Raw genomic sequence first — 115343 nt, 5'->3', positions numbered from 1 at the left:
AGATCAGCAGGTCGGGGAGGAAATAGCAGGCTGCGGTGAGGCATACAGACAGCAGGCCTGCCTGCGGACTCTTTGTGCCGCCGAAAAGGAGCGCCAACAGTGCCCCGCCAAGGGCCGCCAGTGGTTTCACACTCAAGAGGCGGTCCAGAGGCATAGTGGCCGGCCTTCCCGCATTCCCGAGCATCCGGTCTAAGCGGGACACATAGGACGTTGGCGTCAGCCTCCGGACGAGAAGGACCAGCCAGTGCGGTCCGGCAGGGGAGCCGCCTGCCTGCTGGGCAGAAGCGGCAGCGAGTCTTGACTGGATCAAGCGGCCGGAAGCCCTGTCGACTCCGATCAGGGTCCAAGCGAAGTAGGTCAAAGGCAGGATGATGCTGGCGATCAGCAGCCAGACTGTGGGGGTCATGCTCGGCTCCTTAGAATTCGATCTTGACCATGCGGCTGATCCAGAAGGATCCGATGGACATCATGACCACGCTGGCTGTGATGAGGACCCAGCCCAGCGCTGTCGTCGTCAGGACCGACATGTACCCCGGATTGACGAGATTGATGAAAATGGCGACAAAGAACGGCAGCGCAATCAGGATGTATGCCGAGAACTTTCCTTCTGCCGCCAATGCACGGACCTGGCCCTTGATTTGGGCCCGTTCCCGCACTGTTTCGGCAACGTGGTCGAGAACCCCGGCCAGGTCGCCGCCAACCTCACGGTTTATCTCAATCGCCTGGCTGAGCCACTGGAAGTCCTCGCAGTGCAGTCTTTGGCCCACCTCGGCCATGGACGCTGAAACCGGTCGGCCGACTCTTTCCTCGTTGACGATCCTGGCGAGCTCCTCGCCCATCGGGGCTGGCATCTCGACGCTTGCTGTGCGCATGCTGTGGGCGATGCTGTGGCCCGCGCGCAGGCTGCCGGAGAGGGACATGAGCATGTCGCTGAGCTGGCCCTCGAAGGCGGCGCGGCGGCGGCCGGTTCTGACGGAGACCAGCACCTTGGCGCCCACCGGCCCCATGGCCGCGAACAGGACGGCGAGAAGCCAGCCCTGCAGCACGTAGCCCGCCAAGCCCAGAATGAAAGAGGCAACAAACATCAGGACAATGAATTCGGAGGGCCGGAGTTTCACGCCCGCGCCACCGAGTGCGTCGCGGCCGAAGGGGCCGCTGGATTTGTGCCCGACACTTCGCTCCACGGCAGCGACTGTGACGCCGCTCAGCTTCGAAATCATCGAGGAGTTGGACTCCGCCCGCGGCCTTCTCCGGTCGACGTGGATGTCGGTGTACCGGGGCCGGAATGCGACAAACAGTACGATAGCCACGGCGAGCAGAATGAGGACGGCGCCCGCCAGCAAAGCGGAATCATGGGTCACGGTGCTCACCGTCCCGACTTGTTGGGAGAGGGGACAAAGATTTCGCCAGGAATGTTGATTCCCAGATCGGCGAACCTTTCGACGAAGCGCGGGCGGACACCAGTGGGAACGGGTTTGCCGATGAACCGACCGTCCTGGTCAACGCCTGCCGCGTAGTCGAAGACGAAAGCGTCCTGCAGGGTCACGACGTCCCCCTCCATACCGAGGACCTCGGTGATGTGGGTGACCCTTCGGGTGCCGTCCTTCAGCCTGCTCAGCTGGACGATCAGATGGACTGCGCTGGCAATTTGTTCGCGGATGGCCCGCAGCGGAAGATCCATGCCGGCCATGAGGACCAGGGTCTCCATGCGGGCTATGGCGTCCCGGGGCGAGTTTGAATGCACGGTAGAGATGGATCCGTCATGGCCGGTGTTCATGGCCTGGAGCATGTCCAGGGCTTCCCCGCCGCGGACTTCGCCAACAACGATCCTGTCCGGTCGCATTCGGAGGGAATTCCGCACGAGGTCGCGGATGCCAACGGCACCTCGGCCTTCGACGTTTTCCGGCCGGCTTTCCAACCGGACGACGTGCTCCTGCTGCAGTTGCAGTTCCACGGCGTCTTCAATGGTGACGATGCGTTCGTCGTCGGGAATGAACGAGGAGAGAACGTTGAGCAGCGTGGTTTTTCCGGTGCCCGTACCGCCGGAAACAATGATGTTCAGGCGTGCCTGGACACATGCATGGAGCAGCTGTGCCATGGCCGGTGAGAGAGAGTCGAACTTGACCAGATCCTCGACTGTCAATGGCACGGCGGAGAACTTTCGGATTGTCAAGGACGGACCGTCCACCGCGAGGGGCGGGATAACGGCATTGACCCGCGACCCATCCTGCAGCCGGGCATCAACCAGCGGCGAAGACTCGTCGATGCGGCGCCCAACCCGGCTAACAATCCTTTCGATGACCCGTCGCAGGTGGGCATCCGAACTGAACGTTGTCCCGGTCAAATGCAGCCGGCCTCCGCGTTCCACATAGATGCGGTTAGCGCCGTTGACCATGATTTCGGAGACGAGGGGATCGTCCAGCAGACGCTGAAGGGGCCCGAGACCCAGGACTTCGTCCACGATCTCCCTAATGAGGCGTCGTCGTTCCTCAGGTGTCAGAGGGACCTGCTCGTCATCGATGAAGGAACCAAGGGCCTCGCGTACCATGCGCCGCACGTCGCCTTCGTCCAGGCTGCTGTCTGTAATGCGATTGCCCAGACGGGCTGTCAGCTCTTCGGCCGCGCGCTGCTTGATCCCTGCCAAAGCGTCCGAAGAAGCGGCTTGGGGTGGCACGGCCAGAGATCCCAGCAGATTCGTGCCGGCGTGTTCGGATGCCGGGGGAACTGCAACCTGGGCGGTACCGGGCGGGTTCATCACCTCCGCCGGGCTTGCCGTGACTATACGGACAGCTTCAAGTCGGTCAACGAGACTCATGGCTTTTCGCCCCTTCGGTTCAGGTGCTTGCTGGCGGGCGAGGACGAATTCGGCCCGAAGAGCGCAATAAGGTTTCTCAACCCTTTCAACGCAGGATCCCGACGGTTGTCCTGGACCAGCGGGACGCCAGCGTTGGTTGAAAACGGCAATGTGCGGGACCACGGCAGGATGATGTCCACAGGCAGACCAACCGTGGCTTCGACGTCCTGAACAGTAAGCCCGCTGCGCTTGTCGGCGAAGTTGAGGACAATCGTGTTGGACGGGGGCATGAGGTCCAGTTGTCGGAGAACGTCCAGTCCGTGGTTGAGGCCACGGATGCTGGGAATGTCCATGCCGCAAACCCAGACGCCGTCGGTTGCCAGTTCAAGGACCGCCAGGACCTCCTCCCCGAGACCTGGCGACGTATCCAAAATGACAAACGGGAACTCCAGTGAGAGCTGGTTGATCAGAGTCGTCACGTGCGCCGGTTTGATGAGGTCGGCGTCTGCCGGCCGTCGCGGCGCACACATGGCATATGCCCCGGACGGATGCCGGCTGAGGAAGGCCTTTAGCACCATGGCATCACTCGACGCGGCGCCCGTCGCTGCGTCATTGATGGTGTATTGGGGCTCCAAGCCGAGCCCCGATGCCACGTCACCAAATTGAAGGTCGAGGTCGACTATGACCGCCCCCATCGGTGCCAGTTTGGCCAGTCCAACGGCGAGGTTGGTGGCAACGGTGGTCTTTCCGACCCCGCCCTTTGGGGACATCACTGAGATCACCCGCCCGCGGGCCCGATTCTGACTGGCGTCCTCGGAGGCACCCTGCTTGCGGCTCTTGGACGTTTTGGCAGCGTGTTCCAACGCTTCACGCATCCGTCCAGCCTCCGTGTCCGGCGGCAGGACATCGCGAATGCCGGACCGCATGGCGGCCAGGGTGAGCTCGGGCGCCGTGACTGCCGCCAGCACGAGCACAATGTCCGGGAACGCGTGTTCGAGGCCTGCCGCCAGAGCCAGCATCTGGTCAGTCCGGACGTCGGGGCCGAATACCATCACATCGATGGGGCCGCCCAGATTTCTGGCCATCAGATGGTCCGGGCTGCCGCCCGCGGCTTCGGAGGCAAGGATCTGGAACTCGTGCACCTGTCCCAGGGCTGTGGCGAGATGGCGCTCGAACTCCGGGGCTGAGGTCAGGACCAGGAAGCGGCTCATTGGAAGATCCCGCTGGTGGTGACGGCTGTGCGCTGGCTTGCGGGTGTCTTCGCCGTTTGTTTGGTCAGCCAGATATTTCCCACACGGGCACTGAGAATGATTTTGGCGGAGTCAGTGGAATTGCGGGCGAGGGTTACAAACGAGGAGCCGGTGGGAACCGCGGACGTTCCATCCGCAGTGTTTCCGCTGCTGGCCGGCGCCTGCTGGATGGCAGTCACCAGGACCTTGTCGAAGACCAGTTGGGTGCTGGCCATCTGGGGCGACGTGGGGTCTGTTTGGGTGACGTAGAGTCCCACCAGGTCTCCGGCGCGGAGCGTGCCGCCGACCACGCTTTCCGGGGGCAGGAGAATGGTGACCTCCTGCATGCCCGCGGGGACCTCCACTGCGCCCGGGGTGACCCGCTGGGACGGGTCCACCAGCCGGCTTGCCAGCAGTTGTTCTCCCGGTTCCAGGGCAACGGCCGTGACCTGACCGGTGATTCCGTCCAGCGAGGACAAAGCTCCGTCGGCCCTTGCCGCATCCGGAATGGACCGTAACCGTACGTGGGACCGGAGGTCTTCCACAGCAGTGCCGGCCGGAACTGCTGAATCGACCACGACGACGTCGACGGGCTGGAGGGATTCTTGTGCCCGGCGATCTGCATTCGAGACGTAATTTACCAACATCAGGGTGCCGGCGATCGCCAGGACCAGCGCAGCCAGCCCGGCGACTAAACGAGATTTCATGATTAATTCCTCACCTCTTGGAAAACCTCAAGATTGCGTGGGCGCACACAATGGCGTCAGGCTCGGTGTGGCGCTGCCGCGCCGTACTGCCTCCGCCGAAACGCCTCTGCCGGCTGCCCGGTGTGGCGGACAGCCGGCAGAGGAACGAGCGGTGGGTGAGGAGTTAAGGTGCCGGCGTGCCGCCGATGCCGGTGGTCACCTGGTTGAACAAATTGAAGAGGCTGGTGCCGAACGCAGAAACCGCGCCGATGATAACGACGGCGATAAGAGCCACCATAATTCCGTATTCAACGGCGGTGGCGCCCTTTTCTTCCCCCGTGAGCTTGTTCTTTACGCCAGAGACAAAAGCGAGCATTGAGACCATGAGACCAGTCATTTTCTTTTCCTTTTCCAGAGTTTTGAATAGTGAACGAATTTCCGGCAAATCCCCTTTGCCTATTTGCTGGAGCTTCGTTGGAACAACATTTGCACGGCCGCAATCGACGGCGCAATGAATGTTGATACTCGACTTTTGGAAGGAAAATGGGGGCACCACCTGCCCGCAAATGGGACGTGTACTCAGTTTCCAAGTAGGGGCCGGGCCGAACTACTTGGTTTGATAAGCCGTCTTACTGAATCGTCGCCCGGGTGCGGGCGGAGGCTACCTAGGGCAGCAGCAGGATGACGGCCAGGCCGGCCGCCAGCATCGCGGGCCCGTAGGCCACTTCCTTTGGCTTGTTTCCGCGGTTTTTCAGCACCATGACCGCCGAGGCGAGGCCGCCGGCGACGAATCCCAGTGCTCCGCCGTAGAACAAGTGGGGCCAGCCTAGGTAGCCCAAGTACAGGCCAAGTGGTGCCGCGAGCTTCACATCGCCCATTCCGAGGCCGTTTCGGCTGGTCAGGGCAAGAAAGAGGTACAAAACGAACAAAATTAAGGCGCCGGCGGCACCGCGTAGCAGGCTACCTGCCTCGCCGGACACCCCTGCGGCGGCCCCGAGGAGCACCAGGCCGGCACCCAAAAGAGGCAAAACCATCCGGTTGGGCAGCAAATGGTGCAAAAGGTCGATCCGCGCCAGCTGCACGCCGGCAACCGCCAGTAAAACGTAGGCGGTGAGCTCGGGGGCCGGCCCGAAGCGCCAGGCCAGCAGCGCGGAGAGCGCGAAGGTGGCCGCCGCCGTCGTAATTCTTATGCGTAGCGGCAGGGGTCCGCCGAGGTGGGGGAGCGCGCGCCCGATGAGGAGTTCGGCCAACAGGGACAGGCAGGCGCCCGCGAGGCCAACGCCGGCTATGAGGAGAATCCCGGTTGAGGGGCCGTTCTGCTGAGCGAGGAGCAGGGAGATTGAGCCGGCGGCGACGGGGTGGGACACGGTTCCTCCAGGGATGCGGCGGGCCGGCACGGGACAGTCTGCGGAACAAAATGCAGACAGGATGCATCCGGACACCCCATTTTGACCCAAGAGGCCGCAGTCGGCTATTCTTGGTAGTCGTTGTGCGTGTCCTATCTCGATGGTGCGTGCCCGCTTGAGAATCCGGTTGCAGGATAACTACTCAACGTGCACATTCGAGACCTCAGGATGACTGGTTACATAGAGCCCTCACCTCTGTTCCGGTAGCGCATAGATAGTAGGTGCACCCTAAGAGTGACGCCTAAAACAAGAACGCCAGAACAAGAACGAGGCAAACACCGTGCGTACGTACACCCCGAAGCCCGGCGATATCAACCGCCAGTGGCACGTCATTGACGCCACCGACGTTGTCCTTGGTCGTCTCGCCAGCCAGACCGCAATCCTGCTGCGCGGCAAGCACAAGGCCACCTTTGCGTCCCACATGGACATGGGCGACTTCGTCATCATCATCAACGCTGAAAAGGTTGCCCTGACCGGCGCCAAGCTGGAGCAGAAGCGCGCATACCGCCACTCCGGCTACCCGGGCGGCCTGACCTCCGTCAACTACGCGGAGCTGCTTGAGTCCAACCCGGTTCGCGCCGTGGAGAAGGCCATCAAGGGCATGCTGCCGAAGAACTCCCTCGCTGCTCAGCAGCTGGGCAAGCTGAAGGTGTACCGCGGTGCAGAGCACCCCCACGCCGCCCAGCAGCCCAAGACTTTCGAAATCACCCAGGTCGCCCAGTAGTCCTGGCCACCAACCAACTTTTTATCAAGGAGAATCGTGGCTCAGAACGAAGAACTGACCACCGAAGCCGTTGAGGCTGAGGAAAACCTGACCAGCTACACCTCGGAGAGCGGGGCCGCGGAAGCAGCTGCGCCGAAGAAGGAACGCCCGGCACTGACCGTTGCCGGCGCTGCAGTTGGCCGTCGCAAGGAAGCCGTCGCACGCGTTCGCGTTGTGCCGGGCTCCGGCAAGTGGACCATCAATGGCCGCGAGCTGGCGAACTACTTCCCGAACAAGCTGCACCAGCAGGACGTCAACGAGCCCTTCAAGATCCTCGATCTTGACGGCGCCTACGACGTCATTGCCCGCATCCACGGTGGCGGCATCTCCGGCCAGGCCGGTGCCCTGCGCCTCGGCATCGCCCGTTCGCTGAACGAGATCGACGCCGAGAACAACCGCGCCACCCTGAAGAAGGCCGGTTACCTGCGCCGCGACGCCCGCGTCATCGAGCGTAAGAAGGCCGGTCTCAAGAAGGCCCGCAAGGCTCAGCAGTACTCGAAGCGTTAATTCGCTTTCAAGCGCTTTTTGCGCTTGCACGAAAGCCCGTTCCGCCACTCGGCGGGGCGGGCTTTCGCCATTAAAGCCAGACTTGCTCCGTCCATCGACTAAACTTGGTCCGATGTCTAGATTATTTGGAACCGACGGAGTCCGTGGCCTGGCGAACGGGTTGCTGACCGCCGAGCTCGCATTGCAGCTGGCTCAGGCCGCCGCCGTCGTACTTGGCCATGACCGCAACACGACCGGAAAGCGGCCGATCGCAGTGGTCGCACGCGACCCCCGGGCCAGCGGCGAGTTCCTCGCTGCCGCCGTGGAAGCGGGCCTCTCAAGCTCGGGAATCGACGTCTACGACGCCGGCGTTCTCCCCACCCCGGCCGCCGCCTACCTCGTGGCGGACCTCGACGCCGACTTCGGCGTCATGATCTCCGCCTCCCACAACCCCGCGCCGGACAACGGGATCAAATTCTTCGCCCGCGGCGGCCAGAAGCTGCCCGACGACGTCGAGGACGCCATCGAAGAGCAGCTCGACAAGGAACCCTTCCGGCCCGTCGGCGGCGAGGTGGGGCGGATCCAGCGCTTCTCCGACGCCGAGGACCGCTACATCGTGCACCTGCTCGGGACGCTCCCGCACCGCTTGGACGGCCTGAAGGTGGTGCTCGACTGCGCGCACGGTGCAGCCAGCGGCTGTTCCCCGCAGGTGTTCAAGGACGCCGGCGCCAACGTGGTGGTCATTGGCGCCGAGCCGGACGGGCTCAATATCAACGAAGGCGTCGGCTCCACCCACCTGGGCCCGCTCAAGCGCGCCGTCCTGGACCACGGGGCGGACCTGGGGATTGCCCACGACGGCGACGCCGACCGTTGCCTCGCCGTGGACCACGAAGGCAACGAGGTGGACGGCGACCAGATCATGGCCATCCTGGCCATAGCCCTCAAGGCCTCCGGAAAGCTCAAGGACGATGTCCTGGTGGCCACTGTGATGAGCAACCTCGGCCTGAAGCTCGCCCTGCGCGACGCCGGGATCAACCTGCGTGAAACCGGGGTGGGGGACCGCTACGTCCTCGAGGAAATGCGCAACGGCGGCTTCAGCCTTGGCGGCGAGCAGTCCGGGCACGTGATTTTTGCCGACCACGCCACCACCGGCGACGGCGTGCTGACCGGCCTGCAGATCGCCGCGCAAGTGGCCCTCACCGGGCGCCCGCTCAAGGAACTGTCCACGGTGATGACCAAACTTCCCCAGGTCCTCATCAACGTCAAGGGCGTCGACCGTACGCGGGTGAAGGGCGATGAAGCAGTCGCTGCGGCAGTCTCTGTGGCCGAATCCGAGCTCGGCGACACCGGACGCGTCCTGTTGCGTCCCTCCGGCACCGAACCGGTCGTCCGCGTGATGGTGGAGGCCTCAGACCACGAAACCGCCCAGGGTGTCGCGGAGCGGCTGGCCCAAGTGGTCCGGACCGAACTGGCCCTGGAACTCGTCCCCGAATAGCCAGCGTCCTCGAATAGCCCTTCACTGCAATAGCCAGCCTGCAGCAGTCGGCCCGGAGCGGGGTCAGCTTTTGGTGCCTTAGGCCCGGTCATTGCGGCCGGTCCCGCAGGGTTTCCCCACCTACGCGCGTGTCCGGCGGCGTGTCCGCTGATTGTGCCGGCGTGTCCAGGCGTAGTGGGGGCAAAGGTGGGGAAATCCGCGCGGACTTACGATCGCGAGGGCATGCGCCCTGCAGATAGGCCCTACAGATAGGCCGGGGCGGCTTCCAGGCCGAAGTACTCCTCGAGCGTACCGATGCCGCGCGTGGACATGTCCGTTGCCGCCTCGATGCCGATGAAGCGCAGATGCCACGGCTCGTAGAAGTAGCCGGTGATTTCGTGCAGCATCCACGGGTAGCGGACCACGAAGCCGAAGCGGTGGGCGTTCGCCTTGGCCCAGATCGCCGCCGGCCGGTCCTTGAACTGTGGGGTGAAAGCGTCTGCGCCGCTGCCATCCCCAATGTCGAACGCCCAGCCCGTCTGGTGCTCGGAGTAGCCCGGCCGCGCGGAGGCAGTGTCAGCCTCGGCCCGCCCCCGGGAATTCACGTAACTGCCGTAGGTTGTCCTCTGCGTCGTGAAGGAACGGTACCCGCTGGCCAGGGTGATGATGACGCCCTCGGCTGCCGCCGCCGCGAACATCTTTTCCGCCGCGGCCGCCGTCGTGCTGTTCAGCAAGGCCGCCTCGCCGGAGGTGGCCAGCCGGAGGGTCGGCCGGACCAGATCCGGCGGCACAAACGTGGCAGGGGAGAGCGGCCGGTGCTTGTTGACGATCACCCAGGGGCTGGTGGGGTCCGAGAGTGAATGCTGCGGCCCCGGCGCCGCGGCCGAAGGAGGGTGTGCCGCCGACGGCGGAATAGCCGACGCCGTCCCGGGCGACTGTGGCGCGGGCTGTGTGGAAGGCTGCGCGGCCGCGCTTGCCGGAACTGGCGGGTTCGACGCCGTCGCGGCGGCTGTGGGCGTCGCACTGCCGATGCCCGGCGTGGGCGTCGGTCCCGGTGTGCCGGATGGCGTGTAGGGCTGGGCCGGGGTGCAGGCGGACAGAGCTGCGAGGCCGGTGCCCGCCAGCAGGAGGCGGCTGAACGCCCGGCGGCTGGGCGAACCCTGGCCGGCCGCCGGCCGTCCCAACTCTTCGTTCCCGCCGTCGTAGCACATCTGTGCTAGACCTTCCTCAGTAGCATCCGCCGGATGGAATGGTCCGCTTCCTTGGTCAACACCAGCTGCGCTCGTCCCCGGGTCGGGAGGACGTTTTCCTCGAGGTTGGGCTCGTTGATGCGCTTCCAGATCTCACGCGCGGTCTGTTCGGCCTCGTCATCAGAGAGGGTTGCGTACCGGTGGAAGTACGATTCCGGCTGGGCGAAGGCCGTGCTCCGCAGTTTGCGGAACCGGTCCACGTACCACTCCTCGATGTACGAGGTTTTCGCGTCGACGTAGATGGAGAAGTCGAAGAAGTCACTCAGGGCAAGGCCCTGCCGGCCGTCCTGCCGCGGCCGGGCCGGCGCCAGCACGTTCAGGCCCTCGACGATCAGCACATCCGGCCGGCGCACCACCACTTCCCTGCCGGGGACGATGTCGTAGGTGACGTGGGAATACCAGGGGGCGCGGACCTCTTCGGCGCCGCTCTTGATCTCGCTCACGAACCGCAGCAGGGCCCGGCGGTCGTACGACTCCGGAAAGCCCTTGCGCTCCAGCAATTGCCGGCGCTTGAGCTCGGCCAGGGGGTACAGGAATCCATCCGTGGTGATGAGCTCCACGTTGGGGGTGCCCGGCCAGCGCCGAAGCATTTCCCGCAGGACACGGGCGATGGTGGACTTGCCGACGGCCACCGAACCGGCGACGCCGATCACGAACGGCGTGCGCTGGGTACTCTCACCGAGGAAAGTGGTGGTGGCTGCGTGCAGTTGCCCTGCGGCTTCGACGTAGAGGTGCAGGAGCCGGGACAGGGGCAGGTAGACCTCGCGCACTTCCTTGATGTCGAGGGGGTCCCCGAGGCCGCGAAGACGGAACACGTCCTCTTCATTAAGAGGCTGCTCCATCTGGGCAGCGAGCCGGGACCAGGTCTGCCGATCCAGCTCCACGAACGGTGAGACACCTTCCCCGTTCGCTTCATTGCGTTGCAAAGTCACCCTAGAGATTCTGCCCTTCACGGCGCCGAGAGCGAAATGGACGGGCCGGTGGGAGCCCGAGTGGGCCCCGCCGCAACCCCGCGCCCGGGCCCGCCGCAGCCGCCCGCCGCGGCGTCGGCGCGCCGCCGTCCGACGGCCTCCCTCCGGGAAACCCGCTAGGCTTATGACCATGTGTGGAATCGTTGGATATGTGGGCCACTCAGATGGCCGGGTAAATGCTGGACACAATGCCTTGGACGTTGTCCTTGAAGGATTGCGGCGCTTGGAGTACCGCGGCTATGACTCCGCGGGCATTGCAGTGGTTGCCGACGGCACTATTTCTTCCCGGAAGAAGTCGGGCAAGCTGAGCAACCTCATCAGCGAGCTGGAGACCAAGCCGTTGCCGGATTCCCTGACGGGTATCGGCCACACGCGCTGGGCAACGCACGGCGGCCCGACGGACCAGAACGCGCACCCGCACCTGGCCGACGATGGCAAGCTGGCCCTGATCCACAACGGCATCATCGAGAACTTTGCCGAACTCAAGCTGGAGCTCCTGCGCAAGGGCGTCATCTTTGCCTCCGAGACCGACACAGAGGTAGCCGCAGCCCTCCTGGGCGACATCTACCGCAACCAGCTCGGCGGTGACGCGGCCAACGGCGGCCTGACCCGGGCCATGCAGCTTGCCTGCCAGCGGCTCGAAGGCGCCTTCACGCTCCTCGCCGTCCATGCCGACCAGCCGGACGTTGTGGTCGCAGCCCGCCGCAACTCCCCGCTGGTCGTCGGCCTCGGCGAGGGTGAGAACTTCCTCGGCTCCGACGTCTCCGGCTTCATCGACTACACCCGGCGCGCCGTGGAACTCGGCCAGGACCAGATCGTCACTATCACCGCCGACGCCGTGGAGATCACGGACTTCTACGGCGCTCCCGCCGAGGGCAAGGAGTACCACGTCAGCTGGGACCCGGCCTCCGCGGAAAAGGGCGGCTTCCCCTCCTTCATGGAAAAGGAAATCCACGACCAGCCGGACGCCGTGCTGCAGACCCTGCTGGGCCGCTCCGACATCCACGGGAAGCTGACCCTCGACGAGCTCCGTGTCGATCCGCAGCTGCTCAAGAACGTCAACAAGATCATCGTCCTGGCCTGCGGCACCTCCGCCTACGCCGGACAGGTGGCGAAATACGCCATCGAGCACTGGTGCCGGATCCCCACCGAGGTCGAGCTCTCGCACGAGTTCCGCTACCGGGATCCGATCGTGGACGAGAACACACTGATTGTCTCCATCTCCCAGTCCGGCGAGACCATGGACACCCTCATGGCCGTCCGCTACGCCAAGGAACAGGGCGCCAAGACGGTCTCGATCTGCAACACCAACGGATCCACCATCCCGCGCGAATCAGACGCCGTGCTGTACACGCACGCCGGACCCGAAATCGCGGTGGCCTCGACCAAGGCGTTCCTGGCCCAGATCACGGCCGCCTACCTGCTGGGCCTTTATTTGGCACAGCTGCGCGGCAACAAGTTCCAGGGCGAGATCAAGGACATCCTGGCCGACCTCGGCAAGATCCCGGCCAAGATCCAGCACGTCCTCGACAACGCCGCCCAGATCAAGGAACTCGGCCAGTCCATGGCTGACGCCAAGTCCGTGCTGTTCCTGGGCCGCCACGTCGGGTTCCCCGTCGCGATGGAGGGCGCGCTCAAGCTCAAGGAGCTCGCCTACATCCACGCGGAGGGCTTCGCCGCCGGCGAACTCAAGCACGGCCCCATCGCGCTGATCGAGGATGGCCAGCCGGTGTTCGTGGTGGTCCCCTCCCCGCGCGGCCGCGACTCGCTGCACGCCAAGGTCGTCTCCAACATCCAGGAAGTCCGTGCCCGGGGCGCCAAGACGATCGTGATCGCAGAAGAAGGCGACGAGGCCGTCAAGGCGTACGCCGAGCACGTCTTCTACATCCCGGAGACCCCCACGCTCCTGGCGCCGCTGCTCGCCACGGTTCCGCTGCAGATCTTCGCCCTCGAACTCGCCTCGGCCAAGGGGTACGACGTGGACCAGCCACGCAACCTGGCCAAGAGCGTGACCGTAGAATAACGCCATGATCGTTGGCATAGGCGTGGACGTCGTAGACATTGAACGGTTCGGGCGGCAACTCGAGCGCACCCCCGGGCTGCGGGACAGGTTGTTCGTTCCTGCAGAGCGGGAACTGAACACCCGCTCCCTCGCCGCACGGTTCGCGGCGAAGGAAGCCGTGGCCAAGGTCCTCGGGGCGCCGGCCGGCATGAACTGGCAGGACTGCTGGATCGGGCTGGACCAGAACGGGCCCACCATCCAGGTCAAGGGCACGGTGCTCGCCGTGGCAGAGTCGAAGGGCGTCAAGCGCTGGCACCTGTCCATGAGCCACGACGGCGGGATCGCCACCGCGACGGTGCTCGCCGAAGGCTGAGCCGGCCGTTCCCGCAGCACCGGCCCAAGCGCCAGGCATTCCCCAGCGACCGCGAATGGACTGAAACCATGATCAGCGCCTACACCGGAACCCAGGTACGCGACGCCGAGAAGCCATTTCTCGACGACGCACTGGACTCCGGTGCGGGCGCTGTTCTCATGCAGCGGGCAGCGTACGGCCTCGCCAACGCCGTCGTCAACGGACTGCGCGGCCGCCGGCAGCGGCTTTACGGCTCCAGCGTGGCAGTGCTGGCGGGCAAGGGCAACAACGGTGGAGACGGGCTTTTCGCCGCCGCGCTGCTGGCCGGCCGCGGCATGCGGACGACGGCGGTGCTCGCCGCCGGCGCCGCCCACGACGCCGGACTGGCGGCGTTCCGGAAGGCCGGCGGGCACGCCGTCGTCCTCGACGGGGACAATGTGGCCGAACTCGCCGCGCTGGCCGGCGGCGCCGACGTCGTGATCGACGCGGTTCTCGGGACCGGAGCGCGCGGCGGGCTGCGGGGCCCGGCCGCGGAGCTGGTCGCGGCGCTGGGACGCTCCCGGCCGGGCTCCCGTTCCCCCTGGGTGGTGGCCTGCGACATCCCCAGCGGCGTCGACGCGGACACGGGGGAGGTGCACGCGCCGGTCCTGGCGGCGGACATGACGGTCACGTTTGGTGCGGCCAAGGCCGGCCTGCTCGCGGACCCCGGAGCGGACTTCGCCGGCCGCGTGCAGGTCATTCCGATCGGCATCGAAGGAGCGCTGCCATGGCCGGCCGTGCGCCGGCTTGAGGCCGGAGACCTATCCGCACTGCTGCCACGGCCGGAGCGGCGGGCGCACAAGTACTCCCGGGGGGTGCTGGGGGTGGTTGCAGGCACCGCCGCCTATCCCGGCGCCGCGGTGCTGGCCTGCAGGGGCGCCCTGGCCGCCGGCGTCGGCATGGTGCGCTATCTGGGTCCGCCAGACGTCGCCGACCTGGTCCGGCAGGCCTGCCCCGAGGTCGTGTGCAGCACCGGAACCGTGGCCGACACCCACGTTCAGGCCTGGCTTGTGGGCTCCGGGCTGGATGGCTCCGATGAGCAGCAGCTGCAGCGCGCCCGCGACGCCGCAGACTCGGGCCTGCCGACAATCGCCGACGCCGGGGCACTGCCCGCCCTGCCCGATGTGCTGGCCCCGCAGGTGATCCTGACACCCCACGCCGGCGAACTGTCTGCTTTGCTGCACCGCCTCGGGGTCGCCTTGGACCGCTCCGCGGTGGAGGCATCCACGCTGAGTGCGGTGCGGCGCGCCGCCGGCCTGACCGAAGCCACGGTGCTGCTCAAGGGCGCCACGACCCTCGTGGCCTCTCCTTATCAGGACTTCTATAGCCAGGCCGAAGGCACGCCCTGGATTGCCACGGCGGGCAGCGGCGACGTCCTGGCGGGAGTGATCGGTGCGTTGCTCGCACAGCTGGGTGCCGACGTCGGGCGCTTCGGAGAACATGGCATCGATCCCGACGCCAGGTGGGCGGCGATCGGGGCGATGGCAGCCAGCGTCCACGGCCGCGCCGGAGTCCGGGCCTCGCGTGGGGGGCCGGTGACAGCAACGGCCATCGCCCGTGCGGTGCCGGCGGTGATGCGGGAGCTGTAATAAACGGGCGCGCTCAGTGCGCCCGAACAAATACTAATCTTACTTACAAGTAGTCTGTCTAGAGAATATTCGTCACGCACGAGGAGTACACATGGAAGTCTGGCCCGGAACGGCTTACCCGCTGGGAGCCACTTTTGACGGCACTGGAACCAACTTTGCCCTGTTCAGCGAACGCGCCGAACGGGTGGAACTGTGCCTCCTGGCTGACGACCTGTCCGAAACCCGGATCGAACTGACCGAGGTGGACGGCTACGTGTGGCACTGCTACCTGCCGCAGATCCAGCCCGGCCAGAAGTACGGCTACCGCGTCCACGGAGAGTACGAGCCGGACAAGGGCAACCGGTTCAATGCCAGCAAGCTGCTGATGGACCCGTATGCCAAGGCCATCCAGGGCGAGATCGACTGGGACCCGGCACTGTTTTCCTACAACTTCGGCGACCCCTCGTCCCGCAATGACGCCGACTCGGCTCCGCACACCATGCACGGCGTGGTCATCAACCCCTTCTTCGACTGGGACGGCGACCGCCAGCTGCGCATCCCGTACCACGAGTCCGTCATCTATGAAGCCCACGTCAAGGGCCTGACCCAGCTGCACCCGGAAGTCCCCGAGGAGCAGCGCGGCACGTACGCGGGCGTGGCGCATCCCGCCGTCGTGGAGCATCTCAAGAAACTCGGCGTGACCGCGGTGGAATTGATGCCAGTGCACCAGTTCGTCAACGACGGCACCCTCGTGGAGAAGGGCCTCAACAACTACTGGGGCTACAACACGATCGGCTTCTTCGCCCCGCAAAACACGTACAGCTCATCCGGGGACGTCGGGCACCAGGTGCAGGAATTCAAGGCCATGGTCCGGGACCTGCACAAGGCCGGCATGGAAGTGATCCTGGACGTGGTCTACAACCACACCGCCGAGGGCAACCACCTGGGCCCCACCCTGTCCTTCAAGGGCATCGACAACGCCGCCTACTACCGGCTGGTGGACGATGACCTGAAGCACTACATGGACTACACCGGCACCGGCAACTCGCTGAACGTCCGGCACCCGCACTCCCTCCAGCTGCTCATGGACTCCCTGCGCTACTGGGTCACGGAAATGCACGTGGACGGGTTCCGCTTCGACCTCGCCTCCACCCTGGCCCGGGAGTTCTACGACGTCGACAAGCTCTCCACCTTCTTCGAACTGATCCAGCAGGATCCGATCGTCTCGCAGGTCAAGCTGATTGCCGAGCCGTGGGACGTGGGTCCCGGCGGCTACCAGGTGGGCAACTTCCCGCCGCAGTGGACGGAGTGGAACGGCAAATACCGCGACACCGTCCGTGACTTCTGGCGCGGCGAACCGTCCACGCTCGGCGAATTCGCATCGCGCCTGACCGGTTCGGCCGACCTCTACGAGAGCTCCGCCCGGCGTCCGGTGGCGTCCATCAACTTCGTCACCGCCCACGACGGCTTCACCTTGCGCGACCTCGTGTCCTACAACGAGAAGCACAACGAAGCCAACGGCGAAGGCAACAACGACGGCGAATCGCACAACCGCTCCTGGAACTGCGGCGCGGAAGGCGAAACCGAGGACGACGCCGTGCTGACGCTGCGCGCCCGCCAGCAGCGCAACTTCATCGCCACGCTCCTGCTCTCGCAGGGCGTCCCGATGCTTCTGCACGGCGACGAGATGGGCCGAACGCAGCGCGGCAACAACAACACGTACTGCCAGGACTCCGAACTCAGCTGGGTGCACTGGGACGACATGGACCTTCCGCTCGTGGAGTTCACGGCCGTGGTCAACAAGATCCGCCGCGACCACCCCACCTTCCGGCGCAGCCGCTTCTTCGACGGCCGCCCGGTACGCCGCGGCGAGGGCGAGAAGCTGCCGGATATCGTCTGGCTCAATACCGACGGCAAGGAAATGGACCCGGAGGACTGGGACAGCGGATTCGGCCGGACCATCGGTGTGTTCTACAACGGCCACGGCATCCAGGAACAGGATTCGCGCGGACGCCGTATCACCGACGACAGTTTCCTGGTGGCGTTCAACGCCCACGACGACAATGTCGACTTCCTGCTCCCTTCCGAGGAATACACGCCGTTCTGGGACCTGCTCGTCGACACCGCCGACACGGCGGACACAGGCGAGCCGCTCAAGGCCGGGAGCGTCCTGAAGCTGGCGGCGAAGTCCCTTGTGGTGCTTCGCGCCTACTCGGGCCCGGAGGTGGAGGTGGACTACTCTGCCGCCGCGTCCCTGGCCGCCAGGGCCGAGGCTCCCGCCGAAGCGGCCCCCGTCACGCCGGCTGAGCCAGTGGCCGAGGTTACCGAGGTTCCGGCCTCTGCTGCCGCTCCTGCCGAGGCTGAGGCGCCCGCCGAGGAAGCACCTGGTGAGCCTGCACCCGAGCCAGCGGCCGAGCCTGAGGCTGAGCCTGCACCCGAGCCAGCGCCCGAGGCTGAGGCTGCGCCGGAACCCGAGCCGGCGGCCGCGCCTGAGCCTGCGCCGGAACCTGCGAAGCGCGCCCCGGGCAAGCGTTCCCAGGCCTCGAACTCGAAGTCCGCCAAGAAGCCGCGGTCCAAAAAGGGCCCGGCTTCATGAGGACGCCCGTCTCGACGTACCGGCTGCAGATCCGCCCGGGCTTCACGCTGCAGGACGCCGCGCAGACGGTGCCGTACCTGAAATCCCTGGGGGTGGACTGGATCTACCTGTCGCCGATCCTCACGGCAGAGCGGGGTTCGGACCATGGCTACGACGTCACCGATCCCTCCGCCATTGATCCGGACCGGGGCGGCGCGGACGGGCTGCTGGCGGTTTCGGCCGCCGCGCGGGAAGCCGGCATGGGCGTGCTGGTCGATATCGTGCCCAACCATGTCGGCGTCGCTACACCGGTGCAGAACCCGTGGTGGTGGTCCCTCCTGAAGGAGGGGCAGCAGTCCCGCTACGCACAGGCGTTCGACGTCGACTGGGACTTTGGCGGCGGCCGCGTGCGGATTCCGGTGCTGGGCGCGGACTCGGATGTGGACGCACTCCAGATCAAGGACGGGGAGCTGCGCTACTACGACCACCGCTTTCCGCTCGCCGAAGGCACCTACACCGCAGGTGACTCCTGTGCCGATGACCCGCGCGAGGTCCACGACCGGCAGCACTACGAGCTGGTCGGCTGGCGCCGGGCGGACACGGACCTGAACTACCGGCGATTCTTCGCCGTCAACAGCCTGGCCGGAATCCGGGTGGAGCTTCCCGAGGTCTTCGATGAGGCCCACGCGGAAGTTGTGCGGTGGTTCCGGGAAGGGCTCGTCGACGGGCTGCGGATTGACCACCCGGACGGCCTCGCCGATCCGGAGGGATACCTGCACCGGCTGCGCGAGGTCACGGGCGGCAGCTACCTGTTGATTGAGAAGATCCTGGAACCGGGCGAAACCCTGCCGGCCGGCTTTGAGTGCGAGGGCACCACCGGCTACGACGCCCTTGCGGACGTGGACCGGGTGTTCGTCGACGCCGCCGGCCAGGGCCCTCTCGACGCGCTCGACGCCGAACTGCGAGGCGGCGCCGCCGACTACGAGGAGATGATCCGAGGCACCAAGCGGCGGATCACGGACGGGATCCTGCACGCGGAAATGCTCCGGCTGGCACGCCTGGTCCCGGCCGCAGCAGGGCTGGCCCAGGACGCGGCGGCTGACGCATTGTCCGAGATCATCGCCGCGTTCCCGGTCTACCGCAGCTACCTGCCGGAGGGTGCAGACGTCCTCAAGGAGGCCTGCGAACTCGCTGTCCGCCGTCGCCCCGAACTGGAAGACGCCGTCGGCGTGCTCCTTCCGCTCCTGCTCGGTGCTGGTCCCGACGCCGGGGAGGAGCTGGCGATCCGCTTCCAGCAGACGTCCGGGATGGTCATGGCCAAGGGCGTGGAGGACACCGCGTTCTTCCGCTACACCCGCCTGGGCACCCTGACCGAGGTCGGGGCGGACCCCACGGAGTTTGCCGTGGCGCCGGAGGAATTCCACGCCCGGATGGCCCGCCGCCAGGCCGAGCTGCCGCTGTCCATGACGGCGCTCAGCACCCACGACACCAAGCGCAGCGAGGACACCCGCGCCCGGATCTCGGTCCTAGCCGAGCTGGCACCGGAATGGCAGGCCGCCCTGCAGCGGCTGCAGAAACTCGCGCCGCTGCCGGACGGGCCGCTGGCCAACCTGCTGTGGCAGGCCGTCGCCGGGGTCTGGCCAGCGGACCGCGGCCGGTTGCAGTCCTATGCGCAAAAAGCAGCCCGCGAGGCCGGGAACTCGACCAGCTGGATCGATCCCGACGAGGCCTTCGAGGCGAAACTTGCGGCCGCCGTCGACGCCGCCTTCGACACCCCGGAGGTGACGGCGGAGCTGGAGTCCCTCGTGGCCCTGCTGGAGCCCTACGGTGCCATCAACTCGCTCGGCGCCAAGCTCGTGCAGCTCACCATGCCCGGGGTGCCGGACGTGTACCAGGGCACCGAGTTCTGGGACCGCTCGCTGACCGATCCGGACAACCGGCGGCCGTTCGACTTCGGCGCCCGCCGGCAAGCCCTGGCCGCGCTCGACGCCGGCGAGCGGCCGGCGTCGTTCCTGGACGAGGCAGCGAAACTCCTCGTCACCTCCCGGGCCCTGCGACTGCGGCGGGACCGGCCTGAGCTGTTTACCGGGTACACGCCGGTCACGGCCACCGGCGCCGCCGCCGCGCACCTGCTCGCCTTTGACCGCGGAACGGCCGGCGCCCCGGGCGCGCTGACGCTCGCCACCCGGCTGCCGCGCGGCCTGGAGCAGCGCGGCGGATGGCAGGACACGACCATTCAGCTCGCCGCGGCCATGGCCGACGAACTGACAGGAAGCACGCACGGTCCGGGCACCGTCGCGGTGGGGGAGATCCTGCGGGATTACCCCGTTGCCCTCCTGGTGCCAACCGCCTAGAGGACGGCCCGGAAGCACGTACTCAACCACCGATAGGGGACGGACATGAACACGCCTGCACACGGAAGCGCACGCTTTGATCTCTGGGCGCCGGAAGCGGGCACCGTCACCCTGCTCGCCGGCGGCCAGGAGTACCCCATGAACCGGCTCAGCCCCGAGCGCGGGGGCTGGTGGACTGCTGCCGGGGCGCCCGCCGCCGGGGACGTGGACTACGGCTACCTGGTGGACGGGGACCCCATACCGCTGCCGGACCCGCGGTCCCGGCGCCAGCCCGCGGGCGTCCATGCGCTCTCCCGCACGTTCGACGCCGGACACCACCAGTGGGCCGACGCCCAGTGGGCAGGACGGGAGCTCAAGGGCGCCGTCATCTACGAACTCCACGTGGGCACGTTCACGCCCGAGGGGACACTGGACGCCGCCGCCGGGAAGCTGCCGTACCTGGCGGACCTCGGCATCGACTTCGTGGAGCTGCTGCCGGTCAACGGGTTCAACGGCACCCACAACTGGGGGTACGACGGCGTACTCTGGTACGCCGTGCACGAAGGCTACGGCGGGCCCGCCGCGTACCAGCGGTTCGTGGACGCGGCCCACGCAGCGGGCCTGGGCGTCATCCAGGACGTGGTCTACAACCACCTTGGCCCCAGCGGCAACTACCTTTCCCGGTTCGGGCCATACCTGAAATCGGGGGAGGGCAACACCTGGGGCGACTCCGTCAACCTGGACGGGCCGGAATCGGACGAGGTCCGCCGCTACATCCTGGACAACGCCGCGATGTGGCTGCGGGACTACCACGTGGACGGCCTGCGGCTGGATGCCGTGCACGCCTTCAAGGACGAGCGCGCCGTGCACCTGCTGGAGGACTTCGGCGCCCTCGCGGACCACATCTGTGCGGAGACCGGACGGCCGGCCACCATGATCGCGGAATCGGACCTGAACAACCCGCGCCTGCTCTACCCGCGGGACACGAATGGCTACGGGCTGGCCGGGCAGTGGAGCGACGACTTCCACCACGCCGTCCACGTCAATGTCAGCGGCGAGAGCACCGGCTACTACGCCGACTTCGACTCGCTGGAGGCGTTGGCCAAGGTCCTGCAGCGCGGGTTCTTCCACGACGGCAGCTACTCCAGCTTCCGCGCCCGCCACCACGGCCGGCCTATCAACAGCGCGCTGGTCCATCCCGCCGCCCTGGTGGTGTGCAGCCAGAACCACGACCAGATCGGCAACCGGGCCACGGGGGACAGGCTGTCCCAGACCCTGGGCTACGGCCAGCTCGCGCTCGCCGCCGTCGCCACCCTGACGTCGCCGTTCACGCCAATGCTGTTCATGGGCGAGGAATACGGCGCGACGACGCCGTGGCAGTTCTTCACCTCCCACCCGGAGCCGGAGCTTGGCAAGGCCACGGCCGAGGGCCGGATCCGGGAGTTCGAGCGCATGGGCTGGGACCCCGCCGTCGTCCCCGATCCGCAGGATCCGGAGACGTTCACCCGGTCCAAACTCAACTGGGCCGAGGCCTCCGAGGGGGACCACGCCCGGCTCCTGGAGCTGTACCGGGCGCTGATCGCGCTGCGCCGCGCCACGCCGGACCTGACGGAACCCGGCTTCGAGGGCACCGGGGTGGACTTCAGCGAGGATGAGGGCTGGCTGGTGCTGCGGCGCGGCCGGGTCCAGGTGGCGATGAACTTCTCCGCGGAACCGCGCCGGGTCGCCGTCCGCGGCACCGCCGTGCTGCTGGCCACCGACGACGCCGTGCGGCCCGAAGCCGTAGCGGCGGGCCACCTCGACCTCCCCGGCCACAGTGCCGCAATCGTTTCCGAATAAGTATTCGACTAGGGCAGGATATGACGTATGACATATTTGGCAGCTGACACCCGCTACGACTCCATGCCCTACCGCCGCGTGGGGCGCAGCGGCCTGAAACTTCCGGCCATCTCCCTGGGCCTGTGGCACAACTTCGGCGATGACAAGCCGTTCGAGGTCCAGCGCGCCATCCTGCGCCGCGCCTTCGACCTGGGCGTCACCCACTTCGACCTCGCCAACAACTATGGCCCGCCCTACGGCAGCGCCGAGACCAACTTCGGCCGCCACTTCAAGGACGACTTCGCCCCGTACCGCGACGAACTGATCATCTCCACCAAGGCCGGCTACGACATGTGGCCGGGCCCCTATGGCAACTTCGGGTCCCGCAAGTACCTGCTGGCCAGCCTGGACCAGTCGCTGGGCCGGATGGGCCTGGACTACGTGGACATCTTCTACAGCCACCGCCCGGACCCCGAAACGCCGCTGGAAGAGACCATGGGCGCCCTGGATCAGGCGGTGCGCTCCGGCAAGGCGCTCTACGCCGGCATCTCCTCCTACACCCCGGAACAGACCCTCGAAGCGGCCCGGATCCTGAAGGAACTCGGCACCCCGCTGCTGATCCACCAGCCCAGCTACTCCATGCTCAACCGCTGGACCGAGAACGGCAGCCCCAACCTCTACGAAGCCCTGGAGCAGGTGGGCGCAGGGTCCATCGCGTTCTCGCCGCTGGCGCAGGGCATGCTCACCGACCGCTACCTGCAGGGCATCCCGGCCGACTCCCGCGCCGCGCAGCACAAGTCCCTCGGCGAATCCATGATCACCGAGGACAAGCTGAGCCGCGTGCGCGGGCTCAACCGGATCGCCGAGGGCCGCGGGCAGACGCTGGCGCAGCTGGCCATCGCCTGGATCCTGCGCGAGCAGCGCAAGGGCTCGTCCGTCACGTCCGCACTGGTCGGCGCATCCAGCGTCCGGCAGCTCGAGGACACCCTGGCCGCCGTCCAGAACCTGGATTTCACGGCCGACGAGCTGGACGCGATCGACGAGTTCGCCGTCGAATCCGACATCAACCTGTGGGCCCAGAAGTAGCCGGACCCCGCACCTGTCACAGAACGCCGGGGCCGGCCGGGAACAACCGCGGCCCCGGCGGTGTTGACTAGACTACTAAGGGCGCCTAGCGGCGCCGTGTCCGCCTGCCGCCCGCACAACTGATGCAGTACAACAGGGTGCGGCCGCGCGGGCTACCCTTGTTCTCAAAAGGAGTTCCGTGTCTTCACATCCGATTCGTGTTGCAATCGTCGGCGTAGGTAACTGCGCCGCTTCACTGGTCCAAGGCGTCCAGTACTACAAGGATGCCGACCCCAAGGCCACGATTCCGGGCCTGATGCACGTGGAGTTCGGCCAGTACCACGTCGGCGACGTCCAGTTCGTAGCCGCGTTCGACGTCGACGGCAAGAAGGTGGGCCAAGACCTGTCCGCCGCCATCCTGGCCAGCGAAAACAACACCATCAAGATCGCCGACGTCCCGCCGTCCGGTGTCACCGTCCAGCGCGGCCACACCCTGGACGGCCTTGGCAGGTACTACCTCGAGACCATCGAGCAGTCCCCGGAGGAGCCGGTCGACGTCGTCCAGGCCCTCAAGGACGCCAAGGTTGACGTCATGGTCTGCTACCTGCCGGTCGGCTCGCAGGAAGCCGCCGAGTTCTACGCCCAGTGCGCAATCGACGCCGGCGTGGCGTTCGTCAACGCCCTGCCGGTGTTCCTGGCCGGCACCAAGGAGTGGGCGGACAAGTTCACCAACGCGGGCGTGCCGATCGTGGGCGACGACATCAAGAGCCAGATCGGCGCCACCATCACGCACCGCGTCATGGCCAAGCTGTTCGAGGACCGCGGCGTCACCTTGGACCGCACGTACCAGCTGAACGTCGGCGGCAACATGGACTTCAAGAACATGCTCGAACGCGACCGCCTCGAGTCCAAGAAGATCTCCAAGACCCAGGCCGTCACCTCCAACGTTGAGGCCGAGCTCGCCGCCAAGGACGTCCACATCGGCCCGTCGGACTACGTCCAGTGGCTCGATGACCGCAAGTGGGCCTTCGTCCGCCTCGAGGGCCGCAACTTCGGCGACGCCCCGGTGTCCCTGGAATACAAGCTCGAAGTGTGGGACTCGCCCAACTCCGCCGGCGTGATCATCGACGCCATCCGCGCCGCCAAGATCGGCCTGGACCGCGGCATCGGCGGCCCGCTGGTCTCGGCGTCGAGCTACTTCATGAAGTCCCCGCCGGAGCAGTTCAACGACGACCTCGCCCGTGAAAAGGTCGAGGCCTTCATCCGCGGCGACTTGGAGCGCTAAACCCGCCCCGCCCGCTCTGGTTGCCCTATCACTTACGGTCCCCAAACCCCTGGTTTGGCCGCTGCAAGTGATAGGGCAACTGGTATTTAACGGGCGTGCAGGGCGGCGCTGACCCTGCGCACCGCGCCGCGAAAGTCATCGGCCAGGTCGTCGGCGTTGAACTTGAAATAGCGCCAGCCCGCAGCGTTGAACGTTTCGTCGCGCCGGTTGTCGCGGGACTGCTGCTCGCGCGTGAGGTGGTGGCCGCCGTCGTACTGGATGGCGACCCGCTGCGCCCGGTAGCCGAGGTCCGCGGCCGGCGAGAACGGATCCTCCGCTGTGATCCGCAGCTGAAGCTCCGGCTCCGGCAGACCGGCCGCGGTCAGCGCCAGGCGCAGGAAAGTCTCGGGGGCGGAATCGGCGCCCGGGCGGATCAGTTCCGCCGCCAGCCGCGCTTTCACAATGCCCTGCAGCTTCGGGTGCCGCTGCAGCATCGCCTTCAGGTCGGGAACGGTGGCCCACGGCTCCACACGTTCCTCCAGGCCAGGGCGCGGTTGGCGGAGCAGCTGGTCGCCCACCGCTACCAGGTCCTCGAGCGGCAGCAGGCGGGCCAGGTCCAGCCACGTCCGGGCCGGGGTGGAAATGCGGATGCCGTCCCAGTCCATGACCTCGTCGTCGAAGGCTAGGACCGTATGGCCGACTACGCCCTGTCGCCGGACCGGCGGGAGAACTTTGGGCTTGCTCAAATGCAGTTCCCGGCAGCCGCGAAACCACGACGGGAGCCACAGCCCGAGTAGGACTGCAGCCGTGACGTGCGAAATCCAGGCACCCGGCGTCGCGGCCGAGAGAGCGCGGGACAGACCGCGGAGCTCGAAGTCCCAGCCGGCGGGCAGGTAGAGCAGCCGGCCCGCCGTGCTGAGGTCGGAGGACCGGAGCCGGGCCGCGCTCAGGCTCGCGGCCCGGGCCTCGTAGACGGTGAAGGGTGCGGCGGAGAGACGGAGCGGCAGCGGTGCAGATGGGCGCATGCGGCCCATTCTTGTCCGAACCCGCGCAAGCTGCCGAAGTTATCCACACCCTCCCGTTGCCCTGTCAGTTGTGGCTGCTCAGAGGGCCGAATGGCAGCTAAAAGTGACAGCGCAACGGGTGTCAGGGGGAGGGGTGTTTTAAAGGGGTGGGGAGGGGCGGGGCGGGGTGGGGCTAGAAGAGGCCGACGGGGTTGCCGGCGTCGTCGACGTCCATCCGCATGGCCGCCGGGATCTTGGGCAGGCCGGGCATGGTCATCACCGCGCCGGTGAGGGCCACGATGAAGCCGGCCCCGGTCTTGGGAATCAGGTCCCGGACGTGGATGGTGAAGCCCTTGGGGGCGCCGAGCCGGGTGGCGTCGTCGCTGAAGGAGTACTGCGTCTTCGCCATGCACACCGGCATCCCGGACCAGCCGTTCTTCTCGATCTCCGCGAGCCGTTTGAGCGCGGGCACCGAGAAGTCCACGCCGTCGGCGCCGTAGACCTCCTGCACGATGGTCCGGATCTTGTCCTCAACGGACATGTCCAGCGGGTACAGGTGCCGGAAGCTGTGCTGGGTGTCGATCGCGGCCGCTACCTTCGCCGCGAGCTCGTCCCCGCCGTCGCCGCCCCCGCCGCGGCCCCAGACATCGGCCACCGCAGCCTGGACGCCTTCCGTGGAGCACCACTCGAGGAGCCAGTCCAGTTCCGCGGCGGTGTCCGTGCCGAATTTGTTGATCGCCACCACCGGGACGATGCCGAACTTCTCGACGTTGCGGATGTGGCGCTGCAGGTTGGTGACGCCGGCGGCGATGGCTTCCACGTTGGGTTCCGTGAGCCGGTCCTTCGGCACGCCGCCGTGCATCTTGAGCGCCCGGACGGTGGCCACGAGGACGACGGCGGACGGGGCGACGTCGGCTATCCGTGCCTTGATGTCCATGTACTTTTCGGCACCGAGGTCCGCGCCGAAGCCTGCCTCGGTGACAACGATGTCCGCAAGGCTGCGGGCCGTCTGGGTCGCGATGAGGGAGTTGCAGCCGTGGGCGATGTTGGCGAAAGGTCCGCCGTGCACAAGGGCCGGGGTGCCGGCGATGGTCTGCACGAGGTTGGGCTTGAGGGCGTCTTTGAGCAGCATGGTCAGGGCGCCCTGGACGCCGAGGTCGGCCACGGTGACGGGCTGGCGGTCGTAGGTGTAGCCGAACGTGATCCGGCCCAGCCGTTCGCGCAGATCGTTGAGGTCCGTGGCGAGGCAGAACACCGCCATGATTTCCGAGGCCACCGTGATGTCGAAGCCGTCCTGCCGCGGCGTGCCCTGGGCGGGGCCGCCGAGGCCGATCACGACCTCCCGGAGCGACCGGTCGTTCATGTCCAGGACCCGCTTGAAGGTCATCCGGCGGGGGTCGATGTTGAGCTCGTTGCCTTGGAAGATGTGGTTGTCCACAAGGGCCATGAGGGCGTTGTTCGCTGACGTGATGGCGTGGAAGTCGCCGGTGAAGTGCAGGTTGATCTGGTCCATCGGCAGCACCTGGGAGTAGCCGCCGCCGGTGGCGCCGCCCTTCATGCCCAGGATGGGTCCGAGGGAGGGTTCGCGCAGCGCGATCATCACCTTGTGCCCGGCCCGGGCCAGGGAATCGGCGAGGCCGACCGTCGTGGTGGACTTGCCCTCGCCCGCGGGGGTGGGGGACATGGCCGAGACCAGCACGACCTTGCCGGGAGCACGCTCGGCGGCGGGAGCCGGGGCTCCCTCGGTGATGCCCGGCACGCGAGTCAGCTTCGCGGGGTCGATCTTGGCTTTGTAGGGTCCGTAGAGTTCCAGCGCCTCCGGGTTAATGCCGGCGGCCGCGGCAATTTCCACGATCGGCTTCATGATGACCCGCTGGGCAATTTCCAGGTCGCTGGGCACGTTGTTCCCGGCAGTGGTGGTCTCAGACATCGTTGTCCTTCGGCTCGTGGCTTCGGCGGTTGCTCCGGTCCGGTGTTGCCGGCGCGGGCTTGGGCGTGGTCCGGTTCAGGGCGTGTGGCCCACCGGCATGGTCAGGCTTCCAAAATACTGGCTTACGGCGGTGTGGTAGCTCTCCAGCGTTATCGCGGCGGTGCGCTGCCAGCCGAAGTCCTGGGCGTGGATCGCGGCGGCGCGCCCCATGTCGGTGCGCGTTTGGGTGTCGTCGAAGAGCGCTTCCAGGGCGTCCGCCCAGTCGCCGGCCTTGTGGCCCTCGATCAGCATCCCCGTGCGCCCGTCCTGCACGGCGCGGGAGAGGCCGCCCACCTTCGTGGCGAGGACCGGCGTGCCGCAGGCCTGCGCCTCCAGGGCCACCAGGCCGAAGGACTCGCTGTAGGAGGGCATCACCACGACGTCGGCCGACCGGTACCAGCCAGCAAGCTCCGGGGCGTTGACCGGCGGATGGTGGGTGGCGACGTCGTCCATTCCGGCGGCGCTGATGAGCGACTTGAGGTTGAAGTCCTTGGCGCCGCTGACGGCCCCCAGGATGGTCAGCTGCAAATCGATGTCCGGGCGCCGGGAACGCAGGAGCGCGGCAGCCTTGATCAGGACCTGCGGGCCCTTGAGCCGCTGGATCCGGCCTGCGAACAGCAGATGGAACTTGCCCGGGGCGATGCCGTGCTGGACCCTGGCGCGATTCCTGAAAGCCGGCGTGAACACGGCCAGGTCCACGCCCGGCGGGGCGACGTCGATGCGGTCGATGTCGGCGTCGTAGTGCGAGACCAGCTCGGCCGCCTCGGTGCCGGTATTGGCGATCAGCCGCGTGGCGCCGTCGACAATCCGATGCTCGCCGTCCTCGCGCCGCCGCGGCTCAGGCTGCTCGCCGGACTCCAGGAGCTGGTTCTTGACCTTGGCCATCGTGTGCATGGTGTGCACGAGGGGCAGCCGCCACAGTTCCGCGAGCTCCAGCCCGGCCACCCCGGACACCCAGTAGTGGGAATGGACGACGTCATACCGGCCGTGCGGCTGGAGGTGCCGGATGCGGTCGATCTCGGCGACCATGCTGTGCAGCAGTCCGGGGAGCTCCTCCTTGGGCAGCTTCCGGGGCGGGCCGGCGAGGACGTTGTGCACGCACACACCCGAGGACGGGTGTTCGACGGCGGGCTGCGAGGCCGAGGTGGACCGGGTGAAGATCTCCACTTCCACGCCGGTCTCGGCCAGCGCCGCCGCCAGCGCCCGAACGTACACGTTCATTCCCCCGGCGTCGCCGGAGCCGGGCTGCTCCATGGGCGAAGTGTGCAGGGAAAGGAAAGCGACGCGGCGGATCAGCGACACGGTTCCCCTTTCCTGTGCGGAGTGCATTTTCTGTGCTGAGTGCACTTCCTTTGCAAAATTTCCTTTGCAAACTGCGTTTCGATAAAACACTACTCCTGAAGTGCCGGCCGGTTCACGGATCGGTTCCTTGACCAAAACCGAACCGCTTCCGTGACCGTGCTGCTACCGTGGCCGCTGTGAGCGCAACAACAAAACCTGAAGCTGCAGCCGGGTGGAAAATCCGTGGGGCCCGCCCGGAGGACTGGCCGGGTATCTGGGCGATCCTGGAACCGGTCATCCGGGCCGGGGAGACTTTTACGTGGGACCGGGACATCACCGAGGACGAGGCCCGCGGGCGCTGGTTCAAGCAGGCGCCGGGGCAGACCTTCGTCGCGGTCGACGCCGGGCCAGATGACGGCGACGGCGGCGGTGCTGGTGGCCGTGGCGGCGGCGACCGGACCGAGGGGGCCGTCCTTGGCACCGGCGAACTGCACCCCAACCAGGGCGGCGGCGGCAGCCATGTCGCCAACGCCGGCTACATGGTCCATCCCGCCCAGGCTGGCCGCGGACTGGCCCGGGCCCTCTGCGCCTATTCACTCGAGGCCGCGCGCGACGCCGGCTTCCGGGCCATGCAGTTCAACGCCGTCGTGGAAAGCAATGTCCGGGCCGTTGCCGCCTGGAAGTCCATGGGCTTCGAGGTGCTCGCGACCATCCCCGAGGCGTTCAACCACCCCGAGCTGGGCTACGTGGGACTGCACGTGATGTACCGGAAGCTGTAGGGGACTGGCCCGCTGCCCGCGGGCCCGTCAACTCCGAGTCGTCACAGCCGGCCGTGCCAGAGCCGGCCCAGTTCCGGGAACGAGGCCTCATAGCCGGCGAGCAGCTTGCCGGCAAGGTCTGCCGAATCGACGAGCGGATGCCTGGCGAACGCGGCAAGTGCTGCCTCCCGCCGACCCGTGGTCGCCGCCTCCACGACGAACCGCTCGACGTCCTTGACCCGCCGCATCAGCTCCAATTGCGCCGGTCCGGGACGATCCTGCGGCAACGGCGCGGCGCCGTCGGGCGTCACCCTGCACGGAACTTCGACGACGGCGTCCCCCGGCAGTCCCGGGACGGCCGGGACTGCCGGGACTGCGGGAGCGACCGGAGCCACCGCCGGTGTCGCGGACCCGGCGGCACCCGTTTCCGGTGCGCGTGCCGGGCCAGCGGCGCCGGTGGTGGCGGTATTGCGGTCGTTGACCGTGTTGAGGATCAGGTCGGCCGCGCCGCCTCCGGACAGGGCGCGCATGGCCGCCAAGGCCACCCGCTCATAGCCGCCGCCTGCGAGGTCGGTCTCGTCACGGTGTTCGCCCGAGGCGCGGGCTTCCGCGAGATAGCCCTCCTCGCGGGACAGGCGGGCCGCGTCCCAGAGGGCGAACGCGTCCGGTCCGGCGGCAGCCAGCCGGGGATAGAGTTCGGCCTGCTGCCGGGCGATGGATTCCCCGCGGGTCAGGTCCGCACCACGCATGCCGGCGACCGCTCGAGCGGTGCAGTAGTAGTAGAACAGGTACTCGTTGGGCAGGCAGCCAAGGCCAGCCAGCAGCTCCGGCGGGAACAAGCGACCCTCCTCGAATCCCGCCAGCGCCGCAGGGTTTGCGAGCAGCCCCGGGAGGGCGTCCCGGCCTCCGGAATCGAGCCGGTACAGCCAGCCGAGGTGGTTCAGGCCGTAGTAGCCCACGCCGTCGAGCGTGCCCTCTGCCAGCGTGACGCCGGCAGCCCGCGCCGCGCGGTGCACCAGCCCGCTGGCCGAGTCGCAAATCCCGATCACCCGCTGCCCGAGCACCGGGACGAGGGCCTGGGTGACTATGCCGGCCGGGTTGGTGAAGTTCAGCAGCCAGGCCTCAGGGCAGCGGCTGCGCATTTCCTCGGCGAGATGCAGCATTGGCGGAATGGACCGGAGGGCGTAGGAGATGCCGCCGGGGCCGGTGGTTTCCTGGCCCAGGAGTCCGAGGTCCAGGGCAACCCGTTCGTCGGCGGTCCGCCCGGCGGTGCCGCCGGGCCGGATCGCGGCGAAGACCATGTCGGCGCCGTCGAGGGCCTCCGGGAGGGAGGAAACGGCCCGGACCTGGGGGCCGGAACCCGGCGGCCCTTGCCGGGCAACGGAGGCCAGGACCGCCTCGATAGCCGCCAGCCTGGCACGGTCGACGTCGTAGAGCACCAGCTCCCGCACCAGTCCCGCGAAAGGGCCGGCAGAGAGCGCCCGGTAGACCAGGGGGACCCGGAACCCGCCCCCGCCGGCGATCGTGAGCCGCATGCGGACAGTCTATTCCCCGCTGGTCAGGGTCCCGCTTCCCGCGGTTTCCCTCGACGGAGGTACAGCGTAGTGTGCCGTATATGGACGCGAACCCGACGCGGCGCTTTGACCCGCTGTCTGCCGTCCGCAGCCCCGCCGCGGACGGGTTCGACCTGCTCCTGACCGGCACCGTGTTCCAGGACATCATCTTCACCGGACTGCCGCACGCGCCCGAGCCCGGGACGGAAATCTGGAGCGACGGGATGGGCAGCTGCCCCGGGGGTGTCGCCAACCAGGCGATCGCCGCGGCCCGGCTGGGACTGCGGACCGGCCTGGCCGCCGTGTTCGGCGACGACGGCTACGGCGACTACAACTGGAAGATCCTGGCCGCCCAGGAGCACGTGGACCTGTCGCTCTCACGGCGTGTGCCGGGCTGGCATTCGCCCGTCACGGTGTCCTTGAGCGTGGAGAAGGACCGGTCCATGGTGACGCACGGGCACCCGGCCCCCGTGTCCTCCAGCGAGCTGGTCGGATGTCCGCCGCCGGCGCTCGCAGCCGTCGCCGAGTTGGGGGAGGAACTCGAACCGTGGGCCATCGACGCGCAGAAGAACGGCGTCCGGCTGTTCGGCGACGTCGGCTGGGACCCCACCGGCGCGTGGTCCTCGTCCCGGCTGGACAACCTGCGGTACTTCCACGCCTTCATGCCGAACCAGCATGAAGCCATGAACTTCACTGGCCGCGACGACCCGTGGTCCGCGTTGTATTCGCTCGCGGACAGGGTCCCGGTAGCGGTGGTCACACTCGGCGCCCAAGGGTCCATGGCCGTCGATTCGGAGACCGGGGAGGAGGAGTGGGTCCCGTCCCTGCCGGTCCGGGCCTACGACCCCACCGGTGCCGGCGACTGCTTCGGTGCGGCGTTCATTGTCGGATCCCTGGCCGGCTGGCCGCTGGGAGACCGGCTCCGCTTCGCCAATCTGTGTGCCGCCCTGGCCGTGCAGGAGGTTGGCGGCTCACTTGCCGCACCCGGCTGGGGGGACATTGCCGACTGGTGGCAGCGGGCCAACGCCCGGAAGGAACGGCAGGGCAGTCAATGGCTGCGCCGCTACCGCTTCCTGGAGGACATCGTGCGCGATGTTCCGCCCGGGGCGCAGCGGCGCGCGACGGCGACCATCGCGCACCTGTCCGACGCGTAGCTGCGCCGGGGCGGCTGGCTTCGCGGGGGCGCCTTGCGCTGGCGGGTCGGACGGCTCCTCGGGTTTCCCGCGACCACTGGACATGTCCTCCGCTCGTGCCGTGGCGTGGGCAGGTACCCGTTGTGCCCTGTGGCTGGTGTGAAGAATGGGCATGTCCCGCGTTGCGCCTGCTCTGGCGGGGTGCGGGTTCCTTGGGGTTCCTGTCACCACCACTGGACATGTCCTCCGCCGGGGCCGTGGCGTGGGCAGACACCCGTTATGCCCCATGGTTGGTGTGAAGAATGGGCATGTCCCGCGTTGCGCCTGCTCTGGCGGGGGTGCGGGTTCCTTGGGGTTCCCGTCACCACCACTGGACATGACTTCCGCCGGGGCCGGGGCGTGGGCAGGTACCCGTTGTGCCCCATGGTTGGTGTGAAGAATGGGCATGTCCCGCGGGGAGGGAGGGCATGTCCAGTGGTGGACGGGGCCGCGGATTATTCGGCCTGCGGCGCCGCGCCTAGAATCGTTAAGTGACTTACCAAGCATCAACAGGCGAACTCCTGCCCGATTCGGCGGCTGTGCCTGCCCGCGCTGAGGAACGCTCGGCCGTAATCGATCTCGACGCCATCCGGCACAACGTCCGCCACCTCGCCGCGGTGGCATCACCCGCGCAGGTCATGGCCGTGGTCAAGGCCGACGCCTACGGGCACGGCGCAGTCCAGGTGGCCAGGGCCGCCCTCGGCGCAGGTGCCAGCTGGCTGGGCGTCGCCCACATTTCCGAGGCCCTCGCACTGCGCGCCGCCGGGATCGAGGCGCCGCTGCTGGCCTGGCTGCATACCCCGGACAGCAACTTCGCCGCCGCGGTAGCCGCCGGGATCGACATCGGCTGCTCAGGCTGGGAACTGGACCGGATTGTCGCCGCCGCCCGCGAGCAGGAACGGCCCGCCCGCGTCCACCTGAAGGTCGACACCGGGCTCGGCCGCAACGGCGCCACGCTCGACGCCTGGGACAGCCTGGTGGGCGAGGCCATGGAACACCAGGACCAGGGCCTGCTCCGCGTCGTGGGGATCTTCTCCCATCTCGCCGTCGCCGATGAACCCGAACGGCCCGAAACCGATGAGCAGCTCGCCGCGTTCCGGCAGGTCCTCGCCATCGCCCAGGACGCCGGCGTGGACCCCGAGGTCCGCCACCTGGCCAACACCCCGGCCACGCTTTCCCGGCCGGACACCCATTTTGACCTGGTCCGCGTGGGGCTGGGCCTGTACGGGCTGTCCCCCTTTGAAGGACAACGCCCGGCCGAGCTCGGGCTGCGCCCGGCCATGACCGTCCGCACGGTGGTGTCGCACTGCAAGGACGTGCCCGCCGGGCAGGGCGTTTCCTACGGGCTGAACTACCACACCGACGGCGTCAGCACGCTCGGGCTCATCCCGCTGGGCTACGCCGACGGCGTGCCGCGCATCGCCACCGGCGGCCCGGTGCGGGTCGAGGGCGTGAACTATCCGGTGGTGGGGCGGATTGCGATGGACCAGATGGTGATCGACCTCGGACCGCGCCACGTGGCGTCCGGAGGCCCGAGCGTCCTTGGGGCCGAGGCAGTGCTGTTCGGCGATGGCGCCGACGGCGGACCCACGGCCGATGACTGGGCCCGGGCCGCCGGCACCAACAACTACGAGATCGTCACCCGGATCAGCCCCCGGGTGCCGCGCCGCTACCTTCACGAAGAGCCCTCCACCGGCGAAGAGCGGCCGTGAGCGGGCCCGCGTGGGAATGGAGGCTTGAGGTCCGGACGGCGGCGGAGACGCACGCGCTCGCCGCAGCCCTGGGCGCCGTCCTGGAGCCGGGCGACCTGCTGGTCCTGACCGGCGAACTCGGTGCCGGGAAGACCACCTTCACGCAGGGCCTTGGGGAGGGGCTGGGCGTGCGGTCAGGCATCATTTCGCCGACCTTTGTCCTGGTGCGCATCCACCCCAATCTGCCTGGCGGGCCCCGGCCGGGCGGTCCGGACCTGGTACATGTGGACGCCTACCGGCTGGAGTCTGCCGCTGAAATCGATGACATCGATCTTGAAAACACCATGGACAGCGCCGTGACGGTGGTCGAGTGGGGCCGCGGCCGGGTTGAACACCTGAGCGATAGCCGGCTCGAGGTGGAACTGCACCGCCCCCGCGGCGGCACCGGAGGCATGCCCCCCGTGACCCGCCCAGCCGGGGCACCCCATGCGGCCGCCGATCCCTCAGCCCTTCCCGGCGTGCTGGACTTTGACACGGACGACGACGACGAACCGCGGTCCGTCGTGATCCGCGGCTTCGGCCCGCGCTGGGCCGAAGCCCCGTCGGTGCCCGGCGTCGGGCCCGCCAGCCTGCCCGGTGTCGAGACTTTCACCGCGCCCCAGACCCCGGAACGGAACTCCTGATGCTCATCCTCGCCATCGACACTTCGGCCGTCGCCAGCGCCGCGCTGGTCTCCGATGACGCGCCGGAATCCGTGCTCGCCAGCTTCGCCACCGCGGACACCCGCACCCACGCGGAGGTTCTGGCCCCGGGGATCGACGCGCTCCTGGCCGAGGCCGGCGTCAGCGGGAGCGACGTCGACGCAATTGTCACCGGCGTGGGTCCCGGCCCGTTCACGGGGCTGCGCTCCGGGATCGTCACCGCCCGCACGCTCGCCTTTGTCTGGGGCAAGCCGCTGTACGGGGTCATGAGCCTGGACGCGATCGCCCTGGAAGTTGCCGAATCCACCGACTCGGCCGCGGAGTTCATTGTGGCCACCGATGCCCGCCGCAAGGAAGTGTACTGGGCCCGGTACACCTTCTCCGATGCCCAGCTGCCGCACCTGGCCGACGGCCCGCATGTGGGCTTCGCCGCGGACCTGCCGGATCTGCCTGTCTACGGTGCCGGGGCCGGAATCTACTCCGACGTCGTCAAGGCGGTCCCCGAATTCAGCACCCGGCAGCCGGAGGCCCTCTCCCTGGGCCAGTTCGCCTTGGCCCGGCTCGCCGCGGGCGAACAGCTCCTGGACTCCACTCCTTTGTACTTGCGCGAGTCTGACGCCCAGGTGCCCGGACCCCGGAAGCGTGCCCTGTGAGCGCGGAGCACAGCACACCGCTCAGGCTGCCCGGCGGCGTCACCCTGCGCGACATGGACGCCGCGGACATCCCCGCCGTCCACGAACTGGAGCGCCGGCTGTTTCCCGTGGATGCCTGGCCGCTGCAGATGTTCCACGACGAGCTGGCGCAGACCGATACCCGCCGTTACCTCGTGGCCGAGATCCGCGGTGGGATCGTGGGCTACGCCGGGCTCATGTGCATCGAACCGATCTCGGACGTCCAGACCATCGCCGTGGTGCCCGAGCAGGAAGGCAAGGGCATCGGCTCGGCGCTGCTCACCGAGCTGATCATGGAAAGCCGACGCCGCCGCGCCCAGGACGTGCTGCTGGAGGTCAGGGCGGACAACCCCCGGGCCCAGCAGCTCTACCGGCGCTTCGGCTTCGAACAGATCCACATCCGGCCCCGCTACTACCGCGACGGCGTCGACGCACTGATCATGCGGCTCCAGCTGCAACCGCTCCGCCCCCAGCCAGAGGAAGCAGGCCGCCCTTGAACCGCACCCAGCCGCTCGTGCTCGGCATCGAGTCTTCCTGCGACGAAACCGGCGTCGGCATCGTCCGGGGGACCGCCCTGCTGACGAACACCGTCTCGTCCTCCATGGACGAGCACGTCCGCTTCGGCGGCGTGATTCCTGAGATCGCCTCCCGCGCCCACCTCGACGCCTTCGTCCCCACCCTTGAGGAGGCGCTCGCGGAGGCGGACGTGTCCCTGGCGAACATCGACGCAATTGCCGTCACCTCCGGGCCGGGCCTGGCGGGGGCCCTGATGGTGGGGGTGTGCGCGGCCAAGGCGCTCGCCGTCGCCACCGGCAAACCGCTCTACGCCATCAACCACCTGGTGGCGCATGTCGGCGTCGGGCTTCTTCAGAACGGCGCCGCCACAATGACTCCGTCCGGTATTACGTCGCCGCAATCCCCGACGCCGTCAGGCGAGCCGTCTCAGCAGGCGCCGGAGGCGCTGGGAACCCTGCCGGACAATATGGGCGCGTTGCTGGTGTCCGGCGGCCACACCGAGATCCTGCGGATCCGGAGCATCACGGACGACGTCGAGCTGCTCGGTTCCACGATCGACGATGCCGCCGGCGAGGCCTACGACAAGGTGGCGCGGCTCCTGGGCCTGGGCTACCCGGGCGGCCCGGCCATCGACAAGCTCGCGCGCACCGGCAACGCGAAGGCCATCCGGTTCCCGCGCGGCCTGACCCAGCCCAAGTACATGGGGACCGCCGAGGAACCAGGACCGCACCGCTACGACTGGTCCTTCAGCGGGCTCAAGACCGCCGTCGCCCGCTGCGTGGAGCAGTTCGAGGCCAGCGGCGAAACCGTTCCCGTCGCGGACATCGCCGCGGCGTTCCAGGAAGCCGTGGTGGACGTCATTACCGCCAAGGCGGTGCTGGCCTGCCGCGAAAACGGCATCACCGAGGTCCTCCTGGGTGGGGGCGTCGCCGCGAACTCGCGGCTGCGCCAGCTCACTGAACAACGCTGCAGGGCCGCCGGGATCCGGCTGACGGTGCCGCCGCTGCCGCTGTGCACGGACAACGGCGCCATGGTGGCAGCGCTCGGGGCGCAACTGGTGATGGCCGGCGTGCAACCGAGCGGGATCGGGTTTGCCCCGGACTCCTCGATGCCGGTCACGACGGTCTCCGCCTGAGCCCGGTCTCCAACTGGGACTGCCGGAAGCCGGGTCCGCCTCCGGGGAGGCGGGCGCGCTCCGGAGCTAGGCGTCCGGCCCCTGGCGCATCTGCTTGACCAGATCCAGCACGACGGCGCGCAGGTCCCCGCCGTGCTCGGCGGCGACCCGGCGCTGCCGCTGGTAGCCGGCGCCGCGCTGGATGATCTTCTCGACGTCGGCCAGCTCGGCGCTGCAGCCCAGCTTCGCCGCGACAGGCTCAAGCCGCTTGAGTGTCTCGCGCAGGTGCTCCGTGACGAGCTGCTCGTTGCCTTCGGCGTCGAGGATGATGATCGCGTCCAGGCCGTACCGGGCCGCGCGCCACTTGTTTTCCTGGACATGCCACGGCGGCATGGTGGGGATGGTGCCGCCGTTCTCCAGCGTGGTGGAAAATTCGTCGACGAGGCACTGCGTCAAGGCGGCGATGGCTCCGACGTCCTCCAAGGTCGCCAGGCCGTCGCAGATGCGCATCTCGATGGTGCCGAGGGCCGGGACGGGACGGATGTCCCAGCGGATCTCGGAGAGCGTGTCGATCACACCGGTGGTGAACATGTCCTGCACGTAGGACTCGTAGTCCTCCCAGCTGGCGAACTGGAAGGGAAGCCCCGCGGTGGGCAGTTGCTGGAACATGAGGGCACGGTGCGAGGCATAGCCGGTGTCCTCGCCGCCCCAGAAGGGGCTGGATGCGGAGAGCGCCTGGAAGTGCGGGAAGTAGTTGACCAGGCCGTCCAGCACCGGCAGGACCTTGTCCCGGCTGTCCAGTCCGACGTGAACGTGGACGCCGTAGATGACCATCTGCCGGCCCCACCACTGGGTCCGGTCAATGAGCTTGGCGTAGCGTTCTTTGTCCGTGACGGGCTGCAGCTGCGGCGGGCTGAAGGGGTGGCTGCCGGCGCAGAAGACTTCCACGCCCATGGGATCGGTAACATCCCTGACGGCCGCGAGCGAGCTGTTCAGGTCCGCTTTGGCTTCGGCGACGGTGGTGCAGATGCCCGTGACGAGCTCCACCGTGTTCAGCAGCAGCTCCTGTTTGATGTGCGGGTGCTCGTCGTCTTCATTGAGTTCGGGATGCCGGGCAGCGACTTCGCGGAGCACCTGGTTCGCCACGGAGGCCAGTTCACCGGTCTCGGCGTCGACGAGCGCCAGCTCCCATTCCACGCCCAAAGTCGACTGCTTGGATGAAGCGAACTCGATCTTCATGTGGTCCCTTCACTCTTTTGCTGTCACTGGCCGTGGTCCTGATGGGACATGCGCCGGCAAACACCCTCGGACGCGCCCCTGGACGTGCCACCGGCGGTGTCACATGCCATTCCTACACCGGGGCGCCGGCCGGGAGGGCCGGCAGGGCTACGGGTGGTCCAAGTCTAGTGCAGGGGCAACCCCGGGACTGTGCGAAAGTTACCGCTGATGCGTGAGTGTGTTCACAAACGCGGCTGGCCAGCGACGGTTCGCGTGGCGGCCGGGGGACAGGACCCGTCCTGGCGTTTAATGGAGCTGTGCCCATTCTGAACAAAGACATGACCCTGTGTATCTCGCTCTCGGCCCGGCCCAGCAACAACGGGACGCGCTTCCACAACCACCTGTACGAACAGCTGGGCCTGAACTGGATCTACAAGGCCTTCGCCCCCACAGACCTCGCCCAGGCGATCGCCGGCGTGCGCGGCCTTGGCATCCGCGGCTGCGCGGTGTCCATGCCCTATAAGGAGGACGTGATCGCCCTCGTGGACGTCATGGACCCCTCGGCCAAGGCCATCGATTCGGTCAACACGATCGTCAACGACGCCGGCCGGCTCACGGCCTACAACACCGACTACACGGCAATCGAGCAGCTCCTGCAGCGCAACGCCGTCCCCACGGACTACTCGGTGCTGGTCCTGGGCTCCGGCGGCATGGCCAAGGCCACCGTGGCCGCGCTGCGCGATGCCGGCTTCAAGGACGTGACCGTCGTGGCCCGCAACGAAGAGTCCGGGCGCGCCCTGGCCGACCTGTACGGGTTCGCCTGGAGCGCGGAACTGGGCTCCGCCAAGTCCGGCACGGGGACGGCCGACCTGATCATCAACGTCACACCGGTCGGCATGGCCGGCGGACCGGACGCCGAGTCGCTGTCCTTCCCGCAGGAGGCGATCGACGCCGCGAAGGTGGTGTTCGACGTCGTCGCCCTCCCGGCCGAGACGCCGCTCATCAAGGCCGCCCGCGCGGCCGGCAAGAGTGTGATCACCGGAGCCGAGGTGGCCACAATCCAGGCACTGGAGCAGTTCGTGCTCTACACCGGGATCCGTCCCACCGACGAGCAGATCAAGGCAGCCGAGGACTTCATGCGGGCCCAGTAGGTTAGACGGGCTCCACCGAGATGGCCACCCGGTCCTCGCCGATCCTGGTGAGGACCAGGGTGGCTGATTTTTTGCCCTTGGCCTTGGAGCCGGCCGGTTTCCCGCCGGGCAGGAGTTGCTTGCGCAGTTCCTCCGGGGTGACGGCGGTGCCGCGCTTCTTGATGTCCAGGACGCCGATTCCTTGGTCCTTGACCCAGGACTTGAGGGCCTTGACGTTGAACGGCATCACCTCCAGGACCTTGTAGGCCTTGGCGAACGGTGTATCGCGCAGGTCCGGGGCGCAGATGTAGGCGATGTGCTCGTCCACGAGGTGTCCGCCCAGCTGGAGGGCGACGTCGGCCACCAGCCCGGCGCGGATGACCGCGCCGTCGGGCTCGTACAGATACCCCTCCACGGGTCCCACGGGTGCCGCCGGGCCGCCGTCGAAGTCCTCGTCGCTGGTCAGTTCGGCAGCACCCTGCGGGCCGAGCAGGAGCGCCGCGCGCCGCACCCCGGGTCGCCGCACGGCGTTGAACCACAGGGCCACTTCGGTCACGTCCCCGCCGACGGAAACCCACTGCGCCTCGCAACCCGGGGGCACGGAATCATGCGGCATGCCCGGCCCCATCTTCACGCCGACGGCGCGGCCGGAACCGGCCAGCGACTCCACGAAGGACAGGGGAGGCGAGAAATCCTCCGGATCCCAGATCCGTTTAGTTCCCGACGTGGAGGTGGTGCGGCGGGCCGGGTCGAGCCAGACGCCGTCGACGCCGTCAAGCGGCACTGCGGTGGCATCCGAATGGACCACCGTGGCATTGCGGAACGGGATCAGGTTCATGGTGGCGCAGGCGGCCGTGGCCTCGTCCATCTCCACCGCGGTGACCACCAGGTCCAGGGACGCCAGGGCCATCGCATCGGCCCCCAGTCCGCAGCCGAGATCAGCGACGTGGCCGATCCCGGCCTCGGCGAACCGCTGCGCGTGCCGCGCTGCGACCGTGAGCCGGGTGGCCTGCTCCAGGCCGGCCTTGGTGAAGATCATTTGCCGGGCGAACTCGCCGAATTTGGCCTCGGCCTTGGTCCGCAGCCGGGACTGCGTGAGGACGGCCGAGACGAGCTCGGGGGAGTGGCCGGCCTTGCGCAGCGACGCAGTCAGCCGGAAGGCCTCATCCTCGCGGTACGGGCCCAGCGACGCCAGCAGCTCCCAACCCTCGGGGGTGAGGATCGGGGCAATATTTTCCTGCGGTGCGTCAGTCATGCCATCCAGCGTAGTTGAGCTCCGCGGGCACCCTGTGACCGGACCACGGGGACTAGGCTTGACGGCATGGAAGACAGCGGCGCAGGCGAGAGCATCTCAGAGGACACAGCCGGGCAGGATCCGGCCGGATACGACGACGGGCAGGTGCGCCGGAGCCCCCAGGGACTGGCCCGCTACGCCCGGCCTGCTCTGATCGCCGGTGCCGTGGTCGCCGTCGTCTGCATCGCCTTGCTGGTGATCATCTTCTTCCTCGATTCCTTCAACGCGACCGTGTATTCCGTTGGCGGCAAGAATGTCCAGGACGCCACGGACGAGGCGCGGGCCATCCGCGACACCTATGCCGGGGCCCGGCTCGGCGGCATCATCGTCCTTGTCGCGGGCGTGCTCCTCGCGGCCGCCGGCGCCATGCTGATGTACCGGCACCGTAACGACGAGGGCCAGGACACAGACTCAGACGACGGCGAGGACGTGGACTTCGAAGACCTCGCCGGCCAGTAGGCTCCCGCTGGTTCACGCCGTTCGCGGGATGGTGTTTTACGCGCATCCCCTGGTGGACATGCCCACTTCTCGACACCAGGAATGGACATGTCCCGCTGGGTGCCCGGCGGTGGTTGCACATGTCCTTGGCCAGGCGCCAACAATGAGCATGATGCCTAAGTGTCCACGGGCTGCAGCGAAGAATGGGCATGTCCCGCTGGACAGCCCGTGGCCCGGTGGCCAGGAATGGGCATGTTCCGCTGGACAGCCCGTGGCCCGGTGGCCAGGAATGGGCATGTCCCGCCTGGCAGCTCGGACGCAATGCGCATGTCCATGGCCCTGCGCCAGCGATGAGCATGATGCCTAGGTGTCCCCGGGCCGGGGCGAAGAATGGGCATGTCCCGCGGGGAAACATGTTCACCCGCAACGAATTTCTGGCACTCACCTTGACCGAGTGCTAATCATTTACATAGAGTCGTCATTAGCACTCTCCCTAGGAGGGTGCTAACACATGAAGCGCGTTCCGCCAGGCACGCTGCCGGCACCGCGACGACGGTCTGTGCGCCATGGCATCACCGCTTCATAGTCCACGAATTTGCTGACGAAAAGGAGAGGTCCGAGTGTCGGTCTCTATTAAGCCTCTTGAGGATCGTATTGTTGTCCGCCCGCTCGAAGCCGAGCAGACCACGGCTTCCGGCCTGGTTATCCCGGACTCCGCACAGGAGAAGCCGCAGGAAGGCGAAGTTGTTGCTGTAGGCCCCGGCCGCTTCGATGACAACGGCAACCGCGTTCCCGTTGACGTCGCCGTCGGCGACGTCGTCATTTACTCCAAGTACGGTGGAACCGAAGTCAAGACCGGCGGCACCGAGTACCTCGTGCTCTCCGCCCGCGACGTTCTGGCGATCGTCGTAAAGTAACTCTCTTGGACCCCCGCGCAGCCGATCCTTCGCAATGAACGGATCAGTTGCGCGGGGTTCTGTCTTGAAAGGACAAAACCATGGCAAAGCAGCTTGCGTTTGACGACGCTGCCCGCCGGTCGCTTGAAGCCGGCATCGATAAGCTCGCCAACACCGTCAAGGTCACGCTGGGCCCGCGCGGCCGCAACGTCGTACTGGACAAGAAGTGGGGCGCCCCCACGATCACCAACGACGGCGTGACGATCGCCCGTGAAGTCGAGCTGGACGACCCCTACGAGAACCTTGGCGCGCAGCTTGCCAAGGAGGTCGCCACCAAGACCAACGATGTTGCCGGTGACGGCACCACCACCGCCACTGTCCTGGCCCAGGCCCTGGTCAAGGAGGGCCTGCGCAACGTGGCTGCAGGCGCCGCGCCGGGCGAGATCAAGCGAGGCATTGAGGTTTCGGTCGAGGCCGTCGCCGCCCGCCTGCTGGAGAACGCGCGCCCCGTCGAAGGCACGCAGGTTGCCAACGTTGCCGCCATCTCCGCCCAGAGCGACGAGGTCGGCGAGCTCCTGGCCGAGGCGTTCGGCAAGGTCGGCAAGGATGGTGTGATCACCATCGAGGAATCCTCCACCACGCAGACCGAACTGGTCCTCACCGAGGGCATGCAGTTCGACAAAGGCTACCTGTCCCCGTACTTCGTCACGGACGCGGAACGCCAGGAGGCAGTCCTCGAGGACGCCCTGATCCTGATCAACCAGGGCAAGATCTCCTCGGTGCAGGACTTCCTGCCGCTGCTGGAGAAGGCGTTGCAGAGCTCCAAGCCGCTCTTCATCATCGCCGAGGACGTCGAGGGCGAGGCCCTGTCCACGCTGATCGTCAACCGCATCCGCGGCACGCTGAACGTCGTCGCCGTCAAGGCTCCGGGCTTCGGTGACCGCCGCAAGGCCATGCTGCAGGACATCGCGACCCTCACGGGTGCGCAGGTTGTCTCCCCGGAGCTGGGCCTGAGCCTGGACACCGTTGGCCTCGAGGTGCTCGGCACCGCACGCCGCATCACAGTCACCAAGGACAACACCACGATCGTCGACGGCGCCGGTTCGGCCGAGGACGTCGCAGCCCGGGTTGCGCAGCTGCGCGCCGAGCTGACCCGCACCGATTCGGACTGGGACAAGGAAAAGCTGCAGGAACGCCTGGCCAAGCTGGCCGGCGGCATCGGCGTGATCAAGGTCGGCGCTGCCACCGAGGTTGAGCTGAAGGAAAAGAAGCACCGCATCGAAGACGCCGTGTCCTCGACCCGCGCTGCCCTCGAAGAAGGCATCGTGGCCGGCGGCGGTTCCGCCCTCATCCACGCGCTGAAGGCGCTCGACGAGGACGCTGCGGTCCAGGCCCTCGAAGGTGACGCGGCTGCCGCCGTCGGCATCGTCCGCCGGGCCCTGACCCAGCCGCTGCGCTGGATCGCCCAGAACGCCGGCTTCGACGGCTACGTTGTAGTTGCCAAGGTCGCCGAATCCGCCGTGAACCAGGGCTTCAACGCCAAGTCCGGCGAGTACGAAGACCTGATCGGCGCCGGCGTGATCGACCCCGTCAAGGTGACGCGTGCGGCTCTGCGCAACGCGGCCTCCATCGCGGCGCTGGTCCTCACCACGGAAACCCTCGTGGTGGAGAAGCCGGCTGACGAAAACGAGCACGCAGGGCACAAGCACTAAGCTCCGCCCGCGTACAGGGACGGCCCGGCATTATTGCCGGGCCGTTCTTTTTTGCCCGGCGTCTGCCCAGGATTGCCCCACGAATCGGCCCCCGAATCGCCCCCAAATCGGCCTGGCATCTTCACCCGCGCCGCCTCTCCGCATCGGATTCACTGGAAATTCACACCTTGGCATGCCTCAATGGAGATCTGTGGCCGCCGCGACGATTGGCTATGAAAATTACGTTTTGGTAACATGGACGCTTTGGTTATCTGGTTGAGGGGTTGTTCTATGACACAGCAAAGAACCTTGCCCCTGCCTGCCCGCCACAGTGCCGCGCACAGGGCCGGCCCAAGCGCCGACCGCAAGGCCGGCCGAAAATCCACGTTCAGGCCCGAAATCCAAGGACTCCGGTCCCTGGCCGTCCTGATGGTCATGAGTTACCACATCTGGCTGGGCCGGGTCTCGGGCGGCGTGGACGTGTTCCTTTTGATCTCGGCCTTCCTGATGACGCTGCAGTTCGTCGGCCGTTTCGAGCAGAGCCGGCCCATGGCCCTCCTCAAGCACTGGCTGCACCTTTTCCGGCGCCTCGTCCCGGCCGCCGTCACTGTCCTCGTGGCAGTCCTCGCCGCGAGCATCCTGTTCCTGCCCCGGACCCGCTGGCTGGAAGTCATCAACCAGGGCTGGGCCTCCCTGTTCTACGCCGAGAACTGGCTCCTGCAGTCCCAGGCCACGAACTACTACGCCTCGGACCACAGCCAGGCCAGCCCCTTCCAGCACTTCTGGTCCCTCTCGATCCAGGGACAGATCTTCATCCTCTGGCCGCTCATCTTCGCAGGGGCGGCACTCCTCGCCAGGCGCTTCAGGCTCCGCTACCGCGTGCTGCTGTGCTACATCTTCGCCCTGATCTTCGTTGTCTCCCTGGCCTACTCAATCGTTTTCACCCTGACGGCCCAGACCGAGGCGTACTTCGATACCTGGGCCCGGCTGTGGGAGTTTGCGCTGGGCACCCTGGTGGCCCTGGCCTTGCCCGGCCTGCGGCTTCCCCGGGGCTGGCGCCTGGCCCTCGGTTGGCTGGGCATCGTGGCCATGCTCAGCTGCGGCCTCCTGCTCAATGTCCAGGCGTCCTTCCCCGGCTATGTGGCACTCTGGCCCACCCTTGCGGCGGCATGCGTCATTGCCGCCGGCCAGTCGGGCAGCAAGTTCGGCGTCGACCGGATCCTCAGCTCGAAGCCTTTGGTCGGCCTGGGCGACATCTCCTACGCCCTGTACCTGTGGCACTGGCCGGTCCTGGTCATCGCCCTTGCCGCGACGGACAGGGACCATGCGGGCCCGATCACGGGCGCCGTCATCGTCACAGTTTCGATGGTGCTCGCCTACCTCACCACCCGCTTCGTTGAGAAACCCTGGCGGCAGTGGAAGTGGCCGGAGGTGCGCCGGCGTCGTGCCTTCCTGGCCATCGCAGCGGCCGTGACAATCGCGGCCGTGCCGCTCGCGGGCTGGCAGCTTCAGATCAACTACGCCATGGCGGCCGCCTCGAGCCAGGCCTGGGCCAATAATCCGGGTGCCCGGTCGCTGGACCCTGCCTACGTCGATGGCGCTGACAAATCCGCACCGCTCCTTCCCACGCTGGCCACGGCCGCCGAAGAATGGCCCCAGTACGCGGGCGGCTGCACTGCGGATGAGAAACAGCTCACGAACGTCTGCAACAACGGCAAGGAACATGCCGCCAAGACCGTGCTGATCATCGGCAACTCCCATGCCCACGTCTGGGCGACCCCTATCCTGGCGATGGCCGAGAAGTACGGCTGGCGGGTGGAAGCCATCACCAAGGGCTACTGCCCGGTGACGGTCGGCCCGGCCGCGGGGCTCTCGGAGGGGTGCCTGGACTTCAACAAGGACACCCTGAAGAAGGTGCTCGAGATGAAGCCGGATGTCGTGGTGACGACCAGCACCCGGACTGACCCCGGTCGGGGCAACGCCGAATTCATGGACCCGGGGTGGGTTCCGCCGATCAAGTCCATCAACGACGCCGGCATCCCCGTTGTCGCGCTGCGGGACACCCCGCGCATGCACGAGGCCGTCCCCGCGTGCCTCGAAAAGAATCCCGACAACTACGCCGCCTGCGGATCGGCCACTGCGGAGAACTATCAGGCTGCGTCGCCCGATGCAGCCGTGGCCGGGCAGTTGCCGGACACCAAGTTCCTCGACTTCAGCCGGTTCTTCTGCCCGGACGATGTCTGCCCGGCCGTGATCGGCAACGTGATGGTCTACAAGGATGACAACCATGTCACCCGGACCTATATGGAGAGCCTCGCTCCGTACTTTGAGACCGAATTCATGGCAGCAACCGGCTGGAAAGCCGGGTAAGGACCTTGTGGAGCGCCGGGCAAGGACCGTACCGCTCCTTGCCCGGCAGGCTGACAGGGCTGGCTGGGTGGCTGACAGGGCGTCCGCGCCGCCAGCAGCGCCGGCAGTCAGCGCCGTGAACGGTCCGCTTTGCGCCGCAGCCGCATCGCGGCGTCCGGCGGCAGCCGCTTGGTCACCAGCCGGTAGAAGATGAGGACCCCGACGGCGGCCACCACGATTCCCAGCAGGTTCAGGAACAGCTGCAGGGCGGAGCCGGCGGCCTTCTGGTACTCGCCCAGGACCAGTGCCACGGCCACAAACCCCGCCGCCGGAACCGTGGTGACCGAAATGAACACCCCGATCAGCGCTGCCGAGCGCCGGCTGATGACCGAGAGCATCCCGGCTATTCCGGCCAGCACGGCGACGATCAGGGAATACGGGCCCGGGTGGTAGATGAATTCAACCGCTGAACCGCGGTCCAGCGCGTCACTGGGAAAGAGCCCGAGCGGCACCGACAGCCAGGCGGTCAGGGCCGCTGCCAGCATCGCGACGGGAAAGCCGACGCCGAGGGCCACGGCCGCGTCGCGTCCGAGCCGCCGCTGGCGCCGGACCAGGCGCGAATCTTCGCCGGTCTGCCGCGACACCTCGTCCCAGATCACGGCGTCCGCGCCCTCACCAGGCGCCTCCGCCTCCGCCCGGTCGGACCGGTCCGAGAGCACCAGGTCCGGTTCGATGACCAAAATTGATCCCCGCCGCTGGACATCGAGGGCGTGGAGCTTCTCGACGAGCCCCTCCACCGATTCGCGTGCCAGCAGGACCTCGATAACGTCCCCGGGCGGCATGACGGAGGCACCCTTGGCCAGCGCGACTTCCGAGACGCCGACATGACTTGTACAACTTTCGACAACAACTCCGGACAACTCACCCGGGACACAAATGCGCAGTTGCACGATCACTTGACGGCCTCCTCAGACTCGTCCCAGACTAGCTTCCGCGCCGCTGCCGACGCCGTCGGTGTGCCCTGAGAATGCTCCGCGGGCCGGGCGCGTGAAGCTCCCAGCAGGGACACCGGAAGTCCCTCGCGGGGCCCGGCAATTGGCCAAGAAAGTTACGTTTCGGTAACGTTGATGTTTTGGAAGCCGGTCTGAAGGGTTAGTAGTGTCATACGCGCGAACCACAGCCACCCCGCCAACAGCGGATGCGGGTTCCCCGACGAGCCGGAAAACAGGGTACCGCCCCGAGGTCCAGGGCCTGCGCGCCCTCGCGGTGCTCATGGTCGTCACCTACCACGTGTGGCTGGGCCGGGTCTCCGGCGGCGTGGACATCTTCCTGCTCATTTCGGCATTCCTGATGACGCTGAGCTTCACGCGCAAGGTCGAAAGCGGAGCGCCGCTCCGGCTGCTGCACCACTGGCTGCATCTGCTCAAGCGCCTCCTGCCCGCCGTCGTCGTGGTGGTTCTGGGCGTCCTCGCCGGCACCTGGGCCATCCTGCCGCAAAGCCGCTGGCCCGACGTCCTTGGCCAGGCCTGGGCCTCCCTGCTGTACCGGCAGAACTGGCTCCTGGCGGACACCGCCGTCGACTATTACGCCCAGGACCATTCGGGTGCGAGCCCGCTGCAGCACTTCTGGTCGCTCTCGATCCAGGGCCAGGTGTTCGTGCTCTGGCCGCTCGTGTTTGCCGGCGCGGCCCTTCTTTCCCGCCTGCTCCGCAGCCTGTTCCAGCGCCGGACCGGCCAGGACCACGTCCTGCTGCGGTACCGGTCGCTGCTGGCTGCGGCCTTCGGCGCCGTCTTCGCCGTGTCCCTCGCGTACTCGATCCAGCAGACCGCCACCAACCAGGCCCACGCCTACTTCGACACCGGCGCCCGGCTCTGGGAGTTCGCCCTCGGATCGCTGCTGGCCCTGGCCCTGCCATACCTGAAGCCGGGCAGGATCCTGCGCGTCGTGCTGGGCTGGGCCGGCCTGGTGGCCATGCTCTCCTGCGGGCTGCTGCTGACCGTGGACCGTTCGTTCCCCGGATACATCGCGCTGTGGCCCACGCTGGCCGCCGCCGCGATCATCACCGCCGGTCAGAGCGGCAGCCGTCTCGGCGTCGACCGCTTCCTGACCTGGAAACCCCTGGTGGCATTGGGGGACAACTCCTATGCGCTCTACCTCTGGCACTGGCCGCTGCTGGTCCTGGCCCTGGCGGGGGCCGGCATCACCGCACCAAACCTGTTCCAGGGGCTGTGCATCGTGGCCACGTCCGTCGTTCTGGCCGTGCTCACCACCCGCTTCGTTGAGAAGCCCCTGCGCGAATGGCACTGGCCCAAGCGCCGCGCCTGGCGTACCGCCGTCGTGATTGCCGCCTGCGGTGCCTTGATGGCCGGTCCGGTCTCGGTGTGGCAGAGCCAGCTCGTGGCCGACGAGGCCGAGGCGGCCTCCCAGCCCAGGGAGCTGACCCCCGGTGCGGCCGCCCTGGCGCCGGAAAACGCCGGCAAGCCCACGCCGGAGGCGAAGATCATCCCCGCGCCGGCGGCGATGAAGAACGAGTGGGCCGACATCGACGGCCTGTGCACGGACGAAAACACCACCAGCGATCCGCTGCTGCAGGGCTGCCTGCAGAACAACAAGCCGGAAAAGGTCAAGAAGCGGATCGTGGTGCTCGGTGACTCGCATGCCCAGCAGTACATGGCGGCGCTCGGACCCATCGCGAAGAGCCACGACTGGGAAGTGGTCACGCTCCTGAAGGGCAACTGCCGCTTCGGCGGGGAATCCCCGGACCGGGACGCGGACTGCAACGCGTTCAACAGGGCCAGCACCCAGTACGTCCTGGACCACCGCCCCGACGCCGTTTTCACGGTTGCGTCCCTGACGCACAAGGACGCGCCGTTCGAGACCGAAGTGCCGCAGTACCTTGAGGGCATCAAACCCTTCACCGACGCCGGCATGGACGTGGTGGGCATCCGCGACAACCCCCGCTTCAACATCAACATGCCCGAGTGCGTCCAGAAGAATGGCGAGGACGCCACGGAATGCAACGTGCCGGTCCAGGAATCCCTCGCGGACGCCTCGCCACTTGATGCCTACCGCGGCCAGGTGCCCCGGCTGTACCTCATGGACATGAGCGATTTCATCTGCGCCGACGGGACCTGCCCCGCGGTGGTCGGCAACGTGTACGTCTACAAGGACGACAACCACCTGACCAAGACGTATGTGCAGACCATGATCCCCATGTTCGAAAAGCGGCTGCTCGCCGCCACCGACTGGAAATAGGCCAGTCCCGCCGTGCGGGGGAGCAGAGTGCGGGAGCCGTCCGGGCATGGGACTGCTCACATTCGCGCCCACATTACTGCCCCGGAATATGGCTATCGCCGCCAAGGTTCTACTATTTATTCAATACTTCTGCACGGCCTTCAGCATGACCTTCTGCACAGGCCAGACCCGTAATGACGGGCTGGTCATCAGTTGCAACCCCTACCCGTGAACCCCGTAACCCAAGGTAAGAGGCGCACTCATGACCCAGCCCGAACACAATCCCTTCGCCCTCATCGGCCTGACGTACGACGACGTCCTGCTCCTGCCCGGCCATACGGACGTGATCCCCTCGGAAGCGGACACGTCCTCCCGCATTTCCAAGCGCATCACGGTCCAGACCCCGCTGCTGTCCGCCGCGATGGATACCGTCACGGAGTCCCGGATGGCCATCGCTATGGCCCGCCAGGGCGGTCTCGGCGTCGTGCACCGCAACCTCTCGATCGCCGACCAGGCCGACCAGGTGGACCGGGTCAAGCGCAGCGAATCCGGCATGATCACCAACCCGCTGACCATCGGCCCCGAGGCCACCCTGGCCGAGTTGGATGACATCTGCGCCCGCTACCGCGTGTCCGGCCTCCCGGTCGTGGACGAGGGCAACCGGCTCCTGGGCATCGTCACCAACCGCGACACCCGCTTCGTGCCCGAATCCGATTTCCCGCTCCGGCTGGTCAGCGACGTCATGACCAAGATGCCGCTGGTCACCGGACACGTCGGCATCAGCCGCGAGGAAGCCTCGCACAAGCTGGCCACCAACAAGATCGAGAAGCTCCCCCTCGTTGACGAGCAGGGCCGGCTCAAGGGCCTGATCACCACCAAGGACTTCACCAAGGCCGAGCAGTACCCGCTCGCCACCAAGGACGAGGAAGGCCGCCTGCGCGTCGGCGCGGCGATCGGCTTCTTCGGCGACGGCTGGGAGCGCGCCATGACGCTCATCGACGCCGGCGTGGACGCCCTCTTCGTGGACACCGCCAATGGCCACTCCCAGGGCGTGCTGGAGATGATCCGCCGGCTCAAGTCCGATCCCGTGGCCGCGCACGTGGACATCATCGGCGGCCAGGCCGCCACCCGTGAAGGCGCCCAGGCCCTGATCGACGCCGGTGCCGACGGCATCAAAGTCGGCGTCGGTCCCGGGTCCATCTGCACCACCCGCGTGGTGGCCGGCGTCGGCGTCCCGCAGATCACCGCCATCTACGAGTCCGCGAAGGCGGCCATCCCGGCCGGCGTTCCGCTGATCGCCGACGGCGGCCTGCAGTACTCCGGCGACATCGGCAAGGCGCTCGTCGCCGGCGCCGACACCGTGATGCTCGGCTCCCTCCTGGCCGGCTGCGACGAATCACCGGGCGACCTGATCTTCGTCAACGGCAAGCAGTTCAAGAGCTACCGCGGCATGGGCTCCCTCGGCGCCATGCAGACCCGCGGCAAGAACACCTCCTATTCCAAGGACCGCTATTTCCAGGCCGACGTCTCCGGGGATGACAAACTCATCCCCGAGGGCATCGAGGGCCGGGTCGCCTACCGCGGGCCGTTGTCCTCCGTGGCGTACCAGCTGGTCGGCGGCCTCCGCCAGACCATGTTCTACACCGGCGCCCCGACCATCCCCGAGCTCAAGGCGCGCGGCAAGTTCGTCCGCATCACCGCGGCCGGGCTCAAGGAATCGCACCCGCATGACATCCAGATGACGGTCGAAGCCCCGAACTACGGTTCGCGCTAAGACCGCCTCCGCCTGAACGGGTGAGCCCGCTGAAACCACAGTTTCGGCGGGCTCAGCCGTTTGTGGGGGCGGGCCGGCTCCCGCGCCGGCGCCCGGCCGTTCCCGGCGGACCGCCGCCCGGGCCGCCGCCCGCACCGGGCCCGGATCCCGGAACTAGGCTGGAGGCATGTCCGAACTCCTGCCGGCACGTGAGCCCAAACGCAAGCTCGCGCTCAAGCCCTACGCCCGCGCCGTGGCCCAGGTGCTGCGGGTGAGCTTCCGCGCCTCGCCGGCCGCCGTCGTCATGAAGGTCCTTGGCTCGCTGATCTCTGCCCTCCTGCCGCTCGTCACGACGTACTTTGCCGCCCTGACCACCACGGCGCTGGCTGCCGCCTACGCGGGCGACGCCGCCGCCGGTGGGCAGGCCATCATCTACGTCATCATCACCGCGGCACTCGGGCTTTTCTGGGGATCGTTCAGCAGCCTGGACCGCTACATCCAGCAACTGATGAGCTTCCGGGTCGGCGCGATCGTCGGGGACCTCATGTACGAGCGCTTCCTGACCCTGGATTTCTGGCGCTATGACGACAAGGAGACAGTGGACCTGTACGACCGGGCCAAACGCTTCTCCGATTCCTACGCCCGGGTGCTGGACCGGATCGCGGCGATCTTCACCCAGCTGGTGTCCGTGTTCCTGGCCATCGGTGCGCTGCTGCTGGTCAGCTGGTGGATTGCCGCGATCGTCCTGGTCGCGATCGTGCCAAGCGTCTACCTGCAGTTCAAGCTCTCCCGCGAACAGATCGCCCACTGGAACACCCAGGTCGATTCGCGCCGGCAACGCAGGATGATCGAGACCAACCTCCTGCGCCCGCAGCACATCGCCGAGATGCGGCTGTACGGGATCGTCGGCCACCTGATGGGGCTGCGCTCACGGCTGCGCGACGCCGACGAAAAGCGCCGGCTGGACTTCCAGAAACGCTACATTCCCAAACAGCTCGCGGCGGATGCCCTGCAGTACGGCGCCGAGGTGGTTTCCCTGATCTGGGTGGTGGGCCAGATCATCGCCCGGGCCCAGCCTGTGGGGCAGTTCCTCTACGTCCAGCAGATCGTCAGCCGCGCCCTCTCCACCGCCAACAACCTCGTCTCCTCGCTCAGCTCGATCGACGAGGACCTGGCCAACCTCAAGGACTACGAGCTGTTCATGGCGCTGCCCGTGCACTCGGACCACGCCCCGCCCCTGCTGCAGGCGCCGGAGACGGTGGAACTGCGGGACATCCGCTTCACCTACACCGGCAGCGATCTGGAAGTGATCCGGGGCATTTCGCTGACCATCAGGCAGGGACAGCACATCGCGATCGTGGGGGAGAACGGTGCCGGGAAGTCCACCCTGATCCGCATCCTGGCAGGGTTGTACCGGCCCGATTCCGGGCGGGTGATGCTCGACGGCGTCGACCTCGCCGCCGTCGACGTCACGTCCTGGCACCGGCACCTGGCGGTGCTCAGCCAGGAGTTCCTGAAGTACGAATTCGCCACCGCGGCGGAGAACATTTTCTTCGGCGACGTCGATTCGCCGCGCGACGACCGACGGATCCGCCGATCCGCCGCGGATGCTGAGGCCCTGGAGTTCCTCAACAAGCTGCCCAACGGCCTGGACAACCATGTCAGCAACTGGATGGAGGATCCGCGCGGGCGGAAGGGGTCCGGCCTGTCCGGCGGGCAGTGGCAGCGCCTGGCAATGGCGCGGAACTTCTACCGCGGCGCCACGTTCATGGTGATGGACGAGCCGACGTCGGCCATCGATGCGCTGGCGGAGCACCGGATCTTCACCCGGCTTTTCGCCGACCGCAGCAGCACCATCATCGCCATCAGCCACCGGCTCGCCACGATCGAGAAGGCTGACGTCGTCTACATGCTGGAGGACGGCCGGATCGTCGAACAGGGCACCCATAGGGAACTCGTGGCGCGCCGCGGCCGCTACTTCCGGATGTTCGAGTCCCAGCTGAGCGTCCCGGACGCGGAGGAAACCGCGCGCTGGGATAACCTAGAGCAGTGACTTACGAGATTGAGATTGGCCGAGGCAAGCGTGGGCGTCGTGCCTACTCCCTGGATGACATTGCGATCGTCCCCAACCGACGCACCCGTGACCCCAAGGACGTCTCCGTCTCCTGGCAGATCGATGCCTACAAGTTCGACATGCCTGTCATCGCGGCGCCGATGGATTCGGCCATGTCGCCGGAGACCGTCATCGCCCTGGGCCGCCTCGGCGGTCTCGGCGTGCTCGACCTCGAAGGCCTGTGGACCCGGTACGAAAACCCGCAGTCCGTGCTGGACGAAATCGCCGGCCTGGCGGACGAGACGAACAGCCCCGCCGTCACCCGTCGCATGCAGGAGCTCTACCAGGCGCCGATCCAGCCCGAGCTGATCACCTCGCGGCTCGCCGAGATCCGCGCCGCCGGCGTCACCGTGGCCGGCTCACTGACCCCGCAGCGCACGCAGGAACACTACAAGACCGTGGTGGCCGCCGGCGTGGACATCTTCGTCATCCGCGGCACCACCGTCTCGGCGGAGCACGTCTCCAAGGACCATGAGCCGCTGAACCTCAAGCAGTTCATCTACGAACTCGACGTCCCCGTGATCGTTGGCGGAGCGGCGGGCTACACCCCGGCCCTGCACCTGATGCGCACCGGTGCCGCTGGCGTGCTGGTCGGCTTCGGCGGCGGCGCCACCACCACCACCCGCCGCGCCCTGGGCATCCACTCGCCGATGGCTTCCGCCATCTCCGACGTCGCCGCAGCGCGCCGCGACTACATGGACGAGTCCGGCGGACGCTACGTCCACGTGATCGCCGACGGCGGCATGGGATCCTCCGGTGACATCGTCAAGGCCATCGCCATGGGCGCCGACGCTGTAATGCTGGGCAGCGCCCTGGCCCGCGCCGACGAAGCCCCCGGCAAGGGCTGGCACTGGGGCCAGGAAGCCCACCACCTCGAGCTGCCCCGCGGCGACAGGGTCAACGTGGGCACGGTCGGACCGCTCGAGGAGGTCCTGTTCGGACCCGGCCACCACACCGACGGCACCTCCAACCTGATCGGTGCGCTGCGCCGTTCCATGGCAACCACCGGCTATTCGGACCTGAAGGAATTCCAGCGCGTCGACGTCGTCGTCTCGCCCTACGCCGGGAACTGAACCCCAAGCTGGCGGTTGTTCGGCCCTGCCCATCCGGGAAACTTGGACGTAGTCTGGTGCCCTAACGAGGTTTGACCCGGATGGAGGCGTGACATGAACAGTTTTCCCGGCGGTTCTGCCGTGGCCGGAGGTGCCCTGGGGCCCGCGGAACGCGAGGCATCAATCACTGTGCTCAGGGGCAGCGCAGCCCCGGGTAAAGAGCTCGACATCCTGATCGTGGGCGGCGGCATTGTGGGAGCCGGCGCCGCACTGGACGCCGTCACCCGCGGGCTCAGCGTAGGCATCGTGGAGGCCAACGACTGGGCCGCGGGGACGTCGTCGCGTTCCTCGAAGCTTATCCACGGCGGCCTCCGGTACCTCGAAATGCTCGACTTCGCCCTGGTCAAAGAGGCCCTCCACGAGCGCGGCCTCATTCTCACCGTGCTGGCACCGCACCTGGCCCGGCCGGTCCCGTTCCTCTACCCGCTGCACAAGCCGTTCCTGGAACGGCCCTACATCGGCGCCGGCATCGCGCTCTACGACGCGATGTCCATCACCGGCGGGCACAGCCGCGGCGTCCCCTTCCACAAGCACCTGACCCGGCGCGGAACCCTGCGCGCCGCGCCCAGCCTCAAGGACGACGCCTTCGTGGGGTCCATCCGCTACTACGACGGGCAAGTGGACGACGCCAAGTATGTCGCCAACCTCGTCCGGACCGCGGCGCACTACGGCGCCCACGCGGTCAACCAGATGGCGGTGGTCGACTTCGTGCGCGAAGGCGAGCGGGTTGTCGGCGCCAAGGTGGTCAACCACGAGGACGGGTCCAGCTTCAACATCCGGGCCAAGCAGGTCATCAACGCCACCGGAGTCTGGACCGACGAGACCCAGGCCATGGTGACGGACCGCGGGCAGCTCAAAGTGCGGGCCTCCAAGGGAATCCACCTCGTGGTGCCCCGTGACCGGATCCAGTCCACCGTTGGGCTGATCCTGCGGACCGAGAAATCCGTCCTGTTCGTCATCCCGTGGGGCCGGCACTGGATCATCGGGACCACGGACACCGACTGGCACCTCGACAAGGCCCACCCGGCCGCGTCCAGCAAGGACATCGACTACCTGCTGGAGCACGTCAACAAGGTCCTCAAGCGCCCCCTGACCCGCGAGGACGTCGAGGGCGTCTACGCGGGGCTGCGTCCGCTGCTGGCCGGGGAAAGCGATTCCACCGCGAAACTCTCCCGGGAACACGTGGTGGCCCACCCGGTGCCGGGGCTCGTGGTGGTGGCCGGCGGGAAATGGACCACCTACCGGGTCATGGCCAAGGACGCCGTCGACGAAGCAACGCGCAGCATGGACGAGCGCGTCCCGGCCAGCTGCACGGAGTCCATTCCGCTGCTGGGGGCGAGCGGTTTCAAGGCCGCGTGGAACCAGCGGAACCGGATGGCCGAGGAGACCGGCGTCCACGTGGCCCGGATCGAACACCTGCTCAACCGCTACGGCGCCATGGCCCCGGAGGTGCTGGCACTGATCGCCGGCAACCCGGAACTGGCCGAACCGCTGCCCGGCGCGGATGACTACCTGGCCGCCGAAGCCGTCTACGCGGCCAGCCATGAGGGCGCCCGCCATGTCCAGGACGTCCTGACCCGCCGCACCCGCATTTCGATTGAGGCGTGGGACCGGGGTGTGTCCGCCGCCCCTGTAGTCGCTAAACTGATCGGAGACGTTCTCGGCTGGAGTGATGCGCAGCGCGAGAGCGAAATCAAGCACTATCTGGCCCGGGTCGATGCCGAGCGCCTGAGCCAGCAGCAGCCGGACGACGAATCCGCCGATGCCGCACGGCTGGGCGTCGAGGACATCGTGCCCCTGCGCTGAGCCGCAGCGCCGGCCGGCAGTGCGGACTACATCGTTAGTCATTGGACTGCCGGCCGGCGGGCACTGACGCCACTTCGAAGGGACATCTCTTGGCGGAACCACTGGACCGGTACGACGCCGAGCTCACCACACCCGGCATGGTGATCCTCGAAATGGATGCCGCGGACAAGCTCGACGCCACTTCCCAGCTCGCGGAACGCATGCATGCGGCCGGACGGATTGCCGATCTTGAGGGCTTCCTCAAGCAGGTCAACGCCAGGGAACACCAGCTCGCCACCGGCCTGCCCGGCGGCGTCGGACTGCCACACGCCCGCAGCGAACTTGTCTCCCAGACCTCCATCGCGGTCGGCATCACCAAGTACGGCAGGGCGCTCGACTTTGGCGCGGCCGACGGCCCGGCCACCGTGATCCTGCTCATCGCCACCCCGGCAAGCTCCTTTTCCGATCACCTCGAAGTGCTCGCGACGCTGGCCCGCTCACTGTCGAAGGAGTCCTTCCGCGAGTCGCTCCGCCGCGCCTACGACGCCGAAGTGATCGCCGAACTCATCAATTCCAGCCTGGTGTTCTTCGACCACTAGAGATTGGGGCAGGCCCTTTCGTGTCGACTCCGTCGCCACGCTGGGACCCGGGTGCCCCACTCTATGCTGAGGTCCGTTTCGTTGTTCTACACGGGGACGAAGTACCTTTAAGAGGTGCTGAAAACTGCCCTCAAACCCCGCTGGATCGCAGGACTCGTGTTCGCGATCGCCATTTCCGGGGTGTTTGTGCTGCTCAGCCAGTGGCAGTTTGGCCGTTCAACGCAGGCGGAAGCCCCGGTCTCCACCACCACGGAGGAAACGCGGCGGCTCACCTCGGTCCTGCAGCCGGGAGGGTTCTTCCCCGGATCGGTGGCCGACCAGATGGTCTCCGCTACCGGCAGCTACGACCCCCAGAAACAGGTCCTCGTGCCCGGCCGGCTCAACGGCGGGGCGAAAGGCTATTGGATTGTCTCGGCGTTCGCCGTCAAGGACGCCCCGGCCCTGTTGGGCAGCGGGGCCACACCGCAGACCTGGATTCCGGTCGCGCGCGGCTGGGTCGCGGACCCGGCGGACGCCGTAGCGCCGCCGTCGGGCACCATCGAACTGACCGGACGGCTGTTGCCGTCCGAGTCCCCGCTGCCGCAAACCGACCCGGGCCCCGGCCGCGCCAGCGCCGTCTCGGTCGCCGAACTCATCAACGACTGGAACGTCAGCAGCTACCCGGGCTTTGTCGCCGCGACCACTGAGCTGGCCGGCGGGACCGACGTCGGGCCCCTGGCTGCCGGCGGCGACGTCAAGCCCCTCCGGATCGGCCCGCAGCCGCCCGCGCAGCAGGTCAACTGGCTGAACCTCTTCTATTCCGTGGAATGGGTGGTCTTTGCCGGCTTCGCACTGTTCATCTGGTGGCGGCTCGTCAAGGACGACTACCGCCGGGACCTCGAAGATGCGCTCGACGAGGAACTGGCCGGGGAAGCGGCCGGCCAAGCGGTCAGCCACGACCCCGGCACCGCTGCCGAAGAGTCCCCGGCCGAACAGCCCACCACCGGCCAGCTGGCCGGCCCGCAGCCCCCGGCCGAACGGCCCGCGGACCCGAATCCCGCAGACCCGCAACCCACAGCCCCTTACCCCTCAGACCCGAGAGTGCAATCATGATCGAGCCCCAGCCCGCCATCCAGCCGCAGTCAACCAACGGCACGGGGACAGCCGGCAAGAAGCGCCGCTTCGGCGGCACCGAGGCCCAAATCCGGTCCGCCCTGAAGTTCTACAAGGTTCTTGCCTACCTGACAGGTTCGATGCTGCTCCTGCTCTGCGCCGAGCTGGTCGCCCGGTACGGCTTCGGGCAGTACCTGTTCGCCGGCGGCACCGACGCCATCACCGGCCAGCCGTTCGGCTTCGGGTTCGCCGACGCCGAGCCGGCAGGGGTGATCGGCGGCGTCAACCTCTCCGTCACGGTCCTGATCGTGCACGGCTGGATGTACGTCGTGTACCTGATCTCCAACTTCCGGCTGTGGTCCCTCATGCGCTGGCCGTTCAGCAAGCTCGTGGTCATGGCCCTGGGCGGCGTCGTGCCGTTCCTGTCCTTCTTCGTCGAGAAGAAGTTCCACGCCGAGGTCGAGGCCGAACTCGCGGCCAACCCGCAGGCGCCCCAGCGCTACTGAGCCCCAGCATCGTGGGCGGGGGACCGTGCGACGGCGGCGGCAGCCGCCGTCGTGCGTGTGAGTTCGCTTACCCCGACCCCGAATTCGGGGCCCGCACGGGCTTCTCAATGTGCGGGCGGGCAGCGGCGCAAAGTAGGCTAGTGGGGTGACTACTCCCACTTCATCCCAGACGTCCCACAGGCCGGTTCTGGTTGTTGACTACGGTGCCCAGTACGCGCAGCTGATTGCCCGCCGCGTCCGGGAAGCGAATGTGTATTCGGAAGTGGTTCCGCATACGTACAGCACCGAGCAGCTGCTGGCCAAGAACCCCGCCGCGATCATCCTCTCGGGCGGCCCCTCGAGCGTCTACGCCGACGGCGCCCCCGGCGTCGGCGCCGACCTCTTCGAAGCCGGTGTTCCGGTCTTCGGCATCTGCTACGGCTTCCAGGCCATGGCGAACGCGCTCGGCGGCAAGGTCGACAAGACCGGCCTGCGCGAGTACGGCTCCACCGAGACCACCGTCCTCGGCGAGAGCCGGTCCATCCTGGCCGGCATGCCGCAGAGCCAGAGCACCTGGATGAGCCACGGCGACTCTGTCCACGAGGCGCCCGAGGGCTTTGAAGTTCTCGCGACCACGGCCGGCGCCGAGGTGGCAGCCTTCGCGAACGAAGAGAAATGCCTCTACGGCGTGCAGTGGCACCCCGAGGTGAAGCACTCCGCCTACGGCCAGCAGGTTCTGGAGAACTTCCTGTTCAAGGGTGCAAAGCTGGAACCGAACTGGACCGCGGGCAACATCCTTGAGGAGCAGGTCCAGCGCATCCGCGAGCAGATCGGCGACGCCCGGGTCATTTGCGGCCTTTCCGGCGGCGTCGACTCCGCAGTGGCCGCAGCCTTGGTCCAGCGGGCCGTCGGCGACCAGCTGACCTGCGTGTTCGTGGACCACGGACTGCTGCGCGAGGGCGAGGCCGAACAGGTCGAACGCGACTTCGTAGCCGCTACCGGCGTCAAGCTCTACGTCGCCAACGAGCAGGAGCGCTTCCTGAGCGCCCTCGCCGGCGTCAGCGATCCCGAGACGAAGCGCAAGATCATCGGCCGCGAATTCATCCGCGCGTTCGAGGAAGCCGAACTGGCGATCATCGCCGAGGCAGCGGCGCACGGCGAAAAGATCAAGTTCCTCGTCCAGGGCACCCTGTACCCCGACGTCGTCGAATCCGGCGGCGGCGAAGGTGCGGCCAACATCAAGAGCCACCACAACGTGGGTGGGCTCCCCGAGGACCTGCAGTTTGAGCTCGTGGAACCCTTGCGCGCCCTGTTCAAGGACGAGGTGCGCGCGGTCGGTGCCCAGCTGGGCCTGCCGCAGGAAATCGTCGGCCGCCAGCCGTTCCCCGGCCCGGGCCTCGGCATCCGGATCGTCGGCGACGTCACCAAGGAACGCCTGGACCTGCTCCGCAAGGCCGACGCCATTGCCCGCGCCGAGCTGACGGCGGCCGGCTTGGACAACGAGGTGTGGCAGATGCCCGTGGTGCTGCTGGCCGATGTCCGCAGCGTCGGAGTCATGGGCGACGGCCGCACCTACGGACACCCGATTGTCCTTCGCCCCGTGTCCTCCGAGGACGCCATGACCGCCGACTGGTCGCGGTTGCCCTACGACCTCCTGGCCCGGATCTCCAACCGGATCACCAACGAGGTGGATGGCGTGAACCGCGTGGTGCTGGATGTGACCAGCAAGCCGCCGGGAACAATCGAGTGGGAATAGCATTATGAATGGCCGGCCTTTCGAGGCCGGCCATTTCATTTTGTTGCTGGCAATTCGGGTTATTCCGGGCAATTCAGGCTGAATTTTGGCCGCCCCAGTGTTGCGGCCCCGCACGTGCGGGGGTTTCGGGCTACTCTCGAAAGCATGCCGGTATGGTCCAAGGCGTCCCGCGCGAGCCAGACAACCGAGAGCACACACAACGTGGCCTGGGAAAGCGCGGACGTGACACAGACGAGCGTTGATACGACGAACGCGCTAGAGTCGAGCCCGCCACGGTCCGGCATAAGGATGCCCGGCCCAGAGATGTCGGGTCCAGAGAAGTCGAGCACAGAAAAGAAGGCAGCAGTGTCAGTTGGTCAAGGCCACCCCGAGGGCTCCGAGGAGTTCAGGAAATGGCTGTCGGGGCTCAAGCCCGTCACCGGAGCAGACACCATGCTGCGCTTCACCAAGACGCCCGAAGGCTCCATTGACCTGACAAACGCCCATCCGTCGGGGCTTGCCCAGCTGATGGCCGGCCGGCGCACCCGGCTCTCCACCCTGATCCGCGACCGCCAGCAGTACATTATCGCGGCCAGGGCATCGCGCAACCTGCGCTCCAAAATCTTCGAACTGTCCAACGACCGCGGCATCGACGCCGGGTATTTCTCCGCCGGAACGGTAGTCTGGACGTCCGCCGTCGGGGGCAAGCCGCAACGGATCTCCGCCCCCGTCATGCTCACCGCCATCTCCCTCACAGTGCGCCCCGGCGAGGACGACTACGAACTGCAGCTCACCGAACAGGCCCAGATCAACCCCGCCCTGGTCCGGCACCTCAAGTCGGTCCACGGGATTGTCTTTGACGTCAACGCGGTGACGCGGATGGCCTACAGCACGGCCCGTTATGACCCCCAGCCCGTCCTGGACCGCCTGGGCACCCTGGTCCAGCCGATTCACGGCGCCGAGGTCGAGCACAACCTGCTGGTCTCCACGTTTGCCGACCTCTCCGGGAACCTGGACGATCCGTGGATCAACCAGAACAACCCCCTCGTCACCGCCCTGGCACGGTCCGGTTCCGGTGAACGGGTCGAGGTGCCCGTGCTTGAGCCCGGCCGCTTCCCCAGCACGGATGAGCGGGACCCCGCCGAGGAACTTTTGCTGCTCGATGCCGACACGGACCAGCAGTATGTGATCGATGCCGTCCGCGCGGGCGACTCGCTGGTGGTCAGCAGCCCGCCGGGCACCGGCCAGACCCAGACGGTCATCAATACCATCGGCGCCCTCGTGGACGGGGGCAAGTCCGTCCTGGTGGTGGGCGACAGGCGGGCCAGCCTCACCGAGATCTCCGCGCAGCTGGACGGCCTCGGCCTGGATTCGGTGCTCTTGCAGCTGGCCGGCAACGCCAGCCCGCTGCAGCTCAAGGGCCAGCTGGTCCGGGCGATCGTCCGCAACGAGAAGTCGCTCGAGCCGCAACTGAGCAACCTGCACGCCACGCTGACCGGGCACCGCCACGCCCTGATGGACCACGTCGCCTCGCTGCACAATGTCCGGGCCCGCTGGGGCTGCTCGCCGTATGAGGCCATGCAGTCGCTGGCGGAGCTGACCTCCATCCAGCCGGCGCCGGCCACGACGGTCCGGCTCAAGCGCAGCGTGCTGGACAACATCCGGGACCGCGAGGAACTCGCCGGCCGGCTCCGCCGCGCCGCCGAGCTCGGCAGCTTCAGCCGCGCGTCGACCACCAGCCCCTGGCACGGCGCGCGTCTGCTCACGCGCAAGGAGACGCAGGAAGCGCAGAACGTTGCCAAGACCGTAGCGGAGAGACTGCCCCTGCTGCGCGGCCGCATGGACGCGGTGGCCGAACACGCGGAGATCCGCCTCGGCGGGACGTTCGCCGAATGGGGCGAGCAGATCGAACTGCTGGTGGCCGTGCGCGAAAGCCTGGACAAGTTCACGCCCGACATTTTCGACCGGCCCGTCCACGACCTCATCTCCGCCACGGCGTCCTCCGCCTGGCGCCGGGAGCGGGGGATCGAAATGCCGTCGATGCAGCGCTCCCGCCTGCGCCGGGTGGCGAAGGAATACGTCCGGCCCGGCGTGCACATCGCTGACCTGCACAGTTCCCTGGTCCTCGTCCAGGAGCAGCGCGCCGCCTGGGCCGGCTACGCCACCACCCAGCGGCACCCGGCCGTACCGTCCGGACTCGGCGAAATCACCGGCCTGTACCGCGAGCTGGCATCGGAACTGGACGAACTCGGCCAGGCGGTCAGGCACACCGCCGCCGGCGGCGACCTGGACCGCGCGCCCTACGACGAACTCCTGGCCCGGGTGCAGCGGCTTGTCGCCGACACCGCGACCCTGGAAACCCTGCCGGAACGTACCCTGCTTGTCGAGAGCATGCGCGAGCACGGCCTGGGCGAGCTCCTCGCCGACCTCGCCGAGCGCGAGGTTCCGGAGGAATCGGTGACCGCCGAACTGGAGCTGGCCTGGTGGCAGTCGGCCCTGGAAGCCATGATCAGCGGCGATGACTACCTCGCCATGTCCGACGGCGACGCCCTGCGCCAGCTTGAGGCCGAGTACCGTCTCGCGGACAACGCCCATATCGCCAGCGGCGCCGCCCGGCTGCGGTGGAACCTCTCCGAACGCTGGCGCACGGCAATCACGGAGTACCCCCGCCAGGCCGAGCTGCTGCGCAGCCTGCTGAAGGACGGCCGGGTGACCCTGGCAGCCCTGAGCGGCCAGGCGCAGGAACTCCTGCCCACGCTCGTACCCGTGTGGTCCGTCAGCCCATACCTCATGACCGGTCTCCTGCCGATCGAGCAAACCTTCGACGCCGTGGTGATCCTGGACGCGGAGACGACCTCGCTGCAGGCCGTCCTCCCGGCCATCGCCCGGTCCCGGCAGGTGATCGCCTTCGGTGATGAACAGATCGCCAGCCCCCGAACCTTCACCGTCGGTGTCGAACGGCTCGCCGCCGGGGAGAGCTCCTACCAGAGCGTCGAGAGCTCTTACGGGGCACTCGCTGCGGTGCTTCCCGTCCGGAAGCTGAGGACCGTTTACCGGGCGGTCGATGAAGACCTGGTGCGACAGCTCAGCAAGGGTTATTATGCCGGGGAACTCACCCGGCTCCCCGAAGGGCAAGCCGCCACGGGACTTGACCGCTCCCTCAGCGTGGAGTACCTGCCCGACGGCACCGGGCTGCCCAGCGCGGACCACGACGGCGTCGAATCGGTTGTGGCCGAGGTGAACCGCGCGGTGGAACTCGTCTTCGAGCACGCCCGGCTCCGGCCGCGGACCTCGCTGGCCGTGGTGACCGGCAGCCTTCGCCACGCCGCCCGGATCGGCGAGGCCATCAGGGCGCAGCTGCCCAACTATCCCATGCTCGGCAGCTTCTTCACGGCCGGGGACGAGTCCTTCCGCGTCGTGGATCTGGAACGGGCGCAGGGTCTGGTCCGCGACCACGTCATATTCTCCCCGGGCTATGGCCGCACCCCGCACGGGCGCACCCTCCACAGCCTCGGGCCGCTCTCCGTCGACGGGGGGCGCGCCAAATTCGCCCTGGCGATGACGCGTGCACGCCGGTCGCTGCACGTGCTCAGTTGCTTCCGTCCCGAAGACCTCGATGTCAGCCGCCTCAGCCACGGCGCCGTGGACTTCTACGAACTGCTGGACCGTGAGATCGCCGGCAATTCCGATCTCGGCAGCCCCGCTTCCCGGGCCGCGGCCAGCGAGCAGGCGCTCGGCGCCGACCCGCTCGTGGCCGACCTGGGCGACAGGCTCCGGGCACGCGGGGCGCGGGTCTGGCACCAGTACGACGGGGTCCTCAACATGGTGGCCGCCGCCGACCCGATGACCACGATCGGCCAGGACGATGCGGAAATTCCCCGCCCGGTGGCGATCGAGTCGGACGGCACGGGCCACTACCGGCGGATGAGCGTCCGGGAGCGGAGCAGGCTCCGGCCGCAGCTTTTGGAGCGCCTTGGCTGGCGGTACATGCCACTATGGACCATAGAGGTCTTTACCGACCCCTCGGCCTGCGCCGACCGGATTGGCGGTTACCTCGGGTTGGAGAAGCCTGCCGCGTCCAGCCGGCTGCGGACATCGCAGGGGTTCTTCGATGACGACATCGAGCACCTGGCGATTGACGAGGCGCGCGCCGCGGAGAACCATCTGGCGGCCGAATTCGCGGAACGCACCTTCGGGGGCCATGAAACTTCAGGGCTGGATTTCGGCCGCCAGGGGCCAGCAACAGGAACAACTGACAGTACAGGCAGTAAGGAGGCCGGCGGCATGAGTGCGGACGGCGACATCCAGATCAACACCGGCGCCAACGAGGGCGACGCGGGCGGCACCTCCGAGCCGAAGCCGGGCGAATCGACCGGCGCCGGACCGGAGCAGGAAACGGCCACGGAAACGGCCACGGATACGGCCCGCCGTGCGGAGGCGCAGGCCACCGTCCCCGGGGGCGTGCTGCCGAACAAGGCGGCGGAAGACGATCCCCGTCGCTGGGGCGACCAGCCTGACAACTACGATCACGACGCATGGCTCCAGGAGCAGAAGCCGCCGCACTGGGGGTAGGAACCGGCTGGAGAAGCGCTGACCGGCGCCGGGGAGCCTGCGGGCTTTGACGGCGCCGGCAGGGCTCTGGGACGGCGCCAGCCCGGGTACTGGCCCGGCGTAGCCGCCGAACCGGCGGGCCCAAGTCGCCACCTGCCCTAGCCCGGCGCGGCTGCCACAAGCACGAAAAACAGCTTGCCTTGGGTAGATGCGCCCGCCAGCCTTCGTGCCTGGTCGGCCGACGCCGCTACAACCACCAGCCCCTCAGTCTCCGCCGTGGCTGGCCACGGCCCTGCGCTGCCGCCCTGCGCTGAGGTCCAGAGCACCGGGACGGCTTCGGCAAGGGTTTGGCTTTCGGCGGGTTGTTCAAAGCCGTTGCCGCCGGTGAGCACAACGTTGACGAGCTGCCCGGGGGAGACCAGCTGGATGGCTGCAGGGTCCGCCATCCTCAGCGGCACCGCAGCGGAGCCGGGCGGGCTTCCGGCGAGCAGGCCGGGGCCGAGAACCTGGGCGTCAGTGAGGAGCTGGCCGTGGCGCAGCGGTGCGGCCAGCTGTTTCCCCTCGAACGAAGTTTCGCTGCCGGGGCTGCCGGCCGGGACGAGCCCGGGCGGTACTCTGACCCTGCTGACATCGCCGGGTTCCAGAGTCTTGCCCGCGGGAAGATCCGCCGCCGCCGCGAAAGCCATGACGGTGTCGGCGGGCGCGGGCGTGAGTTGCTGGACGGTGAGGCCGGCGGGGACGCAGAACAGGAGCGCGGCTAGGAGCCGCCGGTTCCGGTCCAGCCAGCCGCGCAGGCGGCGCGGCGATGGACGGCCGCGGGGCGTTCGCGGCTTGCGGGGCTTGCCGGGCCCGTTCCGGCTCCGACTGGGTCGGCCGGGCGCCGATAACCTGGCCGGCGGGAGGCCGGACACGCGGATCCCGGTGCGGTTCCAGCGTCCGGAGCCCTCGCCGGGACTTCGCTGGGACCGCGCGAAAGAACGCCCGGGCGCAGTCGCGTAGGGAAATCCGGCCGAGGCCGCGCACGGCGACCAGAACGACGGGGGAGATAGCGCACTGAGGGAAAGAGCCATGCAGCCACGCTACGGATCCCCGGATAGTGGCGGGAACCACGGATTGGCCTATGTGGACAATTGCAGGCGGGCCAAGGGATTACGCAGGCTTGGCCAGCGGGGGTCCAACTGACAGCGGCGCCGAGCCGGTGGGTGCCCGCTAAGCCGCGGGGGCCTGTGCGCGGGTGCCCCTTAGGCCGCGGGGGCCGGCGCTGGGGTGGCCGCGGGTGCTGCGGGAGCAGCGGAAACCGTGCTGCCCTTGGTGTCGCGGGAATCGTTCCGGTAGAAGCCGGAGCCCTTGAACACTACGCCGACACTGTTGAACTTCTTGCGCAGCGTGCCTTGGCACTCGGGGCAGGACGTCAGGGAGCTATCGCTGAACGACTGCACGATCTCGAAGGCGTGGCTGCAGTCCTTGCAGGCATATGCATACGTGGGCACTGTAAATCCTCCTCTGGGACAAACGAGCAGGTCCCGTGCTGTCGAGCCGGGACCACGTCGGTATGCCTACCGACAGGGTCCGTGCTTAGCAGTCGCAGGGCCTGAGTGCCAATTCTATCACCTTGGCCGGAACCCCTATCCGCCGGCCGGTATCAGCCGAGCCGGATGATCCCGCCCGGGGTCAGCGCAGCGTCGACCTTACGGTCGAACGACTCGGCGGGGATGCTGTCCGCGGGCAGCACCTCCGTGTCATAGACGACGGCGGCAGTCGGCAGCGCTTCGGCGTCGGACGCGGCGTCGCCCGCCCCTGAAGGCGAGGGGGTCAGGGCGGCCAGGGAGGCAAGGAACTTGTCGTAGTAGCCGCCGCCTTGCCCGATGCGGTTTCCCGAGAAGTCCACGGCGGTGGCCGGCAGGATGATTGCGGTAGCGGCCCGCATGACGGCGGTGCTGTGGCGCTCCCCGACGGGTTCCTGGATGGGGGCGAACCTGCTGCGGACAAACCCGGACTGCGGGGTCCAGTACACCCAGCTGAGCTCAAGTGCGGGTTCGCACACCGGAAGCAGCACGCGGTGTCCGGCGTCGGTCAGGGCCGACAGCAGTGGCAGCGTGGGCGGTTCGGTGCCCACGCCCAGGTATGCCGCGAAGGTGCCCTGACGGCCGCCGGCCAGCCCGGAGGCCCACTGGAGCCCATGGCGGGCGATACCGGATGCGGCGGCATCGAGTGCGGCCAGCGGAAGTGCGGAACGCTTCGCCCGGTGGCTGGAGCGTATTTCCTCTTTTGACGCCATGCTGGCCCGTCCTCTGCCTCTTGCGGCCGCGACGCACCGGGGGAGGGCCGGCCGGGCGGTTCGAATTATAATTACGCAATGATTGGTCCCTCCGTTAGATTAGTCGAGTGAATACACCCCACGCTTCTGTTCGTAAGGCCGTCATCCCCGCCGCGGGCCTTGGTACCAGGTTTCTTCCAGCCACGAAGGCCATGCCCAAGGAAATGCTGCCTGTCGTTGACAAGCCGGCCATCCAGTACGTCGTTGAGGAGGCCGTGAATGTCGGCCTGAACGACATCCTGATGATCACGGGCCGTAACAAGCGGGCGTTGGAGGACCACTTCGACCGGGTTCCGGCGCTGGAGTCCACCCTGAAGGCGAAGGGCGACACGGCCAAGCTCGAGTCCGTCCAGGCTGCCAGCAACCTCGGCGACATCCACTACGTCCGCCAGGGCGATCCCATGGGCCTTGGCCACGCTGTCCTCCGGGCCAAGCAGCACGTCGGTCAGGAGCCGTTCGCCGTCCTGTTGGGCGATGACCTCATTGACGCCCGCGACGAGCTCCTCAGCACCATGATTGAAGTCCAGGCCAAGACCGGCGGGTCGGTGGTCGCACTGATCGAGGTCGACCCGTCCCAGATCAGTGCCTACGGCTGCGCCGACGTCGAGGCGATCGGCGGTGAAGACTACGTCCGCATCAATCAGCTCGTGGAGAAACCCGACGTCGAGGACGCACCGTCCAACCTGGCCGTGATCGGCCGCTATGTGCTGCACCCGGCCGTCTTTGAAGTCCTCGAGCGCACCCCGCCCGGACGCGGCGGAGAAATCCAGCTCACGGACGCGCTGCAGGAACTTTCGGCCGGCACCGGCGAAGGCTACGGCGTGTATGGCGTCGTCTTCCGCGGCCGCCGCTACGACACCGGCGACAAGCTCAGCTACCTCAAGGCCTGTGTCCAGCTCGCCTGCGACAGCGATGACCTCGGCCCGGGCCTGCGCGAATGGCTGCCCGGCTTCGCGTCCAGCCTCGCCCCCAGCCTCGCCAAGTAACTCCCGTGGGGGGCAGCTTCAACTGGCCGGTGACTCTGGAGAGTGGCGACATTGTGTTGCGCCCGATCCGGTACCGGGACCGCAAGGAGTGGACAGAACTTCGGTCCCGCAACTGCGAATGGCTGGCCCCCTGGGAGGCATCAAACCCCGTCCCCGGCGGCGGGCTGCCGGATTACCGGCAGATGGTCCGTTCCCTCAAGGCCCAGGCCGCGCAGGCCACGGCCCTGCCCTTCGTGATCGCTGAATGGACGCCGGGTCACCAGGCGCCGGTGATCGTAGGGCAGCTGACTGTCTCTTCGATCGTGTGGGGTTCGGCCATGATGGCGACGCTTGGCTACTGGGTCGACAAGGAGCGGGCCGGCCGCGGGATTGCCCCGACCGCCGTGGCCATGGCAACGGACTACTGCTTCGGCACCCTGGGCCTGCACCGCATGGAGATCAACATCAGGCCGGAGAACGCGCCGAGCCTGCGGGTGGTGGAGAAACTGGGGTTCCGCGATGAGGGTTTCCGGCCCAGGTTCCTGCACATCAATGGTGAATGGGCCGACCACCGTACCTTCGCGCTCACGGCGGAAGAAGTGCCGGAAGGCCTGCTTTCACGGTGGCTGAGGACCCGGCAGGCCTGAACCGTGATGGCCGCCTGACCAGCCAAGACTCCCGACGGCGGCCAGCTGCCGCGGCGCGCGCGACACACCCCTGACAATGCGGGGCAGCACCCCATATACCTCATACGGTTTTGAGTGTGGACTTCCCTCTTAGCAGCTCGGTGATACTTGTCATTGCTGTTGCGCTCTGGATCGTGTGGGTGGCGCCTTACGTTCTGAGGAACGGGCGCCACCAGCTGCAGCCTGCGGGCGAATTCCTGGCGGACGTCATTGACATGGAACCAGCAGATCCACATGCGGGGAAGGTTTTGAAAATGGCGGCGCAGCAGGAGAAACCCATGATCAGCACCCACCGCGCAGAACCGGCCTCCGGCTCCGCTGGGCCCGGGGTCAGCAGCGGCGCACCGCGAGGGGCGACACCATTTGCCGGGGCCTCTCCGGCATTCAGGATTCGCTGGGGGCGGCTGGTGCTGGCGCTGGCCGGCCTGCTGTTTCTGCTCACAGGAGTGGTGTCCGGGGCCCTTCGGCTTTTCGGGGTGGGGTCAGGCTGGCTGCCGGTGACGGCCCTGCTGGGCACGGTCGCCGCCGTCGCGCTGCTCCGCCGTCTCGCTGTCCGTGACCGACGGCGGAAAATGAACGCCGCGTTCCGCGCAGCCATGGGCGGCCCGGAGCGCACCGCCGCTCGGCCCTCACGGCCCGAGCAGATCCCCGCCCTTCCGGCTGAACGTCCGGGCATACGGCCGGAAAGCCCTCTGTTCGACGCCGAGGCGGCCCCCGCCACACAGAAACCCGCGCCGAAGCCGCTGACCGCGCTGGAGCTCCGGCAGGCCGCCCTCGCCGAGGCAGCAGCCTCGGGGGATACCGCGGCCGCTCCGGCAGCCGAAACGGCGGCAGCTGCGGAGGTTTCCAGCTGGGAGCCCGTTGACGTTCCCAAGCCCACGTACGTCGAAGCGCCGAAGGCCGAACGAGCAGCCCCCATGCCCCTTGACCTCCCGGAGGCACCGAAAGCCGTTGGGAAGCCGTCGCTGAAGCAGGCCTCCGCACGGCCGGCCGCGTCCGATCCGGGGACCGCCGACGACTCCGGGACAAGGCAGCTCACCAAGGCCCAGAGCGCCTTGAGCAACCTGGACGATGTCCTCCAGCGGCGCCGTGCCTGATCCGGGCCGTTCTTTGCGAAGTTCCCGCCCCGGGCAGCCAGCGATGGCTGCCCGGGGTTTTTATTTCCCCGCAACGTGCCGGCACGGTTCGTTGCGGTAGCCTCGGGTCATGACAAGGATCTGCGCCGCCGGCGGAACAGGCCAAGTGGGCCGCGAGGTCGTACGCCGGGCTCTCGGCGCCGGGCACTCCGTGGCGGTCCTGAGCCGCAACCCGCCGTCGCCAGGCGCCGCCGGCAGCGTCGGGGGGCGCTGAATACTTCCGCGCGGACGCGACGACGGGGGAGGGGGTCGCGGCCGCCGTGGCCGGCGCCGACGTCGTGATCGATTGCCTGGAGGGACGCTCCGGGACGGCGCGGAAGAACTTCGCCGACGGCGGCGCGCGTCTTCTGGCCGCCGCCCAAGATGCGGGGGCGGCCAGGGCCGTCATGCTGTCGATCGTGAACTGCGATCGCAGCAGCGCGGCGTTTTACCGGTCGAAAGCTGCCAAGGAACACGTCTACGAGCTGTCCGGGTTTCAGACTGTGGTGCTCCGTGCCACCCAGTTTCATTCGTTGCTCGCGATGATGTTCGGCGCCGGCTCGAAGATTCGCATCATCCCCGTGGTGAGGGGCAGCCGGTTCCAGCCCGTGTCGCCGGCTGACTTGGCCGCGATGCTCCTGGAGACCGCACTGGAGCCGGCACCGGTTTCAGCACCGCGCCCCGCCGCACCGGGTGCTGAACTTCTGCGGCCCCGAATCTAAGGACATGGCCGACTTTGCCCGCGAGTGGAAGCGGGTCACGGGCGTGAAGGGTCATCTGGTGCGCCTGCCGCTGCCCGGTGCGATGGGCCGCTATCTGGGCGAGGGGCTGAATCTGGTGCCGGACGCGCGACACGGCAACGTGACATTCCGGGGCTGGCTGGAAAACAGCGCAGATAGTTTGTAGCCTAGGGACACCGGCAGCGCCGTTCCCTCAGGACCGGCGTTGCTTCGGGGCTATAGCTCAGTTGGTAGAGCGCTTCGTTCGCATCGAAGAGGTCAGGAGTTCGAATCTCCTTAGCTCCACAATTTTCGGGGATTCTTAGGTGGTGTTTTCAGGCGCCTCAGCCCCTTCCGGTCACGGACTTTCTGCCAGTCATCTCATGGGGCGCCATGGGTGCGGCTTGGGCCAGCGGTTCCTCCCAGATACACGAAGAGGGTCCCCCAAGGACCCTCTGCCATGCGGCCCGCAGTTGCAGGCCATCCGTTCGCGCATTACTACCATAAGCATGCTTAGTGTCATGTGTCAGCCCCGCGACCGAATATGGCGACAAAAACTTTCTCCAGGAAGCGGGCTCCGGGGCGAACTTCGCGTGTTAGGTTAGCGCAAAGCCGCGGCCATTGCCGGCAGCTTCCGTACTCTTGGGGGAGAGTGGCGATGATCCCGAACCACAGGCAGCTCATACGCCTCATGGCCGGCGCCGACCCGGCATTCCTCGCCGGCAGCTTCGCCACCGACTTTCAGATCTATTCGGGTCCGGAGGGGGACCGGGGCACATTCCGGTACTTCACGGGCGGCTACTGGGATATCAGGATGGATGGAGGCCCCGCCTTCCAGTTGACCCCTGACTGGTCGAGAGTCGTCCAAGCCAACGGGTCGGCTGAAGACGGGCCGGCCATGACGAATCCGCCGCACCGGCCGCCCTGGTCGCTGGTGCTGCCCCGCCACTCGACGTTCCTGGGCCGGGCTGACGATGACTGGCAACTGGATGCCGGCTGGCCCATCACACAGGACGACGGCTCATGGATTGTGCCGCTGACGAGCCTGGAAGCGCCCGGGTTCAAAGGGACGCTGACAGTGGACGCCACCCTGTGCATCATCACTCGGGCCGACCTGGGTCACATGGTGCAGACGCTCATTATCGACCGGGCCGAACCCGCAGACGAGGACCTGGCGGACCTGGAGTCCTTGAAATCCAATGTCCGGCGCTTCACCGGAACAATCCAACCCGGAAGCAGGCATCGTCATGACGGAACCATTCCACTGAAATCCCGCCACCCGTCAACCGAGGAGCAAATATGACAACCACCGCGATCAGGACCCCCACGGCGTCGAACGTCAACCTTCACGTGGGTGCGCCCGGGCCCGCCGTGGCCACCGAAACGGCAGCGCTTCTGAACGAATACCTCGGCTCTGGTTTCATCCGCCCTTCTGACCTCGAGGAACTCACGGCAGACCGCGGGGGAGTCCTCGTCCGGGCCCGCAACCGGCCCGGACAGCTCCTTGGGGCGGCCACGGGCCGCCTCCTGGGCCGCAAAGAAGTCAATGCGCTGCAGGACCGCCTGAGCCGGGCCGGCGTCGAGGCCGGCTTGGACGGGCACCGGGTCGGCGAATTGAAGTCCATTGTCGTGGCCCGGGCAGCCCGCGGGATGGGCCTCGGCACGAAAATGCTCGCAGCCAGCGTCGACTTTCTGAAGGCCAGCGGCTGCCGCTATGTTGTGACCGCGTCATGGGTTTCGGCCGATCCACACCAATCCTCCCTGGGGATGTTGGAGCGGGCCGGATTCGCGCAGATGGCCACCATTCCCGCCTTCTGGGCCGACGACCAGACGGCGGCCGGGTACCTGTGCCCCGAATGCGGCGCAAAGTGCGTGTGCGCGGCCATCATCCTGGTCCTTAGACTCGCCTGACAGACCCGACCAGGTGTTGCCGGGAAGATGCCCTTACTGTTTGCGGCCCGGGACAGGGCTAGCGGCGGCTAGAGCTCTTCCTTGGCAAGGGCCTTCGTCTGGGCCGGCGTCGGCCGACCAAGGCGCTCATCGAGAGTGACGCGCAGCCTGGCGGCGGCGACCTGAACCCGGTGCTGCGAGGCGATCGTGGAGTTGGAATCTTTTACGGTGATATGTCGCGGAACAGGGCCGTTCTTTTGCCCCGATGCGTCCGTGCTCATGGCCTGCCTTCCTCGTTCCCGCCGGGAATCCGTGCCTTCATTGTTTCCCAGGTTGTCACCGGATTCCACGGAAGCCGCGAAGGCCGCTGGCCTCGCGGGCTGCCAGCTGCCCGCATTTTCCTCAACCCCGTTCACGGACTTCCATGCGATATCGAGGAGCTCGAGCTCCTCGTTCCGTGCCAACTCGCTGCGGGCAAGCACACCCAGCGCTGCCAGCCCCAAGGCCTTGATGTCCGGATCCTGATCCAGGGCGCGGTCCAGTGCCCATTGTGTCCGTTTCCACCACTCGGCCCGGTCGTCAGCCACGGCCTTCTGGCGGAGTGTGCGCCAGGCCATGAAGGCTCCGACGGCTGCCGCTATGAGGACCGCCACCGGCGCAAGCGCGGCAACGATCTGCCACCACTCGGCCGGACTTGAGTGAACGAGGACATCAACCGGGGCCGGACTCGGGGCAGGCGTTGGCGGCATGTGACCAGCCTAAGCCGGGGAGCAGGCAGTGGGAGGCGACAGGCAATGCGGCGTGCCTTCTGTGCTCGCAGCCGACGGCGGCGTCCCCGCGCAGACAACTTTCGACAAGTAGCCTCCCCTCAACGGCTTGAATTTTTGCGGGGAAATCAAAGCGAGGCGTACAGCCTCCCGATTGACGTCAGCTGGCCATTCGTTTTGTAGAGGGCGGACGGGCCCATGGCCGGGTCCGAGGGTTCCCTGGATTTCCAGGCAAACCGTTCGACGAAGGGCATCAGGCGCATGCCGGCGACCGCGGCCTGCATGAAATAGCCGACCTCCCGGGTGGTGTACCTGGACGGGCGTGCCGGGGTTGCCGACCAGTCGGCCACGGCAAATTCCGTCACCCAGACCGGCCGCCTATACCTGTGATGCAAATACCAGACCTTCGCGAGGAAACTCTCCGGGTTCGGCGAGCCGTAGGAGTGCATTGTCATGAAATCGACGCGGAGGTTCGCCTGCCTGGCCCGGGCCATGAACTGTTCCAGCCACGGGCTGGTGACGCTGACGGTGGCCGGAGATCCCAGCCGCAGTCCCGTCGACTGAAGGTGGGGCCACAGCCGGATGGCCTCATCGACAGACATGTTGGACTGACCGGAGTGGTCCGGCTCGTTGAAGGCGAGCAGGTGTTTGGTCCTTGTCGCGGGAAGTTGACGGTAAACGTCTCCCAGGGCGTCCTTTTGAAGCAAAGCATTGCCGCTCCACACCATTGGGATAAAGGCCGGACTGGTCGTGACCGTATAGGCGGATGACCAGGCGTAGTACCAGCTGGCGTTAAGACTTCGGATCTGTCTCAGTGCCAGCGCATCATCGCCGCCGTGGGCCGCCCCCTTGAGAGCCCGGGGCGAGGAGAGGGCCGCACGGGTAGTGGATGGTGCGAATGGGGCCGGTGCCGGCCCCGAGGTTGCGAAACTAGCCCCGGCCGCGGCCGGGGCAGCCAAAACTGCAGTGAGAAATGTCCGGCGATCCATGGGGGGTTCCTCTTTCGGAGCGAAGGGCCGATGCGATTCCTCAACCGAACGTGACGAGGGTCACGCTACGCCGTTCCCTGGGTATTTGGAACGGCCCAAGGGCACTTCCGTGCCGGCCTCTACGGGTACGAACCAGGAGAGTTTTCATGAGATGGTGTGTGCATACGTGATCGGCGCCGTGGCCGCGCCGGCGTAGCTCTGAGTGGCAAGAAACGATGACGGTTAAGCCGGCGAATCCAGCAGCCGACATCCCGTACAGACATCCAGCGCAGAATCCAGTTCAGACAGGGCCTCGATCCATGAAGACCACCACCGCGATCACGCTCGCCCTGCTGACGCTTCTGCTGACCGCCTGCTCCGCCTCGCCAAACGCCGAGCCGTCCGCGTCGTCGAACCCCGGGCCATCCACCGCCCTGTCGGCGTCGCTTCCCAAACCTAACCCGGCCCAGCAGGAAGCGCTTCTGGCCGCGCTCGCCGGGATCAACCCCCGCCTGCCAAGCGACCAGGCAGTCGATAAGGCCCGCAGCCTGTGCGGCCGCCTCTTGGGGCTGGCGCCGGCCGAACAGCTCATCGCCGCGGCAAAGGCGGAGTTCAGCGGCGGGGACCTCCCGGCTGTTTCGGATGAGGACGCCCAGCGGATTATCTCCGCGATCGGTGCCAACGGGTTCTGCCGCTAGCCTTGTTAGTAACACGAGGAGAACTATGACCACCCTGAAAGAACGCCTGCACGCCGACGTCGTGGCCCACATGAAGGACCGCAACAAGGTAGCCCTCACCACTGTGCGCAACGTCCTGGGCGAGATCGAAACCCGCGAGAAATCCGGCAAGACGCCCATCGTGCTGGACGACGCACAGGTGACCGCCCTCCTGCAAAAGGAAGCCGCGAAGCGCCGCGACACAGCCCGCATCTACACCGAAGCCGGTGAAGCCGAGCGTGCCGCCGCCGAGATCGCCGAGGCCGAGGTGATCGAGGCCTACCTGCCCAAGCCGCTCACCGCAGCCGAAGTCGAGCAGATCGTGGACGAGACTATCGCGGCGCTCAAAGCCGACGGCGTCGAGCTTTCCATGCGTCAGCTGGGGGCAGTGATGAAGCCCGTCACCGCCACGGTGGCCGGGCGTTTTGACGGCAAGGCCGTTAGCGAAATCGTCCGCAACCGTCTCGCGCAGCAGTGAGCCTGATCCGGCTCCACGACGTCGCTGTCCGTTTCGAGAACACACAGATCCTCCGCGAGGCGTTCTTCCGGCTCGAAGCCGGGGACCGCGTCGGCCTGATCGGCAAGAACGGCTCCGGGAAGACCTCCATCCTCAAGCTCATCCTGGACCAGGTCTCGCCGGATTCCGGGACGGTCACTGTGGAGCAGGGGACCAGGGTGGGGTACTTCTCCCAGTTTTCCGAGCTGGACGGCGAGCTGTCCATCCTTGAGGTCCTTGACGGCCTGTTCGTTGAGATCAGGGCTGCCGAGGCCGAGTTGGCGGCCATCGACGCGGCCATTGCGGCAGACCCCGCCGAAGCAGAGCTGGACCGGCTGATCAGCCGCCAGGCCGAGCTGTTCGAGGACATGGACCGTCTCGACGGATGGGACTACAAACGGCGCATCGACACCGTCCTGACCACGCTGGGGTTCAGCGAGACCCACCGCACGTGCGCGATTGACGAACTCTCCGGCGGGTGGCGCAACCGCGCCGCCCTGGCCAAGATCCTGTTGGAGGGTCCGGACGTCCTGCTCCTGGACGAACCCACCAACTACCTCGACGTCGCCGGCGTCGAATGGCTGGAGAGCTGGTTCCGCGACTTCCGCGGTGCCGCGATCATCGTCTCGCACGACCGGAAGTTCCTCGATGCCGTGGTCAACCGGATCATCGAGGTGGAAAACTTCCATCTGCACGAATACCCGGGAAACTTCGCCGAGTACGTAGTCCAGAAGCAGTTCCGGCTCAAGACGCTCGAAGCGCAGTTCGTCCACGAGTCCGAGCTCCTGGCCTTTGAAGCGGAGGGCATCGCCGACCGCCGCGAGGCAGCAAAGGCCGCCGGCCGCGGGCTGGGGACCCAGCTGGCCAAGATCAAGAAAGCCCGCACGCCCAGGCCCGTGGACCAGATCGTCACGGAGATCTACGGCGGCCTGCACGTGAAAGATGTCCTCTGCCGGGTCGAAGGGCTGGGCAAGTCCTATGGCGACAAGGTGCTGTTCGAGGACCTGAGCTTTGAGATCCGCCGTGGCAACAGGATTGTTGTCCTGGGCTCCAATGGCAGTGGCAAGTCAACGCTGCTGAAGGTGCTGGCCGGCGAGGAACCGACAGATTCCGGGGATGTGGTCTGGGCTAAGGGCCCGGGTTTTGTTTCGTACAACAAAATGCTGGAAGAGCTCGACGACGACGATACCGTTTCGCACGCGGTCAACGCGCTGCCGGACAGCCTGGCGTTCAGCGCCACGAAAAAGTCTGTCAACAGGTTCCTCGCGATGTTCCAGTTCTCCGAGGCCGACCTCAAGCAGAAGATCGGGAACCTCTCCGGCGGGCAGAAAGCACGCGTCGCCATGGCGCAGTGCCTGCTGTCCGGGGCCTCGGTGCTGCTCCTCGACGAGCCCACCAACCACCTGGACATGTCCAGCACCCAGGTGATGGAACGGGCACTGCTTCACTTCCCCGGGGCAGTCGTCGTGGTCAGCCACGACCGGTTCTTCGCCGAGAAAATCGCCAACCGGCAGCTGGTCTTCGGCGGCGATGGCGCGGAACCCGGCGAGATTGACGTCCGCGCCGCCTAATTCAACGCGCAAGTGAACAGTGGCTCAGTGTTTGCTCAGCATTGGCTCAGGATGCGGCGGATACGGCTTGCGGGCCACAAATGGGGGTTTCCGAGCGGTAACGTGGCGCTGGTTGCCGACGGGGGGACGGCATCGGTCTCACTATCCGCTTTGAAAGGACTCTCCCATGGCAGGAATCATCGGATGGCTCAGTGCGCTGGGCACCACAGGCAAGGCCGTAGTAGTGGCCTCCGTCGTTGTTACCGGGGGCGCCGGCGCGACGGCCGCCACCGCGACCAGCGACCTCCCGACTGAACCGACATCGACCACGACGTCGTCGGGCACCGCGACCTCTGAGCCGGACGATCCGGCCGAGTCGGAGACGCCAGGAGCGGGCGACCGGGAATCCAGCGACCAGGAATCGGCCGAGACGGGTGATCCGGCTGAGTCGGACGACCAGGACGCGGACGACCAGGGGTCGGATGACCAGGGTACAGCCGATCAGGACGCGGATGACCAAGGTGACCAGGGTTCGGATACCCAAGGATCGGACGATCAGAGTGCGGACGATCAGGGTGCCTACGATCAGGGTTCGGATGACCAAGGTTCGGACGATCAGAGTACGGATGACCAGGGTGCGAACGAGCAGGGGCCCGCTGCCCCGGCTCCTGCCCCGGCTGCTCCGGAGTCCCCTGCCGCCCCGGCACCGGCTGCCCCTGCCCCGGCAGCCCCGGCGCCTTCCGAAGATGATGGGCAGGATGCGGCTGACGCGCCGAAAGCCGACGGGTCCCACGCATCCAACGGCAACAGCGGATGGGCACACCAGAACGCCGAAGAGCACCGCGCCGCCGGCCAGGCCAACGCCGCCGAACACCGTGCCGCGTGGGCCGGCCGCGGAAGCGAACACGCCGGCAAGTCCAATGGGCACGACGACTCCGACGGGCACGAAGGCTCCAGCGGGCGCGGCGACTCGCGCGGGCACGGCCACAACAAGTAGTTCAACAGGCCGGTAACGAGGGGCCCGGACCAGTGGTCCGGGCCCCTCGTTTTCCACTCCGAAAAATTGTCACAGTGCACCAGTCAGAGCGGTGCGACCGTCCGGGTCCGCGAGATAATGGAAGCATGACCGACCAGAAGCAGGATCGCGACCCGTGGGAGGAGTTCGGCAGGCTCAAGCCCGCCGGCCCGGACCGGGTTGCCGGCTATCCCGGCGGGGAACCGCAGGGCTTCGGCTTCCGGACCGGCGTCCGCAGCGCCCGGGTTGCCCTCGGATTTGCCGTTTACTCCCTCGCGCTGGGAAGCATTCTGGTCCTGATCGGCGCCATCGCTTTCATCGAAAGCGGCAAGTGGTTGCTGCTCGGGCTTATGGTGCTGATCGAGGTCGTCTTTATCCTCGCGTTCCGGCGGCTCATGGTCCAGGTCCGGGATCGCCGCACTTCCGGCTAGAGCCGGCGCTTCCGGCTATAGCCAGCCCTTCCGCTTGAAGATGGCGTACATGAGCGTTGCCGTGGCGGCCATGAGCACGATTGCCATCGGGTAGCCCAATGTCCAGTGCAGCTCCGGCATGTGGTCGAAGTTCATGCCGTAAAGGCTGGCCACGAAGGTGGGCGCGAAGAAGATCGCGGCCCAGGACGAGATCTTTTTGACCTGTTCGTTTTGTTGCGCGCTCGCTTCGTTCTGCCGGTTGGCGGTCAGGGTTCCATCGAGCGTGAGCGCGTTCTGCAGGAGGTCACGGAAGGAATCGGCACGTGAAATGAGCCGCTCCACGTGGTCCTCGACGTCGCGGAGGCTGTGCTGCAGTTCCGTGTCCACCTGGTACTTTTCGAAGCCCCGCCGGAGCTGTTGCATCATCGCCGGGAGCGGGTGGATGGCGCGCTGGAAATGGATGACTTCCCGGGCGAGTTCGTAGATTCGCCGGGATACCTGGGGGTCGCCGCTGAAGAGCTGGTCCTCGATCTCGTCGATGTCGTTTTCCAGACCTGCCACCACAGGAACGTAATCATCCACCACCTGGTCCATGAGCGCATACAGGACCGCCTCGGGGCCGTGGCGGAGCAGGTCGGGGCGGGACTCCATCCTGTGCCGGACCTGGCCCACCACTTTCGTCTCGGCATGCCGGACGGTGACCACGAAGTTCCGGCCCGTGAAGATGTGCAGTTCGCCGAACTCCACCGTCTCGGTCTCGTCCAAATACCGGGCGGGCCGGAGCACCGTGAACAGGTTGTCGTCGTAGCGTTCCAGCTTGGGCCGCTGATGCGCAGAAATCGCGTCCTCCACCGCCAGCCCGTGCAGGCCGAATTCCGCCGCCACGGCCGCCATTTCGTCGGGTGTGGGCCGGTAGAGGCCAATCCAGGCCATTCCTCCGCGCTCGGTGAGGGTCTCGAACGTCTGCTCGAGGTTCCGCGGCTCGGCGCTGCGGATGCCGTCCACGTAGACCGCGTTGTCGATGATAGTCACCGGGACATTATCCTTCGTTCACCTGGGGTTCGGCGGAACCGGCCCGGCGCGGGGCCGACCGGCCAGGCGCCAGCGCGTTGCCCTGGGCGAGCCGGCTGATCAGCGGCTCGGTTCGGTAGGGGATATGGGTGTGCAGCGCCAGCACAGTCTCGGTGCGGATGACTCCCTTGATCCGAAGGATGGAGCGGAGGGCCGCCTGGAGGTTGTGCGTATCCGTCGCCACCACGCGGCACCAGACGTCGCCGCGTCCGGAGATCTCATGGACTTCCAGGACCTGGGCGATCAGCCGCAGGGCCCCTACGACGCCGTCGAGCTCGCGGTGGTTGACCTCGATCGTCACGAACGCGACGACGTCGTACCCCACCGCCTCCAGGTCGATTTCGCGGCCGCCGTCGTGCAGCAGGCCCGACCGCAGCATGCGCCGCACGCGCGACTGGGCAGTGTTCCGCGCAATGCCCAGGACATCACTGAGCTCGCCGATCTGGATCCGCGGATCGCGGATCAGCTCCAGCAGGATCTTCAGGTCGGTCGGGTCCAGACTGTTCAAGTCATCACTCCGGTTCACTTCAACAGCCAGAGAATGACTGTTTTGCTCAATTTTGGCACAAAATTTGGCTGTGAAGGTCATTGATGCCGCATTCTGTAGGTACCAATCTTCGACCGGGCCAGGCGGTTCCCCCACAACAGGGAAAGCCTGGCCCTGCACTTTGCAAGGGCACGGACATGACAGTCTTCAGTGAACTCCGCATGCGCCCGGCCACAGCTGACCGCTGGGGCTGGGACGCTTCCACCACCGCACGGCTCGTGATGGCCGGAGTAGTGATCTTCACGCTGCTCGTGGGCGCGAACCTGGCGACGCCGCTGTACCCCCTGCTGCAGGCAAAACTGGGGATCACGGCGCTCGACGTCACCGTGGCGTTCTCGGCCTACGTCCTTGCGCTCGTGGCCACCCTGGTCCTGGCCGGTCACTGGTCCGACCACATCGGACGCCGCGCCGCCCTCGTACTGGCCGTCCTGGTGGGCCTGGCCGGCGGCTTTGTCTTCGCCACCGCGGGCAGTCTCGTGGCGCTCTGCGCCGGCCGCGCCCTGCAGGGCATCGCGGTAGCGCTCGCCACGGGCGCCAGCTCGGCTGCACTGCGCGAACTCCTGCCCAGCCGGCCCGAGTGGGCGTCCCGCTTCACGCTCCTGGCCTCGGCCGGGGGAGTTGCCGCCGGCCCTGCGATCGGCGGCATGCTTTCCGTCCTGCCGGGCCCGACGTCGACGCCGTACTACGTGCACTCCGTCGTCCTCGCCGCCGTGCTGGTGCCCCTGTACCTTCTCAAGGCGCGGCCCGCCATAAGCCTGCATGCCGGTCCCCAGCCGCTGCGCGTCCTGGCGCCGCGGCGGCCGTCGGTCTCCAGCGACGCGCGCGGCGCCTTCTGGCTGGCCTCCTCCGTGGGCTTCCTGAGCTTTACGGTCTTCGGCTTCTGCCTCTCGCTCGCGCCCGGCTATTTCGCCCAGATCGTGCACGCCGACTCCCGGCCGCTGATCGGCCTGCTGGCCGGGCTGACTTTGGGCTCCTCAGCCCTGAGCCAGCTGCTGGCCATCCGGGGGCGCTTTGCCGTCCCCGCCGGCCTGGCAGTCCTGGGCGTCTCAGTCCTGCTGATCGCCGCCGCGGCCGCCTGGAGCAGCCCGTGGCTGCTGATCCTGGCCAGCATCACGGCCGGCGTGGGGCAGGGCGTGGCCTTCCGGACCGTCTTCAACGATGTCGCCGGCAAGGTGGAGGCCGCCCGGCATGCGCAGATCATCAGCACCGTCTACGTCATCACCTACCTCGGCAGCGCCTTGCCGGTGATCGGCCTGGGGCTGGCCGCCGGGGTCGTGGGGCTGCAGGCCGCCGTCGCCGGTTTTGTCACGGTGTGCGCTGCCGCCGGGCTGGCGCTGGCGGCCATTACGCTGCGGACCGCGCTGCGCCGGCAGGCCTAGTACGCCAGAGTGTCCCGGGCTGACGGCCCTGGTACGCCGACGGCCCTGGTGCACCGGCCGGCTGCTTACGGCAGCGGGCCGTGGTTGCCCTGGATGTGGTCGAAGACCAGCGTGGTCTCCGTGTGGCCCACCACGGGGTCGGTGGCCAGGTTGTCCAGCACCCAGTCCCGCAGGTCCTCGGTGGTGGCCACGGCGATGTGCAGGAGGTAGTCCACCGACCCGGATGTGTGGAACGTCGAGAGCACCGCCGGAAGCTTGGGCACCCGGGCGGTGAAACGGTCGATCTGCTCGCGGTCGTGGGCCCGGAGCCGGACCGCAATGAGCGCCTGGACCGAGCGCCCGATCGCGGACAGGCTTAGGTTGGCCTCGAAACCTTCGATGATCCCGCGCTCGGACAGGGCGCGGGTGCGCATCAGCGCGGTCGACGGCGCGATCCCCACGAGTTCTGCCAGCTGCTTGTTCGAGATGCGGGCGTCCGCGACGAGGGCAGCGAGCAGGCGCTCGTCGATCGCGTCCAGCGGCTCGCTGGCTCCCGGCCGAACATTCTTCGCACTGCTGCTCACGGATCCTCCTTGTAGGGTTGTCCGTTCATCATAAACGGCACTATCCGACAGTTCCATTCAGAACCCCTACAAAAGCTCGAATTATTGCCAGATACTTGCGGAATTCAATGGCGAATATTCGTAAGGAGTTAGGGTGCTCTCTCAAGATTCACTGGCGGTCCACGCAGGCCGAAACGGGCTGACGGAACTGGGCGTGCACGCGGTGCCCATCGATCTGTCCACGACGGCACCGCTGCCGTCTGTGCACGACGGCGGCCTGGCCTACGAGCACATGGCCACCGGCGGGTCGCATGCCGAGGGCCACAGCACCGTCTACCAGCGGCTGTGGAACCCCACCGTGGCACGCTTCGAGGAAGGCGTCGCCGTCCTGGAAGGCACGCCGGAGTCGGTCGCCTTTGCCACCGGCATGGCGGCGCTCAGTGCCGTGCTCCTCGCGGTGGTGGCGGCGGGCAAGAAGCATGTGGTCGCCGTGCGGCCTCTCTACGGCGGCAGCGACTACCTGCTCGCCTCCGGGGTCCTCGGCAACGGGGTCACCTTTACGACGCCGGAGGGCGTCCGCGAAGCGCTCCGGCCGGACACCGGCCTGGTGATCCTGGAGACGCCGGCCAACCCGACCCTCGAGCTCGTGGACATGGCCCGGGTGGCCGCCGACGCGGACGGCGTGCCGCTCCTGGTCGACAACACCTTCGCCAGCCCGGTGCTGCAGCAGCCGTTCAGCCATGGTGCCGCCATGGTGCTGCACAGCGCCACGAAGTTCCTGGGCGGCCACGGTGATGCGATGGGCGGCGTGGTGGCCGCCGGCCCTCAGTGGGCCGTGCGCCTGCGTCAGATCCGGGCCGTGACCGGTGGAATCCTGACCCCGTGGCCGGCCTACCTGCTGCACCGCGGCCTGGCGACGCTCCCCGTCCGGGTCCGCGCCCAGCAGGCCAGCGCCGAAAAGGTCGCGGTTGCCCTGGCCGGACACGGGCTCGTGAAGCGGGTCTACTACCCGGGACTGGCTGAGTGCGATCCGCAGGGACTCGTCGGCACGCAGATGTCCGGGCCGGGTTCCCTCATGGCCTTTGAGCTCGCCAGCGCCGAGCACGCCGAACGGATCCCTGCCGCCGTCGGCATGATCACGCACGCCGTCTCCCTCGGCGGGATCGATACCCTCATCCAGCACCCGGCGGGCCTGACCCACCGGCCGGTCGAAGCCTCGGCCAAGCCGCACGCCAGCCTGCTGCGGATTTCGGTGGGGTTGGAGGATCCGGCCGACATCGTCGCCGATCTTGTGCAGGCGATCGAGGCGAGCCGGTAGCCCGCCGGCCTGATGCCTAACCGGACACTGCGGCCTTGCCGGTGCCCGCCGCCGTGCCGGCGGCAGGCACCGCAGGTCCGGTGGCGGCTGGCCCGGCTGCTGACGCCGCGGGATGCGCGACGGCGGTGATTGCCGCCGTCGCGCCGGCCAGTCCGATGACCGTCAGGGCAAGGGCCGTCCAGCCGAGTCCCTGGAAGATCAGGCCGCCGGCCCAGCCGAGCACGCTGGAGCCGAGGTAGTAGGCGAGGTTGTAGAGCGAGGCGGCCTGCGCGCGGCCCGTCGTGGCGATCACTCCGGTCCAGCCTGAACCGATGCTGTGGGCCGCGAAGAAGCCGCCGGTGAACAGCAGCAATCCCACCAGGATCAGGACCAGCAGCTGCGTGAGCGTCAGGGCGAGTCCGCCGGCCATCAATGCAGTGCCGGCGATCAGGACAGTGCGCCGGCCGAACCGCGAGGTCAGCCCCGCTGCCCAGCGGGCCGATACGGTTCCGGAGAGGTAGGCCAGGAAGATCAGGCTGATCGCGGTGGCCGGCAGGCTGAACGGTTCCCCGGACAGCCGGAAACCGAGGTAGTTGTAGACGGCCACGAAACCGCCCATGAGCAGGAACGCCTGGACGTAGAGGGCCAGCAGCCGGGGATTGCGGGCATGCCCGGCCAGGGTGGACATGGCACCGCGGAAGCCGGCGGCCGCCGCGGCGGTGAATCCCTGCGCCCGCGGGACAAGAATGAGGAACAGGACAGCCGCGCCGGTGGCCAGGACCGAGACGGCCAGGGCGGCGGCCCGCCATCCCCACAGTTCGCCGACAGGTCCGGCGACCAGCCGGCCGGCGAGGCCGCCCAACGTGGTCCCGGCGACATAGCTCCCGGCCGCGAGGGCGGCGTGGGCCTTGTTGACCTCTTCATTGAGGTAGGCGATCGCGATGGCGGGGATCCCGCCGAGGGCCATTCCCTCCAGCATCCTCAGGCAGAGCAGCGCGGGGAAGCTGGGGGCCAGGGGGACCAGCAGGCCCAGGATGGTGGCCGTCGAGATACCCCACATCATCGCCCGGACGCGGCCGATGCGGTCGGCCAGGAAGGACCACGGGAGTACGGTCAGAGCCAGCCCCACTGTCGCCAGGGAGATCGTCAGCGCGGCCTCGGCCGCCGAGACCTTGAGGTCCGTCGCCAGGAGGGGCAGCACCGCCTGGGTGGAGTAGAGCTGGGCGAACGTCGCGACGCCGGCGAAGGCAAGCCCGGCGAGAATCCGGCGGTAGGCCGCGGAGCCTTTCGGATGCCCGGCCCACGCGGCAGCGCCAGCTGCGGGATTGGCCGCGATCTTGCCCGCAGGACTGGGGCCGGCGCCGGGGGGTGCGGAAAAACGTGGCATACCCTCAGGCTAGAGCCTGCCCAAGGGATGCTTCCAATGCATGATTTTCATAGGATAGATAGCAAATATGGAACGATGCGCGGAGGGCCCATGGACATTGAGCACAAGCAGCTCGTGCAGTTGCTGCCCCTCCTGCCGCTGCTGGCAGAACTCGGGCGGACGGAGCACATTACCGAGACGGCCGAGCTGCTGGGGGTGCCGCAGTCGACAGTGAGCCGCGCAATTGCGCGTGCCAGCGCCATCGTGGGGACCGAACTGTTGGTACGGGACGGCCGCGGCGTGCGGCTGACGCCGGCCGCGAAGGCGCTCCTGCCCCATATTGACGCCGCCCTGGGCGAATTCCAGACGGGACTGGACCTTGTCCGGCACGAATCCGAAGTGGTCCGCGGCCGGATCGCCGTGTCCTTCCAGCACACCTTCGGGGAGGCGACGCTGCCGCTGCTCATCAGCGCGTTCCGGAGCCGGCACCCGCAGACCGCGTTTGACCTCAGCCAGGGCGCACGGGACGGCTGCCTGGCGGAACTGGCCGCCGGTTCCGCGGACCTGGCCCTTACCGCGCCCGTGGCCACACCAAGCAGGACCATCAGTTCGGCCGCGCTGTACCGGGAACCGCTGCGCCTGGTGGTGCACGACCGCCATCCCCTGGCCGGCCGCCGTCGGGTCCGGGTTGCCGAGATCCGGCAGGAGCCGTTCGTGGCGATGGGTTCCGGCTACGGCATGCGCTCGCTGACCGATGCGTTGTTCCGGGAGGCGGGATTCCGTCCTCGCATTGCCTTCGAGAGCCAGGACTCACACACCGTCCGCGGGCTCGTCTCGGCCGGGCTCGGCGTCAGCATCCTGCCGCCCGGCGGCTCCGCACCGGGGCGGCAGGACCCGTCACCCGGGACCGGAGCCGACCACGGCGGGCCCGGGTGGGTGGAGATTCCCCTGGATTCGGCCCTGGCATTCCGCGAGATCGGCCTGGCCTGGCGGGAGCGCCGCGGGGGACCCGATGCCGAGCCCGATTCCGTGCGCTTGTTCCGCGAACTCGTGCTGCGCGACGGGCCGGCGCTCCTGGCAGGCTTCGTGCGCGAACGCTCGGGAAGCTGAGCCGGCGCGACGTGGTACGCCGAAGCCGCCGGAAGGCTGCGAAATCGCCGTAAAAAAACCGCGGTTTCGCACGCTTCCGGCGACTTCGGGTTTCTGTCGCGGGCGGGTGCTGTCGCGGGAGGGACGTCCCCACCGGGGAATCAGCGGCCGGCGAGCAGCCCGCGCACGACGCCGGCCACGGGCCCGGGCTGGGCCTTCTGCCAGCCCGTGCCGGCCCACAGGTTCAGGCGCTCCGCGTCTCCGGCCGCGGCGGCCGCGGCCCGGATGGGCGCCGTCAGGTGGTGGATAGCCGGGTAGCATTCCGGCGCTTCGGGGTGGTCGCGGACGAATTCGTTCTCCAGGGACCGGGCCTGCCTGCCGGTAAAGGCGCGTGTCAGCCGGGTCCGGGTGAAATGCGGATCCGCCAGGGCATCCTTGTGCAGCTGCCGGGCGCCGGCTTCGTCCGTCCGGAGGAAAGCGGTGCCCAGCTGGGCCGCAACCGCGCCCGCGCGCAGCACGGCGTCCAGCCCGGCTGCATCCATGATGCCACCCGCGGCCACCAGCGGGAGGCCGACGGCGGACCGCACCTCCGCGACCAGCTCCGCCGTCGTGCCGCCTGCCTGTGTCCCGCCGGCCGGTATCCCGCCTGGCTGGGACCCTCCGACCTGCAATCCCAACGCCGGAAGGAACGCCGCGCTGTGGCCGCCGGCGCTCGTGTGCTGCACCACGAGGGCGTCCACACCCTGGTCTGCCGCCTGCCGGGCCTCGTCCGTGGTGGTGACAGTGGCAAGCACCGCCGAGCCCGCCTGCTGCAGGGCGCGGACGACGTCGGGGCCCGGGAGGCCGAAGGCGAAACTGACCAGTTCCACGGGGTCCGCCAGCAGGGCATCGATCTTTCCCTGCCACTCGTCATCGTCGTCGAGCCGAAGCTGCGGGAGCTCCACGCCGTAGCGCCGGGCGTCGGCCCGTAACTGCAGCCGGTAGTCCTCGAGTTCCGCCAGCACCGCTGCGGACGGCGGCAGCTGGCCGGGATCCGGGACGAAGACATTCATGCCGAACCGGGTCCCGGACTCCCGGGTGGCGCGGATGTCCGCCTGCATGGCCGCCACGCTCTTGTAGCCGGCCGCCAGGAAGCCAAGCCCGCCGGCGCGGTGCACGGCCTCGACAAAGGCCGGCGTGGAGGTTCCTCCGGCCATGGGCGCCGCGATGACGGTTGTGCCGAAAAGATCGTGGGGCATTGCGGGCTCCTTGCAGCGATTCAGTAACCTGTTCGAGTGACTAACACTGACATGCCGCCGGCGGCGGACTCCGTTCCATCTTCCACCATGCCATCCGACGCGGCGACGACGGGTGCCGTGATCGGACTGGACATCGGCGGCACCAAGACCCGGGGCGTCCGATTCGAGAACGGCGCCCCTGTGGCCGACGAATCAGTGGGCAGCTCCAACGTCCAGAACGTCAGCCCCGAGGAGGCGGCCCGCAACCTGGCGGAACTGTTCGGCAGGATCGGCGGGGGAGAGGTAGCCCAGGTCTACGCCGGGGCCGGCGGCATTGACACCGACGACGACGCCGCGGCCCTCGCGGCACTGATTGCCCCCCACGTGCCCGGTGCCCGGATCACGGTGGTCCATGACTCCCGGCTGCTGCTCGCCGCGGGGGGCGCCAGCACCGGCGTCGCCGTGATCGCCGGCACCGGTTCAGCCGCGTGGGGCCGGAACGGCCGTGGCGAGGAAGCCCGGGCCGGGGGATGGGGCTACCTGCTGGGCGATGAGGGCAGCGGTTATTGGCTGGGCCGGGAGGCCGTGCGCCACAGCCTGCGGCGGATGAACCAGGGACTGGAACCTGACGAACTCACCACCGCCCTGCTGGCATCCTGCGGCGCGGACCACCCGAACAAGCTGATCGCACTGTTCCACTCGACCGCCACCGGACGCCGCTTCTGGGCCCAGCAGGCCCGCCTCGTGGTGGAGGCCGCAGACGCAGGCCACGCGCCGAGCCAGGCCCTCATAGGCCAGGCCGGGCGCGATCTCGCCGATCTGGCCGCCCAGACCGTAAGGCAGCTCGGCATCGAAGGCCCGGTCATCCTGGGCAGCGGGCTCGGCATGAACGTGCCCCGGCTGCAGGAATCGTTCCGCACGGCGCTCGCCGCCGCAGACATCACAGATGTCCGCGTCCTGGAGCAGGAGCCCATCTTCGGCGTGCTCCAGCTGGTGGCGGAACAGGAGTAGCCGGAGGGATTCCTCCGGCTACTACGCTGGAGGGATGAGCATGCAATTCGACACCCGGCCCGCCGCCTACGCCGTCATCATCCGTGACGCCGAGATCCTCCTGGCGTACTGGAAGCAGGACGGCCGCGAAGGCTGGACGCTGCCCGGCGGCGGCCTGGACCTGGCCGAACACCCGGTGGACGGATGCCGCCGCGAGATCCACGAGGAAACCGGCTACGACGCCGAGGTCGGCGTGATGCTGGGGATCGACGTCGGGCACTGGCCTTCGGAGGTCCGGCTCGACGGCGGTGAGCGGGACTTCCAGTCGCTCCGGCTCGTCTACGAGGCGACGGTCACGGGCGGGGAACTGCGCCACGAGGTGAACGGCAGCACCACCCACGCTGCCTGGATTCCGCTGGACCAGGTGGCGGAGCTGAACAGGGTCTCGCTGGTGGACGCCGGACTGCGCCTGTACCGCGAGAGGCCGCTGAACGGAAAACTTTCCGGCTGAATTGCTGGCCAGGCGCGGGCGCCTTGGCTATTCTGTAGAAACCGCCGGGCGGTGGACGCCAGTGCAGTCCGCAGACGGGATTAGCCGGGCATACAGCAGGGCAGGCCTCACTTGGCCGGCAAACGATGGGGAGGTGGAAGCTATGAATGCGATATTTCTGAACGCTCAGCGCACCGATTCAAGCCAGGTCATTACTCCTGCCCCGTCCTACGGCGCGGCCTAGCCATTCAGCGCTAGTTTTCACGCACCGGCGGCACACGCCGCCGCAGCGCATCTGCGCCGCACCACGGGGCCTCATCAAAGGGTTTTCGTTGATCATTCATGCTGCATCCCAGGGCGCCCCCAGCGCCCAGCGCACCGATTCCTCCCCTGGGAGATCCCCCAACGAGGACAGCCCCGCCGGCCCTGTCCGTTATGGCTACACGGCCGGCACCGCGGAACAGTTCGCGGCCCACCCCGTGCCGGGAGGCCACCGCCCGGGCCGCGTCATCCGGGTGGACCGCAACCTTGTCCTGGTGGCCGACGGCGACCAGACCGCCCATCTGCCCTACCCCCGGGGCGGGGACCTTCCCGCCACCGGGGACTGGGTCTGGCTGGGTTCAAACGCGGCGGGGGAGCCCGCGATCGTCGGCATCCTGCCACGCCACTCGGAGCTGAGCCGCAAGCGTGCCTTCGAGTCCTCCTCCGAGGCGCAGGTCCTTGGCGCCAACATGGACGTCGTCGGGATCGTTGTTCCGGTGGATCGCCCGCTCACCCACAACCGGCTCGAACGGACGCTGGTCGCGGCGTGGGACTCGGGTGCCAAACCGCTCGTGATCATCACGAAGGCGGACCTCGCGGACCTGGCGGACGACGTCGTGGGGACGGTCGTGCGCCAGGCGGCCGGCGTCGACGTCGTCACCACCTCCGCCGAGTACGGCGACGGCCTGGACGAAGTCCTGGGCCACCTGCCGCCCGGCGGCACTCTGGTGCTGCTGGGGCCATCGGGCGCCGGCAAGTCCACCCTCATCAATGCGCTCGCCGGCGTCGCAGCCCAGGAAACGGGCGCGGTCCGCGCGGGCGACGGCAAGGGCAGGCACACCACCACCTCCCGCGAACTGGTTCCGCTGCCCGGCGGTGCCGTCCTGATGGACACCCCGGGAGTCCGCGGCTTCGGGATCTTCGACGCCGAGGACGGCATGGAGGAGATGTTCGGCGACCTCGAAGAACTCTTCGGCAACTGCCGTTTCTCCGACTGCGCGCACGGGAAGGAGCCCGGCTGTGCCGTCCAGGCCGCGCTCGCCGACGGGGTCCTGGATGGCCGCCGCTGGGCCAGCTACCTGAAGCTGCAGCGCGAACTCGCCGCCCTGGCCCGCCGCCATGACGCTGCCGCCCGGCGGGCCTACCAGCGAGAATGGCACCAGAAGATCGCGGTGGCGGGCAAGAGCCAGCGGGCGGCCGAACGGGAAAACCACGACAACGGGCCGGGGCACGGCAGTGGCAAGAACGGCGGCAAGAGCGGCCACGGCAATGGCAAGAGTGGGGCCAGGAACGGCCGGCAGCGGCCCCGCTGAGGCTAACCCCGCGCTGCCCCAGCGGTACGGGAGGCGCGCCGGAGGCATTTCCGGCGCGCCACCCATCCGGAATCGTTGTGCTTCCGAAGCCTTTTGGGAGCCGCGGCGCCGCTGACAATGTCATGAGTGCTGGTTAGTCTAAGTGCTAACTGCTTTATGGCCAGCAAACTGATGAAGTTGGCTGGTCCCCGTCGATGTTGCCGCCAACAGTAAGGTAAGCCCGGAAATGGCCGAAGCCATGATCGAGTTCCAGAACGTCACGAAGCAGTACCAGGATGGCCAGGCCGCCGTCGACGGGCTGACCATGTCCATCGACAAGGGCGCCATCACCGTGTTCGTGGGACCCTCCGGTTGCGGCAAGACCACCTCCCTGCGGATGATTAACCGCATGGTGGAGCCCACCTCCGGCATCATCACCGTCGACGGGGCCGACGTCACCTCGGTCCCCGCCGCGCAGCTGCGGCGCTCCATGGGCTATGTGATGCAGTCCTCCGGGCTGATGCCGCACCGCTCCGTGCTGGACAACATCGCCACCGTTCCCCGGCTGAACGGGGTCTCCAAAACCGAAGCCCGCAAGCGCGCCCAGGAACTGCTCGACGTCGTCGGGCTGGCCTCCTCGCTCGGGAAGCGGTACCCGTCCCAGCTCTCGGGCGGCCAGCAGCAGCGCGTCGGGGTGGCCCGGGCACTCGCGGCCGATCCTCCGGTGCTGCTCATGGACGAGCCCTTCAGCGCCGTGGACCCGGTGGTCCGCGATGAGCTCCAGAAAGAGCTGCTCCGGCTCCAGCATGACCTGGCAAAGACGATCGTCTTCGTCACCCACGACATCGACGAGGCAACCGTCCTGGGCGACAAAGTGGCCGTCTTCGCCGTCGGCGGCAAGCTGGCGCAATACGCCGCCCCGGCGGAGATCCTGCGGGCTCCGGCAAACGAGTTCGTGGCCGCCTTCGTGGGCCGCGACCGCGGGTTCCGGCACCTGGCGTTCAGCCCCTCCGACGGCGTCACCATCCACCCCGTCCGGACAGTCACCCTCGAACAGCTCCAGCAGGAGGGGAGCTCGGATGAATGGCAGCTGATGGTCGACGACGCGTTGCGCCCCCTTGGCTGGGCCGGGCCCGGCAGTGTCACCGGGGCCGGGCCGGCGATGGTTCCCGGCGGCTCCCTGTTCCGCAAGGGGGACACGCTCCGCCGGGCCCTGGACGCGGCCCTGTCCTCGCCGTCGGGCCTTGGCGTCGCCGTGGACGACGACGGCCGGGTGGCCGGAGTCATCGCGGCAGCCGAAGTCCTCGCCGTGATCGAGTCTGATCGCAGCATCCGGCACGGTGGGCTCTGATGCAGTGGTTCCTGGCCAACAGCGCGGAGGTCTTCAGCCTCGCCGGCCAGCACCTCGTGCTGGCCATCCTGCCGATGGTGTTCGGGATCCTCATTGCCGTCCCGCTGGCCCAGCTCGCCCGGCAGAACAGGGGGCTTCGGTCCACGGTGCTTACAGGCTCCTCGCTGCTCTATACGATCCCGTCCCTGGCGCTTTTCATCATCCTTCCGACCATCCTCGGAACCCGGATCCTGGATCCCGTCAATGTGGTTGTGGCCCTGACCATCTACGCGGTCGCCCTGCTGGTGCGGGCCGCGCTGGATGCCTTTGACTCCGTGGATGAGGACCTGCGGCAGGCCGCCGTCGCCATGGGTTTCAAACCCTTCGCCCGGTTCATGCAGATCGACCTGCCGCTGTCCTTGCCGGTCATGTTCGCCGGGCTGCGGGTGGTCTCGGTCAGCAACATCTCGCTGGTCAGCGTCGCGGCGCTGCTCGGCATCGGCAACCTCGGAATGCTCTTCACCTCGGGCCTGCAACGCGATTTCGTCACCGAAGTGGTGGTGGGCATCATCGCCATCCTTATCCTCGCGCTGCTGATGGACTCCGTCCTGGTCCTGCTCGAACGCCTGCTGACGCCCTGGACCAGGGCAGCGGCGGCCACGGGCGCCGGTGCCGATTCGGGTGCCGGCCAGGACAAGACTGGCGCTGCCGCCGCGGCGATGCGGCTTTCCCGCCCCAAGACCGGAGGGGCAGACGCATGAGCAACGTCGTCACGGACACCTTTGCCTGGCTCACTGATCCGGCGAACTGGTCCGGCAGCGCCGGAATCCCGGTGCGGCTGGCCGAGCACCTGTTCTATACGGGCCTGGTGATGGTGATCGCCATGGCGATCGCCATCCCGGTAGGACTGTTTGTGGGCCACACCGGCCGCGGGCGGGTTGCCATCGTGGCGCTCGCCGGCGCGCTGCGTGCCCTGCCCACCCTCGGCCTGCTGACCCTTTTCGTCTTGCTCGCTGGCATCGGGCTGATGCCGCCGATCTGGGCCCTCGTGATCCTCACGGTGCCGCCCCTGCTGGCCGGCACCTACGCCGGGATCTCGAGCGTGGACCGCAATGTGGTGGACGCCGCCCGCGCCATGGGCATGACCGAATGGCAGGTCCTGTTCCGGGCGGAATTCCCCAACGCGCTGCCCGTGATGTACGGCGGCTTCCGGACCGGGGTGCTGCAGGTGATCGCGACCGTCTCCGTGGTCGCCTACATCAACCTGGGCGGCCTGGGCCGCTACCTGTTCGACGGGCTGGTGCTTTCCGATTTCCCGCAGATGCTGGGCGGCTCCCTGCTGATCGCGGCCCTCGCTATCGCCGTCGACCTTGTCCTTGCCCTTATTCAGAGGCTGTTCCTGTCACGGGGCGCCTCGTCCCAGCCAAACCGCATCCAGCAGGCTGCGGTTGATCTCACAGACTCCGTGTACACGGAGACTGCTGTTCAAGGAGGTACGTCATGAACGAATCCCGCCAACGAGGCCTCGGCAGGCGCGCATTCGGCGGCCTGGCCGCCGGCGTGGGCTTGGCCCTGGCACTGTCCGCCTGCGGAGGCTCATCCAACCCGCTCAGCTCGGCCCCGGCCAGCAGCGGCGCGGCCTCCGGTGCCGGCGGCGCCCTGGTGATTGGCTCCGCCGATTTCCCGGAGAGCCAGATCCTTGCGGAGGTCTACGCCGGTGCCCTGAACGCCGCGGGCGTCACGGCCAGCACCAAGCCGAACATCGGCTCGCGCGAGGTCTACCTGAAGGCAGTCCAGGACGGATCGGTGGACGTAGTTCCGGACTACAGCGGCAACCTTCTGCTGTACGTAAACAAGGACGCCACCGAGGTCTCCGCCGAGGACATCGCAAAGGCCCTCCCGGCCAAGCTCCCGCAGGGCCTGGCCGTGCTGGACGCCTCCAAGGCCGAGGACAAGGACGCCATGGTGGTCACCAAGGCCACCGCCGAGAAGCACCAGCTGAAGTCCATCGAAGACATGGCGAAAGTGTGCAGCGAACTCGTGATTGGCGCCCCGGCGACCTTTGCCGAGCGCGCCTATGGGTTGCCCGGGCTGGCGAAGAACTACAACTGCGTGCCGAAGAAGCTTGAACCCTTCAGCGACGGCGGCGGCGCCGTCACGCTCAAGGCGCTACTCTCGGACCAGGTCCAGGTCGCGGACATCTACACCACCACCCCCTCCATCCCGGACAACGACCTCGTGGTGCTGGAGGATCCGAAGAACAACTTCATCGCCCAGCAGGTGCTGCCGCTGTACAACACGGCCAAGATGACGGACAAGGCGAAGGAAGCCCTCAACGGCGTGTCCAAGGTCCTCACCACCGAAGACCTCATCAACCTCAACCGTGCTGTGAGCGGCGACCAGAAGCAGAACCCGAAGGATGCCGCGGACGCGTGGCTGAAGGAGAAGGGCATCGTCAAGCAGTAGCAACCTCTGACTGCCGCCGGCTGAGTGCCGTCGACTGGCTGCCATCGACGCCGGTGCTCGGGCCCACAGCCCGGACACCGGCGTTCGTTGTTGTTACTGCCGGGTCCGCGTGTGAGTCATGTCTCAGCGGAAGTACATCCGCCATATGGCATATTTGATGGATGGCAGAATTCAAGCAGTCCACCAAGCTTCATAATGTCCTTTACGACATCCGTGGACCGATTCTTCAGGCCGCCCAGCAGATGGAGGCGGAGGGCCACCGGATCCTCAAACTGAACATCGGCAACCCGGCCCCGTTCGGGTTTGAAGCGCCGGATGCCATCCTGGTGGACATGATCCGCCACCTGCCGCATGCCCAGGGCTACAGCGACTCGCGCGGCATCTTCTCGGCCCGCACCGCCGTCTCGCAGTACTACCAGACCCGCGGGATCCAGAACATCCACGTGGATGACATCTATCTCGGCAACGGTGTCAGCGAACTGATCACGATGTCCCTCATGGCCCTGCTCGACGGCGGCGACGAGGTCCTGATCCCCACCCCGGACTACCCGCTGTGGACGGCCTCGGTTGCCCTGGCCGGCGGCAAGCCGGTGCACTACCTCTGTGACGAGGAAACCGGCTGGCAGCCCGACCTCGAGGACATGGAAGCGAAGATCACCCCGCGCACCAAGGGCATCGTGATCATCAACCCGAACAACCCCACGGGCGCGGTATATCCGGAAGCCACGCTGAAGAAGATCGTTGCCCTCGCCGAGAAACACGGCCTCGTGCTCTTCGCCGACGAAATCTACGAGAAGATCCTCTACGAAGACGCGGTGCACGTAAACCTCGCCGCGCTCACCGGCGACGACGTCCTGTGCCTGACCTTCAGCGGGCTCTCCAAGGCCTACCGGGTGTGCGGGTTCCGGGCCGGCTGGATGGCCATCTCCGGGCCGAAGAAGGACGCCGCGGACTACCTCGAGGGCATCAACCTGCTGGCCAACATGCGCCTCTGCGCCAATGTGCCGGCCCAGCACGCGATCCAGACTGCCCTGGGCGGCTACCAGAGCATCAACGACCTGATCCTGCCCGGCGGACGCCTCCTCGAGCAGCGGAACAAGGCCTACGACATGCTCAACGCCATCCCAGGCGTCAGCACGCAGCAGGCCCGCGGGGCCATGTATCTGTTCCCGAAGCTGGACCCCGAGGTCTATCACATCCGCGACGACGAGAAATTCGTCCTGGACCTGCTCCGCGAACAGAAGATCCTGCTCTCCCATGGGCGGGCGTTCAACTGGGTCCGGCCGGACCACTTCCGGATGGTGACCCTGCCAAACGTCAAGGACCTCGAGGAAGCAATCAACCGTATGGCGGACTTCCTGAGCCGGTATAAGGGGAACTAGGCTTCGGTCAGCAGCGGAGTTCGGGGATTCGCCCGCGCAGCGGCTGCACGAAACTGGAAAGAGGCTTTCCATGACAGATGCTGTGATGTTCGAGCGGCACCCCGCCGAGACGCTGCTCGTCGGAAATAAATTCAAGCTGAAGGACTGCGACCCGGACTCCACCCCGGGCTACCCGGGCGGGAAATCCGACGGCGAGGCGCTCCTGGCAGAACTCGATGGCAAGCTGACCACCCTGCAGGAGCAGCTTTTCGCCGAATCCCGGTTCGGCGGCACCAAGCGCGTCCTGCTCGTCCTGCAGGCGATGGATACTGCAGGCAAGGGCGGGATCGTCAAGCACGTAATGGGCCAGATGGACCCGCAGGGTGTCCAGCTCAAGTCCTTCAAGGCGCCGACCCCGGAGGAGAAATCCTACGATTTCCTCTGGCGGATCGAGAAGGCAGTGCCGGCGGCCGGCATGGTGGGCGTTTTTGACCGCTCGCATTACGAGGACGTCCTGATTCACCGGGTCCACCGCTGGGCAAGCCCCGAGGAACTGGAGCGGCGCTACAACGCCATCAACGAATTCGAGGCAAGGCAAGCGGCAGCCGGGACCACGGTGGTCAAGGTCATGCTCCACATCAGCCGGGACGAGCAGAAGGACCGGCTGCTCGCCCGGCTGGATGACGAAACCAAGGTGTGGAAGTACAGCAGCACCGACCTCAAGGAGCGCGCCTTCTGGAGCGACTACATGGATGCGTACCAGAAGGTGTTCGAGAAGACGGCCACTGACATCGCGCCCTGGTACGTCGTGCCGGCCAACAAGAAGTGGTACGCCCGCATCGCGGTGCAGCACCTGATGCTGGACGCCCTGGAAGGACTGAAGCTGCAGTGGCCGGATCCGGAGTTCGACGTCGATCTGGAACGGGATCTGGTCGAGCGCTCCTAATACGGAGGGAACCGGCACGCCGCGGCGGAGTTCGTCGCCTAGCTCTTGTCCGCGGCCTGGTCCCGGGCCGCGGCGAGCCGCTTGCGGGCGCCTTCCAGCCACTGTTCGCAGCGCTTGGCCAGTGCCTCGCCGCGCTCCCATAGCGCGAGCGATTCCTCCAGGCTGGCGCCGCCGGCCTCCAGCTTGCCCACGACGGCGACCAGCTGCTCGCGGGCGTCCTCGTAGCTGAGGGCCTCGATGTCGGCGTTCGGTGTCGATTCTGCTGCCATGTGGTGCTCCTTGGGTTGTCGCGTTGGGTGTCGCGTTGGTTGGCGCGGTTTCCGCCGCGGGGGTGCTGTTCGTTGGCGCCGAAGGGTGGCCGTATGGCCATGTTCGTGCGCTGGGGTTAGTCGTCGGCAGGTTCCTGGCCGCCGGTGGATTGGGCGGTGAACCGGCCGCCTGCCACCCGCACGGTGAGGTCCGTGCCGGCGGGCGCCTGCGAGGGCTGACGCACCACGTCCTGGTGCGTCGCAGCGGCCGTACCGGCGTCGGCGAGCTGCACCACGGCGTAGCCGCGATCCAGCGTCTTCTGCGGCGAGAGCGCGCGCACCTGCGCCTTGAGATGGACCAGCTGGTCCGCGGCCCGCACGACGGCGGTGCTGATGGCCGAGTGCGAGCGGCCCTTGAGTCGTTCGATGTCGTCGTGGCGGTGGGTGATCATGACCTCCGGCGAGAGCAGCACTGGGCGGGAGCGCAAAGATGCCAGCCGGTCGCCCTCACGCTCGACGAGCCGGGTGACCCCGCGCCGGAGCTGATCCCGGGCCTGCCGGACCCGAACAAGCTCCTCCGCGACATCCGGCACGATCCTCTTCGCGGCGTCGGTGGGCGTCGAAGCCCTGAGGTCTGCGACGTCGTCGAGGATGGGCCGGTCCGCTTCGTGCCCGATCGCGCTCACCACGGGGGTCGAAGCGTCCGAGACGGCCCGGATGAGCTCTTCGCTGCTGAACGGCAACAGGTCCTCGAGCGCGCCTCCGCCGCGGGCAATGACGATGACATCGACGACGGGATGGGCGTCAAGCTCCCGCAATGCCGCGACCATCTGGGCTACGGCGGTGTTGCCCTGGACCGCGACCTCGCGGATCTCGAATTCGACGGCCGGCCAGCGGAGGGCGGCGTTGCGCAGCACATCCTTCTTGGCGTCAGAGTCCCGGCCCGTGATCAGGCCGATCCGGTGCGGGAGCAGGGGAAGCCGTTTCTTGCGGGAATCGGCAAAGAGCCCTTCGGCGGCGAGGGCCTGGCGCAGCCGCTCGATCCGCGCGAGGAGGTCGCCGAGCCCCACGGGCCGGATGTCCTTCACGGACATGTTCAGGCGGCCCGTCTTGAGCCAAAACTCGGCCTTGATCAGTGCGACAACCCGGGAACCGCGTTCCAGCGGAGCGGCCTGGCGGTCCAGCACGGTGGTCCAGACCGAGGCTGGCAGCGAGATTTCGGCGTCGATGTCCCGCAGCGTCAGGTAGGCGTTGCTGCCGCGCCGGTTGAGTTCGATCACTTGCCCCTCAATCCATGCCGAGGGAGCGCGGTCGATATGCATCTTGAGCTTCTGGGACAGCAACTGCAAAGGCCAGGGGTTGTCCGGACTGGTTTCAGCTGCGGTGGCCGGTAGCGTCGTGGCCGCCGCCGCGTCCTCAAGCATGCGTGGGCCCCATGGCCGGGAGTGCCGTCTGGAGTGCCTTGTGGAGCGCCCTGTGCATATGCGTGCGTGTCCTTTGCTGCGTGCCCTGATTAGAGGGGGACTGCCGGCGGCCCTCACTGCTGCGGGTGGGTGCCGGCCGGCAGCCGGAAGTTGTCTCTTTCAACTCTATCCATAGCTCTACCACCGGGGGCCGACTTTATGGCCGCGCCCGGGCCCGCCCTAGGATGGGAGGGACGCCATCAACCTCCTAGGAATCCTTTGCGCACTTTTGTCTCCGCCGCCGCTGTCCTCATCGGGCTCGTGATGGCTGCCGTCGCCGTTCCAGCCATGTGGGTGGACCGGAACATCGTCCAGGAAGACGGCTTCGTGGCGCTGACCGCGCCGCTGGGCAAGGACCCGGCGTTCCAACAGCGGCTGGCCAGGGCCGCCGTCGCCGGTGTGGCCTCCAGCGCCGGCATCCCAGAAGCCTTCACGGAGCTGGCCCGCCCGGTCCTGGACAATGCGGCGCAGTCACTTACGGGACTGCCCGGCTACCCCGAGGCCTGGGCTGAAACCCTGCGCAAGAGCCACCGCCTCACGTTCGCCGACCCCAACACGCTGCCGCCGGAGGTCGAAGGCACCTCGTCGCTCACCCTGGATGTCGCACCGCTTGCCGGGCTCGTGGCCAAGCAGGTTGCCGATGCGACCACCCTTCCGCTGGAGGCCCCCGGACAGGTGCTGATCCATATCGGGCAGTCCGACCAGCGGCAGTGGATCGAACGCGTCACCGTCTACGCCCCGATGGGGTACGCCGTTGCCGTCGGCGCAGCCATCGCTTTCGTCCTGGCCTTTGTTGCGGCCCGGCGCCGGTGGACCGTCCTGGTCGGCATGGGCGTTGGCGCCCTGGTGCTTGCCGGGGCATGGAAGCTGGCCAGCGATGCCGCCGGCGCCGTCGTCGCCGGGACCTCGAGCGGCAACGATGTGGCGGAGCTCTTCAAGAACGAGTTTGTAGCGGCGTCCTCGGCCAGCTTCGGCCAGTGGATCGCCGCTACCGCCCTGGCAGGCGGTGCCCTGCTGGTCACCGGACTTGCTGTCCGCGTTGTCGGGGGCCGCAAACGGGCCAACATTGAACACCGGTAGCATGGGAGCATGACCACCACCGCTGTTTCCGTTCCGATGCCATCCGTTCCGCGCCGACGGCGTTCACCGGAAGACGTCCTGGCAGCGGCCCCCGTTGCCGGACCGAAAAAGGTGCTGCTGGCGGCCCCGCGCGGCTACTGTGCCGGCGTTGACCGGGCAGTCATCGCGGTGGAAAAAGCCCTGGAGCACTACGGCCCGCCGGTCTACGTCCGCAAACAGATCGTGCACAACGTCCACGTGGTCAGTTCCCTTGAGGAGAAGGGGGCCATCTTCGTCGATGAAACCGACGAGGTCCCCGAGGGCGCCCTCGTGATCTTTTCCGCGCACGGAGTCTCGCCCGCCGTTGTCCAGTCCGCCGAGGACCGCGGCCTGCGCACCATTGACGCGACCTGCCCGCTGGTCACCAAGGTGCACCGCGAAGCCGTCCGGTTCGCCAAGGACGACTTCGACATCCTGCTGATCGGCCACGACGGCCATGAGGAAGTGGAAGGCACCGCCGGCGAAGCCCCCGAACACATCCAGATCATCAACGGCCCGCACGAGGTGGACAAGGTCACGGTCCGCGACCCGGAGAAGGTCATCTGGCTGTCGCAGACCACCCTCAGCGTGGACGAAACCATGGAGACTGTCCGGCTCCTCAAAGAGCGCTTCCCCACCCTGCAGGATCCGCCCAGCGACGACATCTGCTACGCCACCACCAACCGCCAGGTGGCCATCAAGAAGATATCCCCCCAGGCGGACCTCGTGATCGTGGTGGGCTCCGCCAACTCTTCGAACTCCGTCCGCCTCGTGGAGGTCGCCCTGGAATACGGCGCGAAGGCCTCCTACCGGGTGGACTTCGCCAACGAGGTCGACGAGACCTGGTTCGAAGGCGTGGCCACCGTGGGCGTGACCTCCGGGGCGTCCGTCCCAGAGGTGCTCGTCAAGGACGTGCTACGGCTCCTGGCCGACTATGGCTACGGATCGGTCGAGGAAGTCGTCACCGCGGAGGAAGACCTCCTGTTCTCCCTGCCGAAGGAGCTCCGGGCCACCCTGAAGCAGGCCGGCGACGTCACCCGCGCCCTTGGCGGCCGCGGCACCCGCCCCGACCAGTCTTAGGCGCAGGACAGTCCTAGGAACAGGAAAGTTCGGGGCAGTCTTGGGCCCCGACCAGTCCTAGGAACAGGACAGGCCGGGGCGCCGGATTGCCCTAGGCCGCGGACTCTTCGGACTCGTCACGGGGCTGCAGCTCCGGGGCTGCGACCGCCCGCGGCGTCACCTCGACGGCCGGGGGAGTGGCCAGGCCGGCGGCTTCCAGGGCGTTGAGCTTCCTCGCCGTGGGCAGGACGCGGGCCTCCAGGGTCCCGACCATCGAGTTGTACCGCTCCACCGAGGTCTTCAGCGAGGACCCCAGCTTGGTGACGTTCTCGCCGAGGGTGCCCATCCGGTCGTAGAGCTGCCGCGCGAGCTCGAAGAGTTCCCGGGCGCTGTCCGTCAGCACGTCCTGACGCCACGTGAAAGCCACCGATTTGAGCACCGCCAGCAAGGTGCCGGGAGAGGCCAGGACCACGTTCTTGGACAGCGCGTAATCCAGCAGTGCCGGGTCCGCCGAGAGGGCGGCGGCCAGAATGGACTCCGCCGGCAGGAAGCAGACCACCAGCTCCGGCGAGTTGCCCGGGATGTCCCAGTATTTCTTGTTGCCCAGGGCGTCCACGTGGGCTTTAAGGGCCTTGGCATGGGCGGCGAGGTGCACCTGCTGGCTGCCGGGCAGCTGGGTGGCCTGCTGGCCCGCCTGTGCAGCGCCAAGCTCCTGGGCGGCCAGATATGACGCCAGGGGAACCTTCGCGTCGACAACGAGCTGCTTGTCGCCCGGCAGCTGCACTACGAGGTCGGGCCGCAGACTGCCGTCCGGGCCGGCGCCGTGGGCCTGCCCGCTGTGGACCTGTTCGTTGAAATCCACATGCCGCAGCATGCCGGCCGCCTCGACCACCCGGCGCAGCTGGACCTCGCCCCACTGCCCGCGGGCGCTGTTGGAGCGCAGGGCAGACTCCAGGGCATGGGTGGAGCGCAGAAGCTGCTCGTCGGACAGCCGGGCCTCCTGCAGCTGCTGGGCGAGCTGCCCGTACTGCTCCAGCCGGTCGCGTTCGAGCAGGGACACCTGCTGCTGCACCGCCGTAAGTTTCTCCGCCACCGGAGCCAGCGCACGGAGCACACTGCCGTCCTGGTTCCGGGACTCGCCGAGCTCCCTGTTCTGGGCCGCGAGAAGGCGCCTCTCGGCGTCGGCAGCGGCGAACTGGGCGCTGACCTCGGACAGCCGGGCCGATACGGCGTCGAAGTCGTGTTCCACGGCCGCATTTTGCCGGCGGAGCAGGACATAGACCGTGGCGGCGCCGGCAACGGCGCCCGTGAGCAACATGAGCAGGGCGAGAATCAGTGCAAAAGCATCCATGGCTTCACTGTGACATGCCCCTGTGACAGTTTTGGCTTCGACGCCCGGGAGCACCCCGAACACGCAAGGACCGACGTCGAGGAACTGCGCCCCCGGCGCCCCGACCGGCGCCCCGACGGGCGCGCCGACCGGCGCGCCCGGAATGTCCCCTGCGCGCCGCCCTCCGCGCCGGCCGCAGCAAGGATCTCCCGCGGGTGCGGGTAGAATATATGCTCGTGGCACTTACTATTGGCATCGTCGGACTGCCCAACGTCGGCAAATCAACCCTTTTCAACGCACTGACCCGCAACCAGGTCCTCGCGGCGAACTACCCGTTCGCCACGATCGAGCCCAACATAGGCGTCGTGAACCTGCCGGATGCCCGGCTCGAAAAGCTGGCCGGCATCTTCGGCTCCGCGCGCCTGCTGCCCGCCGCCGTGTCCTTCGTGGACATCGCCGGCATCGTCAAGGGCGCCTCCGAGGGTGAAGGCCTGGGCAACCAGTTCCTCGCCAACATCCGCGAGGCCGAGGCCATTGCGCAGGTTGTCCGCGTGTTCGATGACCCGGACGTCATCCACGTCGACGGCAAGGTCGATCCCAGCTCCGACATGGAGACGATCAACACCGAGCTGATCCTGGCCGATCTGCAGACGATCGAAAAAGCCATCCCCAGGATCGAAAAAGAAGTAAAGATCAAGAAGCGGGAGGCGGCCGAGCTGGCAGCCATCCTCGCGGCGCAGGCCGTGCTGGAACGCGGCGACACGATTTTCTCCTCCATCAAGAGCGACAAGCTGGAGATGGAGCACCTCAAGGAACTCGGCCTGCTGACGGCCAAGCCCTTCATCTACGTCTTCAACGCCGACGAGGGAATCCTCGGCAGCCCGGAGAAGCAGGCTGAACTGCGTGCCCTCGTGGCCCCGGCGGACGCCATCTTCCTGGACGCCAAGCTCGAGTCCGACCTGGTGGAGCTCGACGAGGCGGAAGCCCGTGAAATGCTGGAAATGAACGGCCAGGATGAATCCGGGCTGGACCAGTTGGCCCGCGTCGGCTTCCACACCCTCGGGCTGCAGACCTACCTCACGGCCGGCCCCAAGGAAACCCGCGCGTGGACCATCCGCCAGGGCGACACCGCCCCGCAGGCGGCCGGCGTGATCCACTCCGATTTCCAGCGCGGCTTCATCAAGGCCGAGGTCGTCTCGTTCGACGACCTCATCGAGGCCGGCTCCATGGCCGAGGCGAAGGCCCGCGGCAAGGTCAGGATCGAAGGCAAGGAATACGTCATGGCCGATGGCGATGTGGTCGAATTCCGCTTCAACGTCTGACGTCCCCCCGCCCGGCGGAGCGGTAATTCAGCCAAGTAATTAAGGATTAACTGGAGGGTCCCGATTTTCGGATCGGGGCCCTTTCCTGTGCCCGGTTCTTTTATCTTTTTGTTACGCAACCGTCAACGTTTTTGTGGAAAGCTGGTCTTGCGGAACTTGCCCAATGTTGCAGCTCGGTAACGAACTTTACAGTGAGTCAACTTTGGTGGCTCCGAGTGGCATTTGGGGATTACGCTTCATGCCATGTGAGACGGGCCACACTGCCGCTGGGGGAGTGTGGACGTCTGTCTGGCGCCTTAGGCGCCGGTCTCACCCACACCACAGAAACAAGGAGGCGGAATGCGCTTGGGTCGTATTTCCAAAGCAGTGGGCGTGGCGGCAGCAGCTGCCATCGCCCTCAGCGCCTGCGCAGGCAACAGCGGCGGGACAACCCCGACCACTGCGGCCGCAGCAAGCAAGCAAGGCGGATCGGCAACCGTAGTAGAGGTCAACGCGTTCAACACGTTCAACCCGAACACGGCTGACGGAAACACTGACATTAACTCAAAGATCAGTTACGCCACCCACTCGGGCTTCTTCTACATCGACAACAAGCTCAATGTTGTCCGCAACGAGAAGTTCGGCAAGATGGAAAAGGTCTCTGACGATCCGCTGACGGTCAAATACACCATCAACGACGGCGTGAAGTGGTCAGACGGAACGCCCGTCACTGCTGCCGACCTTGTGCTGCAGTGGGCCGCTTTCTCCGGCTACTACAACGACGCTGATGCGGAAGCCAAGACCGGAACGTCCTACTTCTCCTACGCCGGTGACCCCACTGGTATTGGCCTCACCGACTTCCCGGAACTCGGCGACGACGGCCGCAGCATGACGCTGAAGTACTCCAAGCCGTTCGCCGACTGGGAAATCGCCATCGGCGGCCCCGGCATCGACATCCCGGCCCACGTCCTCGCCAAGAAGGCTGGCCTGGCCGACACCAAGGCGTTCATCGACCTGCTCAAGGGCATGCCCCGCGGCGACTCCAAGGCCCCGAAGCCGGCCAACGCGCAGCTGAAGGCCATGGCGGACATGTGGAACACCGGCTTTGACACCAAAACCCTGCCGGCCGATCCGAGCCTCTACCTCTCCAACGGCCCCTTCATCGTCAAGAGCATCAACCAGGACCAGTCCCTGACCATGGTCAGGAACAAGGACTACAAGTGGGGTCCGGAAGCCCAGCTGGACGAAATCACGGTCCGCTACATCGGTGAGGCACCCGCGCAGGTCCAGGCACTGAAGAACGGCGAAGCGGACATCATCGCCCCGCAGGCATCCGCCGACACCGTGGAACAGCTCAAGGCCCTCGAAAGCCAGGGCGTGACGGTCGACGTCGGAAACCAGCTTGCCTACGACCACATCGACCTGAACTACTCGGGCCCGTTTGCCGACAAGAACGTCCGTGAGGCGTTCATGAAGGCCGTCCCGCGCACGGACATCGTCGACAAGATCGTCAAGAAGCTGGATCCGAAGGCTGCACCGCTTGACTCCCAGCTGTTCGTGCCGGACCAGGCTCCGTACGCGGACTCCGTCAAGAACAACGGCTCTTCCGCCTACCAGGGTGTGGACATCGAGGGCGCCAAGAAGCTCCTCAACGGTGCCACCCCCGAAGTTCGCATCATGTACAACAAGGACAACCCCAACCGTGTTGACGCCTACTCCCTGATCAGCGAGTCCGCCACCAAGGCCGGCTTCAAGATCGTCGACGGCGGCCTCGGCAAGTCTGACTGGGGCAAGGCCCTCGGTAACGGCAGCTACGATGCCACCATCTTTGGCTGGAGCAACTCCGGCGTCGGCGTGTCCGGCGTTCCGCAGATCTTCAAGTCCGGCAACGACTCCAACTTCAACCAGTTCAGCGATCCCGAAGCCGACAAGCTGATGGACGAACTGATTGTCACCACCGACAAGAGCAAGCAGGACGGCCTCGTCGCGCAGATCGACAAGAAGATCTGGGATTCTGCCTATGGCCTTCCGCTGTTCCAGTCGGTTGGCGTGGACGCTTACAGCGACCGCGTCACCGGTGTGAAGTACATGCCGAACCAGACCGGCGTTTGGTGGAACTTCTGGGAATGGGCGCAGAAGTAGCCCGCGACCCTAAGTAACACTGCTGGAAAGGCGTCGGGACCACAGCTCTTCGGTCCCGACGCCTTTCTGGCGATATCCTGGCGATGCCGTGGCCCCGCCGCCACATCGGCGGGAACCGGCCAAACTCCGCGACCGGTCCGGGCAATCCCTGGGCCCGAATTCCGAGGTTCTATCCAATGGTGACCTACATCTTCCGGCGGCTTGTGACTGCCGCCCTCATTCTTCTCGGTGCGTCCTACTTCGTGTATCTCCTGACAGCGGCGTCCGGCGATCCCCTGGAGGAATTCCGCGCCAACAACTCGCCGCAGAAGCAACAGCTCATCGACTCGAGGATCGAGCTCCTGCAGCTGGACACCCCTGCCCCGCTGCGGTATTTCAAGTGGTTCGGCGGAGCGGTCCAGTGCCTCATCCCGTTTGCCAATTCCTGTGACCTCGGAAAAAACATCGCCGGCCAGCCCGTCACCGAGGCCCTCGGCTTCGCGCTCGTCCAGACCCTGACCCTGGTCACCGCGGCCACCGTCCTCGCCATCCTGATCGGCATTACCCTGGGCATCGTCACCGCCCTGCGGCAGTACAGCACCTTGGACTACGGCGTCACCTTCATGGCCTTCCTGTTCTTCTCCCTGCCGATTTTCTGGGTCGCCGTCCTGCTCAAGGAATTCGGCGCCATCGGCTTCAACAACTTCCTGAGAAACCCCGACGTGCCGCTGACCACGGCCCTCGGCATCGGCGTCGTCGTCGGCGCAGTGACAGCCGTGGCAGTGGGCGGAGCGATGCGACGCCGGTTGCTGGCCGGCGCGGTCGCCTTCGCTTTCGTCGCGGCGGTGCTCATCTACTTCTCCGCCACAGAATGGTTCAAGACGCCGGGCCTGGGCCCTGTGGTCATCGCCATTGCCGGTACAGGCATCGCCTTCGCCGTGACCCTGCTCTCCGCCGGACTGAAAAACCGCAAGGCCCTGCAGTCGGCACTCATCGCCGTCGGCGTCGGCGTCGTACTGTACTTTGTCCTCCAGCCCCTGCTCAACGAGGCCACGTTCATTATGATCGTGCTCCTGGCTGTCGCCTTCGTCCTGATCGGGATGGGCATCGGCTACCTCGTGGGCGGCTACGACCGCGGGCAGTCCATGCGGGCCGCGGGAATCACCTCGTTCCTGGTCGGCTTCCTGATCCTGCTGGACCGTTACATGCAGGCCTGGCCCACCTACTTCAACAACAGCCGTGTGCGCGGCCGGCCGATCGCCACGATCGGTGCCAACACGCCGAACATCGACGGCGACTTCTGGGTCCTGGGCCTTGACTCCTTCACCCACCTGATCCTGCCCACCCTGGCCCTGATCCTCATTTCACTGGCCAGCTACACGCGGTTTACCAGGGCGTCGATGCTGGAAATCATGAACATGGACTACATCCGCACGGCCCGGGCCAAGGGCCTGAGCGAGCGGACCGTCGTCATGCGCCACGCCTTCCGCAACGCGCTGATCCCGATCGCGACGATCGTGGCCTTCGACATCGGAGCGCTGATCGGCGGTGCCGTCATCACCGAGACCGTGTTCTCGGTCCGCGGCATGGGCTTCCTCTTCCTGGACGGGATCTCCCACGTCGATCCCAACCCAGTCATGGGGGTCTTCATCTGCGTGGCCATCACGGCCATGGTCTTCAACCTCATCGCGGACCTCGCCTACTCCGCACTGGATCCGCGTGTAAGGGTAAAAGCATGAGCCAGCCAAGCCAGCAGGAAGTCATCATGGCCGAAGACGCCTCCCGGACACCCCCCGCCGCAGGCATCGAGCCTGTCATCGAGGCCAAGGGCCTCAGCCAGGGCCAGATCGTCCGGAAGCGGTTCCTTGGGCACTCCGGCGCCATCATCGGCCTGGTGGTGTTCTCCCTCATCTTCATCGTGGCCTTCACCTCGGTGGGCTACCTCGGCATCCCGGGTTGGTGGAAGTACACCCACGAGCAGGTCTCACCCCTGGTCAACGACGGCGCTCCGACCTCGTCGCTGTGGCCGCTGGCCTGGGGCGAACACCCGTTCGGCCAGGACCGGATCGGCCGCGACCTCTTCGCCATGACCATGCGCGGCGCGCAGCAGTCCATCACCATCATGATCGTGATCGGCCTCATCGCCGGCCTGATCGGCGTGGTGGTCGGGGCCATCTCGGGATACTTCCGGGGCTGGGCCGAGGCCATCCTGATGCGCCTCACCGATGTCATCATCATCATTCCGGCCCTCCTGCTGGCCGCCGTCATGGCGCAGCTCGCCGGCCGCCGGGACCAGGGAAGCTGGTTCGCGTCCTTCGCCAGCACCAACGGCGTCCTGGCCCTCGGAATTTTCCTGGGCCTGATCAGCTGGGTCGCCCTGGCCCGCCTGATGCGGGGAGAATTCCTGTCCCTGCGCGAACGCGAGTTCGTGGATGCGGCCCGGATTTCCGGTGCCAGCAACGCCAGGATCATCTTCAAGCACATCCTGCCCAACGCCGTCGGTGTGCTGATCGTGAACGTCACCCTGACCATGTCCGCGGCAATCCTGACCGAAACGGCGCTGAGCTACCTCGGCGTCGGTGTCAAGGCGCCGGACACGTCCCTGGGCCTGCTCATCTCGCAGAACCAGCAGGCCTTCTCCACCCGGCCCTGGCTGTTCTGGTTCCCCGGCATGTTCATCGTGCTCATCTGCCTCAGCATCAACTTCATCGGCGACGGCCTGCGGGACGCCTTTGACCCGCGGCAGAAGAAGTTCAATGCCAAAAAGGCGAGGGCCGTTGCAGGACCCGCGGTGCAGGCAGGTGCTGTCACGACCCTCGACGGGACTGGGTCTGAGGAAAGCAGGCCCGAGGATCCTGGCTACGAGGGATTCCGGCCCGGGCCTCCGGCCGATGGATCAAAGGGCCACTAAGATGCCGGCCCCGTGCAGGACCGTGCTACCTGGCGGTCACCGCCAGGTAGCTGGCCGCGAGGAGCAGTACGACGGCGCCGATCGCCACCCAGCGGACGGTGACGGTCACGGCGGCGCTGGAGGCGTCGGCGTCGAGCTTCCCGCCCTCCACCAGCTCATGCCACCGGGCCCGCACCAGCAGGGCGGCCTGGCCGGAGTCAGTGGTCTTCAGGTCGCCGGGACGGACCGACTTGCCGGGGCCGTACGTGGTTGCCGGGAGGCCGCGAAGGTCTTCCGGGCGGGCATGGCGGCCGCCCCAGATGCCTGGGGCAGGCGCTGCCCAGGACGTGTAGCTTTTCTCCGCGGTGACCAGGGTCAGCGCGAAGCGGGTATCGACGTGCACCAGCGCGGCCCACGGGACCTCGATGGAGCGGAACGGATTTTCCAGGGTGACCCCGGCGTCAGCGACCACCACCGACGGCATCCAGAACAGCTGCCAGCCCATGAAGGCAACGAAGGCCAGCGGTGCGATGCCCGCCAGCGCCGCCGGACCTGCCATGACGACCGTAGCCACGACGCCGAAGCAGGCCACCGCCCAGGACAGCCACGCGAACCATTTGTTCGTTCGTGCTTTGAAGACTTCAACATTTCCGGCATGCGGCGCAGAGCTCATGCCCCCAATAATTCAGTATTCCGAGCCGCAGCACTAATCCCCGGTGCACCGGCGGCCCGGGCGGAAGGATAGCCCATCATGACTGACTTCATCACACTCGATCCGCCGGCGGCACCTGCGCCTGGCAAAGGCGACGCCGTCCTGGAGGTCCGGGACCTCTGCGTGGATTTCGGCGTGGACAAGAAATGGGTTCCGGCCGCGATCGGACTCAACTACGAAGTCCGGGCCGGTGAAGTGCTCGCCATCGTGGGGGAGTCCGGGTCCGGAAAAAGCGCAAGTTCCATGGCGCTGCTGGGCCTGCTGCCCAGCAACAGCCGTGTGAGGGGAAGTGTCAAGCTCGCCGGCCGGGAACTGCTGGGGAGCAACGCCTCCAATATCCGTGCCGTGCGCGGCAAGGACGTCGCGGTGATCTTCCAGGAACCCATGACGGCCCTGAACCCGGTCTACACCGTCGGGGCGCAGATCGTGGAAACTGTGCGCCTGCACAACGAGGTTTCGCCGGAGGAAGCCAAACTCCGTGCCCTGCGCATGCTGGAACTTGTAGAACTGCCCGATCCGGAGAAGGCCTTCCGCTCCTACCCGCACCAGCTTTCCGGCGGCCAGCGCCAGCGCGCCATGATCGCGCAGTCGCTCTCCTGCGACCCCAAGCTGCTCATTGCCGATGAGCCCACCACGGCCCTGGATGTGACAGTCCAGGCCGAAATCCTTGACCTCATGCGCAACCTGAGGAACAAACTGGACAGCGCCATTGTGCTCATCACCCATGACATGGGGGTGGTGGCCGACCTCGCCGACCGAATCGCCGTCATGCGCAAGGGCCTCATCGTGGAGACTGGGACCGCAGCCCAGATCTTCCACAACCCGCAGCACGAATACACCCAGGCCCTGCTGGCCGCAGTCCCGCACCTGGGCCAGGGCGGCTCGGAGTCCGCGGCGGACGTGGACGTCACCGCCGCCCTCGCCGCCGCAACCCACGCCGAGATCCAATCCATCCCGGAAGACGAGCTGATCCGGCGGGAGCGGGAGAACGCCGCCGCCCTGGCAATGGCCGAGGCGGTCAAGCCGAAGGGCGAACCGGTCCTGGAGCTCAGCGACGTCGCCATCGAGTACCCGAAGCAGGGACGGGTGCCGGCCTTCCGGGCCGTGGAAGGTGCCAACCTGGTCATCTATCCCGGACAGGTGGTGGGCCTCGTCGGCGAGTCGGGGTCGGGCAAGACCACGATCGGCCGGGCCGCGGTGGGCCTGCTCCCGGTGGCGGCAGGCACCATGAAGGTCGTCGGCCAGGACATTTCCGCCGCCAAGAAGAACGGCCGCCAGCTCCAGGAAATGCGCCGGCACGTCGGCATGGTGTTCCAGGACCCGTCGTCGTCCCTGAACCCCAGGCTGCCCATCGGGGAAAGCATCGGGGAGCCGATGTACCTGTCCGGGGTCGCGAAGGGGGCGGAACTGCAGCAGCGGATCGAGGCGCTCCTGGACCAGGTGGAGCTCCCGCGGGACTACCGCAACCGCTACCCGCACGAGCTCTCCGGCGGGCAGAAGCAGCGCGTGGGGATCGCCCGTGCCCTCTCGCTCAAACCGAAGCTGATGGTCGCCGACGAACCCACCTCCGCCCTCGATGTCTCGGTACAGGCCAGGGTGCTCGATCTCTTCCAGAACCTGCAGAAGGAACTGGGGTTCGCCTGCCTGTTCGTCACCCATGACCTCGCGGTGGTGGACGTGCTCGCGGATCGGATCTGCGTCATGCAGCGCGGCAGGATCGTGGAGCAGGGGACCCGTGACCAGATCCTCCGCAACCCGCAGGAGCCCTACACCCAGCGGCTCCTGGCGGCCGTTCCGCTGCCGGACCCGGACAAGCAGCGGGAGCGCCGCGAACTCCGCGCGCAGCTACTTTCCGGGGCCAGCTGACGGGACCTCCGGCGGGTTCTGCGCGGGGCCCTGGCGGGGTCCTCGCGCCGGGACCCGCGCAGGGCCCTGACGCCCGTCCAGGGCGCGGATTCCAGTTAATTGAGGGTAACCGGGATCACACGCGGGCGTATACTACCAGCCAGTAGCGTGTGACTTGAAATACTCTGCGTTTGACGTATGTCGTCATGAGATTGTCGGATCACGGTTTGGCAACGGAGTTCCAACATTTGGACACTTAAGGGCTAGGCTACTTCCATATGTAGGCCACGTCACAGGGGATACCCCTGTGCCTGCTTACGGGGAAGCATAAGTTTTTCCCTCACGAACTCCCACAACTCATAGGAGGCGGAATGCGTTTTTCGCGCACTTCCAAAGCACTGGGCATGGTGGCTATCGCCGCCCTCGCCCTGACCGGATGCGGTGCCAGCGGCTCCGCAACCGGTAGCGGCAGTACCGGCGGCGACACCAGCAAAGTGATCCTCGCCGATGGCTCCGAACCCCAGCGTCCCCTCATGCCGGCCGACACCAACGAGGTCGGCGGCGGCAAGGTCATCGACATGATCTTCGCGGGCCTGGTCAGCTACGACCCCAGCGGCAAGCCGGTCAACGAACTCGCCGAGTCCATCGAGGGCAAGGACGGCCAGCACTTCACCATCAAGGTCAAGAAGGACCAGAAATTCACGAACGGCGAGGCCATCACGGCCAAGACCTTCGTTGATTCCTGGAACTTCGGCGCCGCAGCCAAGAACGCCCAGCTCAGCGGCGGATTCTTCGAAAGCATCAAGGGCTACGACGAAGCCAGCGCAGAAGGCTCCACCGTGGAGACCATGTCCGGCCTGAAGGTCGTTGACGACCAGACGTTCACCGTCGAACTGAAGCAGCCGGAATCTGACTGGCCGCTTCGCCTGGGCTACACCGCGTTTGTTCCGGTCCCCTCCGGCGCGCTGAAGGACCCGAAGGGCTTCGGCGAGAAGCCAGTCGGCAACGGCCCGTACAAGCTCGCGGACGGCGGCTGGCAGCACAACGTGCAGATCCAGCTCGTTCCGAACCCGGACTACAACGGCCCTCGCAAGGCCAAGAACGCCGGCGTGACCTTCAAGATCTTCCAGAACGACGACGCCGCCTACCAGGACCTGCTGTCCAACAACCTGGACATCCTGCAGACCATCCCCACCAGCGCGCTGAAGAACTTCAAGTCTGACCTCGGCGACCGCACCATCAACAAGCCGTACGCCGGCAACCAGACCATCGCCATCCCGGAATACCTCCCGGAGTGGAGCGGCGAGGCCGGCAAGCTCCGCCGCCAGGCGATCTCCATGGCCATCAACCGCGACGAGATCACCAAGGTGATCTTCAGCGGCGCCCGCCAGCCGGCCAAGGACTTCACGGCTCCCGTGCTTGACGGCTACAGCGACGCGATCGCCGGTGCCGATAACCTCAAGTTCGACGCCACCAAGGCCAAGGAAGCCTGGGCCAAGGCCGACGCAATCCAGAAGTGGGACGCCAACGAGACGTTCACCATTGCCTACAACGCCGACAAGGGCGGACACAAGGCCTGGGTTGAAGCAGTGGTCAACCAGCTCAAGAACACGCTTGGCATCAAGGTTGAAGGCAAGCCGTACGCCACCTTCAAGGAAGCCCGCAACGACGCTACCGCCAAGACCCTCACCGGCTCCATCCGTGCCGGCTGGCAGGCAGACTACCCGTCGCTGTACAACTTCCTCGGCCCGATCTACAAGACCGGTGCCGGCTCCAACGACGCTAACTACGCCAACCCGGCATTCGACAAGGCCATCTCCGACGGCCTGAACGCCGCGTCGGTCAGCGACGGCAACAAGGCCATGAACAAGGCCCAGGAGATCCTCCTGACGGACCTGCCGGCCATCCCCCTGTGGTACCAGGTTGCCCAGGGCGGCTGGAGCGACAAGGTCACCAACGTTGACTACGGCTGGGACGGCGTCCCGCTGTACTACAACGTCACCGGTAAGTAACAACTAAGCGACGGCGGGGGCCGCCCTTATTGGGGCCTCCGCCGTCGTCGTGTTTTCCCGCCATTTTATTTTCTTGATGCCCGGCACTTCGGGCGAACTTTTCGCAGCCCTGCCGCCGTGAGTGAACCGGCGCCGGCCTGCATCCATAGTGAAAAGGTTCTTTGATGAACAACTCCGCCGCATCCCTGGACAGGATGCTTGCCAACGAGGGTGTGACTCGCTGATGTCGACATACATCCTCAAGCGTTTCCTGCAACTGATTCCCGTCTTCCTGGGCGCAACACTGCTGGTCTACTTCCTGGTCTTCAGCCTGCCCGGGGACCCCATCGTGGCACTGTTCGGCGACAAGCCGGTGAACGAGGCCGTGGCAGCCAAGCTGCGTATGCAGTACCACCTGGACCAGCCGTTCTGGATGCAATACCTGCTCTACCTCAAGAGCATCTTCACGTTCGACCTCGGCCAGGACTTCTCCGGACGCCCCATCGCGACCGTGCTCGGCGAGGTCTTCCCCGTCACGGCGCGGCTGGCCATCATGGCCCTGATCTTTGAAGCTGTCTTCGGCATCGTCTTCGGCCTCATCGCAGGCCTGCGCAAGGGCAAGTTCTTTGACGCCACGGTCCTGGTCGCTTCCCTGATCGTGATCGGCATCCCGATCTTCGTCTTGGGCTTCCTGCTGCAGTTCACCATCGGCGTCCAGCTCGGCTGGGCCAAACCGACCGTCAGCTCGGCCGCGACCGTCCAGGACCTCATCCTGCCGGCGATCGTGCTCGGACTGGGATCTTTCGCCTACGTCTTGCGGCTGACCCGCACGTCCGTCATCGAAAACATGAACGCCGACTACGTCCGCACCGCCACGGCCAAGGGCCTGTCCCGGTTCCGGGTGGTCCGCGTCCACATCCTGCGCAACTCCCTGATTCCCGTCATCACCTTCCTGGGTGCCGACCTCGGCGCCCTCATGGGTGGCGCGATCGTCACGGAAGGCATTTTCAACGTCCCTGGCGTGGGCAACCGGCTCTACCGGGCCGTCCTATCCGGCGAAGGCCCCACCGTGGTCTCGATTGTCACCGTCCTGGTGCTGATCTACTGCCTGTCCAACCTGCTCGTTGACCTGCTTTACGCCTGGCTTGACCCGAGGATCCGCTATGACTCCTGAGAACACCACCGCACGTCACGCCGTTGCCACTCGTCCGGGCCGCCGGATCGAGCACTTCGTGGCCGATGTCTCCGAGACCCCGCTCCTGGCGACGGACCGGGTCAAGGACGAAGCCGCACCGCTGAGCCTGTGGGGCGAAGCCTGGAAGAACCTGCGCCGGCAGCCGCTCTTCCTCATTTCCGCGTTCCTGATCCTGGTGGTCGTGGCAGTCTCCCTCTTCCCGGGACTCTTCTCGCCGATCGACCCGACGTCGGAGGCGTGCCAGCTGGCCAACTCCGATGCCGGCCCCGCCGCGGGCCACCCGCTGGGCTTCACCCAGCAGGGCTGCGACGTCTACGCCCGCGTCATCTTCGGTACACGGTCCTCGGTAACCGTGGGCCTCTTCACCACCATCGGCGTGCTCCTGATCGGCGGCATCATGGGCGCAGTTGCCGGCTATTACGGCGGCTGGATCGATTCGGTCCTGGCCCGCATCAATGACATCTTCTTCGCCCTGCCCCTGATCCTGGGCGCGATCGTGCTCATGCAGCTGCCGATGTTCCGTGCCAACCGCACGGTGTGGACGCTGGTGCTCATCCTGGTGGTCTTCGGCTGGCCGCAGATCTCGCGCATCACCCGCGGCGCCGTCATCGAAGTCCGGAACGCCGACTTTGTCACGGCCGCCCGGTCGCTGGGCGTCTCGAAGTTCAGTGCGCTCATGCGCCACGTCCTGCCGAACTCGCTGGCTCCGATCATCGTCGTGGCCACCATCTCCCTGGGCACGTTCATCGTGGCCGAATCCACGCTGTCCTTCCTCGGCATCGGGCTGCCGCCCAGCGTCATGTCCTGGGGTAACGACATCCAGGCGGCGCAGGCCTCTCTGCGGTCCAACCCGATGCCGCTGCTCTACCCGGCCATCGCCCTGTCCATCACCGTCCTGAGCTTCATCATGCTGGGCGACGCCCTGCGTGATGCCCTCGATCCCAAAGCGCGCAAGCGATGAAAGGGGACACCATGAGCGCCTCTGTTGGATTCCAGGAGGCGGAGTACGCAATCGAGCGCCCGCTGCTGGAAATCAAGGACCTCGCCATTGGTTTCACCACCAGCAACGGCCAGGTCAACGCCGTCCGCAACGCCCACCTCACCATCATGCCGGGCGAAACCGTCGCGATTGTGGGCGAGTCAGGCTCCGGCAAGTCCACCACCGCACTGGCGGCCATCGGCCTGCTGCCGGGCAATGGCCGCGTCACTGCGGGCCAGATCCTGTTCGACGGCGAGGACATCTCCAACACCAGCGAAAAGCGGATGATTGACCTCCGCGGCAACAGCATCGGCATGGTTCCGCAGGACCCGATGTCCAACCTCAACCCGGTGTGGAAAATCGGCGACCAGGTTCGCGAGACACTGAAGGCCAACGGCCTGCCGAGCGGCCCCGACGACGTCGCAAAGGTCCTGTCCCAAGCCGGGCTGCCGGATGCCGCCAGCCGCGCCAAGCAGTACCCGCACGAGTTCTCCGGCGGCATGCGCCAGCGCGCGCTGATCGCGATCGGGCTCTCCTGCCAGCCGCGCCTGCTCATCGCGGACGAGCCGACGTCGGCGCTCGATGTCACCGTGCAGCGCCAGATCCTCGATCACCTGGACAAGATGACCACGGAACTGGGCACCGCGGTGCTGCTGATCACCCACGACCTCGGCCTCGCCGCCGAGCGCGCCGACCAGGTGGTGGTCATGTACCGCGGCCAGGTTGTCGAGTCCGGGCCTTCGCTGGAGCTGCTGCAGAACCCGCAGCACCCTTACACCCAGCGGCTGGTGGCCTCGGCGCCGTCGCTGGCGTCCCGGCGCATCCAGGCCGCCAAGGAACTGGGCGTGGAGACTGACGACATGCTCGCCCCGAGCGAGACCGGCGTGGTTGAACCGTCCAAGACCGACGACGTCCTGCAGATCCAGAACCTCAGGAAGGTCTTCAAGCTGCGCTCGGGCCTGGGCAAGTCCACGGACTTCACCGCCGTCGACGACGTCTCCTTCAGCGTCAGGCGCGGAACCACGACGGCGATCGTGGGGGAGTCGGGCTCCGGCAAGTCCACGGTGGCCCAGATGGTGCTGAACCTCCTGACGCCGACCTCCGGCAAGATCATCTTCGACGGCGTGGACACCTCCACGCTGAACAGCAAGGAGATCTTCGCCTTCCGGCGCCGGGTACAGCCGATCTTCCAGGACCCGTACGGTTCCCTGGACCCGATGTACAACATCTACAGGACCATCGAGGAGCCGCTGCGGACCCACAAGATCGGGGACAAGGCCAGCCGCGAGAAGAAAGTCCGGGAACTGCTGGACCAGGTGGCGCTGCCGCAGTCCACCATGCAGCGGTACCCGAATGAGCTCTCCGGCGGCCAGCGCCAGCGTGTCGCGATCGCCCGCGCCCTGGCACTGGATCCCGAAGTGATCATCTGCGACGAGGCCGTGTCGGCACTGGATGTGCTGGTGCAGGCCCAGGTGCTGAACCTGCTCGCCGAACTGCAGTCCCGGCTCGGCCTGACCTACCTGTTCATCACGCACGACCTCGCGGTGGTCCGGCAGATCGCGGACCACGTGTGCGTAATGGAGAAGGGCAAGCTGGTGGAGACGGGGTCAACGGACGACGTCTTCGAGTCGCCGCAGCGCGAGTACACGAAGGCGCTGCTCAACGCCATCCCCGGCGCGGGACTCATGCTTCCGCCGGAAGTGGAAGTGGCCTGAGCACCTTTCCTTAGGGCCTGAGCAAGTCTGCCGCTAGCAGAAAAGGAGCCGGGGTGGGCCCGGGGGGGGGGCCCCCGCGCCGGTTGGGGGGGCTTTTAAAAAAAAAACCCCCCACCCCAACCAAATACACAGGGGGTTGGGGCGGGGGGGGGTTTAAT

98 protein-coding genes, 1 tRNA gene and 1 pseudogene (1 of these 100 running past the window's edge) are annotated in these 115343 nt (G+C 67.2%); 70 read left to right on the top strand and 30 right to left on the bottom strand.

Features of this window, described 5'->3' with window-relative positions; translation table 11 throughout:
• The 7 genes from ACFVTM_RS11330 to ACFVTM_RS11300 form a co-directional block, all read right to left on the bottom strand.
• Positions 1–406: the 5' portion of a type II secretion system F family protein gene (locus ACFVTM_RS11330; RefSeq protein WP_390203565.1), read on the bottom strand. Its footprint begins 476 nt before the window's first position; only the first 406 of its 882 coding nucleotides appear in the window; its start codon is at positions 404–406; its stop codon lies beyond the left edge, outside the window.
• A 10-nt stretch (positions 407–416) separates the two neighbouring features.
• Complete coding sequence (locus ACFVTM_RS11325; RefSeq protein WP_390203564.1) at positions 417–1361, bottom strand: type II secretion system F family protein; 945 nt, start codon at positions 1359–1361, stop codon at positions 417–419.
• 5 nt (positions 1362–1366) lie between these two features.
• The gene (locus ACFVTM_RS11320; protein ID WP_390203563.1) at positions 1367–2815 is read right to left on the bottom strand and encodes a CpaF family protein; all 1449 of its coding nucleotides are present in this window, start codon (positions 2813–2815) and stop codon (positions 1367–1369) included.
• Positions 2812–4005, bottom strand: a complete 1194-nt coding sequence (locus tag ACFVTM_RS11315; protein ID WP_390203562.1) for a CpaE family protein — start codon at positions 4003–4005, stop codon at positions 2812–2814. Before ACFVTM_RS11315 ends, ACFVTM_RS11320 begins: the two co-directional genes overlap by 4 nt.
• Positions 4002–4730: a Flp pilus assembly protein CpaB gene (gene cpaB, locus ACFVTM_RS11310; RefSeq protein WP_390203561.1), complete on the bottom strand. Its 729-nt coding sequence runs from the start codon at positions 4728–4730 to the stop codon at positions 4002–4004. The genes ACFVTM_RS11315 and cpaB overlap by 4 nt, the downstream gene beginning before the upstream one ends.
• A gap of 163 nt (positions 4731–4893) precedes the next feature.
• Positions 4894–5262, bottom strand: coding sequence for a Flp family type IVb pilin (locus tag ACFVTM_RS11305; protein WP_390203560.1), 369 nt, complete (start codon positions 5260–5262; stop codon positions 4894–4896).
• Positions 5263–5374: 112 nt separating this feature from the next.
• Entirely contained in the window at positions 5375–6076 is a 702-nt protein-coding gene (locus ACFVTM_RS11300) for a prepilin peptidase (protein ID WP_390203559.1), read from the bottom strand.
• A gap of 319 nt (positions 6077–6395) precedes the next feature.
• On the opposite strand from ACFVTM_RS11300, the gene rplM reads away from it, so the two are divergent.
• From rplM to glmM, 3 genes are all read left to right on the top strand, one after another.
• Complete coding sequence (gene rplM, locus ACFVTM_RS11295; protein ID WP_015937805.1) at positions 6396–6839, top strand: 50S ribosomal protein L13; 444 nt, start codon at positions 6396–6398, stop codon at positions 6837–6839.
• Positions 6840–6875: 36 nt separating this feature from the next.
• Positions 6876–7385 (top strand): 30S ribosomal protein S9, encoded by a 510-nt coding sequence (gene rpsI, locus ACFVTM_RS11290; protein WP_090950867.1) that lies wholly within the window; start codon positions 6876–6878, stop codon positions 7383–7385.
• A gap of 112 nt (positions 7386–7497) precedes the next feature.
• The gene (glmM, locus tag ACFVTM_RS11285) at positions 7498–8859 is read left to right on the top strand and encodes a phosphoglucosamine mutase (protein WP_390203558.1); all 1362 of its coding nucleotides are present in this window, start codon (positions 7498–7500) and stop codon (positions 8857–8859) included.
• A gap of 242 nt (positions 8860–9101) precedes the next feature.
• Here the strand turns inward: glmM and ACFVTM_RS11280 are convergent, their stop codons facing one another.
• A complete protein-coding gene (locus tag ACFVTM_RS11280) occupies positions 9102–10049 on the bottom strand; it encodes a D-alanyl-D-alanine carboxypeptidase family protein (protein WP_390203557.1) in 948 nt (315 codons plus the stop codon).
• A gap of 5 nt (positions 10050–10054) precedes the next feature.
• Positions 10055–11020, bottom strand: coding sequence for a type I pantothenate kinase (coaA, locus tag ACFVTM_RS11275; RefSeq protein WP_390203556.1), 966 nt, complete (start codon positions 11018–11020; stop codon positions 10055–10057).
• 169 nt (positions 11021–11189) lie between these two features.
• Here coaA and glmS point away from each other — a divergent pair, with 169 nt between their 5' ends.
• The 8 genes from glmS (at position 11190) to ACFVTM_RS11235 (ending at position 24096) form a co-directional block, all read left to right on the top strand.
• Positions 11190–13082 (top strand): glutamine--fructose-6-phosphate transaminase (isomerizing), encoded by a 1893-nt coding sequence (glmS, locus tag ACFVTM_RS11270; protein ID WP_390203554.1) that lies wholly within the window; start codon positions 11190–11192, stop codon positions 13080–13082.
• A gap of 4 nt (positions 13083–13086) precedes the next feature.
• Complete coding sequence (locus ACFVTM_RS11265; RefSeq protein WP_011692749.1) at positions 13087–13434, top strand: holo-ACP synthase; 348 nt, start codon at positions 13087–13089, stop codon at positions 13432–13434.
• 68 nt (positions 13435–13502) lie between these two features.
• Entirely contained in the window at positions 13503–15041 is a 1539-nt protein-coding gene (locus tag ACFVTM_RS11260) for an NAD(P)H-hydrate epimerase (RefSeq protein WP_390203552.1), read from the top strand.
• A 91-nt stretch (positions 15042–15132) separates the two neighbouring features.
• Positions 15133–17616 (top strand): glycogen debranching protein GlgX, encoded by a 2484-nt coding sequence (gene glgX / locus ACFVTM_RS11255; protein WP_390203551.1) that lies wholly within the window; start codon positions 15133–15135, stop codon positions 17614–17616.
• Entirely contained in the window at positions 17613–19949 is a 2337-nt protein-coding gene (treY, locus tag ACFVTM_RS11250) for a malto-oligosyltrehalose synthase (protein ID WP_390203550.1), read from the top strand. Before glgX ends, treY begins: the two co-directional genes overlap by 4 nt.
• Before the next feature lie 45 nt (positions 19950–19994).
• Complete coding sequence (treZ, locus tag ACFVTM_RS11245) at positions 19995–21767, top strand: malto-oligosyltrehalose trehalohydrolase (protein WP_390203549.1); 1773 nt, start codon at positions 19995–19997, stop codon at positions 21765–21767.
• A gap of 27 nt (positions 21768–21794) precedes the next feature.
• Positions 21795–22832: an L-glyceraldehyde 3-phosphate reductase gene (gene mgrA / locus ACFVTM_RS11240; RefSeq protein ID WP_390203548.1), complete on the top strand. Its 1038-nt coding sequence runs from the start codon at positions 21795–21797 to the stop codon at positions 22830–22832.
• 178 nt (positions 22833–23010) lie between these two features.
• The gene (locus tag ACFVTM_RS11235) at positions 23011–24096 is read left to right on the top strand and encodes an inositol-3-phosphate synthase (protein WP_390203547.1); all 1086 of its coding nucleotides are present in this window, start codon (positions 23011–23013) and stop codon (positions 24094–24096) included.
• An 86-nt stretch (positions 24097–24182) separates the two neighbouring features.
• Here the strand turns inward: ACFVTM_RS11235 and ACFVTM_RS11230 are convergent, their stop codons facing one another.
• The 3 genes from ACFVTM_RS11230 to mshA form a co-directional block, all read right to left on the bottom strand.
• Positions 24183–25100: an endonuclease domain-containing protein gene (locus tag ACFVTM_RS11230; protein WP_390203546.1), complete on the bottom strand. Its 918-nt coding sequence runs from the start codon at positions 25098–25100 to the stop codon at positions 24183–24185.
• Positions 25101–25272: 172 nt separating this feature from the next.
• Positions 25273–27009, bottom strand: coding sequence for a formate--tetrahydrofolate ligase (locus tag ACFVTM_RS11225; RefSeq protein WP_390203545.1), 1737 nt, complete (start codon positions 27007–27009; stop codon positions 25273–25275).
• Between the two features lie 75 nt (positions 27010–27084).
• Positions 27085–28350: a D-inositol-3-phosphate glycosyltransferase gene (gene mshA / locus ACFVTM_RS11220; protein ID WP_390203544.1), complete on the bottom strand. Its 1266-nt coding sequence runs from the start codon at positions 28348–28350 to the stop codon at positions 27085–27087.
• Between the two features lie 176 nt (positions 28351–28526).
• Between mshA and ACFVTM_RS11215 the strand changes: the two genes are divergently transcribed.
• Positions 28527–29108 carry a GNAT family N-acetyltransferase gene (locus tag ACFVTM_RS11215; RefSeq protein WP_390203543.1) on the top strand — a complete coding sequence of 194 codons (582 nt, stop codon included), beginning with the start codon at positions 28527–28529 and terminating at the stop codon, positions 29106–29108.
• A gap of 41 nt (positions 29109–29149) precedes the next feature.
• On the opposite strand, the gene ACFVTM_RS11210 is transcribed toward ACFVTM_RS11215, so the two are convergent.
• Complete coding sequence (locus ACFVTM_RS11210; RefSeq protein WP_390203542.1) at positions 29150–30622, bottom strand: 6-phospho-beta-glucosidase; 1473 nt, start codon at positions 30620–30622, stop codon at positions 29150–29152.
• 80 nt (positions 30623–30702) lie between these two features.
• Here ACFVTM_RS11210 and ACFVTM_RS11205 point away from each other — a divergent pair, with 80 nt between their 5' ends.
• The 6 genes from ACFVTM_RS11205 to ACFVTM_RS11180 all read left to right on the top strand — a co-directional run bounded on the left by ACFVTM_RS11205 (position 30703) and on the right by ACFVTM_RS11180 (position 36526).
• On the top strand, positions 30703–31794 hold the full coding sequence (locus tag ACFVTM_RS11205; RefSeq protein ID WP_390203541.1) for a carbohydrate kinase family protein: 1092 nt from the start codon (positions 30703–30705) through the stop codon (positions 31792–31794).
• Between the two features lie 509 nt (positions 31795–32303).
• The gene (gene alr / locus ACFVTM_RS11200) at positions 32304–33524 is read left to right on the top strand and encodes an alanine racemase (protein ID WP_390203540.1); all 1221 of its coding nucleotides are present in this window, start codon (positions 32304–32306) and stop codon (positions 33522–33524) included.
• A complete protein-coding gene (gene tsaE, locus ACFVTM_RS11195) occupies positions 33521–34186 on the top strand; it encodes a tRNA (adenosine(37)-N6)-threonylcarbamoyltransferase complex ATPase subunit type 1 TsaE (protein WP_390203539.1) in 666 nt (221 codons plus the stop codon). Before alr ends, tsaE begins: the two co-directional genes overlap by 4 nt.
• Positions 34186–34857 carry a tRNA (adenosine(37)-N6)-threonylcarbamoyltransferase complex dimerization subunit type 1 TsaB gene (gene tsaB, locus ACFVTM_RS11190; protein WP_390203538.1) on the top strand — a complete coding sequence of 224 codons (672 nt, stop codon included), beginning with the start codon at positions 34186–34188 and terminating at the stop codon, positions 34855–34857. The genes tsaE and tsaB overlap by 1 nt, the downstream gene beginning before the upstream one ends.
• A 53-nt stretch (positions 34858–34910) precedes the next feature.
• Positions 34911–35372 carry a ribosomal protein S18-alanine N-acetyltransferase gene (rimI, locus tag ACFVTM_RS11185; protein WP_390203683.1) on the top strand — a complete coding sequence of 154 codons (462 nt, stop codon included), beginning with the start codon at positions 34911–34913 and terminating at the stop codon, positions 35370–35372.
• Positions 35369–36526, top strand: a complete 1158-nt coding sequence (locus ACFVTM_RS11180) for a tRNA (adenosine(37)-N6)-threonylcarbamoyltransferase complex transferase subunit TsaD (protein WP_390203537.1) — start codon at positions 35369–35371, stop codon at positions 36524–36526. The genes rimI and ACFVTM_RS11180 overlap by 4 nt, the downstream gene beginning before the upstream one ends.
• A gap of 66 nt (positions 36527–36592) precedes the next feature.
• Here the strand turns inward: ACFVTM_RS11180 and ACFVTM_RS11175 are convergent, their stop codons facing one another.
• Positions 36593–37744, bottom strand: a complete 1152-nt coding sequence (locus tag ACFVTM_RS11175; protein ID WP_390203536.1) for a glutamate--cysteine ligase — start codon at positions 37742–37744, stop codon at positions 36593–36595.
• 296 nt (positions 37745–38040) lie between these two features.
• Between ACFVTM_RS11175 and ACFVTM_RS11170 the strand changes: the two genes are divergently transcribed.
• Positions 38041–38874, top strand: a complete 834-nt coding sequence (locus tag ACFVTM_RS11170) for a shikimate 5-dehydrogenase (RefSeq protein ID WP_390203535.1) — start codon at positions 38041–38043, stop codon at positions 38872–38874.
• Position 38875: 1 nt separating this feature from the next.
• Here the strand turns inward: ACFVTM_RS11170 and ACFVTM_RS11165 are convergent, their stop codons facing one another.
• Positions 38876–40108 carry an SAM-dependent methyltransferase gene (locus tag ACFVTM_RS11165; protein ID WP_390203534.1) on the bottom strand — a complete coding sequence of 411 codons (1233 nt, stop codon included), beginning with the start codon at positions 40106–40108 and terminating at the stop codon, positions 38876–38878.
• Between the two features lie 66 nt (positions 40109–40174).
• Between ACFVTM_RS11165 and ACFVTM_RS11160 the strand changes: the two genes are divergently transcribed.
• The 4 genes from ACFVTM_RS11160 to ACFVTM_RS11145 all read left to right on the top strand — a co-directional run bounded on the left by ACFVTM_RS11160 (position 40175) and on the right by ACFVTM_RS11145 (position 45542).
• A complete protein-coding gene (locus ACFVTM_RS11160) occupies positions 40175–40606 on the top strand; it encodes a hypothetical protein (RefSeq protein ID WP_390203533.1) in 432 nt (143 codons plus the stop codon).
• Positions 40607–41205: 599 nt separating this feature from the next.
• Positions 41206–41502: a co-chaperone GroES gene (gene groES / locus ACFVTM_RS11155; RefSeq protein WP_028275747.1), complete on the top strand. Its 297-nt coding sequence runs from the start codon at positions 41206–41208 to the stop codon at positions 41500–41502.
• Positions 41503–41582: 80 nt separating this feature from the next.
• Entirely contained in the window at positions 41583–43193 is a 1611-nt protein-coding gene (gene groL, locus ACFVTM_RS11150; protein WP_390203532.1) for a chaperonin GroEL, read from the top strand.
• A gap of 270 nt (positions 43194–43463) precedes the next feature.
• On the top strand, positions 43464–45542 hold the full coding sequence (locus tag ACFVTM_RS11145; RefSeq protein ID WP_390203531.1) for an acyltransferase family protein: 2079 nt from the start codon (positions 43464–43466) through the stop codon (positions 45540–45542).
• Positions 45543–45649: 107 nt separating this feature from the next.
• Here ACFVTM_RS11145 and ACFVTM_RS11140 read toward each other — a convergent pair whose 3' ends face one another.
• Positions 45650–46477 carry a DUF389 domain-containing protein gene (locus ACFVTM_RS11140; RefSeq protein WP_390203530.1) on the bottom strand — a complete coding sequence of 276 codons (828 nt, stop codon included), beginning with the start codon at positions 46475–46477 and terminating at the stop codon, positions 45650–45652.
• A gap of 202 nt (positions 46478–46679) precedes the next feature.
• Here ACFVTM_RS11140 and ACFVTM_RS11135 point away from each other — a divergent pair, with 202 nt between their 5' ends.
• The 10 genes from ACFVTM_RS11135 to ACFVTM_RS11090 all read left to right on the top strand — a co-directional run bounded on the left by ACFVTM_RS11135 (position 46680) and on the right by ACFVTM_RS11090 (position 64001).
• Positions 46680–48776 carry an acyltransferase family protein gene (locus ACFVTM_RS11135; RefSeq protein ID WP_390203529.1) on the top strand — a complete coding sequence of 699 codons (2097 nt, stop codon included), beginning with the start codon at positions 46680–46682 and terminating at the stop codon, positions 48774–48776.
• A 241-nt stretch (positions 48777–49017) separates the two neighbouring features.
• On the top strand, positions 49018–50529 hold the full coding sequence (gene guaB, locus ACFVTM_RS11130) for an IMP dehydrogenase (protein ID WP_390203528.1): 1512 nt from the start codon (positions 49018–49020) through the stop codon (positions 50527–50529).
• 166 nt (positions 50530–50695) lie between these two features.
• Positions 50696–52561: an ABC transporter ATP-binding protein gene (locus tag ACFVTM_RS11125; protein WP_390203527.1), complete on the top strand. Its 1866-nt coding sequence runs from the start codon at positions 50696–50698 to the stop codon at positions 52559–52561.
• Positions 52558–53694, top strand: a complete 1137-nt coding sequence (locus ACFVTM_RS11120; protein ID WP_390203526.1) for a GuaB3 family IMP dehydrogenase-related protein — start codon at positions 52558–52560, stop codon at positions 53692–53694. Before ACFVTM_RS11125 ends, ACFVTM_RS11120 begins: the two co-directional genes overlap by 4 nt.
• Positions 53695–53787: 93 nt before the next feature.
• Positions 53788–55539 (top strand): glycerol-3-phosphate dehydrogenase/oxidase, encoded by a 1752-nt coding sequence (locus ACFVTM_RS11115; protein ID WP_390203525.1) that lies wholly within the window; start codon positions 53788–53790, stop codon positions 55537–55539.
• An 89-nt stretch (positions 55540–55628) separates the two neighbouring features.
• A complete protein-coding gene (locus tag ACFVTM_RS11110) occupies positions 55629–56117 on the top strand; it encodes a PTS sugar transporter subunit IIA (RefSeq protein WP_390203524.1) in 489 nt (162 codons plus the stop codon).
• 114 nt (positions 56118–56231) lie between these two features.
• A complete protein-coding gene (locus ACFVTM_RS11105) occupies positions 56232–57209 on the top strand; it encodes an SURF1 family protein (protein ID WP_390203523.1) in 978 nt (325 codons plus the stop codon).
• Positions 57206–57715, top strand: a complete 510-nt coding sequence (locus tag ACFVTM_RS11100) for a DUF3817 domain-containing protein (protein WP_390203522.1) — start codon at positions 57206–57208, stop codon at positions 57713–57715. The genes ACFVTM_RS11105 and ACFVTM_RS11100 overlap by 4 nt, the downstream gene beginning before the upstream one ends.
• Before the next feature lie 145 nt (positions 57716–57860).
• Entirely contained in the window at positions 57861–59450 is a 1590-nt protein-coding gene (gene guaA, locus ACFVTM_RS11095) for a glutamine-hydrolyzing GMP synthase (protein ID WP_390203521.1), read from the top strand.
• A 345-nt stretch (positions 59451–59795) separates the two neighbouring features.
• Positions 59796–64001: an AAA family ATPase gene (locus ACFVTM_RS11090; protein WP_390203520.1), complete on the top strand. Its 4206-nt coding sequence runs from the start codon at positions 59796–59798 to the stop codon at positions 63999–64001.
• Between the two features lie 137 nt (positions 64002–64138).
• On the opposite strand, the gene ACFVTM_RS11085 is transcribed toward ACFVTM_RS11090, so the two are convergent.
• From ACFVTM_RS11085 to ACFVTM_RS11075, 3 genes are all read right to left on the bottom strand, one after another.
• Entirely contained in the window at positions 64139–64891 is a 753-nt protein-coding gene (locus tag ACFVTM_RS11085; protein ID WP_390203519.1) for an RcpC/CpaB family pilus assembly protein, read from the bottom strand.
• Positions 64892–65221: 330 nt separating this feature from the next.
• On the bottom strand, positions 65222–65470 hold the full coding sequence (locus ACFVTM_RS11080) for an FmdB family zinc ribbon protein (protein ID WP_390203517.1): 249 nt from the start codon (positions 65468–65470) through the stop codon (positions 65222–65224).
• A gap of 152 nt (positions 65471–65622) precedes the next feature.
• A complete protein-coding gene (locus tag ACFVTM_RS11075; protein ID WP_390203515.1) occupies positions 65623–66258 on the bottom strand; it encodes a 5-formyltetrahydrofolate cyclo-ligase in 636 nt (211 codons plus the stop codon).
• 107 nt (positions 66259–66365) lie between these two features.
• Here ACFVTM_RS11075 and galU point away from each other — a divergent pair, with 107 nt between their 5' ends.
• The 9 genes and pseudogenes from galU to ACFVTM_RS11030 all read left to right on the top strand — a co-directional run bounded on the left by galU (position 66366) and on the right by ACFVTM_RS11030 (position 71693).
• On the top strand, positions 66366–67283 hold the full coding sequence (gene galU / locus ACFVTM_RS11070) for a UTP--glucose-1-phosphate uridylyltransferase GalU (RefSeq protein WP_390203513.1): 918 nt from the start codon (positions 66366–66368) through the stop codon (positions 67281–67283).
• Positions 67284–67288: 5 nt separating this feature from the next.
• A complete protein-coding gene (locus ACFVTM_RS11065; protein ID WP_390203512.1) occupies positions 67289–67909 on the top strand; it encodes a GNAT family N-acetyltransferase in 621 nt (206 codons plus the stop codon).
• A 140-nt stretch (positions 67910–68049) separates the two neighbouring features.
• Positions 68050–69045: a hypothetical protein gene (locus ACFVTM_RS11060; protein WP_390203682.1), complete on the top strand. Its 996-nt coding sequence runs from the start codon at positions 68050–68052 to the stop codon at positions 69043–69045.
• A gap of 109 nt (positions 69046–69154) precedes the next feature.
• Entirely contained in the window at positions 69155–69298 is a 144-nt protein-coding gene (locus ACFVTM_RS11055) for an NmrA family NAD(P)-binding protein (protein ID WP_390203511.1), read from the top strand.
• 31 nt (positions 69299–69329) lie between these two features.
• Positions 69330–69785, top strand: a pseudogene (locus ACFVTM_RS11050) (NAD(P)H-binding protein); the annotation flags it as partial.
• 4 nt (positions 69786–69789) lie between these two features.
• A complete protein-coding gene (locus tag ACFVTM_RS11045) occupies positions 69790–69969 on the top strand; it encodes a hypothetical protein (protein ID WP_390203510.1) in 180 nt (59 codons plus the stop codon).
• Positions 69970–70015: 46 nt separating this feature from the next.
• Positions 70016–70088 (top strand) — tRNA-Ala (locus ACFVTM_RS11040).
• Between the two features lie 352 nt (positions 70089–70440).
• Positions 70441–71085 carry a hypothetical protein gene (locus ACFVTM_RS11035; RefSeq protein ID WP_390203509.1) on the top strand — a complete coding sequence of 215 codons (645 nt, stop codon included), beginning with the start codon at positions 70441–70443 and terminating at the stop codon, positions 71083–71085.
• Complete coding sequence (locus tag ACFVTM_RS11030) at positions 71082–71693, top strand: GNAT family N-acetyltransferase (RefSeq protein WP_390203508.1); 612 nt, start codon at positions 71082–71084, stop codon at positions 71691–71693. The genes ACFVTM_RS11035 and ACFVTM_RS11030 overlap by 4 nt, the downstream gene beginning before the upstream one ends.
• Positions 71694–71761: 68 nt before the next feature.
• Here the strand turns inward: ACFVTM_RS11030 and ACFVTM_RS11025 are convergent, their stop codons facing one another.
• Entirely contained in the window at positions 71762–72421 is a 660-nt protein-coding gene (locus ACFVTM_RS11025; protein ID WP_390203507.1) for a hypothetical protein, read from the bottom strand.
• A 146-nt stretch (positions 72422–72567) separates the two neighbouring features.
• A complete protein-coding gene (locus ACFVTM_RS11020) occupies positions 72568–73245 on the bottom strand; it encodes a glycosyl hydrolase (protein WP_390203681.1) in 678 nt (225 codons plus the stop codon).
• Positions 73246–73727: 482 nt separating this feature from the next.
• Between ACFVTM_RS11020 and ACFVTM_RS11015 the strand changes: the two genes are divergently transcribed.
• The 5 genes from ACFVTM_RS11015 (at position 73728) to ACFVTM_RS10995 (ending at position 77615) form a co-directional block, all read left to right on the top strand.
• Entirely contained in the window at positions 73728–74105 is a 378-nt protein-coding gene (locus ACFVTM_RS11015; RefSeq protein WP_390203506.1) for a hypothetical protein, read from the top strand.
• A 25-nt stretch (positions 74106–74130) separates the two neighbouring features.
• Positions 74131–74601 (top strand): GatB/YqeY domain-containing protein, encoded by a 471-nt coding sequence (locus tag ACFVTM_RS11010; RefSeq protein WP_390203505.1) that lies wholly within the window; start codon positions 74131–74133, stop codon positions 74599–74601.
• The gene (locus ACFVTM_RS11005; RefSeq protein ID WP_390203504.1) at positions 74598–76190 is read left to right on the top strand and encodes an ABC-F family ATP-binding cassette domain-containing protein; all 1593 of its coding nucleotides are present in this window, start codon (positions 74598–74600) and stop codon (positions 76188–76190) included. The genes ACFVTM_RS11010 and ACFVTM_RS11005 overlap by 4 nt, the downstream gene beginning before the upstream one ends.
• A 166-nt stretch (positions 76191–76356) precedes the next feature.
• Positions 76357–77166: a hypothetical protein gene (locus tag ACFVTM_RS11000; RefSeq protein WP_390203503.1), complete on the top strand. Its 810-nt coding sequence runs from the start codon at positions 76357–76359 to the stop codon at positions 77164–77166.
• 125 nt (positions 77167–77291) lie between these two features.
• Entirely contained in the window at positions 77292–77615 is a 324-nt protein-coding gene (locus ACFVTM_RS10995) for a hypothetical protein (protein WP_390203502.1), read from the top strand.
• A 15-nt stretch (positions 77616–77630) separates the two neighbouring features.
• Here ACFVTM_RS10995 and corA read toward each other — a convergent pair whose 3' ends face one another.
• Positions 77631–78626 carry a magnesium/cobalt transporter CorA gene (gene corA / locus ACFVTM_RS10990; RefSeq protein ID WP_390203501.1) on the bottom strand — a complete coding sequence of 332 codons (996 nt, stop codon included), beginning with the start codon at positions 78624–78626 and terminating at the stop codon, positions 77631–77633.
• Between the two features lie 7 nt (positions 78627–78633).
• Entirely contained in the window at positions 78634–79173 is a 540-nt protein-coding gene (locus ACFVTM_RS10985; protein ID WP_390203500.1) for an Lrp/AsnC family transcriptional regulator, read from the bottom strand.
• A gap of 176 nt (positions 79174–79349) precedes the next feature.
• Between ACFVTM_RS10985 and ACFVTM_RS10980 the strand changes: the two genes are divergently transcribed.
• Entirely contained in the window at positions 79350–80591 is a 1242-nt protein-coding gene (locus ACFVTM_RS10980; RefSeq protein ID WP_390203499.1) for an MFS transporter, read from the top strand.
• A gap of 65 nt (positions 80592–80656) precedes the next feature.
• Here ACFVTM_RS10980 and ACFVTM_RS10975 read toward each other — a convergent pair whose 3' ends face one another.
• Positions 80657–81154 carry an Lrp/AsnC family transcriptional regulator gene (locus ACFVTM_RS10975; RefSeq protein WP_229995409.1) on the bottom strand — a complete coding sequence of 166 codons (498 nt, stop codon included), beginning with the start codon at positions 81152–81154 and terminating at the stop codon, positions 80657–80659.
• A gap of 133 nt (positions 81155–81287) precedes the next feature.
• Between ACFVTM_RS10975 and ACFVTM_RS10970 the strand changes: the two genes are divergently transcribed.
• Positions 81288–82451 (top strand): trans-sulfuration enzyme family protein, encoded by a 1164-nt coding sequence (locus ACFVTM_RS10970; protein WP_390203498.1) that lies wholly within the window; start codon positions 81288–81290, stop codon positions 82449–82451.
• Between the two features lie 16 nt (positions 82452–82467).
• Here the strand turns inward: ACFVTM_RS10970 and ACFVTM_RS10965 are convergent, their stop codons facing one another.
• Complete coding sequence (locus ACFVTM_RS10965; RefSeq protein ID WP_390203497.1) at positions 82468–83817, bottom strand: MFS transporter; 1350 nt, start codon at positions 83815–83817, stop codon at positions 82468–82470.
• A gap of 90 nt (positions 83818–83907) precedes the next feature.
• On the opposite strand from ACFVTM_RS10965, the gene ACFVTM_RS10960 reads away from it, so the two are divergent.
• Complete coding sequence (locus tag ACFVTM_RS10960; RefSeq protein WP_390203496.1) at positions 83908–84906, top strand: LysR family transcriptional regulator; 999 nt, start codon at positions 83908–83910, stop codon at positions 84904–84906.
• Positions 84907–85046: 140 nt separating this feature from the next.
• On the opposite strand, the gene ACFVTM_RS10955 is transcribed toward ACFVTM_RS10960, so the two are convergent.
• The gene (locus tag ACFVTM_RS10955; RefSeq protein ID WP_390203495.1) at positions 85047–86123 is read right to left on the bottom strand and encodes a nitronate monooxygenase; all 1077 of its coding nucleotides are present in this window, start codon (positions 86121–86123) and stop codon (positions 85047–85049) included.
• A gap of 87 nt (positions 86124–86210) precedes the next feature.
• Here ACFVTM_RS10955 and ACFVTM_RS10950 point away from each other — a divergent pair, with 87 nt between their 5' ends.
• From ACFVTM_RS10950 to ACFVTM_RS10910, 9 genes are all read left to right on the top strand, one after another.
• The gene (locus ACFVTM_RS10950; protein WP_390203679.1) at positions 86211–87113 is read left to right on the top strand and encodes an N-acetylglucosamine kinase; all 903 of its coding nucleotides are present in this window, start codon (positions 86211–86213) and stop codon (positions 87111–87113) included.
• A 34-nt stretch (positions 87114–87147) separates the two neighbouring features.
• A complete protein-coding gene (locus ACFVTM_RS10945) occupies positions 87148–87603 on the top strand; it encodes an NUDIX hydrolase (protein WP_390203494.1) in 456 nt (151 codons plus the stop codon).
• Between the two features lie 311 nt (positions 87604–87914).
• On the top strand, positions 87915–89156 hold the full coding sequence (gene rsgA / locus ACFVTM_RS10940; RefSeq protein ID WP_390203493.1) for a ribosome small subunit-dependent GTPase A: 1242 nt from the start codon (positions 87915–87917) through the stop codon (positions 89154–89156).
• A gap of 226 nt (positions 89157–89382) precedes the next feature.
• Positions 89383–90486: an ABC transporter ATP-binding protein gene (locus ACFVTM_RS10935; protein ID WP_390203492.1), complete on the top strand. Its 1104-nt coding sequence runs from the start codon at positions 89383–89385 to the stop codon at positions 90484–90486.
• Positions 90486–91226, top strand: a complete 741-nt coding sequence (locus ACFVTM_RS10930) for an ABC transporter permease (protein WP_390203491.1) — start codon at positions 90486–90488, stop codon at positions 91224–91226. The genes ACFVTM_RS10935 and ACFVTM_RS10930 overlap by 1 nt, the downstream gene beginning before the upstream one ends.
• Complete coding sequence (locus tag ACFVTM_RS10925; RefSeq protein WP_390203490.1) at positions 91223–91969, top strand: ABC transporter permease; 747 nt, start codon at positions 91223–91225, stop codon at positions 91967–91969. Before ACFVTM_RS10930 ends, ACFVTM_RS10925 begins: the two co-directional genes overlap by 4 nt.
• On the top strand, positions 91966–92931 hold the full coding sequence (locus ACFVTM_RS10920; protein WP_390203489.1) for an ABC transporter substrate-binding protein: 966 nt from the start codon (positions 91966–91968) through the stop codon (positions 92929–92931). Before ACFVTM_RS10925 ends, ACFVTM_RS10920 begins: the two co-directional genes overlap by 4 nt.
• 161 nt (positions 92932–93092) lie before the next feature.
• Positions 93093–94313, top strand: coding sequence for a pyridoxal phosphate-dependent aminotransferase (locus ACFVTM_RS10915; protein ID WP_390203488.1), 1221 nt, complete (start codon positions 93093–93095; stop codon positions 94311–94313).
• Positions 94314–94383: 70 nt separating this feature from the next.
• Positions 94384–95238, top strand: coding sequence for a polyphosphate kinase 2 family protein (locus ACFVTM_RS10910; RefSeq protein WP_390203487.1), 855 nt, complete (start codon positions 94384–94386; stop codon positions 95236–95238).
• A gap of 38 nt (positions 95239–95276) precedes the next feature.
• Here the strand turns inward: ACFVTM_RS10910 and ACFVTM_RS10905 are convergent, their stop codons facing one another.
• Positions 95277–95507 (bottom strand): exodeoxyribonuclease VII small subunit, encoded by a 231-nt coding sequence (locus tag ACFVTM_RS10905; RefSeq protein ID WP_390203486.1) that lies wholly within the window; start codon positions 95505–95507, stop codon positions 95277–95279.
• Between the two features lie 116 nt (positions 95508–95623).
• Positions 95624–96910, bottom strand: a complete 1287-nt coding sequence (gene xseA / locus ACFVTM_RS10900; RefSeq protein ID WP_390203485.1) for an exodeoxyribonuclease VII large subunit — start codon at positions 96908–96910, stop codon at positions 95624–95626.
• 258 nt (positions 96911–97168) lie between these two features.
• Between xseA and ACFVTM_RS10895 the strand changes: the two genes are divergently transcribed.
• Both ACFVTM_RS10895 and ACFVTM_RS10890 read left to right on the top strand, forming a co-directional pair.
• A complete protein-coding gene (locus ACFVTM_RS10895; protein ID WP_390203484.1) occupies positions 97169–98029 on the top strand; it encodes a hypothetical protein in 861 nt (286 codons plus the stop codon).
• Between the two features lie 9 nt (positions 98030–98038).
• Positions 98039–99127: a 4-hydroxy-3-methylbut-2-enyl diphosphate reductase gene (locus tag ACFVTM_RS10890; protein WP_390203483.1), complete on the top strand. Its 1089-nt coding sequence runs from the start codon at positions 98039–98041 to the stop codon at positions 99125–99127.
• 91 nt (positions 99128–99218) lie between these two features.
• Here ACFVTM_RS10890 and ACFVTM_RS10885 read toward each other — a convergent pair whose 3' ends face one another.
• Entirely contained in the window at positions 99219–100457 is a 1239-nt protein-coding gene (locus ACFVTM_RS10885) for a DNA recombination protein RmuC (RefSeq protein ID WP_390203482.1), read from the bottom strand.
• A gap of 215 nt (positions 100458–100672) precedes the next feature.
• Between ACFVTM_RS10885 and ychF the strand changes: the two genes are divergently transcribed.
• The 4 genes from ychF to ACFVTM_RS10865 all read left to right on the top strand — a co-directional run bounded on the left by ychF (position 100673) and on the right by ACFVTM_RS10865 (position 106769).
• Positions 100673–101758 carry a redox-regulated ATPase YchF gene (gene ychF / locus ACFVTM_RS10880; RefSeq protein WP_390203481.1) on the top strand — a complete coding sequence of 362 codons (1086 nt, stop codon included), beginning with the start codon at positions 100673–100675 and terminating at the stop codon, positions 101756–101758.
• Between the two features lie 339 nt (positions 101759–102097).
• The gene (locus tag ACFVTM_RS10875) at positions 102098–103879 is read left to right on the top strand and encodes an ABC transporter family substrate-binding protein (protein WP_390203480.1); all 1782 of its coding nucleotides are present in this window, start codon (positions 102098–102100) and stop codon (positions 103877–103879) included.
• Between the two features lie 176 nt (positions 103880–104055).
• On the top strand, positions 104056–105597 hold the full coding sequence (locus ACFVTM_RS10870) for an ABC transporter permease (protein WP_390203479.1): 1542 nt from the start codon (positions 104056–104058) through the stop codon (positions 105595–105597).
• Positions 105594–106769, top strand: a complete 1176-nt coding sequence (locus tag ACFVTM_RS10865) for an ABC transporter permease (protein WP_390203478.1) — start codon at positions 105594–105596, stop codon at positions 106767–106769. Before ACFVTM_RS10870 ends, ACFVTM_RS10865 begins: the two co-directional genes overlap by 4 nt.
• A 25-nt stretch (positions 106770–106794) precedes the next feature.
• Here the strand turns inward: ACFVTM_RS10865 and ACFVTM_RS10860 are convergent, their stop codons facing one another.
• Positions 106795–107421, bottom strand: a complete 627-nt coding sequence (locus ACFVTM_RS10860; protein ID WP_390203477.1) for a PH domain-containing protein — start codon at positions 107419–107421, stop codon at positions 106795–106797.
• A 78-nt stretch (positions 107422–107499) separates the two neighbouring features.
• Here ACFVTM_RS10860 and ACFVTM_RS10855 point away from each other — a divergent pair, with 78 nt between their 5' ends.
• The 5 genes from ACFVTM_RS10855 (at position 107500) to ACFVTM_RS10835 (ending at position 115185) form a co-directional block, all read left to right on the top strand.
• The gene (locus ACFVTM_RS10855; RefSeq protein ID WP_390203476.1) at positions 107500–109326 is read left to right on the top strand and encodes an ABC transporter ATP-binding protein; all 1827 of its coding nucleotides are present in this window, start codon (positions 107500–107502) and stop codon (positions 109324–109326) included.
• Positions 109327–109676: 350 nt separating this feature from the next.
• Complete coding sequence (locus ACFVTM_RS10850) at positions 109677–111317, top strand: ABC transporter substrate-binding protein (RefSeq protein WP_390203475.1); 1641 nt, start codon at positions 109677–109679, stop codon at positions 111315–111317.
• Between the two features lie 223 nt (positions 111318–111540).
• Positions 111541–112470: an ABC transporter permease gene (locus ACFVTM_RS10845; RefSeq protein WP_390203474.1), complete on the top strand. Its 930-nt coding sequence runs from the start codon at positions 111541–111543 to the stop codon at positions 112468–112470.
• The gene (locus ACFVTM_RS10840; RefSeq protein WP_390203473.1) at positions 112460–113452 is read left to right on the top strand and encodes an ABC transporter permease; all 993 of its coding nucleotides are present in this window, start codon (positions 112460–112462) and stop codon (positions 113450–113452) included. The genes ACFVTM_RS10845 and ACFVTM_RS10840 overlap by 11 nt, the downstream gene beginning before the upstream one ends.
• Before the next feature lie 11 nt (positions 113453–113463).
• Positions 113464–115185 carry a dipeptide ABC transporter ATP-binding protein gene (locus ACFVTM_RS10835; protein WP_390203472.1) on the top strand — a complete coding sequence of 574 codons (1722 nt, stop codon included), beginning with the start codon at positions 113464–113466 and terminating at the stop codon, positions 115183–115185.
• The last annotated feature ends 158 nt before the right edge of the window (positions 115186–115343 follow it).

It is taken from the genome of Arthrobacter sp. NPDC058130, assembly GCF_042884475.1.
GTDB lineage: Bacteria > Actinomycetota > Actinomycetes > Actinomycetales > Micrococcaceae > Arthrobacter.
The sequence above is the reverse complement of the archived record's forward strand: the minus strand, read 5'-3'. Positions and strand labels throughout refer to the sequence as shown.

Excerpts from the sequence above, each read along its gene's own strand:
- ACFVTM_RS11075 (WP_390203515.1), bottom strand. The coding sequence starts at position 66,258 with ATGGCGTCAAAAGAGGAAATACGCTCCAGCCACCGGGCGAAGCGTTCC.
- ACFVTM_RS11225 (WP_390203545.1), bottom strand. The coding sequence starts at position 27,009 with ATGTCTGAGACCACCACTGCCGGGAACAACGTGCCCAGCGACCTGGAA.
- ACFVTM_RS11320 (WP_390203563.1), bottom strand. The coding sequence starts at position 2,815 with ATGAGTCTCGTTGACCGACTTGAAGCTGTCCGTATAGTCACGGCAAGC.
- guaB (WP_390203528.1), top strand. The coding sequence starts at position 49,018 with ATGACCCAGCCCGAACACAATCCCTTCGCCCTCATCGGCCTGACGTAC.
- ACFVTM_RS11125 (WP_390203527.1), top strand. The coding sequence starts at position 50,696 with ATGTCCGAACTCCTGCCGGCACGTGAGCCCAAACGCAAGCTCGCGCTC.
- ACFVTM_RS11030 (WP_390203508.1), top strand. The coding sequence starts at position 71,082 with ATGACAACCACCGCGATCAGGACCCCCACGGCGTCGAACGTCAACCTT.
- ACFVTM_RS10945 (WP_390203494.1), top strand. The coding sequence starts at position 87,148 with ATGAGCATGCAATTCGACACCCGGCCCGCCGCCTACGCCGTCATCATC.
- groL (WP_390203532.1), top strand. The coding sequence starts at position 41,583 with ATGGCAAAGCAGCTTGCGTTTGACGACGCTGCCCGCCGGTCGCTTGAA.
- ACFVTM_RS11010 (WP_390203505.1), top strand. The coding sequence starts at position 74,131 with ATGACCACCCTGAAAGAACGCCTGCACGCCGACGTCGTGGCCCACATG.
- ACFVTM_RS10865 (WP_390203478.1), top strand. The coding sequence starts at position 105,594 with ATGAGCCAGCCAAGCCAGCAGGAAGTCATCATGGCCGAAGACGCCTCC.
- ACFVTM_RS11175 (WP_390203536.1), bottom strand. The coding sequence starts at position 37,744 with ATGAAGATCGAGTTCGCTTCATCCAAGCAGTCGACTTTGGGCGTGGAA.
- ACFVTM_RS11265 (WP_011692749.1), top strand. The coding sequence starts at position 13,087 with ATGATCGTTGGCATAGGCGTGGACGTCGTAGACATTGAACGGTTCGGG.
- ACFVTM_RS10910 (WP_390203487.1), top strand. The coding sequence starts at position 94,384 with ATGACAGATGCTGTGATGTTCGAGCGGCACCCCGCCGAGACGCTGCTC.
- ACFVTM_RS10920 (WP_390203489.1), top strand. The coding sequence starts at position 91,966 with ATGAACGAATCCCGCCAACGAGGCCTCGGCAGGCGCGCATTCGGCGGC.
- ACFVTM_RS11035 (WP_390203509.1), top strand. The coding sequence starts at position 70,441 with ATGATCCCGAACCACAGGCAGCTCATACGCCTCATGGCCGGCGCCGAC.
- ACFVTM_RS11165 (WP_390203534.1), bottom strand. The coding sequence starts at position 40,108 with ATGACTGACGCACCGCAGGAAAATATTGCCCCGATCCTCACCCCCGAG.
- ACFVTM_RS10860 (WP_390203477.1), bottom strand. The coding sequence starts at position 107,421 with ATGAGCTCTGCGCCGCATGCCGGAAATGTTGAAGTCTTCAAAGCACGA.
- glmM (WP_390203558.1), top strand. The coding sequence starts at position 7,498 with ATGTCTAGATTATTTGGAACCGACGGAGTCCGTGGCCTGGCGAACGGG.
- ACFVTM_RS10875 (WP_390203480.1), top strand. The coding sequence starts at position 102,098 with ATGCGCTTGGGTCGTATTTCCAAAGCAGTGGGCGTGGCGGCAGCAGCT.
- ACFVTM_RS11315 (WP_390203562.1), bottom strand. The coding sequence starts at position 4,005 with ATGAGCCGCTTCCTGGTCCTGACCTCAGCCCCGGAGTTCGAGCGCCAT.
- ACFVTM_RS11055 (WP_390203511.1), top strand. The coding sequence starts at position 69,155 with ATGACAAGGATCTGCGCCGCCGGCGGAACAGGCCAAGTGGGCCGCGAG.
- ACFVTM_RS10925 (WP_390203490.1), top strand. The coding sequence starts at position 91,223 with ATGAGCAACGTCGTCACGGACACCTTTGCCTGGCTCACTGATCCGGCG.
- treZ (WP_390203549.1), top strand. The coding sequence starts at position 19,995 with ATGAACACGCCTGCACACGGAAGCGCACGCTTTGATCTCTGGGCGCCG.
- ACFVTM_RS10850 (WP_390203475.1), top strand. The coding sequence starts at position 109,677 with ATGCGTTTTTCGCGCACTTCCAAAGCACTGGGCATGGTGGCTATCGCC.
- cpaB (WP_390203561.1), bottom strand. The coding sequence starts at position 4,730 with ATGAAATCTCGTTTAGTCGCCGGGCTGGCTGCGCTGGTCCTGGCGATC.
- glgX (WP_390203551.1), top strand. The coding sequence starts at position 15,133 with ATGGAAGTCTGGCCCGGAACGGCTTACCCGCTGGGAGCCACTTTTGAC.
- ACFVTM_RS11025 (WP_390203507.1), bottom strand. The coding sequence starts at position 72,421 with ATGCCGCCAACGCCTGCCCCGAGTCCGGCCCCGGTTGATGTCCTCGTT.
- ACFVTM_RS11115 (WP_390203525.1), top strand. The coding sequence starts at position 53,788 with ATGAACAGTTTTCCCGGCGGTTCTGCCGTGGCCGGAGGTGCCCTGGGG.
- ACFVTM_RS10855 (WP_390203476.1), top strand. The coding sequence starts at position 107,500 with ATGACTGACTTCATCACACTCGATCCGCCGGCGGCACCTGCGCCTGGC.
- ACFVTM_RS10995 (WP_390203502.1), top strand. The coding sequence starts at position 77,292 with ATGACCGACCAGAAGCAGGATCGCGACCCGTGGGAGGAGTTCGGCAGG.
- ACFVTM_RS11280 (WP_390203557.1), bottom strand. The coding sequence starts at position 10,049 with ATGTGCTACGACGGCGGGAACGAAGAGTTGGGACGGCCGGCGGCCGGC.
- ACFVTM_RS10845 (WP_390203474.1), top strand. The coding sequence starts at position 111,541 with ATGTCGACATACATCCTCAAGCGTTTCCTGCAACTGATTCCCGTCTTC.
- ACFVTM_RS10835 (WP_390203472.1), top strand. The coding sequence starts at position 113,464 with ATGAGCGCCTCTGTTGGATTCCAGGAGGCGGAGTACGCAATCGAGCGC.
- ACFVTM_RS10965 (WP_390203497.1), bottom strand. The coding sequence starts at position 83,817 with ATGCCACGTTTTTCCGCACCCCCCGGCGCCGGCCCCAGTCCTGCGGGC.
- glmS (WP_390203554.1), top strand. The coding sequence starts at position 11,190 with ATGTGTGGAATCGTTGGATATGTGGGCCACTCAGATGGCCGGGTAAAT.
- ACFVTM_RS11045 (WP_390203510.1), top strand. The coding sequence starts at position 69,790 with ATGGCCGACTTTGCCCGCGAGTGGAAGCGGGTCACGGGCGTGAAGGGT.
- ACFVTM_RS10980 (WP_390203499.1), top strand. The coding sequence starts at position 79,350 with ATGACAGTCTTCAGTGAACTCCGCATGCGCCCGGCCACAGCTGACCGC.
- ACFVTM_RS10890 (WP_390203483.1), top strand. The coding sequence starts at position 98,039 with ATGACCACCACCGCTGTTTCCGTTCCGATGCCATCCGTTCCGCGCCGA.
- ACFVTM_RS10840 (WP_390203473.1), top strand. The coding sequence starts at position 112,460 with ATGACTCCTGAGAACACCACCGCACGTCACGCCGTTGCCACTCGTCCG.
- xseA (WP_390203485.1), bottom strand. The coding sequence starts at position 96,910 with ATGCTTGAGGACGCGGCGGCGGCCACGACGCTACCGGCCACCGCAGCT.
- ACFVTM_RS10950 (WP_390203679.1), top strand. The coding sequence starts at position 86,211 with ATGCCATCCGACGCGGCGACGACGGGTGCCGTGATCGGACTGGACATC.
- ACFVTM_RS11210 (WP_390203542.1), bottom strand. The coding sequence starts at position 30,622 with ATGCGGCTCACGATCGCCGGCGGGGGCGGGTTCCGGGTCCCCCTGGTC.
- ACFVTM_RS10930 (WP_390203491.1), top strand. The coding sequence starts at position 90,486 with ATGCAGTGGTTCCTGGCCAACAGCGCGGAGGTCTTCAGCCTCGCCGGC.
- ACFVTM_RS11145 (WP_390203531.1), top strand. The coding sequence starts at position 43,464 with ATGACACAGCAAAGAACCTTGCCCCTGCCTGCCCGCCACAGTGCCGCG.
- ACFVTM_RS11205 (WP_390203541.1), top strand. The coding sequence starts at position 30,703 with ATGGACGCGAACCCGACGCGGCGCTTTGACCCGCTGTCTGCCGTCCGC.
- ACFVTM_RS10915 (WP_390203488.1), top strand. The coding sequence starts at position 93,093 with ATGGCAGAATTCAAGCAGTCCACCAAGCTTCATAATGTCCTTTACGAC.
- ACFVTM_RS11160 (WP_390203533.1), top strand. The coding sequence starts at position 40,175 with ATGGAAGACAGCGGCGCAGGCGAGAGCATCTCAGAGGACACAGCCGGG.
- rimI (WP_390203683.1), top strand. The coding sequence starts at position 34,911 with ATGGACGCCGCGGACATCCCCGCCGTCCACGAACTGGAGCGCCGGCTG.
- ACFVTM_RS10955 (WP_390203495.1), bottom strand. The coding sequence starts at position 86,123 with ATGCCCCACGATCTTTTCGGCACAACCGTCATCGCGGCGCCCATGGCC.
- ACFVTM_RS10870 (WP_390203479.1), top strand. The coding sequence starts at position 104,056 with ATGGTGACCTACATCTTCCGGCGGCTTGTGACTGCCGCCCTCATTCTT.
- tsaB (WP_390203538.1), top strand. The coding sequence starts at position 34,186 with ATGCTCATCCTCGCCATCGACACTTCGGCCGTCGCCAGCGCCGCGCTG.
- ACFVTM_RS11100 (WP_390203522.1), top strand. The coding sequence starts at position 57,206 with ATGATCGAGCCCCAGCCCGCCATCCAGCCGCAGTCAACCAACGGCACG.
- treY (WP_390203550.1), top strand. The coding sequence starts at position 17,613 with ATGAGGACGCCCGTCTCGACGTACCGGCTGCAGATCCGCCCGGGCTTC.
- ACFVTM_RS10935 (WP_390203492.1), top strand. The coding sequence starts at position 89,383 with ATGGCCGAAGCCATGATCGAGTTCCAGAACGTCACGAAGCAGTACCAG.
- ACFVTM_RS10885 (WP_390203482.1), bottom strand. The coding sequence starts at position 100,457 with ATGGATGCTTTTGCACTGATTCTCGCCCTGCTCATGTTGCTCACGGGC.
- ACFVTM_RS11015 (WP_390203506.1), top strand. The coding sequence starts at position 73,728 with ATGAAGACCACCACCGCGATCACGCTCGCCCTGCTGACGCTTCTGCTG.
- ACFVTM_RS11260 (WP_390203552.1), top strand. The coding sequence starts at position 13,503 with ATGATCAGCGCCTACACCGGAACCCAGGTACGCGACGCCGAGAAGCCA.
- ACFVTM_RS11230 (WP_390203546.1), bottom strand. The coding sequence starts at position 25,100 with ATGCGCCCATCTGCACCGCTGCCGCTCCGTCTCTCCGCCGCACCCTTC.
- ACFVTM_RS10960 (WP_390203496.1), top strand. The coding sequence starts at position 83,908 with ATGGACATTGAGCACAAGCAGCTCGTGCAGTTGCTGCCCCTCCTGCCG.
- ACFVTM_RS10905 (WP_390203486.1), bottom strand. The coding sequence starts at position 95,507 with ATGGCAGCAGAATCGACACCGAACGCCGACATCGAGGCCCTCAGCTAC.
- mgrA (WP_390203548.1), top strand. The coding sequence starts at position 21,795 with ATGACATATTTGGCAGCTGACACCCGCTACGACTCCATGCCCTACCGC.
- ACFVTM_RS11000 (WP_390203503.1), top strand. The coding sequence starts at position 76,357 with ATGGCAGGAATCATCGGATGGCTCAGTGCGCTGGGCACCACAGGCAAG.